At 60.3% G+C, this 113,472-nt stretch carries 104 protein-coding genes and 1 pseudogene (1 of these 105 only partly in view); 62 read left to right on the top strand and 43 right to left on the bottom strand.

The window, feature by feature from the left end; genetic code table 11:
• The 11 genes from H8F22_RS06730 to H8F22_RS06680 form a co-directional block, all read left to right on the top strand.
• Positions 1 to 254, top strand: partial view of a response regulator gene (locus H8F22_RS06730; RefSeq protein WP_194939867.1) — the final stretch only. It extends 463 nt beyond the left edge of the window; only the last 254 of its 717 coding nucleotides appear in the window; the start codon falls outside the window, past its left edge; the stop codon is at positions 252 to 254.
• Between the two features lie 5 nt (positions 255 to 259).
• Entirely contained in the window at positions 260 to 1,033 is a 774-nt protein-coding gene (locus H8F22_RS06725; protein ID WP_059181452.1) for a substrate-binding periplasmic protein, read from the top strand.
• Positions 1,030 to 3,291, top strand: a complete 2,262-nt coding sequence (locus H8F22_RS06720; protein WP_194939866.1) for an ATP-binding protein — start codon at positions 1,030 to 1,032, stop codon at positions 3,289 to 3,291. The genes H8F22_RS06725 and H8F22_RS06720 overlap by 4 nt, the downstream gene beginning before the upstream one ends.
• 193 nt (positions 3,292 to 3,484) lie before the next feature.
• Positions 3,485 to 4,897 (top strand): amino acid permease, encoded by a 1,413-nt coding sequence (locus H8F22_RS06715; protein WP_194939865.1) that lies wholly within the window; start codon positions 3,485 to 3,487, stop codon positions 4,895 to 4,897.
• Positions 4,898 to 5,229: 332 nt separating this feature from the next.
• Positions 5,230 to 6,021 (top strand): enoyl-CoA hydratase/isomerase family protein, encoded by a 792-nt coding sequence (locus tag H8F22_RS06710; protein WP_194939864.1) that lies wholly within the window; start codon positions 5,230 to 5,232, stop codon positions 6,019 to 6,021.
• Positions 6,022 to 6,062: 41 nt separating this feature from the next.
• Positions 6,063 to 7,223, top strand: coding sequence for an acyl-CoA dehydrogenase family protein (locus tag H8F22_RS06705; RefSeq protein WP_059181450.1), 1,161 nt, complete (start codon positions 6,063 to 6,065; stop codon positions 7,221 to 7,223).
• An 18-nt stretch (positions 7,224 to 7,241) separates the two neighbouring features.
• Positions 7,242 to 9,341, top strand: coding sequence for an acetate--CoA ligase family protein (locus tag H8F22_RS06700; protein ID WP_194939863.1), 2,100 nt, complete (start codon positions 7,242 to 7,244; stop codon positions 9,339 to 9,341).
• A gap of 10 nt (positions 9,342 to 9,351) precedes the next feature.
• Complete coding sequence (locus H8F22_RS06695; RefSeq protein WP_194939862.1) at positions 9,352 to 10,959, top strand: 5-guanidino-2-oxopentanoate decarboxylase; 1,608 nt, start codon at positions 9,352 to 9,354, stop codon at positions 10,957 to 10,959.
• 27 nt (positions 10,960 to 10,986) lie between these two features.
• Entirely contained in the window at positions 10,987 to 12,177 is a 1,191-nt protein-coding gene (locus tag H8F22_RS06690; RefSeq protein WP_027925890.1) for a pyridoxal phosphate-dependent aminotransferase, read from the top strand.
• Entirely contained in the window at positions 12,170 to 13,585 is a 1,416-nt protein-coding gene (locus tag H8F22_RS06685; protein ID WP_027925889.1) for an aldehyde dehydrogenase family protein, read from the top strand. The genes H8F22_RS06690 and H8F22_RS06685 overlap by 8 nt, the downstream gene beginning before the upstream one ends.
• A gap of 67 nt (positions 13,586 to 13,652) precedes the next feature.
• Positions 13,653 to 14,357, top strand: a complete 705-nt coding sequence (locus H8F22_RS06680) for an NAD(P)H-dependent oxidoreductase (protein WP_027925888.1) — start codon at positions 13,653 to 13,655, stop codon at positions 14,355 to 14,357.
• 194 nt (positions 14,358 to 14,551) lie between these two features.
• Here the strand turns inward: H8F22_RS06680 and H8F22_RS06675 are convergent, their stop codons facing one another.
• The gene (locus H8F22_RS06675) at positions 14,552 to 14,743 is read right to left on the bottom strand and encodes a YegP family protein (RefSeq protein ID WP_010462174.1); all 192 of its coding nucleotides are present in this window, start codon (positions 14,741 to 14,743) and stop codon (positions 14,552 to 14,554) included.
• A 277-nt stretch (positions 14,744 to 15,020) separates the two neighbouring features.
• On the opposite strand from H8F22_RS06675, the gene H8F22_RS06670 reads away from it, so the two are divergent.
• The 6 genes from H8F22_RS06670 (at position 15,021) to H8F22_RS06645 (ending at position 20,616) form a co-directional block, all read left to right on the top strand.
• Entirely contained in the window at positions 15,021 to 15,989 is a 969-nt protein-coding gene (locus H8F22_RS06670; protein WP_027925887.1) for a glycosyltransferase family 2 protein, read from the top strand.
• Between the two features lie 3 nt (positions 15,990 to 15,992).
• Complete coding sequence (locus H8F22_RS06665; RefSeq protein WP_027925886.1) at positions 15,993 to 16,703, top strand: class I SAM-dependent methyltransferase; 711 nt, start codon at positions 15,993 to 15,995, stop codon at positions 16,701 to 16,703.
• On the top strand, positions 16,700 to 17,086 hold the full coding sequence (locus H8F22_RS06660; protein ID WP_027925885.1) for a GtrA family protein: 387 nt from the start codon (positions 16,700 to 16,702) through the stop codon (positions 17,084 to 17,086). The genes H8F22_RS06665 and H8F22_RS06660 overlap by 4 nt, the downstream gene beginning before the upstream one ends.
• On the top strand, positions 17,083 to 19,194 hold the full coding sequence (locus H8F22_RS06655) for a DUF6311 domain-containing protein (protein WP_059181444.1): 2,112 nt from the start codon (positions 17,083 to 17,085) through the stop codon (positions 19,192 to 19,194). The genes H8F22_RS06660 and H8F22_RS06655 overlap by 4 nt, the downstream gene beginning before the upstream one ends.
• Before the next feature lie 72 nt (positions 19,195 to 19,266).
• Complete coding sequence (locus tag H8F22_RS06650) at positions 19,267 to 20,193, top strand: LysR substrate-binding domain-containing protein (RefSeq protein ID WP_059181443.1); 927 nt, start codon at positions 19,267 to 19,269, stop codon at positions 20,191 to 20,193.
• A 57-nt stretch (positions 20,194 to 20,250) separates the two neighbouring features.
• Positions 20,251 to 20,616 carry a 5-carboxymethyl-2-hydroxymuconate Delta-isomerase gene (locus H8F22_RS06645; RefSeq protein WP_059181442.1) on the top strand — a complete coding sequence of 122 codons (366 nt, stop codon included), beginning with the start codon at positions 20,251 to 20,253 and terminating at the stop codon, positions 20,614 to 20,616.
• A 2-nt stretch (positions 20,617 to 20,618) separates the two neighbouring features.
• Here H8F22_RS06645 and H8F22_RS06640 read toward each other — a convergent pair whose 3' ends face one another.
• Positions 20,619 to 21,551 carry a LysR family transcriptional regulator gene (locus H8F22_RS06640; protein ID WP_027925881.1) on the bottom strand — a complete coding sequence of 311 codons (933 nt, stop codon included), beginning with the start codon at positions 21,549 to 21,551 and terminating at the stop codon, positions 20,619 to 20,621.
• A gap of 109 nt (positions 21,552 to 21,660) precedes the next feature.
• Entirely contained in the window at positions 21,661 to 22,845 is a 1,185-nt protein-coding gene (locus tag H8F22_RS06635; protein ID WP_194939861.1) for a cyanate transporter, read from the bottom strand.
• Between the two features lie 402 nt (positions 22,846 to 23,247).
• Between H8F22_RS06635 and H8F22_RS06630 the strand changes: the two genes are divergently transcribed.
• From H8F22_RS06630 to H8F22_RS06605, 6 genes are all read left to right on the top strand, one after another.
• Positions 23,248 to 24,630, top strand: coding sequence for a glutamine synthetase family protein (locus H8F22_RS06630; protein ID WP_027925879.1), 1,383 nt, complete (start codon positions 23,248 to 23,250; stop codon positions 24,628 to 24,630).
• A 168-nt stretch (positions 24,631 to 24,798) separates the two neighbouring features.
• Positions 24,799 to 26,448 (top strand): phosphoethanolamine transferase, encoded by a 1,650-nt coding sequence (locus tag H8F22_RS06625; protein ID WP_194939860.1) that lies wholly within the window; start codon positions 24,799 to 24,801, stop codon positions 26,446 to 26,448.
• 71 nt (positions 26,449 to 26,519) lie between these two features.
• Entirely contained in the window at positions 26,520 to 27,182 is a 663-nt protein-coding gene (locus H8F22_RS06620; RefSeq protein ID WP_194939859.1) for a class I SAM-dependent methyltransferase, read from the top strand.
• A 122-nt stretch (positions 27,183 to 27,304) separates the two neighbouring features.
• Positions 27,305 to 28,438: a ribonuclease D gene (rnd, locus tag H8F22_RS06615; RefSeq protein ID WP_027925876.1), complete on the top strand. Its 1,134-nt coding sequence runs from the start codon at positions 27,305 to 27,307 to the stop codon at positions 28,436 to 28,438.
• Positions 28,435 to 28,728 carry a YcgL domain-containing protein gene (locus H8F22_RS06610; RefSeq protein ID WP_007898694.1) on the top strand — a complete coding sequence of 98 codons (294 nt, stop codon included), beginning with the start codon at positions 28,435 to 28,437 and terminating at the stop codon, positions 28,726 to 28,728. Before rnd ends, H8F22_RS06610 begins: the two co-directional genes overlap by 4 nt.
• A 121-nt stretch (positions 28,729 to 28,849) precedes the next feature.
• Positions 28,850 to 29,782 carry a D-2-hydroxyacid dehydrogenase gene (locus tag H8F22_RS06605; protein ID WP_027925875.1) on the top strand — a complete coding sequence of 311 codons (933 nt, stop codon included), beginning with the start codon at positions 28,850 to 28,852 and terminating at the stop codon, positions 29,780 to 29,782.
• Positions 29,783 to 29,844: 62 nt separating this feature from the next.
• Here H8F22_RS06605 and H8F22_RS06600 read toward each other — a convergent pair whose 3' ends face one another.
• Positions 29,845 to 30,438, bottom strand: coding sequence for a nitroreductase family protein (locus tag H8F22_RS06600; protein ID WP_027925874.1), 594 nt, complete (start codon positions 30,436 to 30,438; stop codon positions 29,845 to 29,847).
• A 165-nt stretch (positions 30,439 to 30,603) separates the two neighbouring features.
• On the opposite strand from H8F22_RS06600, the gene H8F22_RS06595 reads away from it, so the two are divergent.
• On the top strand, positions 30,604 to 31,053 hold the full coding sequence (locus tag H8F22_RS06595) for a YcgN family cysteine cluster protein (protein ID WP_027925873.1): 450 nt from the start codon (positions 30,604 to 30,606) through the stop codon (positions 31,051 to 31,053).
• A 34-nt stretch (positions 31,054 to 31,087) separates the two neighbouring features.
• Entirely contained in the window at positions 31,088 to 32,317 is a 1,230-nt protein-coding gene (locus tag H8F22_RS06590) for a hypothetical protein (RefSeq protein WP_027925872.1), read from the top strand.
• A 111-nt stretch (positions 32,318 to 32,428) separates the two neighbouring features.
• Here H8F22_RS06590 and H8F22_RS06585 read toward each other — a convergent pair whose 3' ends face one another.
• From H8F22_RS06585 to H8F22_RS06570, 4 genes are all read right to left on the bottom strand, one after another.
• Positions 32,429 to 32,806, bottom strand: coding sequence for a YgaP family membrane protein (locus tag H8F22_RS06585; RefSeq protein ID WP_194939858.1), 378 nt, complete (start codon positions 32,804 to 32,806; stop codon positions 32,429 to 32,431).
• 91 nt (positions 32,807 to 32,897) lie between these two features.
• Complete coding sequence (locus H8F22_RS06580; RefSeq protein ID WP_008153126.1) at positions 32,898 to 33,368, bottom strand: RNA methyltransferase; 471 nt, start codon at positions 33,366 to 33,368, stop codon at positions 32,898 to 32,900.
• A gap of 193 nt (positions 33,369 to 33,561) precedes the next feature.
• Positions 33,562 to 33,933, bottom strand: coding sequence for a YajD family HNH nuclease (locus tag H8F22_RS06575; protein WP_007944009.1), 372 nt, complete (start codon positions 33,931 to 33,933; stop codon positions 33,562 to 33,564).
• Positions 33,934 to 33,983: 50 nt separating this feature from the next.
• The gene (locus H8F22_RS06570) at positions 33,984 to 34,670 is read right to left on the bottom strand and encodes a spermidine synthase (RefSeq protein WP_027925870.1); all 687 of its coding nucleotides are present in this window, start codon (positions 34,668 to 34,670) and stop codon (positions 33,984 to 33,986) included.
• A gap of 95 nt (positions 34,671 to 34,765) precedes the next feature.
• Between H8F22_RS06570 and H8F22_RS06565 the strand changes: the two genes are divergently transcribed.
• Entirely contained in the window at positions 34,766 to 35,056 is a 291-nt protein-coding gene (locus tag H8F22_RS06565; RefSeq protein WP_027925869.1) for a hypothetical protein, read from the top strand.
• Here the strand turns inward: H8F22_RS06565 and H8F22_RS06560 are convergent.
• Together H8F22_RS06560 and H8F22_RS06555 are read right to left on the bottom strand one after the other, a co-directional pair.
• Complete coding sequence (locus H8F22_RS06560; protein ID WP_027925868.1) at positions 35,053 to 35,526, bottom strand: cyclic nucleotide-binding domain-containing protein; 474 nt, start codon at positions 35,524 to 35,526, stop codon at positions 35,053 to 35,055. The genes H8F22_RS06565 and H8F22_RS06560 overlap by 4 nt on opposite strands.
• A gap of 232 nt (positions 35,527 to 35,758) precedes the next feature.
• Positions 35,759 to 37,813 (bottom strand): S9 family peptidase, encoded by a 2,055-nt coding sequence (locus H8F22_RS06555; protein WP_194939857.1) that lies wholly within the window; start codon positions 37,811 to 37,813, stop codon positions 35,759 to 35,761.
• 247 nt (positions 37,814 to 38,060) lie between these two features.
• On the opposite strand from H8F22_RS06555, the gene H8F22_RS06550 reads away from it, so the two are divergent.
• The 3 genes from H8F22_RS06550 to H8F22_RS06540 are packed head-to-tail and all read left to right on the top strand — an operon-like array spanning position 38,061 to position 39,923.
• The gene (locus H8F22_RS06550; RefSeq protein ID WP_027925866.1) at positions 38,061 to 38,558 is read left to right on the top strand and encodes a hypothetical protein; all 498 of its coding nucleotides are present in this window, start codon (positions 38,061 to 38,063) and stop codon (positions 38,556 to 38,558) included.
• A gap of 33 nt (positions 38,559 to 38,591) precedes the next feature.
• Positions 38,592 to 39,368: a class II glutamine amidotransferase gene (locus H8F22_RS06545; RefSeq protein WP_027925865.1), complete on the top strand. Its 777-nt coding sequence runs from the start codon at positions 38,592 to 38,594 to the stop codon at positions 39,366 to 39,368.
• A 12-nt stretch (positions 39,369 to 39,380) separates the two neighbouring features.
• On the top strand, positions 39,381 to 39,923 hold the full coding sequence (locus H8F22_RS06540; protein ID WP_027925864.1) for a DUF2937 family protein: 543 nt from the start codon (positions 39,381 to 39,383) through the stop codon (positions 39,921 to 39,923).
• Between the two features lie 59 nt (positions 39,924 to 39,982).
• Here H8F22_RS06540 and H8F22_RS06535 read toward each other — a convergent pair whose 3' ends face one another.
• Complete coding sequence (locus tag H8F22_RS06535; RefSeq protein WP_059181435.1) at positions 39,983 to 40,897, bottom strand: LysR family transcriptional regulator; 915 nt, start codon at positions 40,895 to 40,897, stop codon at positions 39,983 to 39,985.
• Positions 40,898 to 41,045: 148 nt separating this feature from the next.
• On the opposite strand from H8F22_RS06535, the gene H8F22_RS06530 reads away from it, so the two are divergent.
• Genes H8F22_RS06530 through H8F22_RS06515 form a run of 4 tightly spaced genes read left to right on the top strand, consistent with a single transcriptional unit; the run spans position 41,046 to position 44,753 of the window.
• Positions 41,046 to 42,332, top strand: coding sequence for an MFS transporter (locus H8F22_RS06530; RefSeq protein ID WP_027925862.1), 1,287 nt, complete (start codon positions 41,046 to 41,048; stop codon positions 42,330 to 42,332).
• Positions 42,333 to 42,376: 44 nt separating this feature from the next.
• Positions 42,377 to 43,129, top strand: a complete 753-nt coding sequence (locus H8F22_RS06525; RefSeq protein WP_027925861.1) for a 5-oxoprolinase subunit PxpA — start codon at positions 42,377 to 42,379, stop codon at positions 43,127 to 43,129.
• Positions 43,126 to 43,830 carry a 5-oxoprolinase subunit B family protein gene (locus H8F22_RS06520; RefSeq protein ID WP_027925860.1) on the top strand — a complete coding sequence of 235 codons (705 nt, stop codon included), beginning with the start codon at positions 43,126 to 43,128 and terminating at the stop codon, positions 43,828 to 43,830. Before H8F22_RS06525 ends, H8F22_RS06520 begins: the two co-directional genes overlap by 4 nt.
• Complete coding sequence (locus H8F22_RS06515) at positions 43,827 to 44,753, top strand: 5-oxoprolinase subunit C family protein (RefSeq protein WP_027925859.1); 927 nt, start codon at positions 43,827 to 43,829, stop codon at positions 44,751 to 44,753. The genes H8F22_RS06520 and H8F22_RS06515 overlap by 4 nt, the downstream gene beginning before the upstream one ends.
• 119 nt (positions 44,754 to 44,872) lie before the next feature.
• Here H8F22_RS06515 and H8F22_RS06510 read toward each other — a convergent pair whose 3' ends face one another.
• From H8F22_RS06510 to H8F22_RS06500, 3 genes are all read right to left on the bottom strand, one after another.
• Complete coding sequence (locus tag H8F22_RS06510; RefSeq protein WP_027925858.1) at positions 44,873 to 46,051, bottom strand: vWA domain-containing protein; 1,179 nt, start codon at positions 46,049 to 46,051, stop codon at positions 44,873 to 44,875.
• A gap of 12 nt (positions 46,052 to 46,063) precedes the next feature.
• Positions 46,064 to 46,909, bottom strand: a complete 846-nt coding sequence (locus tag H8F22_RS06505; RefSeq protein ID WP_008035065.1) for an AAA family ATPase — start codon at positions 46,907 to 46,909, stop codon at positions 46,064 to 46,066.
• 165 nt (positions 46,910 to 47,074) lie between these two features.
• Positions 47,075 to 48,181 (bottom strand): DUF748 domain-containing protein, encoded by a 1,107-nt coding sequence (locus tag H8F22_RS06500; RefSeq protein ID WP_442966287.1) that lies wholly within the window; start codon positions 48,179 to 48,181, stop codon positions 47,075 to 47,077.
• Positions 48,182 to 48,278: 97 nt separating this feature from the next.
• On the opposite strand from H8F22_RS06500, the gene cysK reads away from it, so the two are divergent.
• The 4 genes from cysK (at position 48,279) to H8F22_RS06480 (ending at position 51,750) form a co-directional block, all read left to right on the top strand.
• The gene (gene cysK, locus H8F22_RS06495; protein ID WP_059181432.1) at positions 48,279 to 49,253 is read left to right on the top strand and encodes a cysteine synthase A; all 975 of its coding nucleotides are present in this window, start codon (positions 48,279 to 48,281) and stop codon (positions 49,251 to 49,253) included.
• A 220-nt stretch (positions 49,254 to 49,473) separates the two neighbouring features.
• Positions 49,474 to 50,412, top strand: a complete 939-nt coding sequence (locus H8F22_RS06490) for an aspartyl/asparaginyl beta-hydroxylase domain-containing protein (RefSeq protein WP_027925855.1) — start codon at positions 49,474 to 49,476, stop codon at positions 50,410 to 50,412.
• A gap of 213 nt (positions 50,413 to 50,625) precedes the next feature.
• The gene (locus H8F22_RS06485; protein WP_194939856.1) at positions 50,626 to 50,790 is read left to right on the top strand and encodes a hypothetical protein; all 165 of its coding nucleotides are present in this window, start codon (positions 50,626 to 50,628) and stop codon (positions 50,788 to 50,790) included.
• A gap of 96 nt (positions 50,791 to 50,886) precedes the next feature.
• Positions 50,887 to 51,750: a DMT family transporter gene (locus H8F22_RS06480; protein ID WP_027925854.1), complete on the top strand. Its 864-nt coding sequence runs from the start codon at positions 50,887 to 50,889 to the stop codon at positions 51,748 to 51,750.
• Positions 51,751 to 51,789: 39 nt separating this feature from the next.
• Here H8F22_RS06480 and H8F22_RS06475 read toward each other — a convergent pair whose 3' ends face one another.
• The 4 genes from H8F22_RS06475 to H8F22_RS06460 all read right to left on the bottom strand — a co-directional run bounded on the left by H8F22_RS06475 (position 51,790) and on the right by H8F22_RS06460 (position 55,930).
• Positions 51,790 to 52,731: a LysR family transcriptional regulator gene (locus H8F22_RS06475; RefSeq protein WP_027925853.1), complete on the bottom strand. Its 942-nt coding sequence runs from the start codon at positions 52,729 to 52,731 to the stop codon at positions 51,790 to 51,792.
• Positions 52,732 to 52,801: 70 nt separating this feature from the next.
• On the bottom strand, positions 52,802 to 54,331 hold the full coding sequence (locus tag H8F22_RS06470) for a tripartite tricarboxylate transporter permease (protein WP_027925852.1): 1,530 nt from the start codon (positions 54,329 to 54,331) through the stop codon (positions 52,802 to 52,804).
• Entirely contained in the window at positions 54,328 to 54,861 is a 534-nt protein-coding gene (locus tag H8F22_RS06465) for a tripartite tricarboxylate transporter TctB family protein (protein WP_027925851.1), read from the bottom strand. Before H8F22_RS06465 ends, H8F22_RS06470 begins: the two co-directional genes overlap by 4 nt.
• Before the next feature lie 52 nt (positions 54,862 to 54,913).
• Positions 54,914 to 55,930 carry a Bug family tripartite tricarboxylate transporter substrate binding protein gene (locus tag H8F22_RS06460; RefSeq protein ID WP_027925850.1) on the bottom strand — a complete coding sequence of 339 codons (1,017 nt, stop codon included), beginning with the start codon at positions 55,928 to 55,930 and terminating at the stop codon, positions 54,914 to 54,916.
• Between the two features lie 389 nt (positions 55,931 to 56,319).
• Between H8F22_RS06460 and H8F22_RS06455 the strand changes: the two genes are divergently transcribed.
• The 6 genes from H8F22_RS06455 to H8F22_RS06430 all read left to right on the top strand — a co-directional run bounded on the left by H8F22_RS06455 (position 56,320) and on the right by H8F22_RS06430 (position 63,779).
• Positions 56,320 to 57,675, top strand: coding sequence for an MFS transporter (locus tag H8F22_RS06455; RefSeq protein ID WP_194939855.1), 1,356 nt, complete (start codon positions 56,320 to 56,322; stop codon positions 57,673 to 57,675).
• Positions 57,668 to 58,624 carry an amidohydrolase family protein gene (locus tag H8F22_RS06450; protein ID WP_194939854.1) on the top strand — a complete coding sequence of 319 codons (957 nt, stop codon included), beginning with the start codon at positions 57,668 to 57,670 and terminating at the stop codon, positions 58,622 to 58,624. Before H8F22_RS06455 ends, H8F22_RS06450 begins: the two co-directional genes overlap by 8 nt.
• Entirely contained in the window at positions 58,621 to 59,625 is a 1,005-nt protein-coding gene (locus tag H8F22_RS06445) for a 4-hydroxythreonine-4-phosphate dehydrogenase PdxA (RefSeq protein WP_027925847.1), read from the top strand. Before H8F22_RS06450 ends, H8F22_RS06445 begins: the two co-directional genes overlap by 4 nt.
• Positions 59,626 to 59,954: 329 nt before the next feature.
• Positions 59,955 to 61,130, top strand: a complete 1,176-nt coding sequence (locus H8F22_RS06440) for an L-rhamnonate dehydratase (protein WP_027925846.1) — start codon at positions 59,955 to 59,957, stop codon at positions 61,128 to 61,130.
• Positions 61,131 to 61,182: 52 nt separating this feature from the next.
• The gene (araD1, locus tag H8F22_RS06435; protein WP_194939853.1) at positions 61,183 to 62,178 is read left to right on the top strand and encodes an AraD1 family protein; all 996 of its coding nucleotides are present in this window, start codon (positions 61,183 to 61,185) and stop codon (positions 62,176 to 62,178) included.
• Positions 62,179 to 62,198: 20 nt separating this feature from the next.
• Positions 62,199 to 63,779, top strand: coding sequence for an aldehyde dehydrogenase (NADP(+)) (locus H8F22_RS06430; protein ID WP_194939852.1), 1,581 nt, complete (start codon positions 62,199 to 62,201; stop codon positions 63,777 to 63,779).
• A gap of 114 nt (positions 63,780 to 63,893) precedes the next feature.
• Here the strand turns inward: H8F22_RS06430 and H8F22_RS06425 are convergent, their stop codons facing one another.
• A complete protein-coding gene (locus H8F22_RS06425) occupies positions 63,894 to 64,802 on the bottom strand; it encodes a DMT family transporter (RefSeq protein WP_027925843.1) in 909 nt (302 codons plus the stop codon).
• Between the two features lie 239 nt (positions 64,803 to 65,041).
• On the opposite strand from H8F22_RS06425, the gene aceK reads away from it, so the two are divergent.
• The 5 genes from aceK to H8F22_RS06400 all read left to right on the top strand — a co-directional run bounded on the left by aceK (position 65,042) and on the right by H8F22_RS06400 (position 73,345).
• A complete protein-coding gene (gene aceK / locus H8F22_RS06420) occupies positions 65,042 to 66,760 on the top strand; it encodes a bifunctional isocitrate dehydrogenase kinase/phosphatase (RefSeq protein WP_027925842.1) in 1,719 nt (572 codons plus the stop codon).
• 233 nt (positions 66,761 to 66,993) lie between these two features.
• Positions 66,994 to 70,905, top strand: coding sequence for an ATP-dependent RNA helicase HrpA (gene hrpA, locus H8F22_RS06415; protein WP_194939851.1), 3,912 nt, complete (start codon positions 66,994 to 66,996; stop codon positions 70,903 to 70,905).
• A 331-nt stretch (positions 70,906 to 71,236) separates the two neighbouring features.
• Positions 71,237 to 72,358 (top strand): beta-ketoacyl-ACP synthase III, encoded by a 1,122-nt coding sequence (locus tag H8F22_RS06410; RefSeq protein WP_027925840.1) that lies wholly within the window; start codon positions 71,237 to 71,239, stop codon positions 72,356 to 72,358.
• A gap of 142 nt (positions 72,359 to 72,500) precedes the next feature.
• Positions 72,501 to 73,115: an RNA polymerase sigma factor gene (locus H8F22_RS06405; RefSeq protein ID WP_194939850.1), complete on the top strand. Its 615-nt coding sequence runs from the start codon at positions 72,501 to 72,503 to the stop codon at positions 73,113 to 73,115.
• The gene (locus H8F22_RS06400; RefSeq protein WP_027925838.1) at positions 73,109 to 73,345 is read left to right on the top strand and encodes an anti-sigma factor family protein; all 237 of its coding nucleotides are present in this window, start codon (positions 73,109 to 73,111) and stop codon (positions 73,343 to 73,345) included. The genes H8F22_RS06405 and H8F22_RS06400 overlap by 7 nt, the downstream gene beginning before the upstream one ends.
• Positions 73,346 to 73,479: 134 nt before the next feature.
• On the opposite strand, the gene H8F22_RS06395 is transcribed toward H8F22_RS06400, so the two are convergent.
• Positions 73,480 to 74,811 (bottom strand): putative porin, encoded by a 1,332-nt coding sequence (locus tag H8F22_RS06395; protein ID WP_027925837.1) that lies wholly within the window; start codon positions 74,809 to 74,811, stop codon positions 73,480 to 73,482.
• Between the two features lie 282 nt (positions 74,812 to 75,093).
• Here H8F22_RS06395 and H8F22_RS06390 point away from each other — a divergent pair, with 282 nt between their 5' ends.
• Positions 75,094 to 76,218: a GNAT family N-acetyltransferase gene (locus H8F22_RS06390; protein WP_059181417.1), complete on the top strand. Its 1,125-nt coding sequence runs from the start codon at positions 75,094 to 75,096 to the stop codon at positions 76,216 to 76,218.
• 15 nt (positions 76,219 to 76,233) lie between these two features.
• Here H8F22_RS06390 and aqpZ read toward each other — a convergent pair whose 3' ends face one another.
• The 5 genes and pseudogenes from aqpZ to H8F22_RS06365 form a co-directional block, all read right to left on the bottom strand.
• Positions 76,234 to 76,932: an aquaporin Z gene (gene aqpZ, locus H8F22_RS06385; protein WP_027925835.1), complete on the bottom strand. Its 699-nt coding sequence runs from the start codon at positions 76,930 to 76,932 to the stop codon at positions 76,234 to 76,236.
• Positions 76,933 to 77,220: 288 nt separating this feature from the next.
• Positions 77,221 to 79,053 carry an ABC transporter ATP-binding protein gene (locus tag H8F22_RS06380; RefSeq protein WP_027925834.1) on the bottom strand — a complete coding sequence of 611 codons (1,833 nt, stop codon included), beginning with the start codon at positions 79,051 to 79,053 and terminating at the stop codon, positions 77,221 to 77,223.
• Between the two features lie 85 nt (positions 79,054 to 79,138).
• The gene (locus H8F22_RS06375) at positions 79,139 to 79,696 is read right to left on the bottom strand and encodes a peptidylprolyl isomerase (RefSeq protein WP_059181415.1); all 558 of its coding nucleotides are present in this window, start codon (positions 79,694 to 79,696) and stop codon (positions 79,139 to 79,141) included.
• Between the two features lie 3 nt (positions 79,697 to 79,699).
• Positions 79,700 to 80,505 (bottom strand): annotated as a pseudogene (locus tag H8F22_RS06370) (alpha/beta fold hydrolase).
• Positions 80,506 to 80,519: 14 nt separating this feature from the next.
• Complete coding sequence (locus H8F22_RS06365; RefSeq protein ID WP_027925831.1) at positions 80,520 to 81,443, bottom strand: LysR family transcriptional regulator; 924 nt, start codon at positions 81,441 to 81,443, stop codon at positions 80,520 to 80,522.
• 49 nt (positions 81,444 to 81,492) lie between these two features.
• Between H8F22_RS06365 and H8F22_RS06360 the strand changes: the two genes are divergently transcribed.
• The 3 genes from H8F22_RS06360 (at position 81,493) to H8F22_RS06350 (ending at position 83,689) form a co-directional block, all read left to right on the top strand.
• Complete coding sequence (locus H8F22_RS06360) at positions 81,493 to 81,807, top strand: hypothetical protein (protein WP_027925830.1); 315 nt, start codon at positions 81,493 to 81,495, stop codon at positions 81,805 to 81,807.
• Positions 81,808 to 81,974: 167 nt separating this feature from the next.
• The gene (locus tag H8F22_RS06355) at positions 81,975 to 82,574 is read left to right on the top strand and encodes an FMN-dependent NADH-azoreductase (protein ID WP_027925829.1); all 600 of its coding nucleotides are present in this window, start codon (positions 81,975 to 81,977) and stop codon (positions 82,572 to 82,574) included.
• A 248-nt stretch (positions 82,575 to 82,822) separates the two neighbouring features.
• Entirely contained in the window at positions 82,823 to 83,689 is an 867-nt protein-coding gene (locus tag H8F22_RS06350) for a carboxylate/amino acid/amine transporter (protein WP_059181414.1), read from the top strand.
• A gap of 21 nt (positions 83,690 to 83,710) precedes the next feature.
• On the opposite strand, the gene H8F22_RS06345 is transcribed toward H8F22_RS06350, so the two are convergent.
• On the bottom strand, positions 83,711 to 84,598 hold the full coding sequence (locus tag H8F22_RS06345; RefSeq protein ID WP_059181413.1) for a LysR family transcriptional regulator: 888 nt from the start codon (positions 84,596 to 84,598) through the stop codon (positions 83,711 to 83,713).
• Positions 84,599 to 84,756: 158 nt separating this feature from the next.
• Between H8F22_RS06345 and H8F22_RS06340 the strand changes: the two genes are divergently transcribed.
• The gene (locus H8F22_RS06340) at positions 84,757 to 85,401 is read left to right on the top strand and encodes a hydrolase (protein ID WP_027925826.1); all 645 of its coding nucleotides are present in this window, start codon (positions 84,757 to 84,759) and stop codon (positions 85,399 to 85,401) included.
• Positions 85,402 to 85,536: 135 nt separating this feature from the next.
• On the opposite strand, the gene H8F22_RS06335 is transcribed toward H8F22_RS06340, so the two are convergent.
• Complete coding sequence (locus tag H8F22_RS06335) at positions 85,537 to 86,835, bottom strand: mechanosensitive ion channel family protein (protein WP_027925825.1); 1,299 nt, start codon at positions 86,833 to 86,835, stop codon at positions 85,537 to 85,539.
• A gap of 192 nt (positions 86,836 to 87,027) precedes the next feature.
• Between H8F22_RS06335 and H8F22_RS06330 the strand changes: the two genes are divergently transcribed.
• Positions 87,028 to 88,374: a DEAD/DEAH box helicase gene (locus H8F22_RS06330; protein WP_027925824.1), complete on the top strand. Its 1,347-nt coding sequence runs from the start codon at positions 87,028 to 87,030 to the stop codon at positions 88,372 to 88,374.
• 68 nt (positions 88,375 to 88,442) lie between these two features.
• Here H8F22_RS06330 and H8F22_RS06325 read toward each other — a convergent pair whose 3' ends face one another.
• The 3 genes from H8F22_RS06325 to H8F22_RS06315 all read right to left on the bottom strand — a co-directional run bounded on the left by H8F22_RS06325 (position 88,443) and on the right by H8F22_RS06315 (position 90,200).
• On the bottom strand, positions 88,443 to 88,718 hold the full coding sequence (locus tag H8F22_RS06325) for a hypothetical protein (RefSeq protein WP_027925823.1): 276 nt from the start codon (positions 88,716 to 88,718) through the stop codon (positions 88,443 to 88,445).
• A 91-nt stretch (positions 88,719 to 88,809) separates the two neighbouring features.
• Positions 88,810 to 89,280: an AraC family transcriptional regulator gene (locus H8F22_RS06320; RefSeq protein ID WP_194939849.1), complete on the bottom strand. Its 471-nt coding sequence runs from the start codon at positions 89,278 to 89,280 to the stop codon at positions 88,810 to 88,812.
• 185 nt (positions 89,281 to 89,465) lie between these two features.
• A complete protein-coding gene (locus H8F22_RS06315; protein WP_194939848.1) occupies positions 89,466 to 90,200 on the bottom strand; it encodes a DUF899 domain-containing protein in 735 nt (244 codons plus the stop codon).
• Between the two features lie 178 nt (positions 90,201 to 90,378).
• Here H8F22_RS06315 and H8F22_RS06310 point away from each other — a divergent pair, with 178 nt between their 5' ends.
• Entirely contained in the window at positions 90,379 to 90,768 is a 390-nt protein-coding gene (locus H8F22_RS06310; protein ID WP_027925820.1) for a hypothetical protein, read from the top strand.
• Between the two features lie 121 nt (positions 90,769 to 90,889).
• Here the strand turns inward: H8F22_RS06310 and H8F22_RS06305 are convergent, their stop codons facing one another.
• From H8F22_RS06305 to H8F22_RS06295, 3 genes are all read right to left on the bottom strand, one after another.
• Positions 90,890 to 91,759, bottom strand: coding sequence for a DUF6279 family lipoprotein (locus H8F22_RS06305; RefSeq protein ID WP_194939847.1), 870 nt, complete (start codon positions 91,757 to 91,759; stop codon positions 90,890 to 90,892).
• 65 nt (positions 91,760 to 91,824) lie between these two features.
• Positions 91,825 to 92,541, bottom strand: coding sequence for a TorF family putative porin (locus tag H8F22_RS06300; protein WP_027925818.1), 717 nt, complete (start codon positions 92,539 to 92,541; stop codon positions 91,825 to 91,827).
• 208 nt (positions 92,542 to 92,749) lie between these two features.
• Positions 92,750 to 92,938 (bottom strand): hypothetical protein, encoded by a 189-nt coding sequence (locus H8F22_RS06295; RefSeq protein WP_017337097.1) that lies wholly within the window; start codon positions 92,936 to 92,938, stop codon positions 92,750 to 92,752.
• A 353-nt stretch (positions 92,939 to 93,291) separates the two neighbouring features.
• Here H8F22_RS06295 and H8F22_RS06290 point away from each other — a divergent pair, with 353 nt between their 5' ends.
• Together H8F22_RS06290 and H8F22_RS06285 are read left to right on the top strand one after the other, a co-directional pair.
• A complete protein-coding gene (locus tag H8F22_RS06290) occupies positions 93,292 to 94,128 on the top strand; it encodes a CvfB family protein (protein ID WP_027925817.1) in 837 nt (278 codons plus the stop codon).
• A gap of 97 nt (positions 94,129 to 94,225) precedes the next feature.
• On the top strand, positions 94,226 to 95,158 hold the full coding sequence (locus H8F22_RS06285) for a DMT family transporter (RefSeq protein WP_059181411.1): 933 nt from the start codon (positions 94,226 to 94,228) through the stop codon (positions 95,156 to 95,158).
• Here the strand turns inward: H8F22_RS06285 and H8F22_RS06280 are convergent.
• Positions 95,103 to 96,284, bottom strand: a complete 1,182-nt coding sequence (locus tag H8F22_RS06280) for an MFS transporter (protein ID WP_059181410.1) — start codon at positions 96,282 to 96,284, stop codon at positions 95,103 to 95,105. The two genes, H8F22_RS06285 and H8F22_RS06280, sit on opposite strands and share 56 nt — an antisense overlap.
• A gap of 103 nt (positions 96,285 to 96,387) precedes the next feature.
• Between H8F22_RS06280 and ptrR the strand changes: the two genes are divergently transcribed.
• Both ptrR and H8F22_RS32870 read left to right on the top strand, forming a co-directional pair.
• The gene (gene ptrR, locus H8F22_RS06275) at positions 96,388 to 97,281 is read left to right on the top strand and encodes a putrescine utilization regulator PtrR (protein ID WP_027925814.1); all 894 of its coding nucleotides are present in this window, start codon (positions 96,388 to 96,390) and stop codon (positions 97,279 to 97,281) included.
• 139 nt (positions 97,282 to 97,420) lie between these two features.
• Positions 97,421 to 97,549, top strand: a complete 129-nt coding sequence (locus tag H8F22_RS32870) for a PA1414 family protein (RefSeq protein WP_003184145.1) — start codon at positions 97,421 to 97,423, stop codon at positions 97,547 to 97,549.
• 206 nt (positions 97,550 to 97,755) lie between these two features.
• Here H8F22_RS32870 and H8F22_RS06270 read toward each other — a convergent pair whose 3' ends face one another.
• From H8F22_RS06270 to speB, 6 genes are all read right to left on the bottom strand, one after another.
• A complete protein-coding gene (locus H8F22_RS06270; RefSeq protein WP_027925813.1) occupies positions 97,756 to 98,007 on the bottom strand; it encodes a phosphopantetheine-containing protein in 252 nt (83 codons plus the stop codon).
• Between the two features lie 55 nt (positions 98,008 to 98,062).
• Positions 98,063 to 98,788 carry an MBL fold metallo-hydrolase gene (locus tag H8F22_RS06265; RefSeq protein ID WP_059181409.1) on the bottom strand — a complete coding sequence of 242 codons (726 nt, stop codon included), beginning with the start codon at positions 98,786 to 98,788 and terminating at the stop codon, positions 98,063 to 98,065.
• A gap of 85 nt (positions 98,789 to 98,873) precedes the next feature.
• Positions 98,874 to 100,253: a sodium:solute symporter gene (locus H8F22_RS06260; RefSeq protein ID WP_027925811.1), complete on the bottom strand. Its 1,380-nt coding sequence runs from the start codon at positions 100,251 to 100,253 to the stop codon at positions 98,874 to 98,876.
• A 164-nt stretch (positions 100,254 to 100,417) separates the two neighbouring features.
• Positions 100,418 to 101,929 (bottom strand): purine-cytosine permease family protein, encoded by a 1,512-nt coding sequence (locus H8F22_RS06255; protein ID WP_027925810.1) that lies wholly within the window; start codon positions 101,927 to 101,929, stop codon positions 100,418 to 100,420.
• A gap of 54 nt (positions 101,930 to 101,983) precedes the next feature.
• The gene (locus H8F22_RS06250) at positions 101,984 to 102,406 is read right to left on the bottom strand and encodes a YybH family protein (protein WP_194939846.1); all 423 of its coding nucleotides are present in this window, start codon (positions 102,404 to 102,406) and stop codon (positions 101,984 to 101,986) included.
• 9 nt (positions 102,407 to 102,415) lie between these two features.
• Complete coding sequence (gene speB / locus H8F22_RS06245) at positions 102,416 to 103,366, bottom strand: agmatinase (protein ID WP_027925808.1); 951 nt, start codon at positions 103,364 to 103,366, stop codon at positions 102,416 to 102,418.
• 359 nt (positions 103,367 to 103,725) lie between these two features.
• Here speB and H8F22_RS06240 point away from each other — a divergent pair, with 359 nt between their 5' ends.
• Together H8F22_RS06240 and H8F22_RS06235 are read left to right on the top strand one after the other, a co-directional pair.
• The gene (locus H8F22_RS06240) at positions 103,726 to 104,619 is read left to right on the top strand and encodes a LysR family transcriptional regulator (RefSeq protein WP_007945995.1); all 894 of its coding nucleotides are present in this window, start codon (positions 103,726 to 103,728) and stop codon (positions 104,617 to 104,619) included.
• Positions 104,620 to 104,622: 3 nt separating this feature from the next.
• On the top strand, positions 104,623 to 105,219 hold the full coding sequence (locus tag H8F22_RS06235; RefSeq protein ID WP_027925807.1) for a tRNA-uridine aminocarboxypropyltransferase: 597 nt from the start codon (positions 104,623 to 104,625) through the stop codon (positions 105,217 to 105,219).
• A gap of 131 nt (positions 105,220 to 105,350) precedes the next feature.
• Here H8F22_RS06235 and H8F22_RS06230 read toward each other — a convergent pair whose 3' ends face one another.
• From H8F22_RS06230 to H8F22_RS06220, 3 genes are read right to left on the bottom strand one after another with little or no spacing between them, the layout of a single operon-like run.
• The gene (locus tag H8F22_RS06230; protein ID WP_027925806.1) at positions 105,351 to 106,718 is read right to left on the bottom strand and encodes an HlyD family type I secretion periplasmic adaptor subunit; all 1,368 of its coding nucleotides are present in this window, start codon (positions 106,716 to 106,718) and stop codon (positions 105,351 to 105,353) included.
• A 9-nt stretch (positions 106,719 to 106,727) separates the two neighbouring features.
• Positions 106,728 to 108,887 carry a type I secretion system permease/ATPase gene (locus H8F22_RS06225; RefSeq protein WP_027925805.1) on the bottom strand — a complete coding sequence of 720 codons (2,160 nt, stop codon included), beginning with the start codon at positions 108,885 to 108,887 and terminating at the stop codon, positions 106,728 to 106,730.
• Between the two features lie 18 nt (positions 108,888 to 108,905).
• Entirely contained in the window at positions 108,906 to 110,264 is a 1,359-nt protein-coding gene (locus tag H8F22_RS06220) for a TolC family outer membrane protein (RefSeq protein WP_027925804.1), read from the bottom strand.
• A gap of 594 nt (positions 110,265 to 110,858) precedes the next feature.
• Here H8F22_RS06220 and H8F22_RS06215 point away from each other — a divergent pair.
• A partial coding sequence (locus H8F22_RS06215) for a retention module-containing protein (protein ID WP_194939845.1) occupies positions 110,859 to 113,472 on the top strand: 2,614 nt, incomplete at its 3' end.

The raw sequence follows: 113,472 nt of genomic DNA, 5'->3' as shown, positions 1-113,472 counted from the left end.
CAGGCGCCGAAACCCTGCTGACCCACGGCGAGTACCAATTGCTCAGCGTGTTCCTGCGCAACAGCGGCCACACCTTGAGCCGCGATCAATTGATGGACCAGATCCGCAACCGCGAATGGGTACCCAACGATCGCTCCATCGACGTGCTGGTCGGACGCTTGCGCCGCAAGTTGCACGACGACCCGGCCGAGCCGCAATTGATCATTACCATTCACGGCGCCGGTTACCTGTTCACCGCCAGCGTGGCGGCCTGAACCCGATGTGGCGGGTATTTGGCCTGCTGTTGGCGCTGGCCGCGACCCGCGCGATGGCCGCGGAAAAAGTGCGCTACTGCGACTACCCGGTCTACCCGCCAATCTCCTGGAGTGACGGCAAACAAGTACGCGGGCTGGCCCCGAGCGTGGTGAAAAACCTCTTTGGGCGGCTGGGTTATGACGTCGACATCGTCGTGCTGGGCAACTGGAAACGCTGCCTGCTCGACGCCGCTGAAGGCCGGGTCGATGTGGTGCTGGCTTATAGCACCGCGCAACGGGAGCAGAGCATGGTGTTTTCGACGGTGCCGGTGTTGCGCGAGGAGGTAGCGTTGTTCATCAATCGTCAGCACCCGGTGAAATTCGAGCGTCTGGAGGACCTGGCCCATTACCGTGGCGGGTTGCTGTTCGGTGAAAGTTACGGCGTCGATTTCGATCGCTTGGTCGCGCAACACCAGAACATCGAATGGGTCTCTGACAGCGGCCAGAACTTCGGCAAACTGATCCGCGCACGTATCGATTTCATCACCTCGGAACGACGCACCGGTCAGCTGTACGTCGAGAACCTGCCGGGCGCGCAAGACATCGTCGCGCTACCGAATGCCTTGAGCGTCGACTATTTGCGGGTGGCCATATCGCGCAAGTCCCCCTTGGCCAAGCGCATGCCGCAGATCGACGCGCAACTGAAACGCATGGTCGATGCTGGAGAAGTCGAGCAGTGGTTGAATGAAAGCGAAGTCACCTACCGTGACATGGTCAACCTGCCGGCAAACGCCAAATGATCCGCGCGCGTCCGGGTGGATTACTGCGACGTCTGCTGCTGTTTATTCTGTTGTTCAGCCTGTGTTTCACCGTGCTGGCGAGCACCGTGCAGCTGTACTTCGAATACCGCCGTGAGATGCGCGACATTGACTCGCGCATGGAGCTGATTCGGGCCGGTTACCTGGCCAGTCTGGAGCGCAGTCTCTGGGACTTGAACCAGGAACAACTGAACGTGCAGTTGCGGGGCCTGGTGGACTTTTCCGATGTGGCGCGGGTGCACCTGATCAGCCCCGATTTCGATCTGCTGCAAGGCAATGCCGACCCGATCGGGCCGTTGCGCATCGAGCGTTTTGAACTGGATTATCAACCGCCAACCGGGCCTTCACGGCACTTGGGCCAGTTGGAGGTCAGCACCGATCTGGGCGCGGTGCATCAGCGCCTGTTCGCCACCGGTTTGACCAGCCTGCTGTGGATGAGCGTGTTTCTGTGCGGTCTGGCCGTGGCGTTGTCGGGGCTGTTCTACCGCTTGGTCACCCGGCACCTGCAAGTCATGGCCGAGTTTGCCCGACGCATCGCTGCCGGTGACTGGCACGAGCCGTTGCACCTGGACAAACGCCGTCACGCTCACGAAGACGAAATCGACACCGTGGCCCACGCGCTGGACGACATGCGCCGGGCCATTCTCAGCGACATTGACCGCCGCGAAACCGATCGGCTGGCCCTGCAAGACAACCGCGATGAATTGCTCAGGCTGGTCGAGCGTCGCACCGCCAGCCTGATGCGCGCCAAGGACGAAGCCGAGGCCGCCAACCTCGCCAAGTCGCGTTTTCTGGCGACCATGAGCCACGAGTTGCGCACCCCGCTCAACGGCATTCTCGGCATGGCCGAATTGCTGCGCGGCGCACGTCTGGATGAGCGTGACGGCAAACGTCTGGATGCGCTGTACAAGGCGGGCGAAGGGCTGCTGTCGATTCTCAACGAAGTGCTGTATTTCGCGCGATTGGAGGAGGGCGTCAGTCACCCGGAACCGGTCGACTTTTCGGTCCGGCAATTGCTCGATGAGGTGCTGACGCTGCTGGAACCACGCGCGCTGAGCAGCGACACGACGCTGCACTGTCGAATCGATCCACAGGTCGCCGAGCGCCATCACGGAGCCGAGCAATTCTTGCGTCAGGTGCTGAGTAATTTGCTGGCCAACGCGATCAAGTTCACCGAGGGCGGCAAGGTTGAGGTCGACGTCGCGCTGCTGGCTCAAGGTCCGGAACAGACCGGGCAACGGCTGCGCGTGAGCGTGACAGACAACGGCATTGGCATCGCCCCGGCCATGCAGGAGAAGATCTTCGAACGTTTCACCCAGGCCAGCGAAGAGGTGGCGCAACGCTTTGGCGGAACCGGGCTCGGGCTGGCGATCAGCAAGCATCTGGTCGAGCAGTTGGGCGGGCGGATTGGCGTCGAAAGCGAAGTCGGGCGGGGCAGTTGTTTCTGGTTCGAACTGACGTTGCAGGCGTCTACCGGCCTCACCACGGTGGCGCACAGCAGCGAGTCGGTGCAGGCGCTGAAGGTGCTGGTGGTCGAGGATGTGGCGCTGAACCGCGAAGTGGTCAGCGGCTTGTTGCAGCGTGACGGGCATCAGGTCTGGCTTGCCGAAGAAGGCGAGCAGGCGCTGGCGCAGTGTGCCGGGCAAGCCTTCGATTTGATCCTGCTCGATGTGCACCTGCCGGGCATCAGCGGCGTCGAGCTGTGCAAGCTGATCCGCCACACCCAAGGCCCGAACCGTCAGGCGCGGATCTTCGCCCTGACCGCCAGCGTGCAGCCGGCCTTGATGCGCGGTTATCTGGAGGCCGGCATGGACGGCATTCTCGCCAAGCCGCTGAAGCTCGAAAACCTGCGACAAGTGCTGGCCGGGCAACTGCCGGTGTCCACATCGCAACCAGATGACGAGGCGATGGACTGGCCGCTGCTGTACACCCATCGGACCTTGCTCGGGGAGCAGAAACTGCAGGGCTTGCTGGCGGTGTTGCGTGACTCGATCCATCAGCATCGTGACGCACTCACCGAAGCCATCGAGGCTGACGATTGCACTGAAGTCGCCCACCTGGCCCATCGACTGGCCGGCAGCTGCGACTCATTGGGCTTTCGTGCGTTGGCCAATGTGCTGCGCGCTTTGGAAGAGGCCGCGATGGTCAATGATGAGCAGACGATGCGGACCTTGGCTTCTCAACTTCATGCGCAATTGCGGCGTTCGCAACAGACGCTGGCTGAGTTGTTGTCCCGCTGACGTACAAGTTCGTTACGACTTTTTACAACTTTGATCTTTACGGTCAATCGGACCTTACATGCGCTTCCAATAATCGAGGCAACCGCCACAGCGCGGTCTTCGAAGCTTATTGGAGATAATAATAATGAACTGCCGTAAAGCTGATCCTTCCCCGCGCCATGCCGCACACCTTGCTGACTATTGAGGTGCGAACATGAGCGAATCTACCGAAACCAAAGGCATCCAACTCACCCGCGCCCTGAAAAGCCGGCACATTTTCATGTTGTCGCTGGGCGGCGTGATCGGCACCGGGCTGTTCATGGGCTCCGGCGTGACCATCAACCAGGGCGGGCCGGTGGGCGCGATTCTGGCGTATCTGGTCGCCGGTTTCCTGATGTACCTGGTGATGGTCTGCCTGGGCGAACTGTCCGTACAAATGCCGGTGTCCGGCTCGTTTCAAACCCACGCCACCAAATTCATCGGGCCGGCCACCGGCTTCATGATCGGCTGGGTGTACTGGATGAGCTGGGCGACCACTGTGGGCCTGGAATTTACGGCGGCGGGCATGTTGATGACGCGCTGGTTTCCGGCGGTGCCGATCTGGTATTGGTCGGCGCTGTTCGTGGTGGTGCTGTTCGGTTTGAAGGCGCTGGCGACCCGCGCCTTCGGTGAAGCGGAATACTGGTTCTCCGGGATCAAGGTCGCGGCGATTCTGGGCTTTATCGTCGTCGGCGTGCTGGTGATCTTCGGCGCCATCCCGCTGACCAGTGGTGCTCCGGCGCCGATGATGAACAACCTGATCGGCGACTCACTGTTCCCCAACGGCCTGTCGGCGGTGTTCGCGGTGATGATGACCGTGGTCTATGCCTTCCAGGGCTGCGAGATCATGGGCGTGGCCGCCGGCGAAACCGATCAGCCGGAAAAAAGCATCCCGCGCGCGGTGCGCAACGTGGTGTTTCGCGTATTGATTTTCTACGTGCTGGCGATTGTGGTGCTCTCGGCGATTGTGCCGTGGCAGCAGGCTGGGTTGATGGAAAGTCCGTTCGTGCAGGTGTTCGACATGGTCGGCATTCCTTATGCCGCTGACCTGATGAACTTCGTGATCCTCACGGCGATTCTGTCGGTGGGCAACTCCGGCCTGTATGCCTCGACGCGCATTCTGTGGGCGATGTCCAAGACCGGCATGGCGCCGAAAAGCCTGTCGCCTTTGAGCAAACGCGGCGTACCACTGCGGGCGCTGAGCATCACCTTGTGCTTTGCACTGGTGTCGCTGATGACCAGTTTTGTCGCGGCAGACACGCTGTTCATGGTGCTGATGGCAGTGAGTGGCATGTCCGGCACCGTGACCTGGATTGTGATCGCGTTGGCGCAGTACAAATTCCGTCGGGCGTATCTGCGTGATGGCGGCAAGCTCAGTGATCTGAAGTACCGGGCGCCGTGGTTCCCGCTGCTGCCGCTGACGTGCATTGCGTTGTGCTGCTCATTGTTTGTGTTTCTCGCGCTGGATGAAACGCAACGGCCTTCGCTGTACTGGGGCTTTGGGTTTATTGCGTTGTGCTACGGCGCGTACTTCCTGATTCATCGCAAGCGCGAAGCGGTGTTGGCACCGAGTTTGCCGACCGTTTAATTTCCTGATTCCAAACGATTCCCTGTGGGAGCGAGCTTGCTCGCGATAGCGGTCGATCAGTCAGCAGAGATGTTGAATGTGATACCGCAATCGCGAGCAAACTCGCTCCCACAGTTGTTTTGCGGTGGGCTGTAGGCAGTTGTTCGAAGTTGTAACAGCGCTATCTTCATGGCGCTGGATAAATAAAATAAATCCTTTAAATACAATTAGATAGACAGCTTTTTAAGCTGTTACAGCGCATTTTCCTGCCGATTGCCGCCTTACTGAACACTCGTTTAGTATGGCCTCAAGTCGCATCACCTCAGACCAATCACAATAATTCGAGGATTCGCATGACTACTCAATCTTCTCTGCTCAGTCAGGTTGAAGCCGGCGTTGCCTGGATCACCCTCAATCGCACGGCCCAGCGCAATGCGCTGGACATCCCGACCCTGAAAAACCTCCACGCCTTGCTGGACCAATTCAACGCCGACCCCGCCGTGCGAGTCGTTGTGCTGACCGGCAGCGGTCGCAGTTTCTGCGCCGGTGCCGACCTGGCCGAATGGGCCGAAGCCGAAGCCCGTGGCGCCCTTGAAACCTACGGCTGGACCGAAACCGCTCACGCCTTGATGAGTCGTCTGTACAGCCTGGAAAAACCGACCATCGCCGCCATCAACGGCACTGCCGTCGGCGCCGGCATGGACCTGACGCTGTGCTGCGATTTACGCATCGCTGCGCAATCGGCGCGCTTCAAGGCCGGCTATACCAGCATGGCTTACTCGCCGGACGCTGGCGCCAGTTGGCATCTGCCTCGGCTGATCGGTACTGAACAAGCCAAACGCCTGTTGTTCCTCGACGAATTGTGGGGCGCCGATCGCGCGTTGGCCGCCGGCCTGGTTGGCGAAGTCTGCGCCGATGAGCAACTGCTCGACGTCACCACTGAACTTGCTTCGCGCCTGGCCAACGGCCCGACATTCGCCTTCGCCCAGACCAAAAAACTCATGCGTGAAAGCGCTCAGCGCAGCCTGCCCGAGCAGCTGCAAGCCGAACTCGCCGCCGGCCTGTTGTGCGGCCGCAGCGAAGACGGCAACGAAGCCTTGCGCGCCTCGATCGAAAAACGCCCGGCCAATTTCATCGGTCGCTAAGTCCCGACACCACCTTCAGCACACGAACAACAGGTAGCCCCATGAATTTCCAACTGACCCAAGAACAAGAAATGTTGGTGGACGCGGTACGCAGTTTTGTCGCCAAGGAACTGCTGCCCCATGAGGAAGCGGTCGACCGTGCCGACGAAGTTTCCCCGGAGCTGGCGGCACAGATTCGCGGCAAGGCCATTGCCGCCGGTTTCTATGCCTTCAACATGCCGGAAGAAGTCGGCGGCGGCGGTCTGGACTACCTGTCTCAGGCGCTGATCGAACGTGAGCTGTCGAAGGTCTCCTGGGCGTTGCATGTGTTCGTTGCCCGGCCGTCGAAAATCCTCATGGCCTGCACCGGTGATCAGATCAACGACTACCTGTTGCCGTGCATCCAGGGCGAGAAAATCGACTGCTTCGCGCTGACCGAACCGGGTGCCGGTTCCGACGCCAACGCGATCAAGACCCGCGCCGTCCGCGACGGTGATGACTTCATTCTGAATGGCAGCAAACACTTCATCAGCCACGCCGGCCACGCCGACTTCGCCATCGTCTTCGCGGTGACCGACACCTACGAGCACAACGGCCGCCAGCGCAATGCCGTGACCTCGTTCCTGGTCGACCGCAACACGCCGGGCATGACCATCCGCCGCGGTCCGAAGTGCGTGAGCAACCGCGGTTACCACACCTACGAAATGTTCTTCGACGATTGCCGTGTCCCCGCGTCCAAAGTGCTGGGCGAAGTCGGCAAGGGCTGGGACGTGGCCAACGCCTGGCTGACTGCCGGGCGCGTCATGGTTGCCGCCAACTGCGTCGGTCAGGCGCAACGGGCGCTGGATGTGTCGCTGCAATGGGCGGCGGATCGCAAGCAGTTCGGCCAGCCAATCGGCACCTATCAAGGTGTCTCGTTCAAGCTCGCGGACATGGTCACGCAGATCCGCGCGGCCGAACTGCTGACCCTGCACACCGCGTGGAAAATGGACCAGGGCACCATGACCGATGGCGAAGCCGGCATGGCCAAACTGTTCGCCAGTGAAGTGCTCGGCAAGGTCGCTGATGAGGCGGTGCAGATTTTCGGTGGCATGGGCCTGATGGATGAATGCCCGGTGGAGCGCATCTGGCGTAACGCGCGGATCGAGCGTGTCTGGGAAGGCACTTCGGAGATCCAGCGCCACATCATTTCCCGCGAATTGCTGCGGCCGCTGTTGCGCTGATCGGCCCGGAGAATGTTTATGTCGCAGACGATTCGTGACAACCTCAAACGCCTGCTCGCACCGCGCCATCTGGCGTTTGTCGGTGGCCGCAGCATGGCCCGCGCGCTCAAGCGCTGCGCCGAAGGTGGCTACCTGGGCGAGATGTGGCTGGTCAATCCGCAGCACGACACACTTGAAGGCGTGCCGTGTGTGCGCAACATCGCCGAACTGCCGTGCGGCCCGGACGCGGTGTTCATCGCGACCAACCGCGAACTGACCCTGACCTGCGTCGCCGAACTGGCGGCCAAGGGCGCGGGCGGCGCGATCTGCTACGCCTCCGGGTTTGCCGAAACCGGCGCTGAAGGCCAGGCCTTGCAACAACAGTTACTCAAAGCGGCTGGCAACATGGCGTTGCTCGGCCCCAACTGCTACGGCTTGCTCGACTACCTGCACAGCTCCGCGCTGTGGCCGGTGGCCCATGGCGGCAAACCGGTGGAGAAGGGTGTTGCCGTGCTGACCCAGAGCGGCAACTTCGCCTATAACCTGTCGATGAGCGACCGCTCGCTGCCGGTGGCCTACATGGCGTCGGTCGGCAATCAGGCGCAACTGGGCATTGCCGAATTGATGGACGTGTTGCTCGATGAGCCGCGCGTCACGGCCATCGGCCTGCACCTCGAAGGCCTGAAAAACGTGCCGGGTTTCGCCCGTGCCGCACACAAGGCGCTGGAGAAGGGCATCCCGATCATCGCCCTGAAAACCGGCGTGTCGCAGATCGGTGCCGAACTGGCGCTCAGTCACACCAGTTCGCTGTCGGGCTCCGACGCGCTCTACGACAGCCTGTTTGCGCGCCTCGGCGTGATCCGAGTCAGTGGCCCGGTGAGTTTTGTCGAAACCCTGAAAGCCGCGGCCTGCGGCCAGTTGCCGGCGGGTAACAGCCTGATTGCTTTGGCCTGTTCGGGTGGCGATGCCGGGCTGATTGCCGACTACGCCGAACGCAATGACTTGAGCCTGCCCAAGCTCGATGAAGGCCAGGTCGGGGAACTGGCACAGGTCCTTCCAACCTACGCCAACCTGGTCAATCCGCTGGATTTCACCACGGCGATCTGGGGTGACGGCGAAGCGTTGAACCGCATGCTCGACAGTGCCCTGCGCACCGAAGCCGACGCCGCGATGCTGGTGCTTGATTACCCGGCTGAGTTCACCGGGGAGCGCAAGGAATGCGACCTGCTGCTGGAGCTGTTTTGCGCCGCGCTGGTGCGCCACGGCAAGACCGGTTTCGTCACCTCGGCGTTTCCCGAATTGCTTCCGGCTCACGCTCGTGAACGTCTGCATGCGCAAGGCGTCGCTGCGTTGCAAGGCGTGGAAGACGGCTTGGCGGCGTGGGGACGAATCGCCGGTTATCAACGCAATCGTCAGGCGCTGCTGGCGCTCGGTGAGTCGGCGCTGGTGCCGCACTGTCCGCACGCCTTGGTTGGCGAAGGACGATTGCTCAACGAGTGGGATTCGAAAAAAGCATTGCATGCCTTCGGCCTGCCGACGCCCAACGGCGTAATGAGCACGCCGGACAACGCGCTGAGTGACGCCGACGCACTGGGTTATCCGTTGGTGCTCAAAGCGGTCAGCGCGCAACTGCCACACAAAACCGAAGCCGGTGCCGTAGCGCTGAACCTCAAGGACGCCACGGCCCTGAGCGCCGCCCTGGAAAAAATGCGCGCAAGCATTGCCGAGTACGCACCGCAGGTGCCGTTCGATCACGTGCTGCTGGAGCCGATGGCTAAACCGCCGCTGGCTGAATTGATCGTCGGTATCAAACGCGAAAACGACTTCGGCCTCGCCTTGGTTATCGGTGCTGGCGGGATTCTGGTGGAGTTGCTCAAAGACAGCCGCAGCCTGCTGCTGCCGACCACCGACGGCGCCATTCGCAAGGCCGTTTTAAGCCTGCGCAGTGCGGCGTTGCTGCAAGGGTTTCGCGGACGCGAAGCGGCGGATCTGGATTCGCTGGTGACAGCGATCCGTGCGGTGGCCGATTACGCCTGCGAAAACGCCGGGCAGTTGCTGGAACTCGATGTGAACCCATTGTTGGTCGGTGCCGCTGGCACGACTGCGGTCGATGCGTTGATTCGCCTTGGCCACGAGTGAGGATGTGAACATGCAAACCACAACATTGACCGGTGGCCAGGCCCTGGTGCGTCTGCTGGCCAACTACGGCGTCGACACCGTGTTCGGCATTCCCGGCGTGCACACGCTGGAGTTGTATCGCGGCTTGCCCGGCAGCGGCATACGCCACGTCTTGACCCGCCACGAGCAGGGCGCCAGTTTCATGGCTGACGGCTATGCACGCGTCAGCGGCAAACCGGGCGTGTGCTTCATCATCACCGGACCGGGCGTGACCAATGCTGCCACCGGTATCGGCCAGGCGTATGCCGACTCGATTCCGATGCTGGTGATTTCCAGCGTCAACCACACCGCCAGCCTCGGCAAGGGTTGGGGTTGTCTGCACGAGACCCAGGACCAACGCGCGATCACCGCACCGATCACCGCGTTCTCGGCGGTCGCATTGAGCGCCGAGGACCTGCCCGAACTGATCGCCCGGGCCTACGCGGTGTTCGACAGCGAGCGTCCACGCCCGGTGCACATCTCGGTGCCGCTGGACGTGTTGTCGGCAAAAATCAGCCGCGACTGGAGCAACGACGTGGTCCGTCGTCCAGGTCGTGGCGCCGCCTCAACCACCGCGCTGGACGAGGCTGTGGCCAAGCTGCAAAACGCCAAGCGGCCGATGATCATTGCCGGTGGCGGCGCGTTGAATGCGCAACAAGCGCTGCAAGAGATCAGCACCCGACTCGCTGCGCCGCTGTTCACCAGCGTCGCCGGCAAAGGTTTGTTGCCGCCGGATGCGCCGCTGAGCGCGGGCTCGACCCTGTGCGTTGAACCCGGCTGGAACCTGATCGCCGAGGCCGATGTTGTGCTGGCGGTCGGCACTGAAATGGCCGACACCGATTTCTGGCGCGAGCGCTTGCCGCTGAATGCCGAACTGCTGCGCGTGGACATCGACCCGCGCAAGTTCAACGATTTCTACCCGTGTGCGGTGGCATTGCACGGTGATGCCCAACAAACCCTCGTCGCGCTGCTGGAACGTCTGCCGTCCACCGCGCGTGATGCCAGCGCAGCGATTTCTGCCGTCGGGGCCTTGCGCGAAGCTGTGAAGGCAAGCCATGGCCCGTTGCAGTCGATCCACCAGGCGATCCTTGACCGTATCGCCGCCGAGTTGCCGGCCGACGCGTTCATCAGCACCGACATGACCCAACTGGCCTACACCGGCAACTACGCCTTCAACAGCCTGGCACCGCGCAGCTGGTTGCACCCGACCGGTTACGGCACCTTGGGCTATGGCTTGCCAGCCGGCATCGGCGCCAAGTTCGGCGCGCCGCAGCGGCCAGGGCTGGTGTTGGTCGGCGACGGTGGTTTCCTCTACACCGCGCAAGAGCTGGCGACCGCCGTCGAAGAGCTCGACAGCCCGCTGGTGGTGCTGCTGTGGAACAACGACGCGCTGGGGCAGATTCGCGATGACATGCTCGGGCTCGACATCGAACCGATTGGCGTACTGCCGCGCAACCCGGATTTCGCCGCCCTCGGTCGCGCCTTCGGTTGCACCGTGAGCCAGCCGCAAAGCCTCGCCGAGTTGCAAACCGATCTGCGCCACGGCTTCAAGCGCAACGGCGTGACCCTGATCGAACTCAAGCACGCGTGCGCGCACTGATTTTCATTTTCTGGCAGAGGTATCGCCATGCGCTTTTCCGATCTGACTCAACGTATCGCCGGTGACGGCGCTGCCGCGTGGGACATCCATTACCGCGCACTCGCGCTGCAGGAGCAGGGTGAAGACATTCTGCTGCTGTCGGTTGGCGACCCGGATTTCGACACCCCGGCGCCAATCGTGCAGGCCGCCATCGACAGCCTGTTGTCCGGCAACACCCACTACGCCGACGTGCGTGGCAAGCGCGCCTTGCGTGAAAGCATCGCCAGGCACTACGGCCGCCGCAGTGGTCAACAGGTCTCGGCCGATCAGGTTATTGTCCTGGCCGGCGCGCAATGCGCGTTGTTCAGCGTCGCCCAGTGCGTGCTCAACCCTGGCGATGAAGTGATTGTCGCCGAGCCGATGTACGTGACCTATGAAGCGGTATTCGGAGCCTGTGGCGCTGTGGTGATTCCGGTGCCGGTGCGCTCCGAAAACGGTTTCCGTGTGCTGCCAGAAGACGTCGCGGCCCGCATCACCCCGCGCACTCGGGCATTGGCGCTGAACAGTCCGCACAACCCGTCGGGCGCCAGTTTGTCCCGCGCCACCTGGCAGGCGTTGGCCGACCTGTGCATCGCCCACGACCTGTGGCTGATTTCCGATGAGGTTTACAGCGAGTTGTTGTTCGACGGCGAGCACGTCAGCCCGGCCAGTTTGCCGGGCATGGCCGAGCGCACCGCGACGCTCAACAGCCTGTCGAAATCCCACGCCATGACCGGCTGGCGAATCGGCTGGGCGGTGGCACCACCGGCGCTCGCGGCGCACCTGGAAAACCTCGCGCTGTGCATGCTCTATGGCTTGCCGGACTTCGTGCAGGACGCCGCCGTCGTTGCACTGGAAAGCAACTTGCCCGAGCTGGAGGCCATGCGCGAAGCCTATCGCCAACGCCGTGATCTGGTTTGCGAATGCCTGGCTGATTGCCCCGGCGTGAAGGCCTTGAAACCCGATGGCGGGATGTTCGTGATGGTCGATATCCGCGACACCGGGCTCAGCGCCCAGGCGTTTGCCGACCGCTTGCTCGACCGCCATGGCGTGTCGGTGCTGGCCGGTGAAGCCTTCGGTCCGAGCGCTGCCGGGCACATTCGCCTGGGGCTGGTGTTGGGCGCGGAGCCGTTGCGTGACGCCTGCCAGCGCATCACCCGTTGCGCCACTGAATTGCTGGAGTCTCAGGTTTATGCATAACCATAAAGCGCTGTTTATCGATGGCCGCTGGCAAACCCCGTCGGGGCAGGGCATCGCCGAGGTGATCAACCCGGCCACGGAAGAAGTCGCAGGTTCAGTGCCGCTGGGCGATGAGCGCGATGTCGACAACGCGGTGGCCGCCGCACGCAAAGCGTTCAGCTCATGGTCGCGCACGCCATCGAGTGTGCGGGCCGGTTACATCCGCGCCCTCGCCGAGCAGTTGCGCGCGCGGGCTGATGAGATGGCTTCGGTTATCACCACTGAACTGGGCATGCCGGTGCAGTGGTGCCGCTCGGTGCAGGTCGACGGCCCGATCACTGGGCTGGAGCAGTACGTCGAACTCGCAGGCCTGATGGACGAAGTGCGTGAGGTCGGCAACTCGCTGGTGATTCGCGAAGCGGTGGGCGTGTGCGCCTTCATCAATCCGTGGAACTACCCGCTGCATCAATTGATCGGCAAGCTCGCCCCGGCGCTCGCTGCCGGTTGCACGGTGGTGGTCAAGCCGAGCCAGGAAACCCCGCTGCACGCCTTTTTGCTGGCGCAGATGATTGAAGCCATCGGCTTGCCGGCCGGCGTGTTCAACCTGGTCAGCGGGCCGGGCTCGAAGGTCGGTGAAGCGCTGGCCAAACACCCGGATGTCGACATGGTGTCGTTCACCGGTTCCACCGGCGCCGGGGTTCGCGTGGCACAAGCCGCCGCGCCGTCGGTGAAGCGCGTGTGCCTGGAACTGGGCGGCAAGTCGCCGCTGCTGATTGCCGAAGACGCCGACCTCGCCGCTGCTGTGCGCTACGGCGTGCAAGACGTGATGATCAACTCCGGGCAGACCTGCACCGCGCTGACTCGCATGTTGCTGCCGGCCAGTCGTTACGCCGAAGCGGTGGAACTGGCCATCGCCGAAACCCAAAGCCTGCGCATGGGCGATCCGCTCGACCCGCAGAGTTTCCTTGGGCCGATGTGTTCGGCGGCGCAACGGCGCACCGTGCGTGACTACATTCAGGTCGGCCAGCAGGAAGGCGCGCGGCGGGTGTGCGGCGGCGATACGGCCGACGCCTTCGAGCGTGGTTTCTACGTCAGCCCGACGCTGTTCGCCGATGTTGATAACCGGATGCGCATCGCCCAGGAAGAAATCTTCGGCCCGGTGCTGTGCCTGATTCCCTACACCGATGAAGCGCAGGCGATTCAGCTCGCCAACGATTCGCCGTTCGGCCTGTCCAGCGGTGTCTGGGCCGGCAGTGCCGAACGCGCCTTGCACCTGGGGCGGCAGTTGCGTGCCGGGCAGTGCTTCCTCAACGGCGCAGCGTTCAATTATCAGGCGCCCTTCGGTGGCTACAAACAATCGGGCAATGGCCGGGAGTGGGGCGAGGAAGGGCTTAACGAATTCGTTGAAGTGAAGGCGATTCAGGTGTGACCGCTCGATGGACGGGCTTGCATTTGCGACTTCAAACTCAACGTTGGTCAATGTTTAAGGAATTGTCATGAAAGTACTGATCGTCCACGCTCACCCGGAACCGCAATCTTTCACCGCCGCCCTGCGTGACCAGGCCGTCGCCACCCTTGAAGCTCAAGGGCATGAGGTGCAGGTCAGCGACTTGTACGCGATGAACTGGAACCCGGTGGCGAGTGCCGATGACTTTTCTTCGCGGGAGAACCCGGAGTACCTGGTGTATGCGCTGGAGCAACGGCTGGGTGTGAAAAGCCAGTCGCTGGCGCCGGACATCCAGCAAGAGCTCGACAAGTTGTTGTGGGCTGACCTGCTGATCCTCAATTTCCCGATTTTCTGGTTCTCGGCGCCTGCCATGCTCAAAGGCTGGATCGACCGGGTGCTGGTGTCGGGGATCTGCTACGGCGGCAAGCGCTTTTACGATCAGGGCGGCTTGAGCGGCAAGAAGGCGCTGGTGACCGTGACCCTGGGCGGGCGCGAACACATGTTCGGTGACGGCGCGATTCATGGTCCTCTGGAAGACATGCTGCGGCCGATTCTGCGCGGCACGCTGGCGTATGTCGGCTTCGACGTGCTGGAACCGTTTGTGGCGTGGCATGTGCCGTACATCAGCGACGAGGCGCGCAAGGAGTTCCTGGTGAGCTATCAGCAGCGACTGGAGCACTTGAGCGATGACCAGCCGATGCAGTTTCCGCGGTTGGCGCAGTTTGATGAGGCGTTGTATCCGTTGCCGGTTTGAGGCGGGTTTTTACCTGGCGTTTGATGGTGTTCTTTGCGGCCCCATCGCGAGCAAGCTCGCTCCCACAGGTTTTGCAAACGACGCAAATCCACTGTGGGAGCGAGCTTGCTCGCGATGAGGACAGTGAATCCAGCCCAAAAACCAATGGCTCGCCACCTGCCCAAGCCGGGCAGCCTGGGCAATGCCTATCAGGCTTAAATCTCCTTCACCGGCGTCTCACCCTCAACCCCTTTGATCAACCCGATGGCATGCAGGCAATCGGCCTTGTTCACATACGACTCGCCACTGGCGATGGTCTCGTGATTCCCCGCCCTCAACCGCCAGCGCCATTGTCCTTTGCCGGTGCTCGGGGTGCCCTTGGATTGCCTGTAAATCTCGAAATACATACTGCTCGCTCCATGCGATGGGTTATTGCGACAACCTGTGTGACGCGTCGTGGGCAAGCCTAGCGGAGCTGGCTTTTTTGGCCACCGGGCATTTGTTTCCAGGCATTTGAAAATATTTCTGCCAGCGCCGGCAGGCCGGTGGGAATGGCCAAAACCCCCTCTGATTCGCCCTTGCATCACCTCCCATGGTCCTGCTTAATACGACTCGACTCATGGCGTCGAGAAACTGTCGACGACCCCGGATTGTAGAAAAACCACTATAAAAAAGAGCAATCAATTGACTCATCAGCACGGAACGCAACTGGCCGGGCATTTGGCGTTATCGCTCGTCATCCCGGTGTTCAATGAAGCCGCCACCGTCGACTTGTTCCTCGCGCGGATCAATGACGTCTTCAAGGACGAGGCGCTGATCGGTCTGGAACTGGTGTTCGTCAATGACGGCAGCACCGACACCACACTGGATCTTTTGCTGGAACGCCAGTTGACGGACCCGCGCCTGCGCATCGTTGACCTGAGCCGCAATTTCGGCAAAGAAGCCGCATTGACCGCAGGTTTGCAGACCGCCACCGGCCAGGTCGTGGTGCCGATCGACGTTGATTTGCAGGACCCGCCCGAGGTTATTCTCGAGATGATTGCCCGCTGGCGTGAAGGTTATGAAGTGGTGCTGGGTCATCGTGTGAGTCGCAACACCGACTCCTGGGCCAAACAGACCTCGGCCAACTGGTTCTACCGCCTGCACAACAAAATCGCCGAGCAACACCTGCCGGAAAACGTCGGCGATTTCCGCCTCATGGACCGCTGCGTGATCGATGCCTTGCAGTCCTTGCCCGAGTCCCGGCGCTTCATGAAAGGTTTGTTCGCCTGGGTCGGTTTTCGCACCACCCAGGTCAACTACGAGCGCCCGGAGCGGGCGGCCGGAGCGACCAAGTTCAATGGCTGGCGGTTGTGGAACTTCGCATTGGAGGGCATCACCAGTTTCAGCACTGAACCGCTGCGGATCTGGACCTACCTCGGGCTGCTCGTTTCACTGATTTCCTTCTCGTTCGCCATCTTCATCATCGTGCGCACCCTGATTTCCGGTATCGACCTTCCGGGTTATGCCTCGTTGATGGTGGCGGTCACCTTTCTGGGCGGCCTGCAATTGATCGGCATCGGGGTGCTGGGTGAGTACCTGGGCCGAACCTACATCGAATCGAAACGCCGGCCGGTGTATCTGGTGCGGCGTGTCTATGACCCCAAGGACTGAACCGTGGATCTCAAGGAAACCGACATTCTCGGTTCAAGCATCAATCAGCATTGGTATTACGCCTCCAAAGCGGCGGCGACCACACGGTTGCTCGGCAGCACTCCGATCAGGAAAATTCTCGATGTGGGCGCAGGCTCCGGGTTCTTTTCTCACCATCTGCTGAGTCATTCATCGGCCAGCGAAGCGTGGTGTGTGGACATCAGTTACGACGCCGACTCGGACGCCAGCACCGCCGGCAAACCGGTGCATTACCGGCGCGAAATCGATGCGGTGGACGCCGACCTGGTGTTGCTGATGGACGTGCTGGAGCATGTCGACGACGACGTCGGGTTGCTCAAGGCCTATGTCGACAAAGTCCCCTCTGGCAGCCGATTCCTGATGACGGTGCCGGCGTTCCGTTTTCTCTGGAGCGGGCATGATGAGTTTCTCGAGCACAAACGCCGCTACACCCTGGCGCAACTGGAAACCGTGGCCCGAGCGGCCGGCTTGACGGTGCAGCAGGGCACTTACTATTTCGGCCTGGTGTTCCCGATTGCCGCCACGTTGCGATTGCTGCCCAAAGGCGCGCAACCGTCGCCGCCACGTTCGCAACTCAAGCAGCATCACCCGCTGGTGAACACGCTGTTGAAGACCTTGTGCAACATCGAGTTGCCGTTCATGAAGGCCAATCGTCTGGCCGGGTTGACGGTGTTTGTGCTGGCGCAGAAACCGTGACGTCAACCGAAAAATCCGCCCTGATCAAGCGTGGCCTGCGCTTTGCCGTCACCGGGTTGTTCGTCACCGCCCTGCATGCATTGGTGGCCGTGCTGTTCATCAATTACGTGTCGCCGTTGCCACCATTGGCCAACGGCGTGGCGTTTGCCGTGGCGACCGTGGTGTCCTACGTGATCAATACCACCTGGAGTTTTTCCGCACGATTGCACGGCCGGACGCTGCTGCGTTTCATGATGGTGTCCGGCGCCGGTTTTCTGTTGGCGATGCTGGTGGCCTGGGCCGCGCAGATGGCCGGGCTGCATTACTTGCTGGGGATTGGCGCCGTGGCGCTGACGATTCCGGCCTTCACCTTTGTACTGCATAACTTCTGGACGTACCGATGAAGGATCTTGTTAAACGCCTACCGCTCAATCTGCTGCCCGTATTGATCGGTGTTGTGGCTTTTTTCATCGTGGTTGGGCCGAGGGCGCTGAACCCGCAAAACATTGCATGGCTGGGGAACGGTGATCCGGCGACGCATTATCTGGGCTGGGTGTTTTTCCGTCAGTCGCCGTGGTCCTTTCCTGTCGGGCTCAATCCTTCCTACGGGCTGGAGTTGGGTAACGGCATCATTTTCTCTGATTCCAACCCGCTGCTGGCCCTCTTGTTCAAACCGTTTGCCTCGCTATTGCCGATGCCTTTCCAGTATTTCGGGCTGTGGTTCCTCGCCTGCTTCGTCTTGCAGGCCTGGTTCGCGTGGAAACTGCTGGGGCTGGTTTCTTCCCATGTGGGCGTACGTGCCGTGGGAACGGCGCTGTTTGTCTTCGCGCCACCGATGATCATGCGCATGCCGTTCCATTTGTCACTCGGTGGGCATTTTCTGGTGCTGGCTTCGTTGTATCTGGGGCTGCACCCGAATTTGCGCCGTCGACGTCTGGCCTGGGGCGCCTTGCTGGCGGCGGCCGCGTTGATCCATGCGTACTTTCTGGCGATGGTTGCCGTGATCTGGATCGCCGATCTCACGGCTGGTTATTTCAGGAAAAAAATGACGCTGCAGTCGGCTGCCATCGAACTGATCGGGCTGTTTTCGCTGGTCAGTTTTTGTTGCTGGCAGGCGGGCTATTTTTCGGTGGGCAGTGGCGCGATTTCCGATGGTTTTGGCATGTACGCCATGAACCTGCTGTCACTGATCGATCCGGGGCAGTGGTCCTATGTATTGAAGGATTTACCCGGTGTTCAAGGGTTCGGTGACGGCGAAGGATTTCTGTTTCTCGGTCTTGGGGTGATCACGCTGGGCATTTGTGCCGTGGTGGGCTTGCTGCAGGGTAAAACCGGTTTTCGCCAGCGACTGGGGCGGCAACCGCTGCTGTTTCTGGCACTGGCAGGGCTTACCCTGTTTTCGCTGTCAAACCATGTGGCGATGGGCTCGCTCGAGCTCACCTATCCGTTGCCCCCGGTAGTGATCTCTATCGCCAATGTCTTCCGTGCATCTGGACGGATGTTCTGGCCGGTCTACTACGCGATTATCTTCACCATCCTTTTCCTGGTGATCCGGGCCAACACACCTCGAACCGCCGTGAGTCTGATGTCGCTGGCGTTGCTGATTCAGGTGCTGGACACCCATGCGGGCTGGGAGGGGGTACGCAAGCAGTTGATGGTCGCGCCGGCCGCGAAGTGGACCTCGCCCATGATTGATCCGTTCTGGGAAAGCGCCGCAGCTCATTACAAGAATGTCCGCTGGATTGTTCCGCAGAACCTCTCCCCGCACTGGATGGCGGTGGCTGATTTTGCCGGTGCCCATGGCCTGGCGACGAATGCCGTTTACCTTGGGCGGATGGACACGGTCAACTGGATCAAATCCGAGCAGGAGACGGCTCGTGAAATGGAGTCGGGAAATTATGATGCCGATTCGTTGTACCTGCTCGATGAGCGTGCGCTGCTCCAGTCTGTGATGAATATTGATGCCCAATCGGACCTGTTTACCCGGATTGATGGCTTTACGGTGCTGGCGCCGGGCTGGAAACGCTGCAGCACTTGCTTGCAGGCCACACCGCAGGTCAACCCGCTGGAGCTGATTCCATCCCTCGATTCCGGACAAAAAACCGTATTTGCCTATGGCAGCCAGGGGCGGGCGATGTTGGCCAGGGGCTGGTCCGATTCGGAGCTCTGGGGCACCTGGTCCGAAGGTCCCGAAGCTGAAGTCATGTTCCGGGTTCCGGCGCCGGTGCATTCCTTGCGTCTGGAGGCCACGGCGTTTCTACCACCAGGGCATGCAGGGCAAAGTGTCGTCATCAGCATCAATGGCATGCCGGCGCTGAATACCCGGCTTGAGCAAGCCGATGGCAACTTTATCGACGTGCCCATCACGCACGAGATGCAGCAACGGGTATCGAGTCAGGGGGTGCTGAGGCTGCAATTTCAATTTGCCGATGCGGTCACCCCCAAACAGTTCGGGATAGGGCAGGACGCACGAATACTCGCACTCGGTTTGAAGTCCTTGACCGTCAATTGATGTCCGCTGGACATAGACGCCTCCCTCGGGCCTTTCTACACTGCCTCATGTGTTGGGGACCGGGGGCAAGGAATGAATCGTAATGAGCTGCGCAAGGCGGACATCAACCTGATGGTGGTGTTCGAAACGTTGATGCTCGAGCGCAACGTGACGCGGGTGGCGGAGAAGCTGTTTCTCGGTCAGCCGACCATCAGCTCGGCGCTCAACCGCTTGCGGGCGATGTTCAACGATCCGCTGTTCATCCGTGTCGGCCACCGCATGGAACCGACGGCCCGCGCCGAGGAGTTGATTCAGTACCTGTCACCGGCGCTGGATTCGTTGTCGGTGGCGTTGAGCCTGACCCACAGTTTCGACCCGGTCAGCAGCACCATGACGTTTCGCATCGGGCTGTCAGATGACGTCGAGTTCGGCCTGCTGCCTCCGTTGCTGCGCGCCTTGCGCCGGGAAGCGCCGAAGGTGGTGTTTGTGGTTCAGCACGTCGATTACTGGCGCATACCGGACTTGCTCGCGTCCGGCGACATCACGGTCGGCATCAGCCAGACCCGCGGCCTGCCGGCCAACGCCAAGCGCAAATTGTTGCGCCACATTCAGCCAAGCATCCTGCGCGCCGATGCGTCCGACACACCGCTGACGCTTGATGAATATTGCGCACGCCCTCATGTGCTGGTTTCCCACACGGCGAACGTCAGTGGTTACGCCGATGAGTGGCTGGCCGAGATTGGCCGGACGCGTCAGGTGGTGCTGTCCGTGCCGCAATACAGCTCGTTGCCGGCCTTGCTCGCGGGCACCGATCTGATTGCCAGCCTGCCGGATTACACGGCCGACGCCATGGCGGCTACCGGTTTGCTGTTCAAGGAACCGTTCCCGTTCAAGACCCCGACCCTGGACCTGTCGATGGTCTGGCTCAGCCATGTCGATACCGACCCCGCCGAACGCTGGTTGCGTTCGCGCCTGGAGGTGTTCATGAGTGAACGTCCACCCTTGCCGCTGCCCGAGTGAGTCAGACAGCGCTGTGTTATACGTAGGATCTTTCTGCCCACTATCTGGAGCTGCGTCATGCCACACGTGCACATGGAATACACCGCCAACCTGCCTGGGCTGAACGCCGACGTGGCGTTGATCCGGCTCAATAATGCCTTGGTGGCTTCCGGTCAGTTTGCGGCAGAGTTCGACATCAAGAGTCGGGCACTGAAGGTGGAGAACTTCAAGGTCGGCACTGCGTTGAATGAACGGGCGTTTGTGCATGTGAAACTGGCGCTGTTGAGCGGTCGCTCACCGCAGATCAAACAGCAGCTGTCGGAAAGCCTGCTGGCGGTGGTCCAGGACCTGTGCGAATGGCCAACCGGTGTCGAAGTGCAGTTGTGCGTGGAAATCCTCGATATCGATCGCGAGTCCTACACCAAGACCGCCATCACCCCCTGAATTCAGGCCACCTGCTCGGCACAGACGTCAATCACCTGCTCGCGCAGCCAGGTGTTGGCACTGTCCTGATCGGCACTTTGACTCCACTGCATGTCCAGGGTGAAACCCGGCAGGCCATTGGGCGCTTCGCAATGATTGAAGATCGCCTCGTTGGCGAGCAATTGCTGGATACGGCGGGGCAGGGTCAGGATGTAGTCGGTGCCAGTGATCATCTTCAGTGCCGCGCTGTAGCTGTTGGCTCGCGCGACAATCTGCCGCTTGTGCGCCTGTTGTGCCAGCCAGCCGTCGACCATGTTGGTGCTGGACGTCCATGGGGTTGGAAACACATGCCGGCGTTGCACAAAGGCTTGCAGGCTCAGCCGTGACTCCAGTGGCGTGGCGCGTTTGTCGAACACACAGACCAGATCATCTTCCAGTAACAGCCGGGATTTGAAGTCGGTGTGGCTGCGATGGAAATTCGGGCCGAAACAGATCACCAGGTCGAGGCGGCCATCGCGCAACTCGTCGACCGGGATGTCGGTTTCGAATTTGTGCATGTTGACCATCACCGGCAGGTCGGCGAAATCGAAGCGCTTGAGCAGACGCGGCAGAATCAACTGCTCGAAGTACTCCGGCGCGCAGATGTTGAACGTCACCGCTTGCAAGGTCGGGTCGAACGCTTGGGTGCTGGCGTGGCACAGGTTGATACTTTCGAGAATTTTCAGCACATGCGCGTACATGGTGCTGGCTTTGTAGGTGGGGCGCATGCCGGTGCGGGAGTTGATAAACAACTCGTCTTCAAAACTGGTCCGCAGCTTTTTCAGGCAGTAACTCACCGTGGACTGGCTGACACAAAGCGCCTCCGACACACCGGTGACGCTGCTTTGCTCGTACACGGCGACAAACACCATGAGGTCCTGCATGTCGAGCTTTCGAAGCAAGTTACTGTTCAGCATCCGTTCTGTCTCGCTGTGTTCCGTGCGCGATCAATGCGCAAACGTGTGCGAAAGATCCTAACGGAACGATGGTGCCAGGAGAATGCCTTGTAGGAAGTTTCTGCGCCGATCAGTCGATGTGTTGGTGGTAATGCCGCGGGTCGAAGCGCAGGACCATCAGGATCATCAACCCAACGACCCCTGTCAGCGCCCACCAGGCCCATTCGAAACTGCCCAGTTGGTCACGAATCATTCCGGCCATCAGCGGTGAAAGGCCGGCGATCAAGTACCCGATGCCTTGCACGAATGCCGTCAGGGCGCCGGCGCGTTGCGGGTCATCGAGGTGATCCAGCGATACAATCAGGCTCATCGGGAACAGCCCGCCGATGCCCAGCCCCAGCAGGCACGGCCAGAGCAGGCTCAGCTGTTGCGGGCAGAGAATCAGCCCGCAGAAGCCGGCCATGATCAGCGCCAGCAACACCACCAGCACCAGTCGCCGGTCACGACTGCGATTGGCAATGGCAGGCGTCACCAGCCCGGACAACACTTCCATGGCCGTCAAAAAGCCCAGCAGCAACCCGGCGTGTTGCTCGCTCCAGCCTTGTTCCACGTAGTAAGGCGCGAGCCAGGCCAGCACACAGGTGTAGGACGCGGTGCCCAGACCGAAGAAGATGGCGAGTAACCAGGCGCGGGAATTGGCGAAAAAACTCGGCCGGCGGGTTGATTGCGTCGAGCGTGCCGTAGATTCGCCACGCAGGCCAGACCATAGCAGCAGGGCCATCACGGCCAGCGCCGCCCAGATCGCCAGGCCGAGGCGCCAGCTACCACTTTGGTTCATGACCAGCGGCGCAAACGAGGCTGCAATCGCCGCGCCGCCCATGATCGACGTGACATAAAGCCCCATGCACAGGGCGACGTTGTCACTGAACCGGGCCTTGATCAGCGCCGGCATCAGGGCCTGGATCAGCGCAATACCGACACCGGCCAGCACCGCACTGAGGATCAGTTCGACGGCCGAATCGAGAAACAGTCGCGACGCCGTGGCCACGCCAATGATCAACAGCGACAGCACCACCGTGCGCTGTTCGCCGAAGCGTTGGCTGACCCGCAAGCCAAAAAACATCGCCAGGCCCATGGCCATGACCGGCAGCATCGTCAGCAGCGAGGCCATGCTGAAACTCAGCGCAATGTCCGGGCGAATCGACGACAGCAAGGGCCCGACCGCCGCCATCGACGGACGCAGGTTAAGAGCGACGAGCATGATGCTGAACATCAGCCAAAGGGCAGGGCGGGTCGTCGCGCGAACGTTTTCCATCAAACGGGCCTTCAAAAACAAGGCCCCGATTAGGCACGCCAGGGCTGGCGGCCGCAAATCAGATAATCCGCAGCACTATTTAAAAATTAAATACCTCAGCCATCAGGGTGTTTGGAGATGATTGTTTAGTCCATCTGCAACCAAGGTTCTTCAAATCCCGATTTAAAGACCTGACCGCCCGTGTGACGCTGCCGCTCATCTGTCCTCTACGGTTTTACCTATGGGCGATTGTCCCGTCGCACTTCCCTCCGAGCTGGCCTTCTGGGCGCTGTGGCATTGCCGTCACGCACGCCCCCCGGATTCCTGTATTTCCCGTTGATTGTTCTGACAGGTCCCGCGCCATGCGCTGGATCACTTCGGCGACGCCTGCGCGTTTGCCTGACGCGGAAAAAGAGAATACCCATGAGTTGTGCCACGACCTCGTTCGCCTCCCCGCAAGAAGCCCTGACCTTTCTCGAACAGAACCCGGACATTGAAATGTTCGAGCTGTTCATCCTCGACAACAACGGTGTGCCACGGGGCAAGCTGCTGCATCGCGATGAACTGCTGGCGGTGTACGAGAGCGGTCGGCCGCTGCCGAGCACCATTCTGGGCCTGACCATCAATGGCGACGACGTGGAAAACTCCGGACTGGTCTGGGACGTCGGCGACATTGACTGCCGTGCCTACCCGATCAGCGGCAGCCTGACGCGCATGCCGTGGCGGTTGATTCCGACAGCGGCGGTGCAAGTCAGCATGCACCCCAAAGAAGGCATGCCGGCGACGATCGCCGATCCCCGGCACTTGTTGGCGAAAGTGATCGAAGGCCTGCAAGCCGACGGTTACTACCCGGTGATGGCGGCGGAGCTGGAGTTTTATCTGCTGGATCAGCAGCGCGACAGCAACGGGCGGCCGCAACCGGCGCGGGATGTCGATGGCGGGCGGCCGCGCACGACGCAAGTCTATGGCTTGCGTGAACTGGAGCAGATCGAACCGTTTCTGGCCGATCTCTACAGCGCCTGCAAGCTGCAAGGCATTCCGGCGCGCACGGCGATTTCCGAATACGCGCCGGGGCAGGTGGAAATTACCCTCGAACATCGCACCGATGCCCTACAGGCAATGGACGAAGCCGTGCGTTACAAACGATTGGTCAAGGGCGTGGCCCACAAGCACGGGATGACGGCCTGCTTCATGGCCAAACCCTTCGACGATCTGGCGGGCACGGGGATGCACATGCATGTCAGCCTCGCGGACAGAGAGGGCAACAACCTGTTCGCCAGCGAAGCCCCGGACGGCACGCCGTTGCTCAGGCAGGCGGTCGGCGGCATGCTCAGTACCTTGCTCGATTCTTTGCTGTTGTTCTGCCCGAATGCCAACTCCTACCGGCGATTCCAGACCAACAGCTATGCGCCCCTGGCGGCGACCTGGGGCGTGGATAACCGCACGGTGAGTCTGCGCGTGCCGGGTGGGCCGGCGTTTTCCCGGCACATCGAACACCGTATTTGCGGCGCTGATGCCAACCCGTACCTGGCCGCCGCGGCGATACTGGCTGGTATCCATCGCGGTATTCGCGAACAACTCGACCCGGGTGCGCCGGTGGAAGGCAACGGGTACGCCCAGGCCACGGAGCTGTTACCGACCGATTGGCTGACCACGTTGCGCGCGCTGGAAGGCTCGACCTGGGCGCGTGAAGCGTTCGGACAACCTTTTCTGGGCGTCTACCTGGCCGTTAAGCGCGCCGAGTATCGACAGTTCATGGGCGAGGTCGGCGAGCAGGACTGGCGCTGGTACCTGAACCAGGCCTGAACCATTCTCAATTATTCATAACGTTGGTCGCAGGTTTAATAAGCCAACTATTCGTTGGCTTCTTTTTCACAAAAAATTGATGGTTGGCTGCTTAACATTAGTGTTGTCACGGTCAATGAAATTTTCACATTTGCCGTAGGCACTTCTTTTCAGGAACAGCCGATCACCATGTTGAAGATTAAAGCCGTGCGCCCGGAATGGGTGACACTGATTGCCAGCGCCTTTTTGTTAACTGCCTTCAATTTTGTGTTGTGGCAGCACCTGTTTGAAATCACCGCAGCCGACGGTAAAGGCATCGTCATGCGCGTGGCATTCGGGGCGATGATTCTGGCGGCTTTCAACATTGTACTGACCTTTCTGGCGTTCAAGCGTGTGCTCAAGCCGGTCCTGACGCTGATCTTCATGATCAGCGCCGGGGTGGCCTACTTCATGAGCCAATACGGTGTACTGATTGACACCGGCATGTTGCGTAACTTTGCACAAACCAATGCGACGGAAGTAAGAGACTTGCTCTCGTTGAAGTTGTTGGCGTATATCCTGTTCCTGGGTGTTTTGCCGTCGTTGTTATTGTGGAAAACACCGATCAGTTATCGTCGCTGGCACCACGAGTTATTAAGCAAGGTGTTGGTAAGTGTTGTGTCCGCTGTCGTTATAGGCGGCGTGGCCCTGATTAACTATCAGGGCTTGTCTTCTTTGTTCCGTAATCACCATGAGTTGCGCCTGATGGTTGTGCCGAGCAACTACATTGGTGCCTCCGCTGGTTACTTGCGTGAACAGGTTGCGTCTGCCCATCAACCCTTTGTCAAAATCGGCGAAGACGCGCAGAAGAACCCGGTCTGGCAATCCCATGGCCGCAAATCCCTGACCGTACTGGTGGTGGGCGAAAGCGCCCGGGCCGAGAACTTCGGCATCCTGGGCTATGGCCGCGACACCACCCCGAAGCTGAGTAAAGAAGCCGGCCTGATTTCGTTTACCGATGTGCATTCCTGCGGCACCGAAACCGCCGTGTCCGTGCCGTGCATGTTCTCCAACATGGGCCGCAAGGACTACAACGCCAGCAAGGCGAAGAATGAAGAGGGCCTGCTCGATGTGCTTAAACGGGCCGGCCTGGACGTGATCTGGCGTGACAACCAGTCGGGCTGCAAAGGCACGTGCGACCGGGTCACCATCGACGACGTAAGCAACCTGAAAGACCCGGTGCTGTGCGCCAACAGCGAATGCCGCGACGAAATCCTGCTGCAAGGTTTGCAACATTTCATCGACACACTCGATAAAGACACCGTGTTGGTCTTGCATCAAATGGGCAGCCATGGCCCTGAATACTTCAAGCGTTACCCGAAAGAGTTCGAGCATTTCACGCCGGTTTGTGAAAGTAACGCGCTGAACAATTGCAGTCGCGAAAGTATCGTTAATGGTTACGACAACACGTTGGTGTACACCGACCACGTGCTGTCGACCCTGATCGATCTGTTGCGCAAGAACCAGGAGAAAGTGGATACCGCGATGCTGTACCTGTCCGACCACGGCGAATCTTTGGGTGAATACAATCTGTTCCTGCACGGCACGCCTTACATGCTGGCGCCGGAGCAACAGAAACACGTGGCCATGCTGGCGTGGTTCTCCGACAGTTATCAGAAGTCGTTCTCGGTAAACACACATTGCCTGCAACTGAGTCGCGACAAGCCATTGAGCCAGGACAACCTGTTTCATTCGATGCTGGGGCTGCTGGAAGTCAACAGCAAGGTCTACAACCAGGATCTGGATATGTTTGCCGGCTGTCGCGGTGCGGTGGTCGACGGCGTGTTGGCCAAGGATTGAACGCTTCAACTTTTTCAGACACTGGCCGCTAACTTGCGGTCGCAAGAGTCATCATCAAGGGTCAATTGCACATGTCTGCGCAACCCACATCCGCCATCGAGCTTGAGTTCGCCCGGCGCTACGATCAGGAACACGCCCGCGTCTGCCGTCAGCCGCAACCGCGTAGCCTGATGGGGCGCCTGGCGTTCTGGCGCGAGGAAAACCTGGTGCGCAATGCGCTCAAGGTGGCGGGCGAGCCGGGGTTGATCCTTGACGTGGCCTGCGGTGCCGGGCGCTTCTGGCCGGTGCTGGCCGAGCACGCAAACCGCGTGATCCTCGCGTCGGACCCGTCCCAGGACATGCTTAACCATGCGCAGACTCACCATCCGCAAAGCCTGCTCAAGCGGATCAAGACCTTTCAGAGCTCAGCGTTCAGCCTGGGCTTGTCCGTCAATGCGGTGGACTGCATTTTTTGCATGCAACTGTTTCAGCACATCACCTGCGCCGAACATCGGATGGTCATGCTCCAGGAATTCCACCGGGTCAGTCGCGATACGGTAATTGTGGCGGCTCGGATCGACGGCTATTTTAATCTGCGCCGACCAGAGACGGAGGCCGTTCACGCCCCGCAGCCGGTCAGCAAGGCCGAGATTGAAGCGGACTTCAAGCAAGCCGGTTTCCGGGTGCTGAGCCATCAGGACGTCCTGCCGGGTTGCAGGTGGATGCGGGTCTACGTACTCAGTAAGACCAGTTAGTCTCCGCTTGTCAGACATTTATTGCTGTCGGGCAGGTCTTTTCGCTAAAGCTCTTGTTCAGTGATGCGCGGAAATCGCCGGGGGCGATATATACTGCGCGCCATTCTTCAAGGGAGAGCCGTGTGGCCATCGATATTCACTGGATTCGCGACAACGATAGCCTCGGTCAGTTTTGCGCCGAGTGGCAGCAACTGCCATTCGTTGCCCTCGACACCGAATTCATGCGGGTCGACACCTTTTACCCGATTGCAGGCCTGCTGCAGATCGGCGATGGCGTACGCGCTTACCTGATAGACCCACTGACCATCGACAACTGGAAGCCCTTGGCCGCGTTGCTGGAAAACCCGGCGGTGGTCAAAGTCGTGCATGCGTGCAGTGAAGACCTCGAGGTCTTGCTGCGCCTGACCGGCAGCCTGCCGGCGCCGCTGTTCGATACGCAACTGGCGGCCGCCTACCTGAACCTGGGTTTCTCCATGGGTTACTCGCGATTGGTGCAAGAGGTGCTCGGCATCGACCTGCCCAAGGGCGAAACCCGCTCCGACTGGTTGCAACGTCCGCTGTCCGACACCCAGATCAGCTACGCCGCCGAAGATGCTCTGCACTTGGCGGAGGTTTTCGTACAGCTTCGTCCGAAGCTGTCTGAGGACAAATACAACTGGGTCCTGGACGACGGCGCTGAGCTGGTGGCCAACCTGCGCCGCGAGGTCGACCCGTACGAGGTTTATCGCGATGCCAAGCTGGCCTGGAAACTGTCCCGCGCCCAACTCGCCGTGTTGCGTGAACTGTGCGCCTGGCGTGAGCGCGAGGCCCGTGCCCGTGACTTGCCGCGCAACCGCATTGTCCGTGAGCACTCCCTGTGGCCGCTGGCGCGGACTCAGCCGGACAACCTCGGCGCGCTGGCGAAAATCGAAGACATGCACCCGCGCACCGTGCGTCAGGATGGCGAGTTTCTGCTGGATCTGATCAAGCGCGCCGGCAGTGTGTCGCCCGATCAATGGCCGCCTGCTGTGCCGGAGCCGCTGCCGGTGGATGCCGCCGTGCTGGTCAAACAGCTGCGCGCCATTGGTCAGGCCGAAGCCGAACGCTTGAACATCGCGCCGGAACTGATGCTGCGCAAGAAAACCCTGGAAGCGCTGCTCAAGAGCGGCTTCCCCAATGGTCCATACCAATTGCCTGATTCGCTGCGTGGCTGGCGCCGCGAATTGATGGGCCAGGCATTGCTCGACAGCCTGGCCACCGCCGGAGAACAGCCTTGAAACGTATTTGCTCGATCTACCGAAGCCTGAAAAAAAACGAGATGTACCTCTATGTGCTCAAAAGCGATGCACTGGAGCGCGTCCCGGAATCATTGATGGCCGCCTTCGGCAAACCGCACCACGCGTTCGATCTGGTGCTGACCCCCGAGCGCAAGCTGTCGCGCGAGGACATCACGGTGGTCCTGGAAAACCTCGAAAAGCAGGGCTACCACCTGCAAATGCCACCGGCCGAAGACGAATACATCGAACACTTGCCGGAAGAGTTGCTGCGCCGCAACGACCCGATGTAAGCGGCAGACAGGCTCTGTTCAGCGTCTGTGTGAAACACTGGAATGATTTTTGGCGATGACCGCGACGAGGGAACCATACTCGCTCGGCGGTCGTCTGCACGGCTTTTGAAAGGTTTGAAACATGCGCGTTCTGATTGCTGAACACGACCACCCGGTATATGCACAATTGCTGCGTCAGGCGGCACCTGAGCTGGAAGTGCTCACCAGTGGCGACTCCGCTGAACTGGCCCGTCTGGCGGCTGATTGCCCGGTCTGGCTGGGTCAACCGGATCTGCTGGCCACCCTGTTGCGTCAGGGTCATGAGCCGCAATGGCTGCAATCGACCTGGGCGGGCATCACGCCGCTGCTGGTCGACGGTTTGCCCCGTCACTATCGCCTGACCCGCGCGGTCGGCATTTTTGGCCAGGTCATGGCCGAATACGTGCTGACCTACATGCTCGGCCACGAACGCGAAGTGCTGGCGCGGCTGGTCAGTCAGGTCGAGCGCAAATGGGATAGCCGCCAGGGCCAAAGCCTGGCGGGGCGCAAAGTGTTGATCGTCGGCACCGGCGACATCGGCCAGACCGTGGCGAAGTTTCTGCTGCCGTTTGGCGTCGAGTTGTACGGCATTGCCAGCGAAGCTCGCGAGCAGGCACCGTTTATCGAAGTCGGCGCGCTGGCGGATTTGCCGCGTCTGGTCGGCGAAGTGGATTACGTGATCAATCTGCTGCCCAATACCCCGAACACCCACGACCTGTACGACGCGACACTGTTCAAGCAATTCAAGCCGACCGGGTTGTTCATCAACGTCGGTCGCGGTGTGGCGGTGGTCGATGCCGATCTGGTCGAAGCCTTGAAAGAAGGGCATCTGGCGGGCGCGGTAATTGATGTCTGCCGTCAGGAGCCGCTGCCGCAACGTCATCCGTTCTGGACGGCCTGGGGCTTGCTGCTGACCGGTCACAGCTCGGCACCGACCTCGCCATCGATGATGGTGAATTTGTTTGTCGAGAACCTGCGGGCTTACGAGGCGGGTGAAGCGCTGCGCGGAGAAGTGGATTTCGAGCGCGGCTACTGAGTTCACCCTCAATCAAATGTGGGAGCGAGCAAGCTCGCTCCCACATTGGTTTTGCGGTGTTGTTAGAGGGTGAAGTCGCCTTCAGCGGCCAGTTCGCTCAACGGGCGACGCGGGCTCGGCTCTTCGCGCGCTTGCAGGTAATCCGCCAGCGTCGCCTTATCCCCCAGTTTGCCCACCGCCACGGCGGCGTGCAGTGCATAACCTTGCGGAATGTTCAGCTCCTTGCGGGTCAGCTCCTGATCAAAACCGGCCATGCCGTGGGTGTGCCAGCCGCTGAGGCTCGCTTGCAACGCCAGGTGCCCCCACGCCGAACCCGTGTCGAAGGTGTGCCACAGCGCCGGGGTTTCTTCAGTCGCGCCCGGTGCGATGAAGGTGGTTTTCGAAATCACGATCACCAGCGCCGAGGCGTGTTGTGCCCAGCTGCGGTTGAATTCGTTCAGCAGTCCCAGGTAACGCTCCCAGTTTGCCGTGTCGCGACGCGCGTAGAGAAACCGCCAAGGCTGCGAGTTGTAGGCCGACGGTGCCCAGCGCGCAGCTTCGAAGAAACTCAGCAGGGTCTCTTCAGGAATCGCTTCGCCGGTGAACGCGCGGGGCGACCAGCGATCGGTGAATTGCGGGTGAATGGCATAGTCGGCAACGCGTGGATTGGCACTCATCAAGAGATTCCTTGCTACGTTTGAAGTGAGGGAGCGACGCAAAACCCTACTGGGCGGCGCAAAAACTGACAAGTCCGTTCTACCGGCAGTCGCCAATGCTTGGCCCGCAAGGGCCTTGGCACTAGACTGGCGGCCTTTTCACCACCTGATGTTGATGCTTGAGCCATGGCCGCCAAAGTCGAACCGTTCTGGATACGCAAAACCCTCGATCAACTCGATCAAGAGGAATGGGAGTCGCTGTGCGACGGCTGCGGCCTGTGCTGCCTGCAAAAACTCGAAGATGAAGACGACAACAGCGTCTATTACACGCGCATCGCCTGCAAACTTCTGGACCTGAAAACCTGCCAGTGCACCGATTACCCCAACCGGCGTGATTTCGTCCCGGACTGCATCCAGCTCACGCCGGGCAAGGCCGACGAGTTCAAATGGCTGCCACCGACCTGCGGCTATCGCCTGGTCAGTGAAGGCAAGGACTTGCCGCTCTGGCACCATCTGGTGTGCGGCGACCGCGATGCGGTGCACCACCAACGAATTTCACAATCCGGGCGCATGCTCGCCGAAGGCAGCGTGCCTGAAGATGACTGGGAAGATCACCTGATATTCCGCGCGGGTTAATGGCTGACAGATTCAGCTTCACTAAGGAGTGTGTATGGCTGTGGGATGGCGGCTGGCGTTGGCAGTCGGGCTAGTGGCCCTGAGTTCGCCCGTGTGGGCGGCGAAGAAAGTCGATCTGGATTACCACGTGCGCCTGTTGCCGCAAAGCGATCAGGCGGAAGTACGCCTGACACTGGCGCAGGGTTCGGCGGTGCGCAGCCTGGATTTTGACCTGGGCGACGGCAGCCACTACAGCGACTTCAAGGCCGACGGCCAATGGCAACTCACGCCGGGCAAAGCCGCACGGGGTGTTTGGCATCCTGCCGCCGACAAGGCCAGCCTGACCTACCGCGTGCGTATCAGCCACGGGCGCAAAAACGGCAGTTTCGATACGCGCATGACACCGACCTGGGCGTTGATGCGTGGTGATGACCTGGTGCCCGCCGCCAGACTCGATCAACAGGACGGCATCGAGTTGGTTTCGCGCCTTGAGTTCGAGTTGCCGACCGGCTGGAAAAGCGTCGAAACCGCCTGGCCGCGAATCGGCAAGAATAAATTTCGCATCGACAACGTGTCCCGATTGTTCGACCGGCCCACCGGCTGGATGCTCGCCGGTCATCTCGGCAGCCGTCGCACCCGATTGGGCGAAACCGAAGTCACCGTCACTTCGCCTCAGGGCCAGGGCATGCGCCGCATGGACGTGCTGACGCTTTTGACCTTCGTCTGGCCGCAAGTGCAAGCTGTGTTTCCGCGTCATCCAGGCAAACTGCTGATTGTCGGCGCCAACGACCCGATGTGGCGCGGTAGCCAGGCCGCGCACGAGTCGATCTACTTGAATACACGTCTTGCGCTGGTCAGCGAAAACGGCAGCAGCGCGCTGGTGCGTGAACTGGCGCAGGTGTTCGCACGGATCAACGACAAACAGCGCAGCGAATGGATCAGCGAAGGGTTTGCCGAGTACTACTCCATCGAACTGGTGCGCCGCGCCGGCGGCATGAGCGATGAACGGTATGAAAGCCTGCATGGCAAATTGGTCAAGGACAGCCAGAAGGTCACGACCGTGCGTGGCGACCAGATCAGTCCGGCGCAAGTGTCGAAAGCGGTGGTGATGCTACAGGAACTGGATCGCGAAATTCGCTTGAAGACGCGTAACAAGCGATCGCTGGATGATGTGTTACGCGGGGCGATGCATCTGGAGAGTGTCGATACCAAGGAGTTTGTTCAGCTCGCCGAGAGCGTCATTGGCGAGCCTTCCAAAGTTCTCGATACCGAGTTGCTCCAATGATACCGCCATCGCGAGCAGGCTCACTCCTACAGGATTTTGTGTACACCACAAATCAACTGTAGGCGTGAGCCTGCTCGCGATGAGGCCCTAAGCCTCAATACTTTTTCTGGATCAAACCCCTGTCTTCGGCGACTTCAACGAATCATTCCCCGTCACCGTAGCCGTCTTGGTCGCCGCCTCGGCATTTGCCTTCAACGTGCGCAATTCTTCCCCGGCCCGCTCAATTTTCGCCCGCACGTTGTCCATGTCCTGGCGGCTCTTCTCGATCATGCTTTTGACCGAACTGTGCCCGGTGATCCCGCGGGCCAGTACCACACCGCCGATCGCCACTTGAATCAAGCCGAAAATCCCGCCGCGACGCAGGCCCTTGCCCATCATCACTACGCCACCGGCCACGGAGCCTGCGCGCTCCCAACCGTAAACGTTGTGCTCGGAATGGCTCTGGAACGGGGTGGATTCAATGCGTTCTACGCGTTTGAGTTCGCTCATGATCTTTCTCCTGGCAGGAAGGGCTGCGTCGTCGTGGATAGTTAAGCTGACTGCCGAGGCGGGCGGCTTGTTCCATCGGATGTGCGTCGAATCAGCGAAATTTCGCCCCGGAACGGGTGTTGAGCCCTTTGGACATGCGGTCGTAAAGCACGACGTTGACGGTGGCCGCCAGGTTCATGCAACCGGTGGTCGGGATGTAGACCACGTCTTCGCACCAGTCGCGAATCTCTTTATCCAGCGAGCCGTCTTCCGGGCCGAAGATGTAGAGGGCGCGATCGGGGTGGGTGTATTCCGGCAGGGAGCGCGCACCTTCGACCAGTTCCACGGCCACCGGCACGCAGCCCAGCGGCAGGATTTTTTTCAGGTCGTCGATGCCGATCAGCGGGATGTCGTAGTGGACGCGCTTGGTGTCGGTCACGAAGTCGGCGGCGCGTTCATAACGTTTGCCGGTGTAGAACACGGACGCCACGCCATAGCAGCCGGCGGCACGCATGACCGAACCGACGTTTTCCGGTGATTTGGGGTTATACAAACCAATGCAGCTGTACCGTTTATCTGCCACGAGCGGGGTGCCTTCGGGGAAAAAACGGCGATTATACGGGGATTGGGGAAGGGGTGTTCAGTGATCATTCCCACGCTCCGCGTGGCAATGCCTCAACGGACGCTCTGCGTTCGGCTCTAGATGGGACGCAGAGCGTCCCGGGCTGCATTCCCACGCAGTGCGTGGGAATGATCAGGCATGGGGTCAGTCGACTTCAGTCTTCTTTTTTCATCAACCCAGCCAACGCCGCAAACGGGTTATGCGTTGCCTTGGCGATTTTCGGCGTGCTCAGCGAGCCTTCGCCGAAATACTGCTGGTCGGTATATCGCGAGTGTTCATTGTCGTGGCAGTACAGGCACAACAGTTCCCAGTTCGAGCCGTCTTGCGGGTTGTTGTCGTGGTTGTGGTCGCGGTGGTGCACGGTCAGTTCGCTCAGGCGCTTGCCGGAAAACTCACGGGCGCAGCGGCCGCACACATGCGGGTACATCTTCAGGGCCTTGTCGCGGTAGCCCATTTCCTTGTCGCGCTGGTTGTCGGCGAGGATGCGGTCCAGCTTCGAAGTATTGGTCGGGGTGGACGAACTCATGGGTTCACCTTTGTAAAAAAGACTAATGACGGTTATGACGTGAGTTTAGCTCAGCCCTTGAGCTTCTCGGCAATCCAGATGGTGTGACGCGTGCCCTTGTTGCCATGGGCAAAGACCTGGACTTCCTCGGCCTTGAAACCGGCCTTCTTCAATTTGTCGGAAAACTGCTTGTCGGCGCTGGCCGACCACACCGCCAGAACGCCTTTGGGCCGCAGGGCCTTGGCGCAGGCACTCAGGCCACCGGCGGAATAGAGCCAGCTATTGGCTCGTTGGGTCAGGCCTTCGGGGCCGTTGTCGACGTCGAGCATGATCGCGTCGAAGCCTTGCGGCTCGGCTTGCAATACCTTGGCCACGTCTTCCATGCGGATCACGGTGCGCGGGTCGAGCAACGGGTTGCCGGCCTTCTCGCCCAGTGGACCTCGGTTCCACTCCACCACACCCGGCACCAGCTCGGCGACCACCACTTCGGCCGTCTTGCCCAAATGCTTGAGCGCCGAGGCGAGGGTAAAGCCCATGCCCAGACCGCCGATCAGCACGCGAGAATTTGGCCGGCCGGCGACTTTGCGACACGGAATCTCGGCCAACGCATCTTCGGAGCCGTGCATGCGGGTGTTCATCAGTTGCCCGCCGTCGCCACCCTGGATCTTGATGACGAAATCCTCACCGTATTCGAACAGGCACAGGGCACCGCCGTTTTCAGGGATAGGGGCAGTGTCGAGCAGAACGAAACGTTTCATGGGGCTCTCTTGAGAAGGATTGGCATAAACGGTGAGGGCAAACGGACGCCGTTGGGAGTAGCCTGAAAGTGACCACAAGGCCAACGGAGCCATTGATGAAGCGCACTATTCTAACGGCCATTGCTCTGGCCGCGCTCTCGATTACTGCTGTGCAGGCGCAAACGCTGCAATCCATCCCTGTCAGCCCCGCGCCCATGCCCGGTTCGCCCGGCACCGCGACACCGACCCCGTACCCGCAAATCACTGCGCCGTCCTTGCCAAAAGCCGGGCCGGGCAGTGGTGGTCCGCCGTTGGTGCCGATTGAAATGCCCAGCCCGCCGACTAAAGACCAGCCCGTGCCGAGGATCGAGCAAAACCCGTCGAAAGCCAAATCGCCGGGCGGTTAAACCTGCTGCTCAAGCAGTTGCCCGTCGGCCATGCGCAAGCGTTTGGAAAGGGAGACGGCGAGGGCGCGAATGATCTTGGCGGCGATTTTCGGCGCGTCGTTGATCATCTTTTCCAGCGAGTCCTTGCCCAGGTTCAGCAACTGACAGTTGCTGGCGGCCACGCAGCTGGCTGAGCGTCGTTCGCCATCCAGCACGGCCATCTCGCCGAACGAGCGGCCGCTGCGCAATGTGGCCATGGTTACCAGCTGCCCGTCACCGTTGGTTTTTTGCACCGCCACCTGGCCGGTGTGAATGATGCACATGAAACTGCCGGCATCGCCCTCGTGGAAAATCTCCTCGCCCTGCGCCACGGTGCTGATGCTGAAGTAACCCGAGGCCGCCGCGAAGTCGGCGGGCAGCAATTGGTCGAACAGGCCGCAGTCCATCAGCCAATCGCGAATTTCGTTGTTCAGTAAGGTCGGTTCTGACATGTCGTCACGGTCTTTTTCTTGTGTCTGTTGCTGGTCAAGGTCCTGAGCTCTCCACTAATCCCTGTAGGAGCCGAGCTTGCTCGCGATGAGGCCATCAAATTCAACATCAATATTGAATGTGATGCCCCAATCGCGGGCAGGTCGAATCGTCGCACCGCCGGCTCCTACAGGAGATAGGTGTTGTACCGGGCCCGGGGGCTGGTCTTAAGACCGGCACACCGGGCCAAGTTCCTCAGGCCATGCCCAAAACCTTGAACAAAAATGCGTATTCGAGCGCTACGTCACGCAATCCCTGATATCGACCGCTCATCCCGCCATGCCCGGCACCCAGTTCGGTCTTGAGCAGAAGGGTATTGCTGTCGGTTTTGGTCGCGCGCAATTTCGCTACCCACTTGGCCGCTTCCCAGTACTGCACACGGCTGTCGTTGTAGCCGGCGATCACCAGGGTCGCCGGATAGGCTTGCGCGGTGACGTTTTCGTAGGGGGCGTAGGTCTTGATCCGATCATAAACGTCCGGCTCTTGCGGATTGCCCCATTCGTCGTATTCCGTGACGGTCAGCGGCAGGTCTGGGTCGAGCATGGTGTTGAGCACGTCGACGAACGGCACTTCGGCAATCGCCGCGCCGAACAATTCCGGGCGCTGATTGAGCACAGCGCCAATCAGCAAGCCACCGGCACTGCCGCCGCTGATCGCCAGTTGCGGCGCGGTGGTGAAGCCGTTGGCGATCAAATGCTCAGCACAGGCAATGAAGTCGCTGAAGGTGTTGTGCTTGTGCTCCTGCTTGCCGGCGCGATACCACGCCTCGCCCAATTCACCACCGCCGCGCACATGCGCGATGGCGAAGGCCATGCCGCGATCCAGCAGGCTCAGGCGGGCGTGGGAGAACCACGGGTCGAGGCTTTCGCCGTAGGCGCCGTAGCCGTAGAGATACAGCGGCACGGGTTGGCCCTGGTGCTCGCGTTTGACCACCAGGCTGATCGGCACTTGTGTCCCGTCCGGCGCGGTGGCCCACAGGCGCTGGCTGACGTAGGCATCGGCGTCGAACGGGCCGAGCACCGGGGTTTCCTTGAGCACTTTCTGCTCACCGTTGTTCAGTTCCAGCTGACGGATTTGCGCCGGACGGTTCAGGGCTTCGTAGCGCAGACGGATCCTGTCGCTGACGAACTCCAGACTGTTCTGGACATGCAGGCTGTAGGCCGCGTCCGGCAATTGCACGCGATAAGGCGTCAGGCCTTGTGGGTGGACTTCAATGATCGGCAAGCCACCTTCACGCAGGCTCAGGGTCATGGCGCCGGTGTTCAGGCTCATGCCTTCGATCATCACGCTGTCGCTGTGGGGGATCAGGTTCTGCCAGTCGGCTTCGGTCGGCGCCACGCCGGTATCGACCGCGCTGTACAGGGCAAAGTTGATGCCGTCGCGGTTGGTGCGAATGAACCAGGCCCATTGGCCGTCGAGGGCGCCGTGGTCGACGTCGTATTCATGGTCCTCGACCCGTGGCGCCAGGCAGGTGAAGGCCTGATGCGGCAGGGCGGCGTCTAGCGCCCAGACCTCACTGGTGGTCTTGCTGCCCAGGGACAGCAGCAGTTGCAGTTCGGAGCTGGAGCGGTAGCAATGCAGGAAGAAGCGTCCGTCCGTTTCATGGAACACTTCTTCGGCGGCTGTACCGTCCAGTCGATAGCGGAACAGTTTGTGCGGGCGATGGGTGTCGTCCAGTTCGCCGAAAAACAGGGTCAGGCTGTCATTGGCCCAGGTCATGCTGCCGTCACAATCCTGGAACTCCAGCTCGCTGACTCGACCGTCGGACAGTTCCTTCACGAACAGCGTGTAAATCTCATCGCCCGTGGAGTCGATGCTGTAGGCCAGGCGTTGGTGGTCCGGGCTGATGCTGAACGCGCCCAGGGAAAAGAAGCCGCCGTTGGCCAGTTCGTTCGGGTCCAGCAGCAACTGTTCCTGGCTTTCGTCGAGTTGCAGGCTGTCATCAGCCGGGCGTGGACAGCGGTAGTGCCGGGCATATTCGTCACCGGCGGTGGTCCGCGTGTAATACAGGTACGGGCCCCAAGGGGAGGGCAGCGACAGGTCGGTTTCGAGAATCCGGCCCTTGATCTCTTCGAACAGGGTTTCGCGCAGGCCGGCCTGATCGGCGGTCAACGCCTCTTGATAGCTGTTTTCAGCCTTGAGGTAGTCGAGCACCGCATCGGTGTCGCGCTCCTGCAGCCAGGCATACGGGTCATCGCCCTCGGCCTTGCGGGCAATCGGAGCAGCGGAAACGTTGGCGGATAAGGGCATGGATGGCTCTCGTGCAATGTAAGAAATAGGGGCGTTGCAGACCACAGTCAGCTCTGGACTCAGTGCAAAACCTGTGGAAGCGAGCTTGCTCGCGATGAGGCCATTACATTCAACATCAGTGTTGAACGACACACCGCTATCGCGAGCAAGCTCGCTCCCACAGGTTGGGTGTCTTGACCGGCTGGTATTGGGGCAAGCCTGATCTGCGAAAAGTCGTTACTATAAGCGCCTCTTTGCCTGCCTTGCCATGGACACCATGACCGAGAACGACTATCTGATCGCTTGGGGCTGCTACGCCTTTGCCGCTTTTGGCTGCCTGTTGGTGTGGATGCGCTTGACCCGCTGGATGTGGCGCTGGCTGCGCGAGCCGCTGCGGCTGCTGGTGGCTGTCTTGCTATTCAGCCCGACCATCATCGATCCAGTGAAAGATAAAGTCGCGCCGGCTATCGCCATCACGGCGCTCGACCTGTTGTTCAAGGTTGGCAACAACGCCTGGCGAGCGATTTCCGATCTGTTGATGTACGGCATGATCGCCTTCGGCCTTTACCTGGTCATGGTGGCGATCCGCTTCCCCATCGAGCGCGCTTCCAACGCTCGCAAGGAACAGGCCGCCGCCGCCAAGGCCGCGGCCAAAGCCGAAGACCCGGACGATGATCATCCCTTCGGCGGTGCCGGCGATGATCGTTATGGTCGCCCACCGGTGCCGAGCAATCCGCAGCGATTGCGCGTCGAGCCGCGTTTATAACCTTGCCCCTGCCTTTTCATCGAGAATCCGAGCATGTGTGAGTTATTGGGCATGAGCGCCAATGTGCCGACCGATATCGTGTTCAGTTTCACCGGGCTGATGCAGCGCGGCGGCCGTACCGGTCCGCACCGTGATGGCTGGGGGATCGCTTTCTACGAGGGCCGTGGCCTGCGTCTGTTTCAGGACCCGGCCGCCAGTTGCGAGTCGGAAGTCGCGAACCTGGTGCAGCGCTATCCGATCAAAAGTGAAGTGGTGATCGGGCACATCCGCCAGGCCAATGTCGGCAAGGTCTGCCTGTCCAATACCCACCCGTTCGTGCGCGAGCTGTGGGGGCGCAACTGGTGTTTCGCCCACAATGGCCAGCTCGCGGACTTTCAACCGACCGCCAGTTTCTACCGTCCCGTCGGCGACACCGACAGCGAGGCGGCGTTCTGCGATCTGCTCAACCGCGTGCGCGCCGCGTTCCCGGAGCCGGTCGAGATTGAACGGCTGCTGCCAGACCTGGTGGCGGCCTGCGCCGAATACCGTAGCAAAGGCGTGTTCAACTGCCTGCTCAGCGACGGTGACTGGCTGTTCTGTTATTGCTCGACCAAATTGGCCCAAATCACCCGTCGGGCGCCATTCGGCCCGGCACGATTGAAGGATGTCGATGTGATCGTCGACTTCCAGGCCGAAACCACGCCCAACGACGTGGTGACGGTGATCGCGACTGAACCCCTGACCGAAAACGAAACCTGGACCCGTTACGAACCGGGCCAATGGAGCCTCTGGCGACGCGGCGAATGCGTCAGCCAGGGCAAGACCGAATAAGGATCTCCCCCGATGTTGCTCAGTTACCTACGGCTGGTGTTGTTTGCGGCGGGCCTGTTGATTGGTGTCCAGGTGCCGGGTTTTATCAATGATTACGCCAAGCGGGTCGAGGCGCACCTGATTGAGGCGCAGACCGGTTTGAGCGGTTTCCAGGGCACGGCCAACGAGTTCTTCAAGGGCGACATGCAGGCGCTGGTCGCCCATTACCGCGCCAGCGAAGACCCGATCTTTCGCAGCGATGCCGACAGTCTGAGCAACTTGCTGACCCGCCAACTGGCGTTGGACAAGCAATTCCAGGCGATGCAAGGCCCGTGGTACATCCGCTTCCTGCAAGTGGTACTGGCTGCTGACCCGGATATCCGCAAGGAAACCTGGAATGGTTACAGCTACCAGATCCTGCTGACCCCGGAAGCGATGATCTGGGGCATGAGCGGCGCATTGCTGCTGTCGTTCGGGATCGAATGCCTGTTCCGCTTGATCGACTGGGTGGTGCTGGGCGGCAAACGCCTGCGCCAGAGCCGGCCGATCGAAGACCGGGATGTGCGCGGCCTCTAATAACCAAAGCGCAGATCTGTGTAACAGCTGCCTCGTGCCTCGGCAGCTGCTACAAGGGTTCAGTCAGCAAGAACGATGTAATCCTCACCCATCTCCTGCGCATACCGTTCCAGCACCTGCTGACACAACGCCACAATCTCCTCGACCCATTCAACACCCGTGCGCCACGACACCACCACCTGCAAATCCGGTGGTCGTTGACCGATGGGCAGCAGGGTCAGTTCCCCGCGCGCCAGCTCCTCGGCCACCAACACCGGCGGTAGCGCGCCAATGCCGAAACCATCGCGCAACAACCGGGTGATCGCCGACACCGAGTTCACGCAGTTCAGGCGTGGCGTCATCACGCCATTGGCCTGCATCAGGGCGAGCACCTCTTGATGCGGATGGGAGTTTTTCGAGTAGGTAATGATCCGCTCGCGCGCCAGATCGGCAATGCCGGAGTACTCGCGGTTGTAGAGAGAATTGCTCGCCGCAATCCAGCCCATGGGATGGCTGGCCAGCTCCAGGCTGCGCACGCTTTCCTGGCGCATCAGGTCGGTTTGCAGGATCAGGTCGAGAAACCCTTTTTGCAGCTGATCGCAGAGGTTGAGCGACGTATCGGCCACCAGTTCGATTTCCACCAACGGATAGAGGTCCGTCATCTGCGCCACCAGCGGGCTCAGCCAGGTGTGGATCACCGTGTCCATGACGCCGATCCGCACCCTTCCAACCTTGCTCGAACGGGTCTCGATCGACTGTTTGAGTGCCTGCATGGTGTCCATCATCTGCTCGGCATAGTCGAGCACTTTCAGGCCTTCGGGCGTCAGGCTGACGCCGCGTGAATCGCGCAAAAACAGTTTCACCCCCAGCTCGCTTTCGAGCACGGCGATGCGGCTGGATATCGAGGCCTGGGTGGTGAAGAGCTTGTCGGCGGTCAGGCGAAAACTCTTGAGTCGAGCGACCCAGACAAAGGTCTCGAGAAACTTCAGATTCATGGGATCAACTTTTTCTTATGCCTAAGCCCGGTTTTTATTAGTTGGACGCAGCAGGGCCACGGACCCAAAAATCGGCGCATCCGGTTCCCACGATAGGCGTCGTCGGGGCTCAGAACAATACCAATAAAAACTAGCGCGGAGATTTGCCATGAGTGCGCCCGACACGCTCGACATCCCCAAAACAACGGCCCGCCCGGGACCTTTCGACTGGTACCGCAACATCAATCAGCAGGAACGCCGCACCTTCTGGAGCTGCAAGATCGGCTATGGCCTGGACGGCATGGACACCCAGATGCTCAGTTTCGTGGTGCCGACCCTGATTGCCATGTGGGGCATCACCACCGGCGAAGCCGGGCTGATTCACACCAGCACCCTGATCGCCTCGGCCATTGGTGGCTGGGTAGCGGGGATACTTTCGGACCGCATCGGTCGCGTGCGCACCTTGCAACTGACGGTGCTGTGGTTCGCCTTCTTCACCTTCCTCTGCGGCTTCGCGCAAAACTACGAACAACTGCTGATCAGCCGCACCCTGATGGGCTTCGGTTTCGGCGGCGAATGGACCGCCGGAGCGGTGCTGATGGGTGAAGTGATTCGCGCCAAGGACCGTGGCAAAGCGGTGGGCATGGTGCAATCGGGCTGGGCGCTGGGGTGGGGGCTGACGGCGATTCTGTATGCGCTGCTGTTCTCGGTGTTGCCACCGGAAGACGCCTGGCGTGCGCTGTTCATTCTCGGCATCGTGCCGGCGATTTTTGTGATCTTCGTTCGTCGCCTGGTCAAGGACCCGGAAATCTACCGCGAGGCCAAGGCCAGACAGGAACCGAGCAACCCGGCGAAGTTCTACGAGATTTTTGCTCCTGGCATCCTCTTCACCACGATTCGCGCGTCGGTGCTGACCACCGGTGCATTGGGCGGTTACTACGCGATCACGTCATGGTTGCCGACGTTTTTGAAGAACGAACGGGGCTTGAGCGTACTCGGTACGGGCGGTTATCTGGCGATGGTGATCGTCGGTTCCTACGTCGGTTACGTCATCAGCGCGTATTTGACTGACATCCTCGGCCGCAAAAAGAACTTCATCCTGTTCGCTGTTGGCTCGTTCACCATCGTGCTGCTTTACACCCAACTGCCGGTCAGTAACGGCGTGATGCTCTGGCTGGGTTTCCCGCTGGGCTTCTTCGCTTCGGGGATCTTCAGTGGCATGGGCGCGTTTTTGACTGAGCTGTTTCCGACGCGGATTCGCGGCTCGGGCCAGGGGTTTTGCTACAACATTGGTCGGGCGCTGGCGGCACTGTTTCCGCTGCTGATCGGCTTGCTCAGCCAGAAGGTGCCATTGAGCGTCGGTATCGGGGCGTTTGCGGCGGTGTCTTACGGCGTAGTGATCCTCGCCGCGCTGAGTCTGCCGGAAACCCGTGGCAAACAACTGGATGCGCAGTAATCTGCCTACATCTGACAAGAATAATGCCTACAGGAGTGTTCACCGTGAACCGCCTGCTATTGAACTGCGACATCGGCGAGAGTTTCGGCAACTGGACCATGGGTCTGGACGCCGAGGTCATGCCCTTCATTGATTGCGCCAACATCGCCTGCGGTTTTCACGCGGGCGATCCAAGCATCATGCGCAAGACCGTCAGCCTCGCGCTGAGCAACGGCGTGCAGATCGGCGCGCACCCGGCCTATCAGGATCTGGTCGGTTTCGGCCGGCGCTCCATGGCATACACCGCCCAGGAACTCCAGGACATCCTGCACTACCAGATTGGCGCTCTCGACGGCATTTGTCGGGCCCAGGGCGGGCGTGTCAGCTACGTCAAACCCCACGGTGCGATGTACAACGACATGATGGCCAATCCGGCGCAATTGCGTGCGGTGCTGCAGGCCGTGGCGACGTACGACCGCAGCCTGCCACTGATGTTGATGGCCACCCGTGACAACAGCGCCGCGCAGCAACTGGGCGATGAATATGGCGTGACCTTGTGGTTCGAAGCCTTCGCCGACCGCGCCTACGACAGTGCGGGCATGCTGGTTTCGCGACAACTGCCGGGCGCAGTGCATCATGATCCCGAAAAAATCATCGGGCAGGCACTGACCATCGCCCGTGGCGACCACCTCACTGCCAGCGACGGCAGCGCATTGCATTTGCAGGCCAACACCCTGTGCGTGCACGGCGACAACGCCAGTTCGGTCGCCGCCGTGCGACGGATTCGCGAAGCCCTTGATCAGCAGAGCGCGCCATGAAACTGCGGGTAGAGGTGGTGGCGCTGGATTGCCTCATGGTGCGTCTGTTCGATGAGATCAGCGAGGCCAACATGCCGTGGATGCTGGCCGCCAGCGAAAATCTGCGGGCCGCGTTCGGCGAACATCTCATCGATCTGGTGCCGTCCTATACGACGTTGATGGTGCATTACGATTTGATCGCGCTGAACCCGGCTCAGGCTCGGGAATTGATCGCTCAAGCGTTGATTGATCTGTCGCCCAATACCCGCACTGGCGGTCAATGCCACGTGCTGCCGGTCTGGTATGACCTGAGTGTCGGCCCGGAGCTGAGCCTGTTGTCGCAGCGTAGCGGGTTGGCGGTGGAGGAGGTGATCCGTCGTCACAGCGGTCGCGAGTATCAGGTGTTTGCCTTGGGTTTTGCACCGGGTTTCGCGTTCATGGGACTGGTCGAGGAAGTGCTCGCCGCGCCACGCTTGAATACCCCACGCAAAAAAGTCGCGGCCGGCAGCGTCGGCATTGCGGAGCGCCAGACCGCGGCCTATCCGGTGGTATCCCCTGGCGGCTGGAACCTGATCGGTCGCACCCCGAGCAAACTGTTCGACCGTGAACGCGACGGTTACAGCCTGATGCAACCCGGCGACACGGTGCGCTTTGAAGCCGTCAGCCATGCTGAATTCATCCGTCTGGGCGGTGACGACACGCCATTGGAGGCGCAGGCATGAGCCGCTTATCAATAGAGGCAAGTACACCGCTGTGCCTGTTGCAGGATGCCGGTCGTTTTGGCGTGCGGCATCTGGGCGTGACCCAGGGGGGCGGGCTGGATTGGCGTTCAATGTCCTGGGCCAACTGGCTGTTGGGCAATGACCTGAAGGCGCCGGTGATCGAAATTACCCTCGGCGGGTTCACCGCGGTGGCTGAAGAAGATTGCGTGCTGGCGCTTGCTGGGGCGGATCTGGGAGCTCAAATCGAGGGCCAGGCGCTGGCGCCATGGCGTAGTTTCCGGCTGCATAAAGGTCAGCGATTGCAATTCACTCAGCCGCTGCTCGGGGCTCGGGCTTATCTCGCGGCACCGGGCGGATTTGAGGCGCCAAGTGTCCTGGGCAGCCGTTCGACCGTGGTCCGTGAGGAACTGGGCGGTCTGGATGGGCGGGGCCGGGCGTTGGCCAAAGGTGCGCAATTGAGCTATGCCGGGAGTGCGTTGCTCCTGTTGCGGGCGTTACCGGCGGAACACCGACCGGACTTCTCCGATGATTCGCCGCTGGATCTGGTGCTGGGCGCACAGATCGGCGAATTCAGTGGGCAGAGTGCGTTCGACGCGTTCAACAGTGTGTGGACCCTCGACAGTCGCGCCGACCGGATGGGTATTCGCCTGCTGGGCACGGCGTTGCAATACCAGGGAAAACCGATGATTTCCGAAGGCATCCCGCTCGGCGCAGTGCAGGTGCCACCGGACGGGCAGCCGATTGTGTTGCTCAATGATCGGCAGACCATTGGCGGCTATCCGCGACTGGGGGCGTTGACGCCGCTGGCGTTGGCGCGGCTGGCGCAGTGCTTGCCGGGGGCGAAGGTGCGGTTGCGGCCGGTGATGCAGGAGGTGGCGCATCGGGAGCAGATCCAATACCTGCATCGTTTCCTGAATAGCTAAAAGCATCGCGGGCAAGCCCGGCTCCCACAGGATTTTGGGGGTTCACATACTGTGTGAACGACCTCAGTCTTTGTGGGCGTCGGGCTTGCCCGCGATGGCGGCCTGAAGGGCAGCGAAGATTACTTGGAAAGAAACCGCATCCCTTCCTCCAACCCCCGAAGGGTCAGCGGATACATCTGGTCATCGATCAAGTCCCGCACAATATTGGTCGACGAGGTATAGCCCCACGTATCTTTCGGATACGGGTTAATCCAGATGAGTTTTTTGTACTTCTCCTTGAACCGCTGCATCCACACATAACCGGCTTCTTCGTTCCAGTGCTCGACGCTGCCGCCGGCCTGAGTGATCTCATACGGGGCCATGGCGGCGTCACCGATGAAGATCACTTTGTAGTCGGCGCCGTACTTGTGCAGCAAGTCCTGGGTCGAAGTGCGTTCGGAGGTGCGACGCATGTTGTTCTTCCACACCGATTCATAAATGAAGTTGTGGAAGTAGAAGTACTCCAGGTGCTTGAACTCGGTCTTGCAGGCCGAGAACAACTCCTCGCAAATCTTCACATGCGCGTCCATCGAACCGCCGATGTCGAACAGCAGCAACAACTTCACGGTATTGCGCCGCTCCGGCCGCATTTGAATATTCAGCAGCCCGGCATCTTTGGCGGTGTGGTCGATGGTGCCGTCGATGTCCAGCTCTTCCGCGGCACCCTGGCGGGCAAACTTGCGCAAGCGGCGCAGGGCCACTTTGATGTTGCGCGTGCCCAGTTCCACCGAGTCGTCGAGGTTCTTGTACTCGCGCTGATCCCAGACCTTGACCGCCTTGCCCTGACGCTTGCCGGCATCGCCGACCCGAATGCCTTCCGGGTTGAAGCCGCCAGAGCCAAACGGACTGGTGCCACCGGTGCCGATCCACTTGTTGCCACCGGCATGGCGTTCTTTCTGTTCTTCGAGGCGTTTCTTGAACTCTTCGATCAGTTTGTCCAGGCCGCCGAGCGACTGGATCGCCGCGCGTTCTTCGTCGGTCAGGGACCGTTCGAATTCCTTGCGCAACCAGTCTTCGGGAATCAGTGCCTGAAGGTGATCGTCGAGTTTTTCCAGGCCATTGAAGTAAGCCCCGAACGCTCGGTCGAACTTGTCGAAATGCTTTTCGTCCTTCACCAGAATCGCCCGGGACAAGTAATAGAACTCGTCCATGTCGGCGAAGGTCACGCGTTGTTTCAGCGCATTGATCAGGTCCAGCAGCTCACGCACCGAGACCGGCACCTTGGCGGCGCGCATTTCATTGAACAGGTTGAGCAGCATGGCATCAGCCTCTTAGCGGGTGCCGCGACGGCTCATGAACGCCAGGCGCTCAAGCAATTGCACGTCCTGTTCGTTCTTCACCAGCGCACCGGCCAGCGGCGGGATGGCCTTGGTCGGATCGCGCTCGCGCAGTACCGCTTCGCCGATGTTGTCGGCCATCAGCAGCTTGAGCCAGTCCACCAGTTCGGAGGTCGATGGCTTTTTCTTCAGGCCTGGTACTTTGCGCACGTCAAAGAACACGTCCAGCGCTTCGCTGACCAGGTCTTTCTTGATGTCCGGGTAGTGCACGTCGACGATCTTTTGCAGCGTGACGCGGTCCGGGAAGGCGATGTAGTGGAAGAAGCAGCGACGCAGGAACGCGTCCGGCAGCTCTTTCTCGTTGTTGGAGGTAATGATGATGATCGGGCGCTTCTTGGCCTTGATGGTCTCGTCGATCTCGTAAACGTAGAACTCCATCTTGTCGAGTTCTTGCAGCAAGTCGTTCGGGAACTCGATGTCGGCCTTGTCGATTTCGTCGATCAGCAGAATCACCCGTTCTTCGGATTCGAACGCTTCCCAGAGCTTGCCCTTTTTCAGGTAGTTGCGAACGTCGTGGACCTTTTCCGTGCCCAGTTGCGAGTCACGCAGGCGGCTGACCGCGTCGTACTCGTACAGGCCCTGATGCGCCTTGGTGGTGGACTTGATGTGCCAGGTGATCAGCTTGGCGCCGAAGGACTCTGCCAGTTGCTCGGCCAGCATGGTTTTACCCGTGCCCGGCTCGCCCTTGACCAGCAGCGGACGCTCCAGGGTAATGGCGGCGTTGACCGCCAGCTTCAGGTCATCGGTGGCGACGTAGGCCTGGGTGCCTTCGAACTTCATCTGCTAATCCTCGAACGGTGACGCCGACCTGAACGGGGCAGGGCGGGACGCAATAATGGTGATGCCCGACTATACCGCGCTGCCCGGTCGACTGTGAACGCAGACGACTTATTCAGTCTCTGAATGGGGCGTCACATCTTGACTCAGTCTTGGCGGCTTGCAGACTTAACCCGCCTCAGGCTTGGGCCGTTCATACCGGGCGTTGAACGCCTGGATGAAACCATTGCGCAAAATCTGCAAAAACGCCTGAAACGCGCTGATGTCCTGGCGATGCACGTTGCCGCTCAGTTCCACGCGGGTTGCGAACTGGTTTTTACCCTGGTTTTTCAGCACGGTTTCAGAGCCGCCGACGATGGCTTCCCAGATGGAGCGGAAAATCCCCTTGTCCTTGTTTTCCACGTCTTGCTGCCAATTGAACACGTCGACGTCCTTCAGCAACGGTTTGATGTAGCCCGTCAATTGGGCTTTTTTCGCTTGTGCTTCGATGACCACATCGCCATGACCGGCATTGAAGTCGAATTTGCCGTAGGCCGAGGCGAAGTCGTTCATGCGTTTGAGTTCGATGTCCTTGGCACGCAGGCGGAATTCAAAGTCTTCAAAGTTGCTTAAAGGGTCGAAGGTTGCAGTGGTTTCCAGTGGCGCATGCCCAAGCAGCAGGGCCTTGCCTTCGAAGCGAGCGTCACGCTTGCCTTGTTTGTCGACCACATTGGTCAGGTTATAAATGCTGGCATTGACCTGCGTGGCGTTCATGTTCACCGGAGGTTTGGAATTGAAGTTGCGAAAACTGAGTTTGCCGTCATAGATCCGCACTTCGTCCAGGGTAAACGGGGCCAACTTACTCAGTTGCGAACGCCAGTCAGTGCCCTGACCGGTTTGCGAGTTTTGCTTATTGGCGCCGCCGTCGACGAAGTTCACCTCGGGATTGAAGAATTGCACCCGGGCCACCACCGCATGGTCGTACCACAGCGAATGCCAGCTGACGGAAAGGTCGATCAGCGGCGCATTGACGAACGGCACCGGCACCTTGCCGTCGACCTTGACGATTTTCAGCCCGTTGATTTTATAGGCGCCGCGCCACAGGGCCAGGTCCACATCGGTGACCTGGCCCCGGTAATCACCCATATTCGCCAGTTTGTCGTTCAGGTAATCGCGCACCATGTAGGGCAGGGCGATGTGCAGGGCTATCAGCAGCACAACGAGGCCGGCGAGGGTCCACAGGGGCCAGCTGTATCGACGCTTCATGATGGCAATTCTCTGGCGATGTAAAGCCATTGACTGCGCCTGCTTCAGGACGTTCGGTCGAACTGGACGACCACCGGCAACAGGCATACCTTTGTGGGCTTATTCAATGCTGTACAAGGACCCAGCCATGAGCCGTATTTTCGCTGACAACGCCCACTCCATCGGTAATACACCACTGGTGCAGATCAACCGCATCGCCCCGCGCGGCGTGACCATCCTGGCCAAGATCGAAGGGCGTAACCCCGGTTATTCGGTCAAGTGCCGGATCGGCGCGAACATGATCTGGGACGCCGAAAGCACCGGCAAACTCAAGCCTGGCATGACCATTGTCGAACCGACCTCGGGCAATACCGGGATCGGCCTGGCGTTTGTCGCCGCTGCCCGTGGTTACAAGCTGATGCTGACCATGCCGGCGTCCATGAGTATCGAACGCCGCAAAGTGCTCAAGGCGCTGGGCGCCGAACTGGTGTTGACCGAGCCGGCCAAGGGCATGAAAGGCGCAATTGAAAAAGCCGGTGAAATTGTTGCCAGCGACCCGGCCAAGTACTTCATGCCGGCGCAGTTCGATAATCCGGCCAACCCGGCCATCCACGAAAAAACCACGGGTCCGGAAATTTGGAACGATACCGATGGCGCCGTCGATGTGTTGGTGGCGGGTGTCGGAACAGGTGGAACCATTACTGGTGTTTCGCGGTATATCAAGAATACACAGGGCAAACCGATTATCTCGGTGGCCGTTGAGCCTGCGGGTTCTCCGGTGATCACCCAGGCCCTCGCCGGTGAAGAAATCAAGCCGAGCCCGCACAAGATCCAGGGCATCGGCGCCGGTTTTGTACCGAAGAACCTGGATTTGGCGATGGTTGATCGGGTCGAGTTGGTCACAGACGACGAGTCCAAGGCCATGGCCCTGCGCTTGATGCAGGAAGAAGGGATTTTGTGCGGTATTTCGTGTGGTGCAGCCATGGCCGTCGCGGTACGCCTGGCGGAAACCCCGGAAATGCAGGGCAAGACCATCGTGGTGATTCTGCCGGACTCCGGCGAGCGCTACCTGTCGAGCATGCTGTTCAGCGATCTGTTTACCGAACAGGAGAATCAGCAATAAGCGCGTCAGTGGACTGAGTGTTCGTTGATGAGGCGACGGGGCTGAATTCAGGTCAGCCCCCGTTCAGGAACCCTATGTTAAGAAGTGCTTTGTTGCGCATTCCTTAATACTGAATGTTGTATCAGGCGGGTTTTTCCCGAGGTCGGTAATGTTTATCATGGCCGACTGCCACGTCGGGTGAATGGCGTTGTGCGTGAGCCTAAATCTCAAGGAGTCGTTGATGAGTTTTTCCTTTGCCGCGAAAGCGTCGGTGTTGTTGCTGTTTCTGGGCAGCACCCTCTATGTCCATTTGCGCGGCAAGGCGCGATTGCCGGTGTTACGGCAATTCGTCAATCACTCGGCACTGTTTGCGCCCTACAACGCCTTGATGTACCTGTTCTCTGGTGTGCCGTCCAAACCGTATCTGGATCGCAGCAAGTTTCCGGAACTGGACGTGCTCAAGGACAACTGGGAAGTTATCCGCGACGAAGCCATGCACCTGTTCGATGAGGGTTATATTCGTGCGGCTGAAAAGAACAACGACGCCGGTTTCGGTTCGTTCTTCAAGAAAGGCTGGAAGCGTTTTTACCTCAAGTGGTACGACAAGGCTCTGCCCTCGGCAGAAGCCCTGTGCCCAAAGACCGTGGAACTGGTCAACAGCATTCCCAACGTAAAGGGTGCCATGTTTGCGTTACTGCCAGGTGACAGCCACCTCAATCCGCACCGTGATCCGTTTGCCGGTTCCTTGCGCTATCACCTGGGGCTGTCGACCCCCAACTCCGATGATTGCCGCATCTTCGTTGACGGCCAGGTCTACGCCTGGCGCGATGGCGAAGACGTGATGTTCGATGAGACCTATGTGCACTGGGTCAAGAACGAAACCGGGACAACCCGGGTGATTCTGTTCTGCGACATTGAGCGTCCGCTGAGTAATCGCCTCATGACTGGCATCAATCGCTGGGTCAGCGGTTGGCTCGGCCGCGCCACAGCCCCTCAAAACCTTGATGATGAACGCGTGGGCGGGATCAACCGGGCGTATGCCTGGAGCAAGAACTCCAGCGATAAGGTCAGTGGAGTGGTTAAACAGTGGAAACGTCGTCATCCCAAGGCCTACCGCGTACTGCGGCCGGTGTTGGCGGTGCTGGTGCTGACGTTATTGGGGTATTGGCTGTTTGGCTGAGGCCTGACAAGAACTGAAAAGCCGCTCCTTGGAGCGGTTTTTTTCGCCGTTTTCAAGGGCGCCCGGCGAGCAGGCTCTCAGAGTAGGCCTCCTTTCTTTGGCTGTCGTTACCGGCCCTTTTTCCAAGTGATTGCAATCGATGTCTATCGCTGGTTATAGTCGGCGCACGGTGATTTCAACCCACCGTCCACTTCATCAAAAAAGATCAGCCCAATGCCTGCATTCCACATCAACGCGGTAGTCGATTCAGCGGTCAACGCTGGCGTCTTGCCGTGCGGGAATCAGCAGCCTGCGCAGATCAGTCATTACCCCCCACCTGTCCGTAGCACGCCGGTGTACGCCGTCGTATCACCGCCGGGCGTTGGCATTTCGGGCTGATCAGCTTCTCTTTGCTGCTGCCCTTTGCCCGCCAGAAAAAACTACTGAATTTCAGCTTCGGCTGAGTTGGCTTTTGCCTGACTACAGGTGGTCTTCATGTTTGTCCTTTCGAAACAATCCGCGCTCGCGGCGGCGTCCACGAGCCTGTTCGTCCTGCTGTGGAGCAGCGGGGCGATCTTCTCCAAATGGGGCCTGGCGCATGCGTCACCCTTTGCTTTTCTGCTGGTGCGCTTCGCCATCGCCTTGTGCGGTCTGGTGCTGCTGGTGCCTTTGCTCAAGCTGAAGTTGCCCAAGGGCGGCAAGCCGATGTTGTATGCGATGGCCACGGGCGTGGTGTTGCTGGGGGCTTATCAGATTTTCTATCTGCTGGCCCTGGACCTGAAAGTCACCCCGGGCGTGATGGCGACGATCATGGGCGTGCAACCGATTCTGACCGTGGTGCTGATGGAACGTCAGCGCTCCCTCAGCCGGATGTTCGGTCTGGGGCTGGGTCTGGCGGGATTGATCATGGTGGTGTATCAGGGCATCGGCCTGGCCGGCATGTCGATGGCCGGGATGCTCTTCGGATTGCTGGCGCTGGCGAGCATGACGTTCGGCTCGATCATGCAGAAACGCATCACCGACAATCCCCTCGGCACACTGCCGGTGCAATACCTCGCCGGGCTGTTGCTGTGCGGGATCTTCGTGCCGTTCCAGCCGTTTCATTTTGAACACAGCACGGGCTTTATCGTGCCGGTGTTGTGGATGGGACTGGTGGTGTCGGTGCTGGCGACGTTGCTGCTGTACCGCTTGATCGCCCGGGGCAATCTGGTGAATGTCACCAGTCTGTTTTACCTGGTGCCGGCGGTGACGGCAGTGATGGACTACCTGATTTTCGGCAACAGGCTGGCGGCGCTGAGTCTGCTGGGCATGCTGCTGATCATCGTCGGTCTGGTCTTCGTGTTCCGTAAAAACGCGTAAACCGAAAAAGGCCCGGAGCATTTAATGCTCCGGGCCTTTTTATTTGGCCAACGCGTGCTCGGCCCGCACCGAATTCATGAACGCCTGCATCGCCGACGATTGAATGCGATGACGCCGGGTGATCAGCCCATAGGGCGGCAGCCGTGCTTCGAACTTGATCGGCAAAATGGCCAGCAAATCCCGACCGGGATAGTCTTCTACCACCGACACCGGCGTGACGCCGAGCATGTCGGTCTGCTGCACCAGCGAAAGCAAAGTCATGATCGAGGTGGTTTCGACAATGCTGCTGGGGATGTCGACCCGTGCGTTGTGGAACACCTGATTGATGATGGCGCGCATCGGGCTCGGATGCTGTTGCAGCACCCAGGTCATGTGCTGCAGTTCCGCCCAGCTCAGCTGTTTCTCCTGCGCCAGCGGGTTTTTCGCCCCGGCGATCACGCACAAGGCTTCTTCACCGAGGCTGTCAAACAGCAACTCCTCGGCCCGCGCACCGGCCGGAATCCGCCCCAATACAATATCCAGTTGATCCTGCAATAGCGCTTGCACCAGCACGTCGCTGGTGTCGACCTGGATGCTCATGGACAACCGCGGATGGCTCTGTTTCAAGGTCGCGATGGTGCGGGTCAACAGTCCCGAGGCCAGTGCCGGAATCGCACCGACCGCGACACGGCCAAGGTTGCCGGACTCCAGCGCCACCAATTCTTCACGCATGCCGCTGAGTTCGGCGAACACCATGCGCGCATAGTAAATGACGGTTTCGCCGAACGGGGTAGCGCGCATGCCCCGGGGCAGGCGTTCGAAGAGTTCGACGCCGAGCAAGTCCTCGGCTTCGTGGAGCATTTTGGTCGCGGCCGGTTGGGTCATGCCGATGTGGTCGGCGGCGCGGCGCAGCGAGCCGAATTCCTGCAACGCCAGCATCAACCGCAGTTGGCGCAGACGCAGTCGACTGTGGATCACATTGGCAGGAGGAATTCGGGTCATGGGCCGTGGCTCGCAAGGAAGTCTGCGGCAAGCCTGACAACAAATGTCAGGCGTTGCCAGCATTGCTGTGTCACAGCACCGATTTGGGTTTGGCGACGTGGGGTTTGCGCAGGCCCATCAGGCCGCCCAGCGCCTTGGAAATCAGCGGCCAGAACAGCATCAGCAGCGCCGCCGTGGTCAGGCTGCCCACCAATGGGTTGGACCAGAAGATGCCCAAATGACCGTCAGAAAACAGCATCGACTGACGGAACGCATCTTCCGCCTTGTCGCCCAGCACCGCCGCCAACACCAGTGGCGCAATCGGATAACCGAGTTTCTTGAACAGATACCCCAGCGCGCCGAAGCCCAGCATCAGCACCACGTCGAAGAACGAGTTGTGCACCGAATAGGCACCGATGGCGCAGACCATGATGATGATCGGCGCAATGATCGAAAACGGAATCCGCAGGATCGAGGCAAACAGCGGCACGGTGGCCAACACCACGATCAGGCTGACCACGTTGCCCAGGTACATGCTGGCGATCAGGCCCCAGACAAAATCATGCTGCTCGACGAACAGCGTCGGGCCAGGGTGCAGGCCCCAGATCATCAAGCCACCGAGCATCACCGCCGCCGTGGCCGAGCCGGGAATGCCCAGGGTCAGCATTGGCAGCAGGGCACTCGTGCCGGCGGCGTGGTCGGCGGTTTCCGGGGCGATCACGCCTTCGAGTTCACCTTTGCCGAAGTTCTCTCGGTTCTTGGAGAATCGCCTCGCCAGGCTGTAGCTCATGAACGACGCGGCCGTCGGGCCGCCAGGGGTGATGCCCATCCAGCAGCCGACCAGCGTGCTGCGCACAATCGTCCACCAGTAGCGTGGCAACTTGGCCCAAGTGCGCAGGATCACCATCGGTGTGATGCGCGCATGCTCGCCGCGAAACACCAGGCCTTCCTCGACGGTGCAGAGGATTTCACCGATGCCGAACAGGCCGATTACCGCCACTTCGAAACTGATGCCCGTCATCAAGATTGGCTGGTCGAAGGTCAGGCGCAGGTTGCCGGACACCGTGTCCATGCCGACCGCCGCCATGGCAAACCCGATCATCATCGCCACCACGGTTTTCAGCGGCGGGTTCTTGCTCATGCCGATGAAGGTGCAGAACGCCAACAGGTACACCGCGAAGAACTCCGGCGAGCTGAACGACATGGCAAACGCGGCAATTTTTGTCGACAGAAACGTCAGCAACAACACCCCGGCCAATGCGCCGATCAGCGCCGAACTGAACGCCGCAGTCAGTGCCTCGGCGGCACGACCTTCACGGGCCATCGGGTAACCGTCGAACGTCGTCGCCACCGATGAGGGCTCACCGGGAATGTTGAACAGAATCGAGGTGATCGAGCCGCCGAACAGCGCGCCCCAATACATGCACGACAGCAGAATGATCGCCGACACCGGCGACATGGTGAACGTCAGCGGCAGCAGCAACGCCACGCCATTGGGGGCGCCGAGGCCGGGCAACACGCCGACCAGAATGCCCAGCAGCACGCCGATCACCATCAGGCCGATATGCCCCGGGGTCAGGATCAGGTTCATGCCTTGCAGCAGGGAATCGAACTCGCTCATTTGAAATTTCTCCCGGCCAGGGCAATCCAGTCGCCCATCGGGCCGGCATCCAGCGGGACCTTGAACCACAGCGCGAAAATCAGGTAGCTGGCGAGCACCGCACCCAGCGACACCGTGCCGATCATCAGCTTGCCGTAGGGTTTGACGCGGACGTTGTCACGCCACATGAACCAGGCAATGAAACAGGCTGAGGCCACGTAAATACCGGTGAACGGCATGGCGCCGACAAACAGCGCAATCGGGATGAACACCGACAACACTTGCTTGAATGCGCTGCGGCTGACGAATGAAATGCTCAGGGCTTGCCAGCGCACCACGGTCAACACGCCATTGCCGACACTGGCGGCACTCAACAGCAGGCCGATGTAGAAGGGAAAGTAACCCGGCTCGGGGCCGGAATCGCCCCAGCCGATACCTTGTTCGACGCTGCCGAACATCACCACCGCGCCGATCAGCGTGGTGAAGAGTGTCAGGCCGAGTTCGACCCAGCGGGTGCCGACCAGCGCCGGTGAATCCGAAGATTGGGACATCAAACACCTCCAGCAGGTGACGGCCGCGCGCATGCGGACGGCCGTTGGCGACTCAGTTTTTCAGCCAGCCGGCTTCTTTGAACACCGGGGTCACGCGGGCGGTGTCTTTCTCAATGTAGGCGGTCAGCGGCTCGCCTTCGAGGAAGGTCGGCACCAGTGCGTTCTGTTTCACGTACGCCTTGAACTCCGGCGTCTCGGTGACTTTGCGCATCAGCTCGACATAGAACGCGCGCTGTTCGGCCGTGACGTCGCCAGGCATGAACACGGTGCGCGGAAAGCGGTACTGGTCGATGCCCAAGCCTTCTTCATGGCAGGTCGGCACGTCGGCCCAGGATTTATTCCCGGCGACTTTCTCGGTGTAGCCCATGCGCTCTTTACTGAACACGCACAGTGGCTCGACCTGGTCGCCGCGCCATTGGCTGATGCTTTCGCTGGGGTTGTTGACGTTGGCGGCGATGTGTTTGCCGGCCAGTTGGGTCGCGGCTTCACTGCCGCTCTTGAACGGGATGTAGACGAGTTTGGCGTCGTTGGTCTGGTTCAGCAGCAGGGTCAGGGTCTGGTCGACATCCTTGGACTGGCTGCCGCCCATGCGCAGGTTCGACGGGTCCGCCTTGACCGCGGCGTAGAAGCCCTTGGCGTCTTTCCATGGCGCGTCTTTGTAGCTCCAGAGAATGAAGTCATCCTCGGCCACGGCGGCGACGGGCGTCAGTTCCTGCCATTGGTAACCGAGCTTGGACACCAGCGGCAACAGGTAGATGTTGTTGGTGCCGATCACCAGTTTTTCCGCGTCGCCCTTGTTCATCTTCAGGTCGAGAAAGGCTTCGGCACCATTGCCACCGCCCTTGTTGAGGACGATGGTATTCACATCGAGAAACTTGTGGGTGGTGATGATCGACTGGATCAGGCGACCGAGTTGGTCAGTGCCGCCACCGGGACCACCGGCGACGACGATTTCGACGTTCTTGTCCGGCTGCCAGGCAGCGCTGGCGAGAGCGGGAAGGGCGCCAGCGGCGATCAGTGTGCAGCCGAGAAACAAACGGGAGGTGCGACGGACGAATGCATTTCGCATGATGGAATGGCCTCGTTTTTGTGTTTCTTGTAATTGTTATGAGCGGCTTGTCGATGCGGTAAAGCTGCAAGCCTGGCCTGAGTGTGTGAAGCCGCCGGCTCCGCGTCTAGTCAAAACAATACATACACCGATAGCCTGGGGTTATAGGTCTGGGCAGTGAAAGTGGCCGTTAACGCGCCAGGCTTTGCGCCAGAGCCGTTTTCGAGGAAAACCGAAAGGCGGCTATCCGTTGAAAGCTGCCTGAAAGCAGGGCATGCCATAACTCGAGGCTATCGCCTGATTTCAAGTTTTGATTAGACGGTTATCACTGAGCCTTCGATAGTGCTCACCAACGCCGCCACGCCGCGGCAATGTCGTCACCACAAAAATAATAAATCGAGGTACGCACCATGGCTCGTCCCAGTGCTTCCCTGCATCTGCACAATGCTGGTGTTCAATCGGCAGGTGTTCAATCAACCGTAGCGGCCGTCCCGCTCTCCGGGGCGAGCAACGCCAGCAGCGTACGCTGGCGGATTTTCGCGATCATCTTTGCGTTGACCATGGTCAACCTGATCGATCGAGTGTCGCTGTCGATTGCGATGCCGACCATCGCCCATGAATTCTCCCTGTCGCCGAGCCTGCAAGGGCTGATCCTCAGCAGCTTCTTCTGGGCGTATGCGCTGTTGCAGATTCCTGGCGGCTGGCTGATTGACCGTTTCGGCCCGCACCGGGTGATCAGTTGGTCCACGGGGTTGTGGGGGACTTTTCAGGTCATCGCTGCCTTTGCCACGGGCGGTGTGTCACTGCTGTTCGCCCGCGTCGCACTGGGGGCCGCCGAGGCGCCCTTGTTTCCGTCCGGCGGCAAACTGATTTCCCTGTGGCTGGCGCCGAGCGAGCGCAGTCGCGGCGCGGTGCTGATGGACAGTGGCAGCCCGTTGGGCGTGGCAGTGGGCGGGTTGATCATTGCGTACCTGATTGCTTCGCTGGATTCGTGGCGTCTGGCGTTCGTGATCGCCGGCCTCGCAACGCTTGTTCTGGCGTGGCTGGCGCGGCGTTACCTGCGCGATGACCCGGCCACGCATCCACAAGTGAATGCCCAGGAGCTGGAGAAGATCAACGCCGGACGCGCCACGCCGGCTGCCGAAGCCGCCCGTGCGCCGGTCAAGGGGCTGGGCATTGCGGCCCGTTCATTGACGGGTTTGCTGATCGGCCGTGCGAGTTGGGCGATGGTGTATTTCGGTTTGCTGACCTGGGGCCCCAGTTACCTGGCGCAGGCTCGCGGCTTTGATATCAAGGGCATTGGCGCGGCGACCTTCGTGATTTTCATCTGCGGCGCGCTGGGTTCATTGACCGGTGGTTTCCTCTGCGACGGCTTGATTCGCAAAGGTGTGAGCCGCGGTGTGGCAGTCAAGAGTCTGCTGGCGTTTTCCGGTGTCGTGGCGTTGGGCGCGTTCCTGTTGCTGCCGACCCTGAGTGATCCTTTTGCGGCGGTGGCGCTGTTGGCCATGACTGCGTTTTTCCTGATGTGGGGCAGCCTCTACTGGAGCTTCCCGGCGCTGCTGGCGGCGCCGGCCCGGGTCGGTTTGATCGGCGGTGTGATGAACATGGCCGGCAGCACGGGCGGTATCGCGGTGCCGATTCTGGTGGGCGTCATTGTGCAAATGGCCGGTGGTTTCGCGCCGGTGCTGGGGTTCTTTGCGGCGTGCTCGGCGGTCTTTGTATTGGCCACATTGTTTATCAGCCTGGATGAGGTGCGTCATGACTAAGTTGTGGGACGGCCCGATCGTAGACGCCCATCACCATTTCTGGGACCCGGCGATCAATAACCATCCGTGGCTCGCGCCCGAGGCCAACATTGCGTTTCGCTACGGTGATTACAGCGCGATCAAGCGTCGCTATTTTCCCGATGACTACTTCGTCGATGCCGGTGCCCATAACGTCGTGCAAACGGTGTACGTCGAGACTGAATGGAACCCGCAAGACCCGATTGGCGAAACCCGTTTCATCGAGGGGCTGGTCGCGCGCTACGGCGTGCCGAACGCCATCGTCGCGCAAGCCTGGCTCGACCATCCGGACGCCATCGCGGTGCTGACTGAGCAAGCGGGTTTCAAGTGCGTGCGCAGTGTGCGCCACAAGCCTGGCGGTCCTGTCGCACCGGAGCAGGTAGGGCACGTGCGCAGCCTGATGAGCGATGAACACTGGCGCCGCAGTTACGCCGCGCTCGAAGGCCTGGGCCTGCATTTCGACCTGCAGACGCCTTGGTGGAACCTGCACGAAGCCGAACGCCTGGCCCGGGACTTTCCCGGCGTCACGCTGATTCTCAACCATGCCGGATTGCCCAATGACCGCAGTGCCGAAGGCCTGGCCGGTTGGCGCCTGGCGATGGCGCGGCTGGCGCAGTGGCCGAACGTGCGGGTGAAGATTTCCGGCCTGGGCCAGGGCGGCCAGCGTTGGCGCGCCAAGGACAACGCCTGGATCGTGCGCGAAGTCATTGCCATGTTCGGCAGCGACCGGGCGATGTTCGCCAGCAACTTCCCCGTGGACAGCCTGTGCGGCTCGTTCGACGACATTTACAGCGGTTTCAAATCCATCGTTGCCGATTTTCCGAGCGCCGATCAGCAACGGCTTTTCTACAGCAACGCGCAGCAAGTCTATCGCTGCGAGCCTTGCGCCATTGACCGGGCGCGGCCTGAATCCTTGAGGAGTGAAGCATGAACAAAACCACCATCGCGATGGTCCTGGGCGACCCGGCCGGCATCGGCCCGGAACTGATCGCACGCCTGCTCGCCGAGCCCGAGGTGCGCCGTCAGGCCCAGGTGATTTTGATCGCCGACGAGGCAGAAATGCGTCGCGGCATGCGCATTGCCGGGACGGAGTTTCCGTACCGTCGCGTCGAGTCGCTGGAGCAACTGTCATTCGTTGATGACACGCCGCTGTTCTATGACTTTCGCGGCGACACCATTGGCGAATTTGCGCGCAATGAAGCCAGCATCATCGGCGGTCGCTATAGCCTCGATACCCTGGAAAAAGCCTTGCGCCTGACCGAGGCCGGCATCACCGACTCCGTGCTGTTCGGACCGCTGAACAAGACCTCGCTGCACATGGCTGGCATGGCACATAACGATGAGCTGCACTGGTTCGCCGAGTTGCTGGATTTCCACGGGCCGTTCTGTGAGTTCAACGTGCTCGATAACTTGTGGACGTCGCGGGTGACCTCCCACGTGGCGCTGGCTGAAGTGCCGGGCATGCTCACGCAGGCGCGGGTGGTGGAAGCCATTCAGTTGATCGACACCGCGCTCAAGCGCAACGGCCTGGCCAAACCGCGTATCGGTGTGTGTGGGCTGAACCCGCACAACGGCGACAACGGCTCGTTCGGTCGCGAAGAACTGGACATCATCGGCCCCGCCGTGCGCTCCGCCCAGGCGTTGGGGATTGCGGCGGAAGGGCCGTACCCGGGGGACACGATTTTCCTCAAGGTGCAGGGCGATGCCAGTGCCTTTGACGCGGTGGTGACGATGTATCACGACCAGGGACAGATCGCGATCAAGTTGATGGGCTTCTCCCGCGGCGTGACGGTGCAGGGCGGCTTGCCGATACCGATTGCCACCCCGGCCCATGGCACAGCATTCGACATTGCAGGGCAGGGCAAAGCGAATGTCGGGGCGACCCGCCAGGCGTTCGAAATCGCGTGCCGGATGGGCACCAACACCTACTGATCCCCGGTTTTCAACACAACGAAAATCTCCTGTGGGAGCGAGCTTGCTCGCGATAGCGGTCTGATAGTCACAGCAGCAGTGACTGACATACCGCTATCGCGAGCAAGCTCGCTCCCACCTTTGTTTTGTGTTGGGGCTGATAACCCCATCTAGGCAAAAATACAAAAATGCGATCACCCCAGGTTATCGCCGGATACGCATAAGTGATTATCCGCACCCCCGAGCGCTGGCTAAAGTCGCTCCATCGAACGCCTGGAACCTGCCCCCCATGCGGTTCTGAGCAGCGACCCAACAACGACAAGAAGCCGGCAGCGCAAGGAATTGTATTCATGAAAATCAAAGCCATCCGTACCCGCGTTTTTGAGTGGAAAGGCAAAGTCGTTCCCCCTCAAGCGCACTTCTGCACCAATGCCAGCGACATCCTGTTCGAGCGTGGCGACGCCATGGGCTCGTTCCGTTTTCACGGCTGGCTGGTGGTGGAAGTCGAGACCGATACCGGCCTCGTCGGCATCGGTAACTGCGCCCTGGCGCCTCGCGTGGCCAAGGAAATCATCGACACTTACCTGGCACCGATTGCGATGGGTGAAGACCCGTTCGACAACGAATACATCTGGCAGAAAATGTACCGCCAGAGCCACGCCTGGGGCCGCAAAGGCATCGGCATGGCGGCGATCTCGGCCATCGACATCGCCATCTGGGACATCATGGGCAAAGCCGTGAACAAGCCAGTGTTCAAACTGCTCGGCGGGCGGACCAAGGAAAAGATCTGGACCTACGCCTCAAAACTCTACGCCAACGACAACCTCGACCTGTTCCTCGAAGAGGCCCAGGGTTATCTGAACCAGGGTTTCACCGCGCTGAAAATGCGCTTCGGCTACGGCCCGAAAGACGGCCCGGCGGGCATGCGCAAGAACATCGAACAAGTGCGCGCGCTGCGTAACCTGGCCGGTCCAGACATCGACATCATGCTCGAATGCTACATGGGCTGGACCCTGGAATACGCGCGGCGCATGTTACCAAAACTCGCCGAGTTCGAGCCGCGCTGGCTCGAAGAACCGGTGATCGCCGATGACATCGAAGGCTACATCGAGCTGAAAAAAATGGGGATCATGCCGATCTCCGGTGGTGAGCATGAGTTCACTTCCTACGGCTTCAAGGACTTGCTGGAACGCCGCGCCGTCGACGTGATCCAGTACGACACCAACCGCGTCGGCGGTATCACCGCCGCGCGCAAGATCAACGCCATGGCCGAAGCCTGGTCGGTGCCGGTGATCCCTCACGCCGGTCAGATGCACAACTACCACCTGACCATGTCCACCACCGCCTCGCCAATGGCCGAGTTCTTCCCGGTGTTCGACGTCGAGGTTGGCAATGAACTGTTCTACTACGTGTTCAAGGGCGAGCCGCAACCGGTCAACGGCTACATCCAGCTCGACGACCACACACCGGGCCTGGGCCTGGAAATCTCCGATGAGTACCTGAGCGACTTCAACATCATCGAGTGACCTTGAGGCGCCGTTAACGTACGGCGCCATCCCCGACTTTCTGGAGGCCGTCATGCGCCTGATTCAATTTGAAAACACTGCCGGCGAGCGCCAGGTCGGCCTCGTCGAGGGTTCACAGGTCCAGGTGCTCAAAGGCACCGGCAGCACCCGTGAACTGGCCCTCGCGGCCATCCGCGCCCAGCGTAGCTTGCAAGAAGAGGTCGCCCGGCGCGGCACCGAACCGGGGCCCGATTACGCGCAACTGTTACAGCAAGGCAAAGTCCTGCCGCCGCTGGATCACGAAGACCCGGCCCATTGCCTGATCAGCGGTACCGGCCTGACGCACTTGGGCAGCGCCTCGGCGCGGGACAAAATGCACCAGCAGGACGGCGCCGTCGAAGCCGACATGACCGACACCATGCGCATCTTCAAGTGGGGCCTGGAAGGCGGCAAGCCCGCCGCCGGGCAGATTGGCGCGCAGCCGGAATGGTTTTACAAGGGCGACGGCAGCATCGTCGTGCGCCCCGGTGCGGATTTTCCAGTGCCACCGTTTGCCGAGGACGCTGGCGAAGAACCGGAGCTGACGGGCCTGTATGTGATCGGCGACGACGGCCTGCCGTATCGCCTCGGTTATGCCTTGGGCAACGAGTTCTCCGACCATGTGATGGAGCGGCGCAATTACTTGTACCTGGCCCATTCGAAACTGCGTTTTTGCTCCTACGGCCCCGAACTGCGTGTCGGTGAGTTGCCCAGGCATCTGGCCGGCACCAGCCGCATCAAGCGCAACGGCGAAACGATCTGGGAAAAGGAATTTCTCAGCGGCGAAGACAACATGTGCCACAGCCTCGCCAACCTCGAATTCCATCACTTCAAGTACGCGCAGTTCTTGCGCCCCGGCGATGTCCATGTGCACTACTTCGGCACTGCCACGCTGTCGTTTGCCGACGGGGTGAAAACCCAGCCGGGCGATCGCTTCCAGATCAGCCTCGATGAGTTTGGTGCGCCACTGGTGAACGGCATCGGCGAAAGCGCCCAGCCGTTAGCCATCGGCCAAGTGCGTGCGCTTTAAGCCTTTAAAGGAACCCCCTCATGACATTGCCACTGGGACACAACTACATCGGCGGTCGCCGCAGCGCCAACGGCACGCTGCAATTGCAAAGCCTCGACGCGACGACTGGCGAACCGCTGCCGGGCATGTTTTTTCAGGCCAGCGAAGCCGAAGTGGATGCCGCCGCCAACGCTGCGGCCGCCGCTTACCCGGTCTTCCGCAACCTGAGCGCGGAAAAGCGCGCCCGCTTCCTCGACGCCATCGCCGATGAAATCGATGCACTCGGCGATGATTTTGTCGCCACCGTGTGCCGCGAAACCGCGCTACCGGCCGGGCGTATTCAGGGGGAGCGGGGGCGCACCAGCGGGCAGATGCGTTTGTTTGCCAAGGTCCTGCGTCGCGGGGATTTTTATGGTGCGCGGATTGATCGGGCACTGCCGGATCGCCAGCCATTGCCGCGTCCGGACCTGCGTCAGTACCGCATCGGTTTAGGGCCGGTCGCGGTGTTTGGCGCGAGTAACTTTCCGCTGGCGTTCTCCACGGCCGGCGGCGATACCGCGTCGGCCTTGGCCGCCGGTTGCCCGGTGGTGTTCAAGGCGCACAGCGGTCACATGGCGACGGCTGAATGGGTGGCGGACGCGATCATCCGTGCCGCCGAGCGCACCGAAATGCCGGCCGGCGTGTTCAACATGATCTACGGCGGGGGCGTCGGCGAGTGGCTGGTCAAGCATCCGGCGATTCAGGCGGTGGGCTTCACCGGTTCGCTCAAGGGTGGCAATGCCCTGAGCCACATGGCCGCGACCCGCCCGCAACCGATCCCGGTATTTGCCGAGATGTCGAGCATCAACCCGGTGTTCCTGTTGCCCGAAGCACTGGCGGTACGCGGCGAGCAGATCGCTGCGCAACTGGCCGGCTCGGTGACTTTGGGGGGCGGTCAGTTCTGCACCAATCCCGGTCTGGTCATTGGCCTGCGTTCGCCGCAGTTCAGCAGCTTTCTGGAAACCTTTTGCGCCAGCATGAACCAGCAACCGGCGCAAACCATGCTCAACACCGGTGCGCTGGTCAGCTACAGCCGGGGCCTTGGCGAGTTGCACGAACATCCGGGGCTGACGCACCTGGCGGGCCGGCCGCAACAGGGCAATCAGGCGCAACCGCAGGTGTTCAAGGCTGATGTCAGTTTGTTGCTCGAGGGTGATGAGCGGCTTCAGGAAGAAGTGTTCGGGCCGACCACCATCGTCGTCGAAGTCGAGAGCGGTGCGCAGTTGGCAGAAGCGTTGCAGGGGTTGCGCGGGCAATTGACGGCGACGTTGATTGGCGAGACCGAGGAGTTGCTGCAGTACCGCTGGCTGGCGGAAATGCTTCAGGAAAAGGTCGGGCGGATTCTGCTCAACGGCTATCCGACCGGGGTCGAGGTGTGCGAGGCGATGGTGCATGGCGGGCCGTACCCGGCGACGTCCGACTCGCGGGGGACGTCGGTGGGGACGCTGGCGATCGATCGGTTCCTGCGGCCGGTGTGCTTTCAGAATTACCCGGATGCGTTGTTGCCAGAGGCGTTGCAGAACGCTAATCCGCTGGGGATTCGGCGGTTGGTGGATGGGGAGGTGAGTCAGTCGGCTTTGTAGTGCCTGGGCGATCGCCATCGCGAGCAAGCTCGCTCCCACAGGGTTTTGTGAGCACCGCAAATCCATTGTGGGAGTGAGCTTGCTCGCGATGGCTTAATCAGCCGCACCACAGCACTACTTGGCCGTCACCTCAGCCACTTTCACCACCGCCGGCTTCAACACCAGCCACAACGCCGCCGCAATCAACACCCCGCCATAGATATGCGCCATGGACAACGGCTCATCCAGCAACAACGCCCCCCACAACACCCCGAACGGCGGGATCAGGAAGGTCGTGGTCATCGACCGCACCGGCCCGACCGAGCTGAGCAAGCGGAAGTAAATGATGTACGCCAGCGCGGTACACACCAGCCCCAACCCCAACAACGACAGCCAGACATTCCAGCCGCCCCAGCTCGCCGGTGGCTGGGTAATCACGCTGTAACCGAACAGCGGCAGCAAAAATAACGTGGCCCCCATCATGCTGCCCACCGCCGAAAGGCGACTGTCCAGACCGCCCGCGTGATCGAGCCAACGGCGGGCCAGGAAACCGGCGAAGCCATAACACGTCGTGGCCATCAGGCAGGCGAGGGCGCCCATCAGCAATTGCAGGTCGAACGCGACCGGGCCCGCGCGGGTCAGCACGCCCACACCAAACAGTCCGAGGAATACCCCGCCAAGCTTGGCGGCGGTGAGTCGTTCATGGAAAAACAACCCGCCGATCAACACGCCCATCAGCGGCGTGGTGGCGTTGAAAATGGCCGAATACCCGGCCGGCAGCACCTGAGCGGCCACGGAATACAAAGTCGCCGGAATCCCGGAGTTGATCACCCCGAGCAGCATCACGGTCTTGAGTTTGCCTTTGAAATCCCAGCTGATGCGCATCAGCCCGAGAATAATCAGCAGGCCGGTCGCGGCAATCGACACGCGGAAAAACGCCGTGGGGATTGTGCCAATCACGGGGGCGATGATGCGCATGAACAGAAAACTCGCACCCCAAATGGCCGCCAGTGACAGTAAACGGACGATATCGACGGGGTTCACGGTGCTCTCCTTCCTTGCTGGGGACGAGAGTGTTGCCGAGTGCCTGATTGATGGCAACCGAAAAACGGGCAAATAACCTTGATGCCTATAAGTTGAGCCGAACCGCACTTTGTAGCAGCTGGCTTCGCCAGCTGCTACGGTTCTCGTCAAGGCCATAACCCGAGTGGAAAATTACGCTTCTCCTGCACCCGGTTCACTGGCTAAGCTCAGGGCTCACGAATTCCCGCAGAGGTCTCACCATGCCGCAGCAATGGCCAGCCGCCGATATCGCCCGAATGATCCTCGATGGCTTTGACGATTACCGCGAGCATTTCCGCCAGATCACCGACGGCGCGCGAGCCCGTTTCGAACAGGCCCAGTGGCAGGAGACGCAAATCGCGTCGGCCGCGCGGATCAATCTCTATGAAGAAAAAGTCAGTGAAACCGTGGAGCGGCTGCGCGTCGCGTTCGACAGCGACACGCTGGACGTCAGTTGCTGGCCGCTGGTCAAGAGCGCGTACATCACGCTGATCGACCTGCGGTTCGACGATGAATTGTCCGAGACCTGGTACAACTCGATTTTCTGCGGTCTGTTCAGCCATGACCTGATCAGCGACGGCTGCATGTTCATTCACACCACCCGCCCGAGCCTTCGCCGGGCCCGCGCCGCACAAACCCGCACGTACAAACCTCAGGGCCAGTTGTCCGGCATGCTCGCGAGCATTTTTGCCGACTACCGTTTCAGTGAGGATTACGCCGATCTGGCCGGCGACTTGCACCGCCTCGAAGCGCAACTGCGCGAGAACCTGCCGGACTGGGTGTGCAAGGACCCGGAGTTGAGCGTCGAACTGTTTTCCTCGGTGCTCTACCGCAATAAGGGGGCGTACCTGGTCGGGCGTATCTACACCCGGGACGAACAGTGGCCGCTGGTGATTCCGCTGCTGCACCGCGAAGGTCGCGGGATTCAGATCGATGCGCTGATTACCGATGAAGCGGACGTGTCGATCATTTTCTCGTTCACCCGCTCGTATTTCATGGTCGACGTGCCGGTGCCGGCGGAGTTCATCGGTTTCCTCAAGCGCATCCTGCCGGGCAAGCACATCGCCGAGCTGTACACCTCGATCGGTTTCTACAAACACGGCAAATCTGAATTCTATCGGGCGCTGATCAACCATCTGGCCAACACCGACGACCAGTTCATCATGGCCCCCGGCGTGCGCGGCATGGTCATGAGCGTGTTTACCCTGCCGGGTTTCAACACCGTGTTCAAAATCATCAAGGACCGTTTCTCGCCGTCGAAGAACGTTGACCGAGCCACGGTGATCGAGAAATACCGGCTGGTCAAAAGTGTCGACCGCGTCGGACGCATGGCCGATACCCAGGAGTTCGCCGATTTCCGTTTCCCATTGAGCAAATTCGACCCGGCGTGCCTGGAAGAATTACTCGAAGTCGCCGCGTCCACGGTGTCGGTGGAAGGTGACACCGTGCTGATCCGCCACTGCTGGACCGAACGGCGGATGACGCCATTGAACCTGTATCTGGAAAACGCCAACGAGGCGCAGGTGCATGAGGCGCTGGAGGATTACGGCCTGGCGATCAAGCAACTGGCGGCGGCGAATATCTTTCCCGGCGACATGCTGTTGAAAAACTTCGGCGTCACCCGCCACGGTCGCGTGGTGTTTTATGACTACGACGAGATTTGCTTTTTGACCGAAGCCAACTTCCGGCACATCCCGCAGCCGCGTACGCCGGAAGACGAGATGGCGTCGGAGCCTTGGTATTCGATCGGGCCGCTGGATGTGTTTCCCGAGGAGTTTCCGCCGTTTTTGTTTGCTGACTCGGGGCAGCGGCGCTTGTTTGATCAGTTGCATGGCGAGTTGTACAACGCCGATTACTGGAAAAGCCTGCAGGAAGCCATACGTGCCGGCAAAATCATCGACGTATTCCCGTATCGCCGCAAAGGCCTGGATAACGAATAAACCCCTGAGTGAACCCCCTGTGGCGAGGGAGCTTGCTCCCGCTGGGTCGCGAAGCGACCCAAAAACCATCCACCGCGCCGCTTCAGACAAATCTCGATGACCGGATTACGACTGCCGCGCAGCCGAGCGGGAGCAAGCTCCCTCACCACAAAGGCAGGTTGAATTCGTCGCCGAGCCCCCAAATCTGCGACAATCCGGCCCCTGCGCCACTAGACGACTGAATTGCGTACCCGATGACCGACGAATCGCCCTCCATCGACAAACTGCTGAAAAACCTCGATCACGCCATGCTCGCCGACCGCCACCGGCTGCGGCGGCAGTTGCTTGAGCTGCGCAAGAAACCTGATGAGGCCAAGCTGGCCCTGTGGGTGACGCGCATGCAGGCGTCCTGTGATCAGGTGTTGGCGCGGCGCGCCAGCCTGCCGGTGATTCGTTACGACGACAGCCTGCCGATCGCCGCCAAGCGCGACGAAATCAAAGCCGCGCTGCTCAAGCATCAGGTGCTGATCATCGCTGGCGAAACCGGTTCGGGTAAAACCACCCAGTTGCCGAAAATCTGCCTGGAAATCGGGCGCGGCCAGCATGGCCTGATCGGCCACACCCAGCCGCGTCGAATTGCAGCGCGCAGCGTGGCGAGTCGGGTGGCTGAAGAACTGGCGACGCCATTGGGCGCGCTGGTCGGCTATCAGGTGCGGTTCGAGGACCAGAGCGATTCCAACACCCTGATCAAACTGATGACCGACGGCATCCTGCTCGCGGAAACCCAGAACGACCGCTACCTCGAACGCTACGACACGATCATCGTCGACGAAGCCCACGAACGTAGCCTCAACATCGACTTCCTGCTCGGTTACCTGAAAACCCTGCTGCCGCGTCGTCCGGACCTGAAAGTCATCATCACCTCGGCCACCATCGACCTGGAGCGCTTCTCCAAGCATTTCGACGATGCGCCGATTGTCGAAGTCTCCGGCCGCACCTTCCCGGTGGACACCTGGTATCGCCCGCTGACCCTGGAGCAAGACGAAGAGGGCAACCGCGTCGAGGATGACTTGACCGTCGATCAGGCGATCCTCGCCACCCTCGATGAAATCGCCGCGTTCGAACGCAGCGAGCGCAAGAGCCCCGGCGATGTGCTGGTGTTCCTGCCCGGCGAGCGCGAGATTCGTGACGCGGCCGACATGCTGCGCAAGGCCCAGCTCAAACACACCGAAATCCTGCCGTTGTATGCGCGTCTGTCGCCAGCCGAGCAGCAGCGGATTTTCCAGTCGCACCCAGGCCGTCGCGTGGTACTGGCAACCAACGTCGCGGAAACCTCGCTGACCGTGCCGGGCATTCGTTACGTGATCGACAGCGGCACTGCGCGCATCAGCCGTTACAGCTACCGCGCCAAGGTCCAGCGCCTGCCCATCGAGGCGATTTCCCAGGCCAGCGCCAACCAGCGTAAAGGTCGCTGTGGTCGGGTCGAGCCCGGCATCTGCATCCGCCTCTACGGCGAAGACGATTTCATGGGCCGCCCGGAATTTACCGACCCGGAGATCCTGCGCACCAACCTCGCCGCCGTGATCCTGCAGATGTTGCACCTGCGCCTTGGCGAGATCACCGACTTCCCGTTTATCGAACCGCCGGACGGCAAGGCGATCAGCGACGGTTTCAACCTGCTGCAAGAACTCTCGGCGGTGGACCGCAACAGCCAACTGACCCCGCTGGGGCGCAATCTGGCGCGTTTGCCGGTGGACCCGCGCATGGGCCGCATGCTGCTGGAAGCGGCGAAACTCGGCAGCTTGCAGGAAGTGCTGATCGTCGCCAGCGCCATGTCGATTCAAGACCCGCGCGAGCGACCGCCGGAGCGTCAGCAAGCGGCGGATCAGGCCCACGCACAATGGAAAGACGTGGACTCGGACTTCGCCGGGCTGGTCAATCTGTGGCGCGGCTTTGAAGAGCAGCGTCAGGCGCTGACGGCCAGTCCGTTGCGCAATTGGTGCCGCAAGAATTTCCTCAATTACCTGCGTCTGCGCGAATGGCGCGACTCGCACCGCCAGTTGAGCCTGATCTGCCGCGACATGCAGTTGAGCCTCAACAAAGAACCGGCGGATTACCCGAAACTGCACAAAGCCGTGCTCTCGGGCCTGCTCAGTCAGATCGGCCAGAAAACCGATGAAGGCGATTACCTCGGGGCCCGTCAGCGACGTTTCTGGATTCACCCGTCATCCGGTTTGGGTAAAAAGCGTCCGCAATGGCTGATGACTGCCGAGCTGGTGGAAACCACCAAGCTCTATGCGCGCATGGTCGCCAAGATCGACGCCGACTGGATCGAGCCACTGGCCGGGCACCTGATCAAGAAAAACCACTTCGAACCGCATTGGGAGAAGAAGCGCGGTCAGGTCGTGGCCTTCGAGCAGATCACGTTGTTCGGGTTGATCGTGGTCGGCCGGCGGCCGGTGCATTACGGGCCGATTGATCCGGTGGTGTCCCGTGAGTTTTTCATTCGCGAAGGCCTGGTGCGCGGCGAAATTCAGTCCAAGGCCAAGTGCCTGACAGCCAATGCGCAACTGCTGGAACAACTCGACGAACTGGAAGCCAAGGCCCGTCGCCGCGACATTCTCGCGGACGAGGAAACCCTGTTCGCCTTTTACGATGCGCGATTGCCCGCGGAGATTCACCAGACTGCGACGTTCGACAGCTGGTATCGGGTCAACAGTCAGAAAGACCCACAGCTGTTGATCATGCGCGAAGAAGACGTGCTGGCCCGCGAGGCCAGCGAAGTCACCGCCCTGCATTACCCGGACACCTTGCACATCGGCGATCTGGAACTGGCGCTGAGTTACCACTTCGAGCCTAACCATCCCCGTGATGGCGTGACCCTGCGCGTACCGGCGCCATTGCTGCCGATGCTGCCACCGGAGCGCCTGGAGTGGCTGGTGCCGGGTGTGATCGAAGCCAAATGCATCGCGCTCGTGCGCAACCTGCCCAAGGCCTTGCGCAAGAATTTCGTGCCGGTGCCGGACTTTGTCAAAGCCGCGTTGCAGCGCATGACCTTCGCCGAGGGTTCATTGCCGCTGGCGCTGGGCCGCGAATTGCTGCGCATGACCGGTGCGCGGGTCAGCGATGAGGCGTGGGCCGAAGCGTCGCAGCAGGTCGACAGCCATTTGCGGATGAACCTGGAAATCGTCGACGGCCAGGGCAAGTTCCTGGGCGAAGGGCGTGATCTGGCGGAACTGACCGCGCGTTTTGCCGAAGCCAGTCAGGCCGCCTTGGCGGTACCGCAAACCGCGAAAAGCCAGCAGCCGGTAGAAGCCAAGGTCTTTGCCGCGGTTGCCGAGAAAACCCAGCAGAAGATCGCCGGGCTGTCGATGACGGTCTATCCGGCGCTGGTGGAAGAGGGCGGTACGGTCAAGGAAGGGCGTTTCTCGACACCGGCCGAAGCCGAGTTCCAGCATCGCCGAGCATTGCAGCGTTTGCTGATGCAGCAACTGGCGGAGCCGGCGAAATTCCTGCGCGGCAAACTGCCGGGGCTGACCGAGCTGGGCCTGATGTACCGCGACATGGGGCGTGTCGACAGTCTGGTGGAAGACATTCTGCTGGCCAGTCTCGACAGCTGCATTCTCGACGGTGAAGACCCGTTGCCGCGCGATGGTGCCGGGCTGGCGGCGTTGGCCGAGCGCAAACGTGGCGGCTGGACCGAACACGCCGAGCGTCTGGCGAAGCTGACCCTGGACATCCTCAAGCTGTGGCATGGCCTGCAAAAACGCTTCAAGGGCAAGATCGACCTGGCGCAAGCCGTGGCCCTGAACGACATCAAGCAGCAGCTCAGTCATCTGGTGTATCCCGGTTTCGTGCGTGAAACACCGATGGTGTGGCTCAAGGAACTGCCGCGTTACCTGAAAGCGGTCGAGCAGCGTTTCGAGAAAATCGGCGCTCAGGTGCAACGGGATCGGGTGTGGAGCGGCGAATTGTCCGGCCTCTGGACCCAATACCAGACCCGCGCCGGCAAACATGCCCAGGAAGGCAAGCGCGATCCGCAGCTGGAGCTGTACCGCTGGTGGCTGGAGGAATACCGGGTTTCGCTGTTCGCCCAACAATTGGGGACCAAGGTGCCGATCTCCGATAAACGCCTGAATAAACAGTGGACTCAGGTCGAACCCTGAAACCGGGGCTCGCCACAAAACCTGTGGGAGCGAGCTTGCTCGCGATGACGGACTGTCAGACAACATTGATATTGAATGTACTGGCCTCATCGCGAGCAAGCTCGCTCCCACATTTTAGGTACGCCGTTACTCGCGCAAAAGGCGCCAAAATCTAACGTTTATGGCAAACTTCGCGCCTATAAACGCCGGCCCCGCGGTTTTGAGCCCTTCAAGGTTCGGGCGGAACGGAATAAAGCGATGCCTGGTTGGCTTCCCGTGACGGGAACAGACCCTTTGTGTGTTGGTACGTCGGTGCCAATGCTTTCTGCCTGAACAGATTAGAGAAACGACCATGCATAACGTCGTCATCAGCGGCACCGGCCTGTACACCCCGGCCAACAGCATCTCCAACGAAGAGCTGGTGCAGTCTTTCAACGCCTACGTGGCGCAATTCAATGCCGACAACGCCGAGGCCATTGCCCGTGGCGAGGTCGAAGCGTTGACCGAGTCCAGCGCTGCGTTTATCGAAAAAGCCTCCGGCATCAAAAGCCGCTTTGTCATGGACAAGGACGGTATTCTCGACCCGCAACGCATGGCACCACGCCTGCCGGAGCGTTCGAACGACGAATGGTCGGTGCTCTGCCAAATGGCCATCGGCGCGGCCGAACAAGCCTTGCAGCGCGCCGGCAAGACCGCCGCTGACATCGACGGCGTGATCGTCGCCTGCTCCAACCTGCAACGCGCCTACCCGGCCATCGCCATCGAAGTCCAGGAAGCGCTGGGCATCCAGGGCTTCGGTTTCGACATGAACGTTGCCTGCTCTTCGGCAACTTTCGGTATTCAGGCCGCCACTAACAGCGTGCAACTGGGCCAGGCCCGGGCCATCCTGATGGTCAACCCGGAAGTCTGCACCGGTCACCTGAACTTCCGCGACCGCGACAGCCACTTCATCTTCGGTGACGCGGCCACGGCCGTGATCATCGAACGTGCGGACCTGGCGACGTCCCAGTACCAGTTCGACATCGTCAGCACCAAGCTGCTGACCAAGTTCTCCAACAACATCCGCAACAACTTCGGCTTCCTCAACCGCGCCGCGGAAGAGGGCATCGGTGCCAAGGACAAACTGTTCGTGCAGGAAGGCCGCAAGGTGTTCCGCGATGTCTGCCCGATGGTCGCCGAGCTGATCGCCACGCACCTGGATGAGAACAAGCTCAACATCGGTGACGTGAAGCGCTTCTGGCTGCACCAGGCCAACCTCAGCATGAACCACTTGATCGTCAAGAAACTGCTGGGTCGCGAGGCCACCGAAGAAGAAGCCCCGGTGATTCTCGACACCTACGCCAACACCAGCTCTGCCGGTTCGGTGATTGCGTTTCACAAGAACCAGGATGATCTGGCTGCCGGTTCGCTGGCCGTGCTCAGTTCATTTGGCGCCGGTTATTCGATTGGCAGCGTGATTCTGCGCAAGCGTTGATCCGAACTTTTTCCGTTGGATAGTAGGAAGTTTCCTACAGTCGAAATAGTCAGGACACTGTAGTTTTCGGAAATGACGGCAGGACTGCGCAACGGGCGAAGTCTTGCCGTCGTCATTTTCGACGTCAGAACAAGGGGATTGATTGATGGCGGCTGACGATTCGCAACTGCTTGCGCGATTACTGGCCGGCGAGCAAAAGGCTTTCAAGGAATTAGTCAGCACTTACCAGAGCGCCATGCGCGCGGTGGCCTATGCGATTGTGGGCAGCCGGCATGCCGACGAAATCGTCCAGGATGCGTGGCTGTCGGTGGTGCGTAACCTGAGCAAGTTCGAGGCGCGTTCGAGCCTCAAGACCTGGTTGCTGACCATTACCGCGAATGCGGCAAAGGGTCGATACAAACAAAACCGTCGTGAAGTGCTCCTCGATGACCTGCCGTCACCCCATGGCACCATCGATGATGATCGTTTCTCGTCCGGTGATGGTCATTGGCTGGTGGCGCCGTTTGCCTGGCACCAGGACACCCCGGAAGCGCTGCTGACCGAAAACGAGCTGCGCGAATGCCTGGAACACACGCTGCTCAGCCTGTCGGAACTGCAAAGCAGTGTGTTATTACTTCGCGAGCGTCAGGGGCTGGAGCTGGAAGAAATCTGTAATCTTCTGGAAATCTCGCTCTCCAATGTTCGTGTGCTGCTGCATCGGGCACGGTTGAAGGTCTTTGCGACCGTAGAACATTTTGAGGAAACCGGCGAATGCTGACCTGTAAGGAACAAGTGGCACGTTCCAGCGACTATCTTGACGGGCAGTTGAGTTTTCGTGAGCGGCTGATGGTGCGTCATCACCTGATGTTCTGCCCTAATTGCCGGCGGTTCATTCGTCAGATGCGGGTGATGCAGGCGACATTGCGCGCCATGCCGGAAGAGGTCGTGCCGGACGCCGATACGTTGGCCGAACGTCTGGCTGCCGAACGTCGCAAGGACATTCCGTAGCCGAGGGGATTGTTGGCGGGGGGCAAGAAACAGGCTCGCGTGGATGAATCGAACGGATGATGGGGATCAACCCATCCACGCCAGACTGTAAAAGCAACCCGGGCTTCCTTGCCCGAGTCGTGTAACGGGGTAAATCAGAACTTTGCTTCGGCATCCAGTTGCAGGGTGTTGATGTCGGAGTCGGTCTTCTTGATGCTGGCGTTGGTGTAGTCGGAGTTAGCCATGAAGTACGTGGCGCCGAGGTTGAAGTTCTTGTCCAGTTCGTAGCTCACTTTCAACTTGCTGCCGCGCGAACCGGTGTAGCCGTTGGCGAAGTCGGAGTCGGTGAACGCGCCAACCACAGAGTTCTGTTGCACGTCGCGGTAGTTGTAGTCCACTGCGAAACCGTAGAGCTTGGTCTTGACGCCGGCCAACCAGCCAGTGTCCTGGTCGTTGCTCGCGTCTTTGTTGTTGACGTACTGGCCGTACAGCGAGAGCGGTACTGGCAGGTTGGTGAAGTCGAGCTGACCAAAACCTTCATACAGCTTGAACGTTTCGCCCGGGCTGTTGCCGTTGACGGCCAAGGCGCATGGCGCGGTGGCGGTGCCAGTGGTCGGGCAGGCGCTGTTGGAGTCGTTGTCGTACGAGTAGATGCTGCCGCCCAACGTCATTTTCATGCTGTCGGTGATGGCAAAGCGCGCACCCAACTGGCCAGCGTACAGGCGCAGGTCATGCTTGAACTGCACGCCTTCGCCGTCGACGTTGTCCTTGAGGGTGTAGTGACCGGCGCTGCCGAACAGTTCGGTGCTGCCGCTCAGCGGGTACTTGTAGGACGCCGACAGGCCTTCCGGGCTGATGTCGCTATCCCAGATGATGTCGCCCATGCTCACCCATTGTTGCGGCATCTTACCGCCAACGAGGTGCAGGTTCTTGATCGCGTCCGGGTGGTAGTCGACGTAACCCTGGTCCAGCCAGATCTGCTTCTTGTCGAAGTAGTTGTTCAAGTCCTGGTTGGTGGAGCGCGCGTCGTCGTTGCTGCCGGTGGCAATGCGGATACCGGTGTCGACTTGCGGGTTGATTTCGCTGTAGGCACCCAGGCGGGCACGAATGCGCTGGCGATCCTGGTCTTTGTTGTTTGGAACGCCATCGTTGTGGACGGTTTCTTCACGGAAACGAACGTCACCCTTGAATTGGGTCTTGGCGGCCCAGGCCAGTTTCTGGTCGAAGGCGCTCAGTGTGTCGGTTTTCTTCGCAGTTGCTGCGATCTGCTCGTTGGTCTCTTGCTGAGCCTGACGGGCGATTTGCTGATCTTTCTGATCCCGGGCCAGTTCGGCTTGCAGTTCGCTGTACTGGGCGTTGGTAATCGAGCCGTTAGCCTTGAGCATGTCGAGCAGTTTGGCGTCGACTGCGGCGCTGGCCGGAATGCTCATGGCCAGCAGCAGCCCGCCACACAGGACCGCCGCAGTTTTCGTGGAAGCAAGACGCATATCAATCTCCGAAGATGAGAGTGGATGGCTGAGCCATCCAGGGCACAACCGACCATTGATGGACGGAAAACAGTGGCCAGGTAATAACCAGGCGCTCTAAAAACAGGCGCCAGTATCGCGATGGTTTATGACAAAGCAGTGGCAAAGTAATGGCGTCTTGATGACGATCCAAAGGCTGTTTGAACTTTTTCATCCCAGGTCTGTCGGCGAAACGCGGGTGTGGAATGGACGGCGATAGGCGATACTCGCGAAGCTTTCACGCAAGAAGTGGAGAGGAAGTTGATGCCGCTGCAACGTTTGAAAAATCTGTCCGAAATCGCACCGCACACTTGGGATGCGCTCGTTCCCGAGCGTCAGCCTTTTCTGCGCCATGCTTTCCTCAGTGCCCTGGAGGACAGCGGCAGTGTCGGTCCGCATTCCGGCTGGCAGCCCGAGCATTTACTGCACATCGAGGGTGATCGACTGATCGCCGCGCTGCCCAGTTACCGCAAATGGCACTCCTATGGCGAGTACGTGTTCGATCACGCCTGGGCCGATGCCTGCGAGCGGGCCGGCATCGACTATTACCCCAAATTATTGACCGCCGTGCCCTTCAGTCCGGTCAGCGGCCCACGCTTGCTGGCGGCCAGTGTCGAGGACGGTTTCGAGCTACTCAACAGCCTGCCGGGCTACCTTGAGATCGAAGGACTGTCCAGCGCGCACATCAACTTCACCGACCCGTTTACCGACGCTGCGTTGAGCGAACAGCCAGGCTGGCTGCAGCGAATTGGCTGTCAGTATCACTGGCAGAATCGCGGCTATCGGGATTTCCAGGATTTCCTCGACGCCCTCAGTTCACGCAAGCGCAAGCAGATGCGCAAAGAGCGTGAGCAAGTGGCGGGGCAGGGTATTGATTTCGAATGGCTTGAAGGTCGGCAACTGGATCAGGCGCAGTGGGATTTCGTCTATGCCTGCTACGCCAACACCTACGCGGTGCGTCGGCAAAGGCCTTATTTGACGCGCGAATTTTTCAGCCTGTTGGCCGAACGAATGCCGGAATCAATTCGCGTGGTGCTGGCCAAACAGGGCTCACGGCCGGTGGCCATGGCCTTCAGCCTGGTGGGCGGCGACAGTTTTTATGGTCGTTACTGGGGCTGCCTGGCGGAGTTTGATCGCCTGCACTTCGAGACCTGTTTCTATCAGGGCATGGACTATGCGATTGCCAACGGCTTCCAGCGTTTCGACGCCGGTGCCCAGGGCGAGCACAAGTTGATTCGCGGCTTTGAACCGGTGATCACGCATTCCTGGCATTACCTGCGTCACCCGGGGCTGAAGGCGGCGGTCAAAGACTTTCTGCAGCAAGAGCGTGTCGGGGTGCTGGCCTATGCCGAAGAGGCGAGGACCGCCTTGCCTTATCGGCAAGACTGATCCTCGTCCGGGGCCTTAAGTGTCTTCTTTACCCAGCCAGCGATAGGTTACACCGCCAATCACCGCACCCAGCAGCGGTGCGACCCAGAACATCCACAGTTGTTGAATCGCCCAGCCGCCGACAATCAGGGCCGGGCCGGTGCTGCGCGCCGGGTTGACCGAGGTGTTGGTGACCGGGATCGAGATCAGGTGGATCAGGGTCAGTCCCAGACCGATGGCGATGGGCGCAAGCCCGGCCGGGGCGCGCTTGTCGGTGGCCCCGAGGATGATCAGGATGAACATCGCCGTCATCACCAGTTCACAGACAAACCCCGCCGCCATGGAATAGCCGCCCGGAGAGTGTTCGCCATAACCATTGGACGCCAGGCCCCCGGCCAGGTCGAAACCGGGTTTGCCGCTGGCAATGAAGTACAGCAATGCGGCGGCAATCACCCCGCCGATTACTTGCGCAATGATGTAGGCCGGCAGTTCCTTGGCCGGGAACCGTCCGCCGACCACCAGTCCCAGCGACACTGCCGGGTTGAGATGACAACCGGAGATATGGCCAATGGCGAACGCCATGGTCAGCACCGTCAAACCAAACGCCAGGGACACCCCCAGCAATCCGATTCCCACATTCGGGAAGGCAGCGGCCAGCACCGCACTTCCACAACCCCCCAACACCAGCCAGAACGTGCCTACTAACTCTGTCGCAGAACGTTTGAATAGAGACATGAGAGCGTGCCCTTTCGAGGTTTTACTGCCTATCGCATCCAGTAGATGGACTGCAGAACCATCTCCAGAACCTTGGCTGAGTACAGCAGGGTTTTTTGAGAATTCCAGTGCCTGTAAAAAACCGCCAGAGCCCGTGGTTGAGAGGCTGTGGCGGTTTTTGGAGTGTAAAAGGTCCCTGTAGGAGTGAACCTGCTCGCGATAGCGGTAGATCAGTCAACAAAGATGTTGAATGTGAAGCCCTCATCGCGAGCAGGCTCACTCCTGCAAAGGAATAGGGGTGGTTTTGGGTTAATCGATTCCTACGAAACCGCCGGTCTGGTGCTGCCACAGCCGTGCATACAACCCGCCATGGGCCAGCAGTTCGGCGTGGGTGCCGGTTTCGGCGATCCTGCCGTTTTCCAGCACCACCAACCGGTCCATCCGGGCGATGGTTGAAAGCCGGTGGGCAATGGCAATCACGGTTTTGCCCTGCATCAGGGTTTCCAGGCTCTCCTGGATCGCCGCTTCCACTTCCGAATCGAGGGCCGATGTGGCCTCGTCCATGATCAGGATCGGCGCGTCCTTGAGCAGCACCCGCGCAATCGCGATCCGCTGACGCTGGCCACCCGAGAGCTTCACCCCGCGCTCACCGACATGCGCATCAAAACCGGTGCGGCCTTCGGCGTCGGACAGTAACGGAATGAACTCGTCGGCACGGGCCTTGTGCACCGCTTCCCAGAGTTCGGCGTCGGTGGCGTCGGGTTTGCCGTACAGCAAATTGTCGCGAATCGAGCGGTGCAGCAGCGACGTGTCCTGGGTGATCATGCCGATGCGCTCGCGCAGGCTTTCCTGGCCAACGTCGGCAATGTTCTGGCCGTCGATGAGGATTCGCCCGCCCTCCACGTCATACAGGCGCAGCAGCAAGTTGACCAAGGTTGATTTGCCGGCGCCGGACGGGCCGATCAGACCGATCTTTTCACCGGCCTTGATGTTCAGGTTGAGGTCGCCAATGATCCCGCTCTTCTTGCCGTAGTGGAAATCCACGTGCTCGAATCGCACTTCGCCGCGAGCGACAGCCAGCGGTTTGGCTTCATCGCGATCGGTCACGCTGACCGGTTGCGAGATGGTCTGCAAACCGTCCTGGACCATGCCGATGTTCTCGAAGATGCCGGTGACCACCCACATGATCCAGCCGGACATGTTGACGATGCGGATCACCAGGCCCGTGGCCAAGGCAATTGCCCCCACCGTGATCAGCGACTGCGTCCACAACCACAGCGCCAGGCCTGTGGTGGTGACGATCAGCAGGCCGTTCATGCTGGTGATCACCACATCCATGCTGGTGACCACGCGGCCGGCCAGTTGCGCCTTCACGGTCTGTTCTTCGATGGCTTCCTTGGCGTACTGCTGTTCGAAATTGGTGTGGGCGAACAGCTTCAGCGTGGTGATGTTGGTGTAGCCGTCGACGATCCGCCCCATGAGTTTGGAGCGCGCATCGGATGACACCACCGAACGCTCTTTAACCCGTGGCACGAAGTAATAGAGCGCACCCATGTACGCGGCGATCCAGCTCAGCAACGGGATCATCAGGCGCCAGTCGGCCTCGGCAAACAGCACCAGCGAACTGATCGCGTAGATCAGCACGTGCCAGAGCGCGTCCACCGCCTGCACCGCCGAATCGCGCAACGAGTTGCCGGTCTGCATGATGCGCTGGGCGATGCGCCCGGCGAAGTCGTTCTGGAAAAAATTGAGGCTCTGTTTGAGCACGTAACTGTGGTTCTGCCAGCGGATCATGCTGGTCATGCTGGGGCTCAGGGTCTGGTGCACCAGCAAGTCGTGCAGGCCCACGAACACCGGGCGCAGGATTAGCGCCACCACCGCCATCCAGGCCAGTTCGATGCCGTGTTCCTTGAAGAAATCGACGTTGGGCGTGCCTTGGGCGAGGTCGATGATGCGGCTCAGGTAGCTGAACAGCGCCACTTCGATCAGCGCACCAAACAGGCCGACGATCAGCAGGGCGGCGAAACTCGGCCAGACCTGCTTCAGGTAATAGGTATAGAAAGGTAGAACCCGATCCGGCGGAGCCGCCGTCGGTGCATCACGAAAGACGTCGATCAATTTTTCAAAACGGCGATAAAGCATCAGTTCTCCGCCCGCGCACGGGCTCTCCTTTGAACAGTGTGAGCGGTGCCGGAGGCCGGCAACCGCTCAAGACTTCCTGTGAAGCTTAGTCGATGACCTTGGCCGACTTGATGAATACAGGATCGGCGGGCACGTCTTTCATGCCGCTTTTGGTGGTGGTCTGGGAATTGACGATGACGTCTACCACGTCCATGCCTTTCACGACTTTACCGAACACGGCATAACCATCACCGCTGTCGAGGAAATCGTTGTCCTTGACGTTGACGAAGAACTGGCTGGTGGCCGATTCCGGGTCAGAGGTACGCGCCATGGACAGGGTGCCACGGACGTTATGCAGGCCGTTTTTCGATTCGTTCTTGATCGGTGCCTTGGTTTCTTTCTGCTGCATTTGTTGAGTGAAACCGCCGCCCTGGATCATGAAGCCCGGAATCACGCGGTGGAAAATCGTGTTGTTGTAAAAGCCGCTGTTCACGTAATCGAGGAAGTTCTTGGTACTGATGGGCGCCTTGACCGGGTCCAGTTCGATTTCGATCTGGCCGTTGGTGGTGTCCAGCAAGACGTGCGGTGCCTTGGCTGGCGTGGCAGCCATCAGGTTGGCGGCAAACAGAACGGAACCGGCGACGAGGGCGATTTTTTTCAGCATGGGTCAGTGATCCTGATTGGGGTGGTATCGACTGCGGTGAGAAACTCGAGCAGTGTTTGGTTGAAGCGTTCGGGTTGGTCCAGCGGGGTGGCGTGGCGCGAATCGGCGATCACCACCAGCCGCGCATCGGGCAGCAGTTTTACATAGGTTTCCTTCAGCGCTACCGGCGTGTAATCACGGTCGGCGCTGACGATCAGGGTTGGACAGGCAACCTTCGAAAGTCGTTCCTGAACCCCCCAGCCAACGATGGCATCGAAGCTGGCGAGATAAGCATGTTTGTCGTTTTTTGCCCAGCGCTCGGCCATCTTTTGACGCAAATCAGCTTGGTCCGGATTCGGGAACAATTTGCCGCCGAGGGCCTTGCCGATGGTGCCCAGGCTGAGGACGCGCATCAGGCTCCAGCGTTTGAACCACTGCCAGTAATCGTCGCGACTGCGCAACTTGACCTCTGGCGCGCTGTTGACGATGGTCAGGCTTTTGAGCAGATGCGACTGGTCCACCGCCAGTTGAAAGCCGATCATGCCGCCCATCGACAGCCCCACGTAATGCACCGGGCCGAGGTTCAGATGTTCGATCAGCGCGACCAGGTCGGCGCTGAAACCGGCAATGCTGTAACGCTCGCGGGGTTTGTCGGAGCGACCATGGCCGCGCACATCCGGGACGATCACCCGGTAGCGTGTGGACAGCGCCGGGATCTGCATTTCCCAGTCCAGCGTGCTGGACCCCAGTCCATGGACCAGGAGCAATGGCGTGCCATGGCCATATTCCTCATAGTGCAGGTTGCAACCTTCATGTTCGAAATAGGCCATGCATTCACTCCTTGTCAGGCTTGTTCAGGGGCGGCGAAAGGCGCGTCCAGCGGTGCGGTGTCGAAGGTGCGTAGCAGTTCGATGAGAATCTGCGTCGCCGGTCCCAAGGGTTTGTCCTTGTTCGAATACAGGTAAAAGCTCGGGTTGCGACTGCCGCCCTGATCCAACGGTAGCAGCTTGAGCGTGCCTTCCTTGAGTTCCCGTTCAATCATGTGCCGTGGCAGCCAGGCGAACCCCAGGCCGCTGCTGACAAACGTCGCGGCGGTGGCCAGGCTGCCGACGGTCCAGCGCTGTTCGGCGCCGAGCCAGCCGACGTCGCGCGGCTGCTGCCGACCGGAGTCACGGATCACCACTTGCATCTGGCTTTCCAGGTCCTGGAAGTTCAGCTCGCGGTTGAGGCGGTGCAGCGCATGGTCGGGATGGGCGACCGCGACGAATTCGACATCGCTCAATTCCGCGCCCAAATAGCCTGGAATGCTAAAACCGGTAATCGCCAGGTCGGCCACGCCTTCGAGCAGGACTTCCTCAACCCCCGACAGTACCTCTTCACGCAGGCGGACCCGGCAGCCGCGGCTCTGCGGCATGAACGCGGTCAGGGCGCGCACGAGGCGGGCGCTCGGGTACGCCGCGTCGACCACCAGCCGCACTTCGGCTTCCCAGCCTTGTTCCATGTGATGAGCCAGGTCTTCCAGTTGGCTGGCCTGCTTCACCAGTTGCCGTGAGCGGCGCAGCAATACGCCACCGGCTTCGGTGAGCACGGCTTTGCGACCGTCGATGCGCAACAGCGGCACGCCTAGCTGGTCCTGCATGCGCGCCACGGTGTAGCTCACCGACGATTGCGAACGGTGCAGCGCTTCGGCGGCCTGGGCGAAACCACCGTGGTCGACCACGGCCTGCAATGTTCGCCATTGATCAAGGGTCACGCGGGGCGCTTTCATGAATAGCTCCTCTTGTCCTAAGCTGGCAGCCCTTTATGGAGACTGCTGAATGAATAAATTCTGTTGTGTGCTGCTGGCGATGCTGCCGCTGACGGCGTTTGCTTATCCGATTGATGTGCAGAAAGACCTCAACGGCTTGAAAGTCGACTACGAGACCTTCGACACGGATAACGACATCGGCTCTATCCGGGTGGCTAACTACGGCGACGTCGATGTCAGCTGCAAAGCGGTGTTCATTAATGGCCCGGAAGCGCCACGCACCCGCAAGATCGATGTACCGGCGGGCAAGCATAAAAATGCCACCGCGAAGTTCACCCGCAGCATTATCAAGCTGCGTATCGAGCTGACCTGCACCCCGAAATGAATTCAATTCCTTGTAGGTGTGAGCCTGCTCGCTTCTACAAGGTATGCTCAGCTTATAAACGAATTTATTGATGGGTTATAGCGGTTATTTGCGCTTTTTCATCGATATGACTCTGTTTAACCTTCACTCCATCGCCTTACAGCATTCTCAGATGGAGCCTACATCCCATGTCACGCGTTCTGATCATCGAAAGCAGCGCCCGTCAGCAAGACTCGGTTTCCCGTCAACTGACCCAGACCTTCATCAGCCAATGGAAAGCCGCGCATCCGGCCGATCAGATCACCGTACGTGACCTGGCCGTCAATCCGGTGCCGCACCTGGACATCAACCTGCTGGGCGGATGGATGAAACCGGCCGAGCAACGCAGCGACATCGAACAGGCTTCGCTGGAACGCTCCAACCAGTTGACCGATGAGCTGCTGGCCGCCGACGTGCTGGTCATGGCCGCACCGATGTACAACTTTGCCATCCCCAGCACGCTCAAAGCCTGGCTTGACCATGTGCTGCGTGCCGGCGTGACCTTCAAGTACACCGACACCGGCCCGCAAGGCCTGCTCAGCGGCAAGCGTGCCTACGTGCTGACCGCTCGCGGCGGGATCTACGCCGGTAGCACGGCGGATCACCAGGAACCGTACCTGCGTCAGGTCATGGCGTTCATCGGCATCCACGATGTGACCTTTATTCACGCCGAAGGCATGAACCTGGGCGGCGACTTCCAGGAGAAGGGCCTGAACCAGGCGAACGCCAAGCTTGCCCAGGTCGCCTGATCTTTTAATCGCCAGATAATCACCGGATGGTCTAGTGACCTGGCGCAACCCCTTCAAGGCTTTACGCGCAACGAACCTCCCTTTGCACTTGTTGCTCCTGAGTGCTGTCGCCCGATTGAACGCTTTAGCGAGATCGGGCTTTTTTTTGCCCGCGATTTAATAAACATCCAAATCCCCTGTGGGAGCGAGCCTGTTCGCGATACCAGGCAAAACCCGTTATCGTCGCCGCCATTCAAAACGAGGCGAGCATGGGCTATCTACTTTTTGTCACGCTGATCCAGGCGTTTTCCTTCAGTTTGATCGGCGAATACCTGGCCGGTCACGTCGACAGCTATTTCGCAGTGCTGGTACGGGTCGTGCTGGCGGGGCTGGTGTTCATCCCGCTGACGCGCTGGCGTTCGGTGGAACCGGCGTTCATGCGCGGGATGCTGTTGATCGGTGCGTTACAGTTCGGCGTGACGTACGTGTGCCTGTACCTGAGCTTCCGCGTGCTGACGGTGCCGGAAGTGTTGCTGTTCACCATCCTCACGCCATTGCACGTGACCTTGATCGAAGACGCGCTGAACCGGCGTTTCAATCCGTGGGCATTGATCGCCGCGTTGGTGGCGGTGATGGGCGCGGCGGTGATTCGCTACGACCGGATCAACCCGGATTTCTTCATGGGGTTCCTGCTGCTGCAACTGGCCAACTTCACCTACGCTGCCGGGCAAGTACTTTATAAACACCTGGTGGCGCGCTATCCGAGTGATCTGCCGCATTACCGGCGTTTCGGCTACTTCTACCTTGGCGCATTGGCCGTGGCGTTGCCGGCATTCCTGCTGTTCGGCAAACAGAACTTCCTGCCCGAAGCGCCGCTGCAATGGGGCGTGCTGGTGTTCCTCGGCCTGGTCTCGACCGCGCTGGGATTGTATTGGTGGAACAAGGGCGCATGCATGGTGAACGGCGGAACGCTGGCGGTGATGAACAACCTGCATGTGCCTATGGGGTTGCTGATCAATCTGCTGATCTGGAATCAGCATGAGGCGTTGGGACGGTTGTTTCTCGGCGGGTCGGTGATTCTGATGGCGGTGTGGATCAGTCGGTTGGGTGTCCGCAAACCACTGACCACCACATAACCCCTGTAGGAATGATGCGCATTACTTCTCGGCCAACTGCTCCACCAAAAACTCAATAAACGTCCGGGTCTTTTGCGGGACCCGACGTGCCGAAGGGTACACCGCGTTAATCGTGATCGCGGGTGCCTGCCATTCGCACATCACCGGCACCAGGCGGCCGGCCGCCAACGCATCCTCGACAATGAAATTGGGCAACAGGGCGATACCCATTCCGGCTTCGGCGGCCTGAGCGAGCAAGTCGCCATTGTTGGCATGCAAGGGCCCGGTTACGTTGACCCGTTGAGTTTCCTTGCCATTGCACAGCTGCAGGCTGACGCCACTTTGCAGATACCCGTAGTTGAGGCACTGGTGGGCGCGCAAGTCTTGCGGGGTCTGCGGTGTGCCAGCGCGCGCCAGATACGCCGGGGACGCCACCATGATGCGCGGGGCCGGCGCGAGTTGCCGGGCGATCATCGTCGAGTCGGGCATGCTTGCAATGCGGATGGTCACGTCGAAACCACCGCGCACGGGGTCCACCTGCTGATCGCTGAGCACCAGTTGCAACTCGATGTTCGGGTGCTGCTCATGAAACAGGGGTATCAGTGGCCCCAGTCGGCGCAAGCCAAAGGACATCGGCGCGTTGACCCGCAACACCCCACGCAACTCGCCAATGCCGTTACGCGCACGCTGTTCGGCCTCATCCAGCGAGGCCAGCACTTCGCGTGCTGCATCGAAGTATTCGGCGCCAGCCTCGGTCAAGTGCAGGCTGCGGGTGGTGCGCTGCAGCAGTTGCACGCCGATGGCTTCCTCCAGCGCCTGAATCTGTTTACTGACTTTTGATCGCGGCACATCCATTGCCCGTGCAGCCGCGGCGAAACCGTTCTCGCCGACCGTGACGACAAAGGCGCGCATACATTCGATGCGATCCATGATTGTCCCTATTTTAGAATCAATGATTCTCGATTTTAGGGAATTGTCCCCTTCTTTGCTAGCCCTTAAAGTGACATCCAAGCCGACGACAACGCCGCAGACGGCAACGTCGACTCACCCATTACTCACTTTGAAATCGACATCAAAAGGAACGCGTCATGTCTATTCGTGAACTGCTCAACCCAACCAACTCCGCCCTGATCCTGATCGACCATCAGCCACAAATGGCGTTTGGCGTGCAGTCGATCGACCGTCAAACGCTGAAGAACAACACGGTAGGCCTGGCCAAGGCTGCCAAGATCTTCAACGTGCCGACTATCTACACTTCGGTGGAAACCGAAAGCTTCAGCGGTTACATCTGGCCTGAATTGCTGGCGGTTCACCCGGAGCAAAAGCCGATCGAGCGCACCTCGATGAACTCCTGGGAAGACAAGGCGCTGGTTGACGCGGTGAAAGCCACCGGCCGCAAAAAACTGATCATTGCCGCGCTGTGGACCGAGGTCTGCCTGACCTTCCCGGCACTGGAAGCGTTGGCTGAAGGTTACGAGGTGTACATCGTGACGGACGCTTCCGGCGGCACCACCAAAGAGGCGCACGACATGTCGGTGCAGCGGATGATTCAGGCGGGTGCGGTGCCGGTGACCTGGCAACAAGTGTTGCTTGAGTACCAACGTGACTGGGCACACAAAGACACTTACGAAGCGGTGATGGAGTTGGTGCTGGAACACAGCGGCGCCTATGGCATGGGCGTGGATTACGCTTACACCATGGTGCACAAGGCACCGCAGCGGCAGGTCAAGTAACCCGCCAATCTCAAAAACGATGCAAACCCCTGTGGGAGCGAGCTTGCTCGCGATGACGGAGTGTCAGTCGAAATGAATATTGACTGTCACACCGCTATTGCGAGCAAGCTCGCTCCCACATTGGTTCAGTGGTGTTTACATGATGTGTTTATCGGCGTCGGGAATGTGGCTTGCACCCAGCATCGCCGGCAGCAACCCCGCACGCATATCCCCACCGCTCGGCTGCTGATAAAGGCTCAACCCGAACTCCGGCAGCACCGCCAGCAGATAGTCGAAAATGTCCCCCTGAATCCGCTCGTAATCCGCCCACGCCGTGGTGCTGGTGAAGCAGTAGATTTCCAGCGGAATACCCTGCGCGGTGGTCTGCATCTGCCGCACCATGCAAGTCATGCCGGGCTGAATCTCGGGGTGACTCTTCAGGTACGCCAACGCATACGCGCGGAAGGTCCCGATGTTGGTCATCCGCCGACGGTTGGCGGACATGGCCGCCACATTGCCTTGTGCTGCGTTCCAGGCCTTGAGTTCGGCCTGCTTGCGACCGATGTAATCGGTCAGCAAATGCACTTGCGACAACTTCTCTTCTTCGTCATCGCGGATGAATCGCACGCCGCTGGCATCGATGAACAGGCTGCGCTTGATCCGTCGACCGCCGGATTGCTGCATGCCGCGCCAGTTCTTGAACGACTCGGACATCAGGCGCCAGGTCGGGATCGAAACAATCGTCTTGTCGAAGTTCTGCACCTTCACCGTGTGCAACGTGATGTCGACCACGTCACCGTCGGCGCCGACCTGCGGCATCTCGATCCAGTCGCCTACCCGCAGCATGTCGTTGCTGGTCAGTTGCACGCTGGCCACGAACGACAGCAGCGTGTCTTTGTAGACCAGAATAATCACCGCCGACATGGCACCCAGACCCGACAGCAGCAACAGCGGCGAACGGTCGATCAGGGTGGAGACGATGACGATCGCACCCAGCACGTACAAGACCATTTTTGTCAGTTGCACGTAGCCCTTGATCGAGCGCGTGCGGGCGTGTTCGGTGCGCGCGTAGATGTCCAGCAAGGCGCTGAGCAGGGCGCTGATCGCCAGCAACAGGAACAGAGTGGTGAACGCCAACGCCACATTGCCGAGGAAATTCAGGCTGGTCTTGCTCAGCTCCGGCACCAGGTGCAAGCCAAATTGAATCACCAGTGACGGCGTCATCTGCGCGAGGCGATGAAAGACCTTGTTGTGCCGGAAGTCGTTGATCCAGTGGAGCGCCGGTTGGCGGCCGAGTATTTTGGTCGCGTGAAGAATGAGGAAACGCGCCACTCGTCCGAGGACCAGTGCAATGACCAGCAACAACATCAGCGCCAGGCTTGAATGCAGGAGCGGGTGCTGATCGAGGGCACCCCAGAGGTCTTGGGCGTTGAGCCAGAGCTGTTTGATATCCATGGGCTAAAACGATTCTCCGGAAGGACACGATCGGGCGATTAGAGCATTTAAGAGGGTTTGGATGACGTTTGAAGACAAATCAGGCAACAAAAAGCCACTGTTTATCGTCGTTTTCGTAAAGAAACTCGGCCTGAGCGCTCGAAACCGTTACCCTATGCAGCTGTTTTTTTGTATTTCTTCGAGGTAGCACCCGTGTTTTCCCAATTCGCCCTGCACGAACGCCTGCTCAAAGCCGTGGCCGAGCTTAAATTTGTCGAGCCAACGCCAGTGCAAGCAGCGGCTATTCCGCTGGCGCTCCAAGGGCGTGACCTGCGGGTGACTGCGCAAACCGGTAGCGGCAAAACCGCTGCCTTCGTCTTGCCGATCCTCAACCGTCTGATCGGCCCGGCGAAAGTCCGCGTCAGCATCAAGACCCTGATCCTGCTGCCGACCCGCGAGCTGGCTCAGCAGACCATCAAGGAAGTGGAGCGCTTTGCGCAGTTCACGTTCATCAAGTCCGGCCTGATCACCGGCGGTGAAGACTTCAAGGTCCAGGCCGCCATGCTGCGCAAGGTGCCGGACATCCTGATCGGTACGCCGGGCCGGATGATCGAGCAACTGAACGCCGGCAACCTTGACTTGAAAGAAGTTGAAGTGCTGGTCCTCGACGAAGCCGACCGCATGCTCGACATGGGCTTTGCCGACGACGTACAGCGTCTGGTAGCTGAATGCACCAACCGCCAGCAGACCATGCTGTTCTCCGCCACCACCGGCGGTTCGGGCCTGCGCGACATGGTGGCCAAGGTGTTGAACAACCCTGAGCACCTGCAGGTCAACAACGTCAGCGACCTGAACGCGACCACCCGTCAGCAGATCATCACCGCTGACCACAACGTGCATAAAGAGCAGATCCTCAACTGGCTGTTGGCCAACGAGACCTATCAGAAGGCCATCGTGTTCACCAACACCCGGGCCATGGCCGACCGCATCTACGGTCGTCTGGTGGCGCAGGAATACAAAGCGTTCGTGCTGCATGGCGACAAAGACCAGAAAGACCGCAAGCTGGCCATCGACCGCCTGAAGCAGGGCGGCGTGAAGATCCTCGTTGCCACCGACGTCGCCGCCCGCGGCCTGGACGTGGATGGCCTGGACCTGGTGATCAACTTCGACATGCCGCGCAGCGGCGACGAATACGTTCACCGTATCGGTCGTACCGGCCGTGCCGGCAATGAAGGCCTGGCGATCTCGCTGATCTGCCACGGCGACTGGAACCTGATGTCGAGCATCGAGCGCTACCTCAAGCAGAGCTTCGAGCGCCGCACCATCAAGGAAGTCAAAGGCACCTACGGCGGACCGAAAAAGGTCAAGGCTTCGGGCAAAGCCGTTGGCGTGAAGAAGAAAAAAGTCGACGCCAAAGGCGACAAGAAGAAAACCGGCGCCAAGGCACCGACCAAGCGCAAAATCGCCAACCGCCCGAAGACCGACGCTCTGTCGCTGGTCAGCAAGGACGGCATGGCGCCGCTCAAGCGCCGCAAGCCGGAAGCGCCAGCTGCTGAATAAGCCGTTGTCGTGACCCAAAAAAACCGGACGGATGTCCGGTTTTTTTATGCGCGGGATTTGTCGGTTGATCAGCTCTCGGCCTTCTTGTCCGCCGTCTTCAGTTCCTTCAAGCGCTGATCAATCAGCTGGCACTTGTCCGGCAAATCCTTGCTCGCTGTGCCCAGGTCCATCTTCTGCAGCTCGGCATTGATCTCTTTGGCTTTGGCCGGATTCTGCTCGGTGAGCTTGGCCACTTCCTGGGCCAGTTGCTCGCGCTTGGCGGTGGCTTCCTCTGGGGTGCAGGCCCAAACGGGGAGGGCGCAGGCGAAGGTGGTGACGAGGGTGATGTTCAGCAGGGTTTTCATAAGTGAGCCTCAGTTCCGGTTAAGGCGGGTTAACCGGTTGAGGGTTGATGGCCTGGAAAAGTTCAGCTAATTGACCACCGCGTCTTGGGTGCTACTGGTCCTTTATGGCGATGCACATGTCCATTTCCAGTACACCGCTGTTCTCATCATAAGAAATCTCCACCGGGTAGCGTTCAAACCCAGGACGCTGGTCGTAGGCCAATCCGCTTTGCGGCATCCACTGCCCACAGAGTTCACCCCAAGCCGCCGGGATTTCACTGGCCGGGCCTTTGAAGTGGGCGACAGCGTAGCGGCCGCCGGGCAGATTAGTGACGGCAAACGGGTATTTCGGTTGGAAGTCGGCGGGCACTTCGACGCAGGCGTCGTAGCGGCAGTATTGCGCGGGTGTGGTGCTTGGGTCGTCGTGGCCGATGCCGTAGCGCACGCGGTTGAGCAGGTTGTTTTCGATCATCCACGGGGCGACGGTTTCGCGCCAGAAGGTGCCGATTTCCGGGCCGTAGGGGCCGGTGTAGCGCAGGTAGGCGACTCGGGCTGGGGGGAGGGTTTTCAGGGTGACGTTCATTGTCTGGGGCCTTGGAGTCTGGTTCGTTTGAAGGAGCGGTGGCTGGGCGGGGCTCATCGTCGGAACGCCGCCCGGAGCAAGCTCGCTCCCACTGGGGATTTTTGGTGTTTTGAGATTGTGTGTTTGGCACCCATCCACTGTGGGAGCTGGCTTGCCAGCGATGGCCGCGCCTCGGTCTCTGAAGGCTAGCCCCCATGGCAGCAGCTGGCTGCGGCCTTTTCTTCATAGCGGTCGTGATGCCGCACCCATTCCATGATCTCTTCTTCGTTGCGGCCCTTGGGCGTGAGGTCGAGGTAATTGTAGGCGCCGACCAGCATGTCGAGACCCCGCGCATAGGTGGAATAGGTATGGAAAATGTCGCCGGCTTCATTGCGATAAAACACGCTCAAGCCTGGGAGTTCTTCTTCGGCCCCATCAGTTTTTTCGTAGTTGTAGGTGGCTTTACCGGCGGCGACCTCTTCGGCCCGCGCAGAGACGCCGAAGTCGTAGTTGAAATCGCAACCCTCTGACGACACCCAATCGAATTTCCATCCCATGCGCCGCTTGAAAGGCTGGAATTCGGCGAACGGTGCGTGGGAAACCGCCACGACGGCGATGTCATGGTGCGCCAGGTGTTGGTTGGCGCCGTCGATGTGGTCGGAGAGGAACGAGCAGCCTGGGCAGCCTTCGTCCCATCCGGCGGCGAACATGAAGTGGTAGATCACCAATTGGCTACGACCGCCAAACAGGTCGGCCAGTTTCAGTTCGCCGTGGGGGCCTTGGAAGTGGTAGTCCTTGTCGATTTTCACCCAGGGCAGGGCGCGACGTTCTGCGCTGAGTTTGTCGCGCTCCTTGGTGAAGGCTTTTTCGTGGGCCAGGTGTTGTTTGCGCGCGGCGAGCCATTCTTCGCGGGACACGACGGGATGATGCTGAATGTTCATTGGCTTTTCTCCTGCGGGGGGCGGGGAGGTGACTTACACAGCCTAGTCGTTTGACCTGTGCCGGATTCGACATACCGCCGGTCGGTGCTGTTCAGCGCTCCGGCTGAACGGCTGCGAGCGGTACCGGTCACAACTTAAGAAGGCCATCACAATCACGCGGTCTGGAGGTTGAATCAGGATGACGACTTATAACTGGGATTTGATTGAACGCTTGCTGCACGAAGTGCAAAACGGTGCCAGCAGCTTCACGCCACGGCCCTATGCCGAGCAGTACGTGGCGGAGAAAACGGCGGAAGGCGAGCAGACGGAAAACCTCGATCACCTGAAAGCGGTGGCGGGTGAGTACGAAAAGCTGCTGCTGGCGCGTGGATACATCGAACCGCGGCCTGAGGATCAGGGCGGTTCCGGCTCGAATTACATTCTGACGCCGCGCGGCTCCAGTTTGTTGAGCCTGATCGACAGCAGCATTCCTGGGAATGACCATCCGCGTCAGGTGCTTGATGAGCAGGAAGATGCGCTGGATGCAGTGACGTTTGATGAAGTGGCGTCTAAAGCGCAGATTGCCTGAAGCCCACCACAAACTAATGTAGGAGTGAGCCTGCTCGCGATTGCGGTGTATCAGTTAACAGTAATTGACTGGTGTACCGCAATCGCGAGCAGGCTCACTCCTACGGGGGACCTGTGCCGGATTAGGATTGTTTGGCGGCTTTCAGGCACTTGAGGTCGTTGAAGTCTTTTCTCACGACTCCGATTTTCTTCAACAACCGCTGACGCTGGGCCGGTGTGCTCTCGGCCATCAAATCCACGATCAACCCTCGCGCCTGAGCCTCGGTATTGGCGTAGGCCTGACGATAGGCTGGCGTCCACAAGCTCTCGCGATTGACCAGAAGTGTCTCGATTCTCTGTGGGAATTCGGGACTTTGGCGCTGGGCAACCGCCGCGCTGAACTGCGTCTGCCAATGCGCGCGGTTGGCGATCCATTGAGTGTTCTGATCACCCAAGGCCTTTGACCAAGTGACCACCCGTTGCTGCTGGGTAGGGCTTAGTGGGCCGAGCCAGTCATCCAGACGTTTTTCCATGCGATCGGCTCGTTGCTTGATCTGCTGATCGAGAGGGGGCTTGAGGTATTCGACCTGCCGTTTGCGCTGGTCTTTGGCGAAAGCGTCGTTCATTTCCGCGACTTGTTTGTCGTCCAGCCCCTGCAGCAACTCGATGGCCGACGGAGTAATTTCCCGCGCGGTCTGGGCAATCGCGGCTTTGGCTTCCTCGGTGCGGATTTGCAGGGCGTCGTCGGTGACCTGGTTGGTTTCGACCATGGTTTGCAGGCGATCCAGCCAATCCAGATACCCCGGCAGTTGTGTGCTGCAGTGCCAGCTCAGGTGCTCTTTGAGGCGCTCGTTGAACCAGCCTTTTTGCTCGCCGTTCATGTCCAGATAGTCGCTGAGTGTCCATGGAATGATCACGTCGAGGTTGCGGTAGGCCAGGCCCACCCGGCTGCATGCGCCAAGGACGAGGCTCAAAATGATCAAAGCGGCGAAGCGAATTAGCCAGCGCGACATGGGCGGATCCTTGCGAAAGCCTGGGTATTCATGTGAACGCAAGATGAGCCCGGCAGTTCAGCCGTTCAATAAAACGCGTGTTCAGCCTTGAGAGTTACCAACCCGTCGCATTGGCCGTTGTGCCCGGAATAGGCTGAACAGTTGCTGCCGCTGAGGTTGGAGTCACTGTAGATGAGGTCCAGATCGATGCCCATGAATGGCCGGGAAAGTTGCACCGACCAGTCGGTAAAACTGTCGACGTACCCACCGTCGACCGACACCGGGGTGTAGAGCTGGTGGGTGGTGTATTTCATGCTGATCCCGATGCCGAACGGCTGGTTGCCTCCGAGGTCGGCGAACAGCGTTCTGTTCAGCTTGTCCGGGTCGTTGCTGAAGGCCGCGCCAAATCGGCTGCCGAGCAGGGTCAGGCCGCCGAAGAGCTCCTGGCTGTCGAGGGTGTCCACTTTCGGATAGCTGTAGTGGATCATGCCGACTTCGTAGCCGAGGGTTTGATCGAAGGGCTGTTTAAATCCCGCGTAGGAATCGACTTCGAGGTTTTTGCCCGGACTCAACCCCATGCTCGGTGCCCATTGGCCGACGTAGAAGCCACTGTCGTGGGTCAGGTCTAGGCCGCCATGGAATGAGCCGGTGCTGGAGGGTTTGACCAGCCCCTGGGCCATGCTGCGGCTGGGCGTGGTGCCGAGCTTGAGGTCGAAGTCGCCCAGTTCACGCTGGAAGATTTGCGCATTGGCGAGCGGACAGGCGAGCACTGTACAGAGCAGCAGGAGAAAGGGTTTGAGCATGCGTCACTCCATTGACAGCGAGGAGCAGGGATCGGGAACCTACTGGAACGCTTGTTCTAGACGTGTGCAAGGATACCGGCGAATGCTCGGCATTGAGGGCCGTTCGTCGTTTTCTGAAATTTAGAGGGGGTTGGCGGGGTGTTGCGAGAGGGTTCCAGTCCAAGCGCTTCGAAGCTCAAAGCGCTTTGGGACCAGTTAAAGCAGGGTGTTACTTCTTGCCGAGCGTGATCTGCTTGGACGGGCCGAACGTCTGGCCGCTGACGCCTTTGGCAATTTGCTGGATTTCACCACCGGACTTGAGGAACGCAGCAATCTGGTTGTTGATCGATTCGCTGGTTTCAACGGCTGGAGCTGGCTTTGCTTTGCTGTTGGATGCTTTTACACGCATGGCGGCCATTAACCTGTAGAAAATTAACTTGGCCAGGCATCGTACAGGAAATACTTGACAATTGCTTGGCTAATATCCCCTCAAAATACACAGCACAGGGCTGGAATTTATCTCAGGGTATTATCTGAAATAGGTCTCTAACACACTGTTTTAACTAACAACGTTGATGAAAATGGCCCGTGTTCGGGTGGGTTGGCAGGGGACAAAATCGCCTCGTCGGGCTGACGAGTGGCGAAGCCGTACAGGTCAACCCCTCAGGAAAATCAGGGATTGCGCAGTATTTTCGCCCGCCACCCGGCCGGCCGCCGAACGTCGCCCGCAAAACCGGGTAGAATGCCGCCCACGTAATGAGGGTATTTGAAATGGCTTTAGTCGGGCGTTACAACAGTTTGCAAGTGGTTAAACACACTAACTTCGGTTTATATCTGGACGGTGGGGCAGAGGGTGAAATCCTCTTGCCTAATCGTTATATCCCCAAAGATATTCCCAGCGAAGATGAAGACTGGCTCAACGTTTTTGTTTATCTGGACAGCGATGACAAACTCATCGCAACTACCGAAAAGCCGAAAGTTCAGGTCGGTGAATTCGCCAGTTTGAAAGTCGTTGAAGTCAACAGCATCGGCGTGTTCCTGGATTGGGGTCTGCCGAAGGACCTGCTGCTGCCGTACTCCGAAGAAAAACGCCAGATGACCGCCGGTGAGTATGTGGTAGTGCATGTCTACCTCGACAAGCACACCCGTCGCATCACCGCGACCGCGCGTCTGGACCGCTATCTGGACAAGACGCCGGCCAGCTACACCCCGGGCCAGGAAGTTGATTTGCTGGTGGCCGAAGCGACCGACATGGGCTTCAAGGCAATCATCAACAACAAGCACTGGGGCCTGATCCACAAGAACGAAATCTTCAAGTTCATGCGCGCCGGCAAAGAAGAGAAGGGCTTTATCAAAGAAGTCCGTGCCGACGGCAAGATCAGCCTGAGCCTGCAACCGGTGGGCGAAGAAGCGGCCACCAGCCTCAACTCGAAGATCCTCGCCAAGTTGCGTGAAAACAACGGCTCCCTGCCGGTCAGCGACAAGAGCGACCCGACGGTGATCACCAGTATGTTTGGCGTCAGCAAGGGCAACTTCAAGAAGGCCATTGGTGCGCTGTACAAGAATGGCCAGATCGTCATTCATGCGGATCGCATTGAACTAAGCTGACCCTGCACCAACAGTAATGAAAAGCCCCGGCCCCGTGCCGGGCTTTGCTTTTTGACTACCGGGTTTCTGCCATGGATTGTGTTGTCGAGGTGTCACAGTGAGCGCCAGCCGGCGTAGCGCCGACGGGTTTGCCCTGCAGGTGATGATCGGGTTGTGCCTGATCTGGGGCGTGCAGCAGGTAATGATCAAGTGGGCGGCACCGGACATCGCGCCGGTCATGCAGGCGGCGGGGCGGTCTGGCATGTCCGCAGTGCTCGTCGGCTTGCTGATCTGCTGGAAAGGCGGCTGGGATCAGGTCGGCGCAACCTGGCGCGGCGGTTTGCTGGCCGGCGCGCTGTTTGGCCTGGAATTCTTTTTCATTTCTGAAGGCCTGCAACTGACGACGGCCGCGCACATGTCGGTTTTCCTCTACACCGCGCCGATTTTCACCGCGCTGGGCGTGCATTGGTTGCTGCCGAGTGAGCGTTTGAGGCCGGTGCAGTGGCTGGGGATTTTCCTCGCCTTTGTCGGGATCGCCATCGCGTTTGCCGGTGGCGTGTCCTGGGATAACCTCGATCACCGCATGTTGCTGGGCGATGCGCTGGGCGTACTGGCCGGCGCCGCGTGGGGGGCAACCACGGTGGTGGTGCGCGCTTCACGGCTGTCGGAAGCGCCGGTGACGCTGACCTTGTTCTATCAACTGATCGTCGGTTTCTTCGGCCTGATGCTGATCGCGATTCTCAGCGGCCAGGTCACTCACGTCAGCCTGACCACCGTGGCGGTGGCCAGCGTGCTGTTTCAGGGGTTGGTGGTGTCGTTCTTCAGTTACCTGACCTGGTTCTGGCTGTTGCGGCGTTATCTGGCGGCGAACCTGGCGGTGTTTTCGTTCATGACGCCACTGTTCGGCGTCACGTTCGGCGTGGTGTTATTGGGCGAGGCGTTAAGCCTCAACTTCGTCATCGGTGCTGTGCTGGTCTTGCTCGGGATCACTTTTGTCAGCGCTGAGCAGTGGGTGCGCCGTCGTTTGCGCAAAGCCCTCGGGCAGTACTGAGCGGGCGCAGCAACAGGCCGCCGGCGATCAGTAATCCGCCGCCGGCAACCACCAGCGCGGGCTGCAAACCGCCACTGAAATGGCTGCTCAGGGCGGCCAGCAACGGCCCACTGAGCTGTCCCACGGCGAAGCATGCGGTCAGCAGCCCGGCGTTGCGCTGGGTGGCGTGGGGCGCCAGTTCGCGGGAGCGTTGCATCACCAGTTGCATGCAGGCCAGGAATGGCGTGCCACACAGCAGCACGCCCAACGCCAGACCCGTTCCGCTGCCCAACAGGCACGCGAAGACCCCGACAGCTTGCAGCCACAACGTGATCATCAGCCAATGGCGTGTGCCATTCGGGGATTGTCGACGCAGGCTCACCAGCAACACTCCGACAGCCGACGCCAGGCCGAAGCACGGCCAGAACAGGTCAGCCTGCCATTGCCCATGAAACTGCGCGTTGGCCATTTGTGAGAGGAATGTGGCGGGGATGATGTAACCCAGACCGTACAAGCCATAGATCACGCCCAATCGAGCGATGCCCTGATTGTTCGATGTGGCGGCGACGGGCGCAGCCGCCACCGTTTCCGCAGGTTGTGGCAGGAACGGCAGAATCCCCAGCAGCATCACCAGCGCTACGCCGGCATACACCAGCCACAGCGTCGCGGAGGTCTGCCCCAGCAAGTTCGACCCTAAAGCCAACAAACCCGTTAGAAAAATCCCCAGGCCCGGTCCGGCAAACACCAATGCGCCCAGCCGTGGACGACCGGCTGCGGCCGCTAATGGCTGGCTCAGCGCGGTGATCATCACCAGCACCCAGGCGCTGGCCACGCCGGTGCCGAAACGCAGCAGCAGATGCGACCAGAACCCGTTGGCCCAGAACGACGCCAGGGTCAGGAGCACACACAGCCACAACCCGCCCAGCAAGCGCTGACGGACTTGCGCCGGCTTGCGCGAGAACATCGCATCCAATGCGCCGACGAAGTAGCCCAGGTAATTGGCGGCGGCAATCAGGCCCGCTGCGGTCAGGTCGATCTGACCTTCGCTGAGCAAGTGCGGCATTTGCGGGGTGAGGGCGAAGCGCCCGATGCCCATGGCCATCATCAGGGCGATAAAACTGGCGGTTAAGCGAATCAACGGAGACATGGTCTGAGTTCCGGCAAAGGATCAATGACCGTCAGGCTAGGACTGATTGACTTTCTTTTAAAATGAATAATAGTGAGTAACTTGTTCTGATTTGGAGAAGATCGTGGAGTTCAGCCAATTGCGGATCTTCCAGGCCGTGGCGCAGGAGGGTTCGATCACCCGTGCCGCCGAGCGATTGCATCGAGTGCCGTCCAACCTGTCGACGCGTCTCAAACAACTCGAGGAGCAACTCGGCGTAGAACTGTTCGTCCGCGAGCGTCAGCGTTTGCAGTTGTCGCCTGCAGGAAAAGTCCTGCTGGACTACACCGCCAAGCTGTTCGCCCTGCATGACGAAGCCAGTGCAGCCGTGCAGGGTGGGCAACCGGCCGGGGACTTTGTGCTCGGCACCATGTACAGCACGGCGGCGATTCATCTGCCGCCATTGTTGGCGGGTTATCACCGCACGTACCCGGCGGTAAACCTGCAAGTGCAATCCGGGCCGAGCGGTGAATTGCTTGAAGGCCTGCTCACCGGCCGGCTGGATGCGGCGCTGGTGGACGGCCCACTGGAGCTCGCGGGGCTTGACGGCGTGCCCTTGTGCGACGAACGGCTGGTGCTGATCACGGAGGCCGATCACCCGCCGGTGCGCAGCGCGCTGGATGTGGAAGGGCGCTCGGTGTTCACGTTCCGCCAGGGCTGTTCCTACCGCATGCGCCTGGAGGCCTGGTTCGCCCACGACCATGCAGCGATGGGCCGGGCGATGGAGATCGAATCCTATCCAGGAATGCTTGCATGCGTGATTGCCGGCTCAGGCGTGGCGTTGATGTCGGAGTCGATGCTTGCCAGCCTGCCGGGCCGTGAGAGTGTCGCGGCGCACCCGCTGGCCGAGCCGTTCGCCCGCGCGACGACGTGGCTGATGTGGCGCAAGGGCATGGTCGGGGCCAATTTGAATGCGTGGATCGAGCAGCAGCGAACGGTCTATCCGTGGGCGCCGGTTGAAGCCCAGGCGATTGCCTGAACGAACGGTCAGGTATTTTGTTCAATTCAGTAACAGATCATTGCGACTTTTGATGAGCATTGCGTAGGACTTCGGACTATTATCAGTGCGAAGCGGCCTCAGAATTCCGGTCGCTCGGCACTACCCTGAAGGGGGCACCATGAAAGAGAAAATCCAAAACTGGCTGCACGACTTGGGTGTTGCACTCGGTTTGATCGAACCGCCTCTGCAACCTGTGCCTATTCGGACGGACGACGAACAGCGCCGACGCCAGCCGCGCCGCCGGTAATCGCGACGCATGTAGCAGCTGTCGAGCACCGCGAGGCAGCGTTCGGCTGCGCAGCAGCCGTAAATCCTGCATGCACGATCTACCTGACTCACGTCGAAACCTGACTCCACCGACGGCTCCGTCCGAACGCGACTCGCGCCGAACGCAGCCTCGCGGTGCTCGGTAGTTGCTACAGGGGTCAGCTGAATTTCAGAGACCGGGCACACTCAATGCCGCCCGATCTCCAGCAAAAACCGACTCAAATCATTCGCCGTCCTGGCGGTCTTGAGCATCCGGTCTTCTTCCGCCGTAAACGCCGTCAACCCCAGTTCATCTTCCAGATGGAAGATCAGGTCTTCAATGTCCGCTTTATCCAATCCCAACTCCACCAGACTGGCGTCGTCGCTGAAGTCATCGCGGCCCTCCAGCAAGCGGCTGATGAACTGATGGACGGCGAGGCGAACGGCAGCTCTTTTCATGGTTGCTCTTGGAGGGCGTTATTGTTGTTGTCCCTGCGCTTGAGTACAGCAGGCTTCAGCCGTGTGAGCGCTGCCACTCGTCAATCATCGTGCGCAAATGCTCACCGGAAAAACTGCCGAAATGCCCGCCATGCACTGTGCGGATCGGCAAGGCACGCAAGCGTTGCAAGCTGCGGGCGTAGGCATCGAGGTTGGAGTGGTAAGCGTCTTCGATCAGCGGTCCGTCATAGATGATGTCGCCGCTGAACAGCGTCTCCGTCGCCGCTTCATACAGGCTGATGCCGCCCGGTGAATGCCCCGGTGTGTGCAGTACCTGCAGCACGCGGTCACCCAAATCCAGCACATCACCTTCTTCAATCAGACCCGTGGCCGGCGCAGCCTTGACCCGGTATTCGGCGTAGCACAGCGGGCAATCGGGGTGAGCCTCGAACATGTCGTCGCCGACAAAGGCCTTGCTCAAATCGTTGTCGCCGTCCGGTGCGGCGAGGATGTCGGCCTCAGCCGGGTGCACCAGCCGTTCAGGAAACTCGTGATGCCCGGCGATGTGGTCGAAATGGCAATGACTCGCCACCGCCACCAGCGGCCGTTCAGTGATCCACGGCAATTGCTCGCGCAGGCTGACCAGTCCCGAGCCGCTGTCCAGCAGCAGGTCCTTGTCGCGGCCCTGAACGTGCCAGAGGTTGCAGCGATAGAAAGGTCGAATGTACGGCTCGTGAATCAGGCGAATGCCGTCGCTGAGCTGTTTGACTTCGAACCACTGATCGCGGCTGACGATCTTCATAAGCAGTTTCCTTCAGACGAAAAAAAACGGGTGTGGCAACCGACGCCACACCCGTCGAAGAAAGCATCAAGTCGTTATGTTCAGCTTAGGCGGCGCTGGCCAGCACTGCCGGGCGGCGGGACATCAAGCTCACCACCACGAACGCCACCAGACCTACGGCGAGGCTGTAGTAGATCGGCGAGTTGGCATCCAGACCGTCCTTGAACATGAACACCAGCGCAGTGGCGAAGCCCATGCCCATGCTGGCGATAGCGCCGGCGGTGGTGGCGCGTTTCCAGAAAATCGCGCCGATCAGCGGGATCAGCATGCCGCCTACCAGCAGGTTGTACGCCAGGGTCAGGGCGCTGATCACGTCGTTCACGACCAGAGCGATGCCGAGTACGACAAGGCCGGTCAACAGGGTGAACAGGCGGTTCATGCCCAGGCTCGAGTGTTTACCGCCGCGCAGTTTCGGCAGCAGGTCTTCGGTCAGGGTGGTGGCAGCGGCGAGCAGGCCGGCGCTGGCGGTGGACATCATGGCCGCCAGGGCAGCAGCAATCACCAGGCCACGGATGCCGTCCGGCAGGGACAGTTTGACGATGGCGGCGAAGGCGTTGTTGACGTTGTCCAGGTCCGGGATCAGTACGTGAGCGGCCATGCCGATCAGGGCGCAGGCCAGGCCGTAAAGGATGCAGTAGACGCCTGCGAACGTACCGGCGACTTGAGCCACCTTGGCGCTCTTGACGGTGAACACCCGCTGCCAGATGTCCTGGCCAATCAGGATCCCGAAGAAGTAGATCATGAAGTAGGTGATGATGGTGTCCCAGCCAATCGTGGTGAAGCTGAAGGCCGTGGCCGGCAGTTTCAACACCAACTCATCCCAGCCGCCAACGCGGTACAGGCAGATTGGCAACAGGATGAACATCAGGCCGACGGTCTTGATCACGAACTGGACGATGTCGGTCAGGGTCAGGGACCACATGCCGCCGATCGCCGAGTAGATCACTACCACGCCACCGCCGACCAGTACCGAGACCCAGAACGGCAGGTCGAACAGCACTTGCAGGACGGTGCCGATGGCGAGGATCGAAACCACGCCGATCATCAGCGCGTACGCCAGCATGATCACCGCGCTCGCGGAGCGGGCCATCGGGTTGTAGCGTTTTTCCAGGACCTGGGTAACGGTGTAGATCTTCAGCTTCAACAGCGGTTTGGCGAGGAACAGGTTCAGCGCCACGATCCCGCAACCGAGGGCCGCGCAGAGCCAGAAACCGGAAATGCCATGGACGTAGCCCAGACGCACGGTGCCGACGGTGGACGCGCCACCCAGAACGGTGGCGGCCATGGTGCCCATGTACAGGCTCGGGCCGAGGTTGCGACCGGCGACCAAAAAGTCTTCGTTGGTCTTGGCCTTGCGCATGCCGTAGTAGCCGAGTATCAGCATCGCGGCGGCGTAGATGAGTACGACGAATAAATCCAAAGCCATTGTGGCGTGTCTCCGATTGTCTTTTTTATGGTGAAGCAAAAGTATTTCTGTAGGGCATCCCTCTGTGGGAGTGAGCCTGCTCGCGATAGCGGTCTTGCAGTCACATCAATGTTGGATGTGCTGCCGTCATCGCGAGCAGGCTCGCTCCCACAGTTGGATCAGTGTCAGGCGGGCTGACGGAGTTCAGGCTTTGCCATGGTGTGGCTGCCCTTGCTGCGTGAATCATTCGGGCCAAACACCGCGGCTGTTTCCGGGAACAGGCTCAGCAGCGCCAGGTACACCAGCGAGGCCAGGCCCAGGGTGACCGGCAGGCTGATGTCGATACCGCCGGCCATTTCGCCCAATGGTCCGACAAACTGCCCCGGCAGGTTCACGAAGCACAGGCCGATGGCCGCGCTCGGGATCCAGGCACCCAGGCCACGCCAGTTCCAGCCGTGGGTGAACCAGTAGCGGCCACCTTTCTCGCCGCGGGTGAACACTTGCAGGTCATCCGGGCAATAGAAGCCGCGACGCACCACCAGGCCGATGATCATGATCACCATCCATGGAGTGGTGCAGGTGATGATCAGCACGGCGAAGGTCGACACGCTCTGCACCAGGTTCGCCGCAAAGCGCCCGATGAAGATGAAGGCAATCGACATCACACCGATCAGCAGCGTGGCCTTGACCCGCGACAGCACGCGAGGGAACACGCTGGACATATCCAGCCCGGTGCCGTACAGCGACGTGGTGCCGGTGGACATGCCGCCGATCACTGCGATCAGGCACACCGGCAGGAAGAACCAGCTCGGCGAGACAGCCAGCAAGCCGCCGACATAGTTGTTGGCGGCGATGTAGTCCGGTGCCTTGATCGCCACGATGGTCGCGGTGGCCAGGCCAAACAGGAACGGGATGAAGGTGGCGATCTGCGAGATCACCACTGCCGCCATGATCCGGCCTTTTGGTGTGTCACGCGGGATGTAGCGCGACCAGTCACCGAGAAACGCACCGAAGGAAATCGGGTTGCTCATCGCTACCAGTGCAGCACCAATAAACGCGGCCCAGAAACCTGGCTGACCCATGCTGACGGTGCCGGCGTAGTTCACATCGAAAGGACCGGCGAAGGCGAAGACACCCAGCAGGAACAGCAGGCTGGCGCTCCACACCGCGATCTTGTTGACCCACAGCAGGAAACGGAAGCCATAGATGCAAACGGTCAGCACCAGAATCGCGAACAGGCCGTAGGCCAGGCCCAGGGTCAGGTCGGTTTCCGGCAGGCCGATCAGGCGCTTGGCGCCACCGATCAGCGCATCACCCGAACTCCATACCGAGAGCGAGAAGAACGCGATGGCGGTCAACAGCGAGAGGAACGAACCGACGATCCGCCCGTGCACGCCGAAGTGCGCACCCGACGACACGGCGTTGTTGGTGCCGTTGATCGGACCGAACAGGCCCATGGGTGCAAGGATCAGCGAGCCCAGCAGCACGCCCAGCACAATCGCCAGCACACCGGCCTGAAACGACAGGCCGAACAGCACCGGGAAACTGCCGAGCACGGCGGTGGCAAAGGTGTTGGAACCACCGAAGATCATCCGGAACAAATCCGTCGGGCCTGCGGTGCGTTCGCTGTCGGGGATCTGTTCGACCCCGTAGGTTTCAATGTGCGTAAGGCTTTGGTCGTTGTTGTTTTTATTCATGATCAGCTCCGATCATAAAGGCGCGCTCATCGTGCGTGAGCGTCACCTGTTTGGCTAAGGGGTTGGCAGCCCTTCCGGCATCGCGGACAAATGTTCGTGGCAGGCCAGCCATAGGCCTTGTTGTTCTTGGCCAGACGCTTGTTTTTTGAAAACAATCGTCTCGCGCTCCTGGCTGAAGTGTTGCTCCCCTTGCATGCGCAGCTCGGTGGCCACGTCATGGATGAAAATCGCCACGTCACCCTGCAGGCTGACGAAGGCGTTGCTCGAGGTGCACGAAAGCACCTCGAAGCCATCCTCCGAGCGCCAGGTGTCCCACAACGCCTGATAGGCATCGCGCGACAGCAAAGGCTGCTCGAGGGTGTAGAAGACGAAGCTGGCATCAGTGCTGAACGCACCGAAGTAGGCTTCGCGATCGTTACGGGCGAAAGCGGACACCAGATCGGTGGCGGCTTTCAGCACCTGATCACGTTCGTTCATGACCAATCCTCAGCGGTGGACCACGCCAGGCAGTACGCAGAGCATTTCGTACAGCAGGTTGGCGGCCAGCAGTGAGGTGTTGCCGGTGGTGTCATAAGCGGGCGAGACTTCTACCAGATCGCACCCGACCAGGTCGAGGCCTTGGCAGCCGCGAACGATTTCAATTGCCTGAATGGTCGTCAGACCACCGATTTCCGGGGTGCCGGTGCCAGGTGCCCAGGCCGGGTCGATGCCGTCGATGTCGAAACTCAGGTACACCGGACCGCCGCCGACTTTCTCGCGAACTTCGGCCATCAATGGGGCCAGGGATTTGTGCCAGCACTCTTCGGCCTGAACCACACGGAAGCCCTGGTTACGGCTCCAGTTGAAGTCGTCAGCGGTGTAGCCCTGAGCGCGCAGGCCAATTTGCACCACGCGGTCGCAATCCAGAAGGCCTTCTTCGACGGCGCGACGGAAGGTGGTGCCGTGGGCGATTTTCTCGCCGAACATGTGATCGTTCACGTCAGCGTGAGCGTCGATGTGCACCAGGCCGATCTTGCCGTGCTTTTTATGGATGGCACGCAGGATAGGCAGGGTGATGGTGTGGTCGCCGCCCAGGGTCAGGGGGATCACATCGTGTTCGAGGATCTTGTGGTAGGACTCTTCGATGATCCGTACCGCGTCCAGCAGGTTGAACGTGTTGATCGCGATGTCGCCGATGTCAGCCACCGACAGCGAATCGAACGGCGCCGCGCCGGTCGCCATGTTGTATGGGCGGATCATGACCGATTCAGCGCGGATTTCGCGAGGCCCGAAGCGGGTGCCGGGGCGCAGTGAGGTACCGATGTCCAGTGGCACGCCAACGAAGGCAGCGTCCAGGCCGGCAGCGGTATCCAGGTGGGGGAGTCGCATCATGGTGGCGATGCCGCCGAAGCGCGGCATTTCATTACCGCCCAGTGGTTGGTGAAGAATCTTGTCCACGGGTAGGGCCTCATCGTCGTTGTTTTATTTATGTCGGTTGCACAGGTCAGGACAGACACAGGCACCGTTGGAGGCCGATTCTGCGAAATGTAGTGGCCGGGAAGAATCGCTACGGGCAAATACTTAGTTCAGATTTTTCTAAACTAATGGTTGGCACGACGATAGACTTGCGGCCATGTGCCGCACTCCTGTGGCGAGGGAGCTTGCTCCCGCTCGGCTGCGCAGCAGTCGTAAAATCGGCTGATGCGGTCCGTCTGACACTACGAGGTGAATGGTTGTAGGGCCGCTTCGCAACCCAGCGGGAGCAAGCTCCCTCGCCACAAAAGCGCAACACGCATGACCTTGCAAACGGAGCCCCCATGGCCAACGCTTTACCCGACCTGAAACTATTGCGCATCTTCGTCAGCGTGGTCCGCCATCAGGGCTTCGCCAACGCCCAGCAAGAGCTCAACCTCTCGACGTCGGCCATCAGCACCTACATGAGCCAGCTCGAAGCGGCCCTGGGCCTGGTGCTGTGCCATCGCGGTCGCGGTGGGTTCAGCCTGACCAGCAAAGGCGAACTGTTCCATCAGGAAACCCTGCGTCTGTTGGGCGAGCTCGAAGGCTTCGAGCAATACGCCGCCGCCCTCAAGGGCGAGTTGCGCGGCACCCTGAACCTCGGCGTGATCGACTCCACCGTCAGTGACAAAGCGTTGCCCTTCGCCGAAGCCATCGGCGCCTACAGCCAGGAACACCCGGCCGTGCATTTGCATTTGTCGGTGATGAGCCCTTACGAATTGCAACTCGGCGTGCAGGACAATCGCCTCGACCTCGCCATCGGCGCGTTCTCCACGCGCATGAGCGGCCTGGTCTACATGCCGCTCTACCGCGAACAGCACTGGCTGTATTGCAGCAGCCGTCATCCGCTGTTCACCGAGCGGCGTATCCCCGAGCAAGTCATCACCCAGCAACGCATGGTCGGCCGGGGTTACTGGAGCCAGGCGGAACTGGCGCGACACGGTTTCAAACACAGCGCGGCCACGGTGGAGAGTATGGAAGCGCAGCTGATCCTGGTGCTGTCCGGTGCCTACATCGGCTACCTGCCGGAACACTACGCCCAGGCCTGGGCGGACAAGGGCGATTTGCGTGTGTTGCTGCCGGCGACCTTTGGTTATCAGGCGCCGTTCTCGATGATCGTGCGCCGTGGCCGCAGCCGCGAACCGCTGATCCAGACCTTCCGCGATTTGCTCAAAGCACAACTGAATCAGGCTTGATCGATGTCCAGAATCCAGTGTCCCCGTTGCCTGCGTCCGCAAACTCATTGTTTGTGCGCGCTGATCCCGAGCCTCGACAGCCGCACCCGGGTGCTGCTGTTACAGCATCCGAGCGAAGTGAATCACGCGCTCAACACGGCCCGGTTGGCAGCGTTGGGCTTGAACAATGCCGAGCTGATTGTCGGCGAGGTGTTCGAAGATTTGCCGGCGTTGTTGAATCAACCGGGTTATCAGGCACGGTTGTTGTTTCCGGGTGAGCACGCGCAGCCGATGCAAACGTATACGGCGACTGACGAGCCGCTATTGCTGGTGGTTCCGGACGGCACCTGGCGCAAGGCGCGCAAGATGCTGCACCTCAATCCGCTGTTGGCGGCGTTGCCGAGGGTGACGTTGGCGGAGGGTGGAGTGTCACGATACCGACTGCGCAAGGCACCGGGGCCGGGGGCATTGTCGACGGTGGAGGCAATTGTTCAGGCGCTGCAAACGCTGGAAGCGCCGGGCTCGTTTGAGCCGTTGTTGAAACCGTTCGAGGCGTTGATCGAGGGGCAGATTGCGGCGATGGGGGAGGAGACGTTCCAGCGTAATCATGGGCCGAAATGATCGCTGAATTTAAGGGCCTCATCGCGAGCAAGCTCGCTCCCACAGGGGATTTGTGAACGACACAGATCCAGTGTGGGAGCGAGCTTGCTCGCGCTGGCGGTGAAACAGTCACCGCAAACCCAAGCCAGAGACTACCGCTCGCGCATCGCCTCAGTCCGGGCCTTCAACACCGGTTTGAGCAGGTAATCCAGCACGCTCTTCTCACCCGTAATAATGTCCACTGTCGCCACCATCCCCGGAATGATCAGCAGCGGTTTCACATCCCCGCCCAAGTGGTTTTTATCCGTGCGCACCTGAATCAGATAAAAGCTGTTGCCCTTGTCATCGGTGATGGTGTCGGCGCCGATCAGTTCGAGCTTGGCGCTCAATCCGCCATAAATCGTGTAGTCATACGCACTGAACTTCACCATCGCTTTCTGCCCCGGATGCAGGAACGCCACGTCCTGCGGCCGCACCTTGGCCTCGATCAACAGGTTGTCTTCCAGCGGCACGATTTCCACCATGTCACTGCCGGGCTGGACCACGCCGCCGATGGTGTTGACCTTCAGCACTTTGATAATCCCGTGCACCGGCGACACCACCGTCGTGCGCGTCACGCGGTCATCGATGGCGATGCTCGACGCCGTGATTTTCGACAGGTCAGTGCGTTTCTCATTCAGTTCTTTCGCTGCGTCGGAACGGAAGGATTGTTCCGACTCGTCAATCTTGCTCTTGATCTCGTTGATCGCCGATTCCGCCCGGGGAATCGCCAGTGTCGTTGCGTTCAATGAACCGCGAATCTCCACCGCACTGCGTTTGAGGCGCAGGATTTCCACCGGTGATACCGCGCCGGTGCCCACCAGCGGCGTGGACATGTTCATCTCTTGTTGCAGCAACGCCAGGCTGGAGCTGAATTGCCCCTGTTTTGAGCGGAACTCTGCCAGTTCCTGGGTTTTTTGCCGAAGTTGTTCGCTCAGCGTGCGCTGCTCACTGGCGAGTCGACGCTGGCGCTGTTCGTACAGCGAGCGCTCGTCTTCCGCCACTTGCGGGGCCTTGGCGATCACTTCTTCTGACAGTTTGAAGGGGCGTCCTTCCGCTTCCGCCGACAGGCGTTCAACCTGCGCGGTCAGTGCATAACGATCCGCTTCGCTTTCGCCTTTGTTCGACAGAAATCGCGTGTCATCCAGGCGCAACAAGGTATCGCCCTTGTTCACCATTTGCCCTTCGCGCACGAAGATCTCGGTGACGATGCCGCCCTCCAGGTTCTGGATCACCTGGACCTTGCTCGACGGAATCGCCTTGCCTTCGCCCATGGTGACTTCCTGAAGCACCGCGAACTTGGCCCACACCACCGCGCTGATAATCAGCCCGGCAGCCAGCCACACGGTAATGCGCGACCAGCGCGGGGAATCCTGCAACGAGGCACCGGCCGTTTCCGGCATGAACTCGCTCTCGGCGGTTTTGCCGAAGCTGCCGAAGTAGCCGCGGTCCTTGGAGGTGTCGGACGATGAACGGGCCATGGGTAGCTCCTAGACAGCCGCAGAGCCGACGCGGCCCTTGCGCAGTGCATCGATGACCGCTTCTTTGGGACCGTCAGCGACGATCCGTCCGTTATCCAGCACCACCAGTCGATCCACCAGGCTGAGCATCGAGGTGCGGTGCGTCACCAGCAACAAGGTCTTGCCCTCGACCCAGGTGTGGAGCTTCTGCCGCAGAACATCTTCACTGCTGTTGTCCATGGCGCTGGTCGGTTCGTCGAGCAGCATGATCGGCGGGTCGAGCAACAGGGCCCGTGCCAGCAACACCGCCTGACGCTGTCCTCCGGACAGCAATTGCCCGCGTTCGCCGACCGGGCGATCAAACCCTTGCGGATGCTGGCGGGCGAGTTCGGTGACGCCGGTCAACTCGGCCACTTCGAGCATCCGTGAATCGCTGATGTAGCGGGCGCCGAGCGTCAGGTTGTCGCGCAGGCTGCCGGCCAGCAAGGGCAGGTCATGGGCGACGTAACCGATCTGTTGGCGCAGGTCGGCGACGTCCAGTTGCCGCAGGTCCAGGCCGTCAAGCAGCAACTGGCCCTCTTCCGGTGCGTAGAACCCCATGACCAGACGCGCCAGGGTGCTTTTGCCCGAACCGCTGCGTCCGATGATGCCGATGCGTTCGCCCGGCTTCATGCTGAAACTGACGTTGGACAGCGCTGGCGCGTTCTGGCCGTTGTAGTGGAAGGTCACGCCGCTGACTTCGATCGCGCCTTGCAGTTGTGTGCGTTCCAGCGGCCGCTGTTTGGCGTCGCGCTCCTGCGGCAGGCCCATCAGCGCATCGGTGCTTTTCATGGTCAGCTGCGCTTGCTGGTAGCGGGTGATCAGCCCGGCAATCTGCCCCAGCGGCGCGAGTACGCGGCTGCCGAGCATGTAGGTCGCCACCAGCGCCCCGACGCTGAGGTTGCCGGCGATGATGCTGTAGACCCCGGCGACAATCGTTGCCATGCCGGAGAACTGCTGGATGAACAAGGTGCCGTTGGTGGCCAGCGCCGAGAGGTTGCGCGCATGGCTGTCGAGGCGGGTGAGGGCGCCGTGGGTGCTTTCCCATTTGTGCTGGCGCTCGCTTTCGGCGCTACAGGCCTTGAGGGTTTCCAGGCCGCCGAGGGTTTCGATCAGCAAGGCCTGGCGTTCGGCGCCCAGGCTCAGGCTTTTTTGCACGGTGTCGCGCAGGCGCACCTGGATCATCATCGCGAAAATGATTGTGATGGGGAACGCCAGCAGCGGAATCACCACCAGCCAGCCGCCGAGCAAACCGATCACCACCAGCATCAACACGGCGAAGGGCAGGTCGATCAGGCTGGTCAGGGTGACCGCGGTAAGAAACTCGCGCAGGCCCTGGAAGTCATGAATGCTTTGGGCAAAGCCGCCGATGGTCGCCGGGCGGGCTTTCATCGACATGCCAGTGATGCGCTCGAACAAGGTCGCTGACAGGATCACGTCGGTTTTCTTGCCGGCGGTGTCCAGCAAATGGGCGCGCACAACGCGCAACACCAGTTCGAAGCCGGTGCCGATCAGCAGGCCGATCGACAGCACCCACAAGGTCGAGGTGGCCTGGTTTGGCACCACCCGGTCGTAGGTCTGCATGACGAACAGAGGGACCATTAACCCGAGCAGGTTGATCAGGAAACTCGCCAGGATCGCATCGCTGTACAGCCACTTCGACAGTTTCAGCGTGTCGCGAAACCACGCTTCGACGCGCGGCACCAGGGGCGAGCGCAAGTCTTCGAGTTCATGGCGTGGCCGGGCAAACAAGGCCTGGCCACTGTAATTTTCGGCCAGCTCTTCACGGCTGACCCATTGTTCGCCACCGTCGGCTTCGCTGGGCAGGATCAGCACCTGACCGTTGTCACCAAAGCGTCGCAGGATGGCCGTTCGGCCGTTGTTGAGGATCAGCATCACCGGCAGGTTGAGGGCGGAAATATCCCCCAGTTCCCGGCGCAGCAGTCGCGCCTGCAAACTGGCCCGGGCCGCTGCGCGGGGCAGCAGGTCCAGGCTCAGGCGCTGTTTGTGCAGCGGTAGCCCCGCACTCAGGCTGGCGCGACTGACCGTCGCGCCGTGGAGTTTGCAGAGGATCAACAGACCGTCCAGAAGCGGGTCATCGAAGCTCAGCCGCGGATCGACACCGGTGTTGCCGGATTCCATGCTGGTCACATTGATCGCTCCAGTGAGCTACTTCAGTTCAGGCAAACGGGCTTCGTTCTTCACTTCGGTAGCGGCGATCGCATCGGCGGGCAACACCACCCGTTGCTTGCTCAGCAATTCACCCATACTGGCCAGCACGCGGTACATCGAGTATTCCTCGGTGTAGCGCACTTCGGTGTAGCGACGGTTGGCGTTGTAGAGCTCGTTTTCACTGTCGAGCAAGTCGAGCAACGTGCGTTGACCGAGACCGAACTGGTCCTGATACGCCACGCGCACTCGCTTACTGGTCTCAGCGTATTCGCGTGCGGTCGGGGTTTGTTTCTTCGCATTGACCATGGCGTTCCAGGCCAGGTGAATGTTCTCGTTGAGTTGGCGCAGGGCGTTGTTGCGGATGTCCATGGCCTGGTTGATCTGGTGCGCATCGGACGCCAGGCGTGCCTTGTCGCTGCCACCGCGGAACAGGTTGTAGTTCATCACCACACCCACGCGCCACTCGTTGTCGTGGCCTTCATCGCCTTGCACGTTGTTGTTCGCGCCCACGGCGGCTTCGGCGTCGAAGCGTGGGTAGAACGGCGACTTGGCAACTTCGTACTGGCTCTCAGCCGATTGCACGTCAGCCTGGGCGGATTTCAGATATGGGTTGTTTTCCACCATGCTCTGCTGGGCTTCTTGCAGGGAGGTGGGCAGTTCACCGCGGGTCGACGGCGGTGTTTCGAGCTCATCGGGCAGGCGCCCGACAACGGCGGCGAAGTTCGACTCGGCGTCCGCCAGATCGACTTCGGCGGTGTCGAGGTTGTTTTGCGCCAGTGCACGGCGAGCGCCGGATTGATCGGAGTCGGCGTTGCTGCCGACGCCACGCTGGGTGCGCAGGCCGATCTGGTCGTTGACGCGCAAGTGCGCTTGCAGGTTGTTGGTAGCCAGGGTCACCAGTTCGCGGCGCTTGAGCACTTCGAGGTAGACCTCGATGGTGCGCAGCGCCAGGTCCTGAGCGGTGCCTTGAGCGTAATAGGCCCGGGAGTTGACCACGCCTTTGGTGCGTTCGACTTCGTTCGCGGTGTTGAAACCGTCGAACAGCATCTGCCGCAGGCGCAGTTCCGACTGGGTGTAGTTGAGGATTTCGGTGTGGTGATTGCCGAATGCCCGGGTGTTGGTGTTATCGCTGTACCCGCGCCCGTAGGCGGCGTTCAGATCAACAGATGGATAAAAGCCCCCCTTGGCCACTTTCACCTGTTCATCCGCGGACAGGCGCGAATCCACGCGCGAGGCCAGTTCCGGATGGGTTGCGATAGTGCTCTGGATTGCCTCGGTCAACGACATGGCTTGAGCGCCGGAAGTGCAGGCCATGGCCAGCAGAACCGCGCTGCAGAGGGGGGTTAAAACGCGCATGGGTGCATCTCCCTGAATTCCTGATGGTGCTTATCAGTCGCCAATTATTTGACGGCATTTATAGGTAAAACCGTTTCACCCTTGTAACAACAGAGCTAAGAACATTCTAGAGAATAGCTAAGAAATTTTTCTCATAACCCTTATGCCAAAAAAAACTTATGCCGTCAGCAAAATCCAGCACATTGTTCAATACGAAAGCCTTTGAATTACGAGCTTTAGGGAGCTTTCAAAGGTTTCAGGAAAAGTTCCATCCACTTATCGACATAGGGCGGAGAAGTGCTGGAGGGGAGGGACGCGTAACGAGTTGTGGTGACGGTTTTTTGTCACTTTGATGAGTCAGGATCGTTACGCATCGCTCACCGGGCAAGTGCGACGCAATTGGGCCTTCGAAGCCATTGATTGCAGAGGGGTTTATCCCGCAGTCGCCGATGTTGCCGGTGAGCGACACGCTGGGCGAGGACATCGCCAGGGCAGCGGCTTACTCAGGTAAACGCGTCCTGCAGGCGATCCGCGCAGCCACCTGCTTTCAAACCATGAGCACATTCTTCGCTAAAAACAGGATGCCGACAGCGGTTGGCAGCGGAGGAAATGCACATGGCTACGCTCATCGGTATCGTCAGTAAAGTCATTGGTCAGGTGTTCGTGGTCGCGAGCGACGGTACCCGGCGCGCGGTGATCGAGGGCGATCATTTGTTCGCTGGCGATCAACTGGTCACGGGGGCCGAAGGCGCGGTGGCGGTCCATCTGCAAAATGGCAAGGAACTGACCCTCGGGCGTGGCAGCAGCATGCAGATGGACCCGCATCTCCTCGCCAACGAGTCGCCGCACCTCGGCACTTCAGAAGCGGTCACACCGAGCGAAGCGCAACTGACCGATGTCGAGCAACTGCAAAAAGCCATCGCGGCGGGCGCTGACCCGACGCAAACCGGTGAAGCCACTGCGGCCGGGCCGAGCTTCACAGGGGCGCCCAGTGGTGCGCAGGGCGGTGGTCACAGTTTTGTCATGCTTGAAGAAGTGGGCGGGAAGGTCGATCCGACGATTGGCTTCCCGACCGCTGGATTTGGCGGTATTCCTGAATTCCCTGAAGAACGCCATAACGCCGATGTCCAGCAGAACGCCGACGGCACCCCGGCCGTCATCGCTCCGCCACCAACGCCGGTCAATAACCCGGTCACGCTCGATGGCTTGTCGGTGGCGGGTGGCGAACTGACCGTCAACGAAGCCAACCTGGCCGACGGCTCAGCGAGCAATCCGGGCGCATTGACCCAGAACGGCACGTTCAGCATTTCGGCGCCGGACGGGCTGAGCAGCTTGAGCATCGGCGGTATTAACGTGATCACCGGTGGCGTGGCGATTGGCTTTCCGCAGTCGATCACCACGCAACTGGGTAACACCCTGACCATCACCGGTTACAACCCGGCCACAGGCGTGGTGAGTTACAGCTACACCCTCAACGGCAACGAAACCCATTCGGCCGGCGACGGCGCCAACGCTCTCAGCGAACAGTTCACCGTGGTGGCCGGCGACAGCAACGGCGACACCGCCACCGGCACGCTCGACGTCAACATCACTGACGACGTGCCCAAGGCTGTCGATGACAGCAACGCCAACACCGCGTCGGAAACCCTGCTGACCCTGACCGGCAGCGTGCTGCCAAACGACACCCAGGGTGCCGACCGCATTCCCACGGGCCCCAATAGCGGCCCGGTGATTGGCGGCACCTTCACCGGCACCTACGGCACCCTGGTGCTCAATCCCAACGGCACCTACACCTACACGCTGAACACCAGCGATGCCGATTTCAAAGCGCTGCACGGCGGCGGTAGCGGCACGGAAACCTTCACCTACACGCTGACGGATGCTGATGGCGACACCAGCACCGCCAACCTGGTGCTGCAGATCCACAACAACGACGATCCGGTGACGATTGGTGGCCTCAATATCGAGGGCGGCGAACTGACCGTCTTCGAGAAAAACCTGAGCCTTGGTAGCTCACCGGATTCCACCGCGCTGACCCAAAGCGGCACCTTCACCATCACCGCCCTCGACGGCGTGCAAACCCTGAGCGTTGGCGGCATCAACGTGGTGGTCGGCGGTGTGTCGTCAGGCTTCCCGCAATCCATCACTACCCCGTTGGGCAGCACGCTGACCATCACCGGGTTCGACGCCACCACCGGCGTGGTCAGTTACAGCTACACCCTGGCCGACAACGAAGCCCACCCAACCGGCAATGGCGCGAACACCCTGCCTGAGCAATTCGCCGTCACCGTGGTCGACGACAACGGCACCACCGCCAATGGCACGCTCGATGTGAACATCGTCGACGACCTGCCCAAAGGCGTGGACGACAGCAACGCCGGCACCGCGTCGGAAACCCTGCTGACGCTGAACGGCAACGTGCTGACCAACGACGTGCAAGGCGCTGACCGTGTGACCGTCGGCGAAAATGCCGGCCCGATCACCCCGGGCACATTCGCCGGGACTTACGGCACTTTGGTGCTGAACGCCAACGGCACCTACACCTACACCCTGAACACCAGCGATGCCGATTTCAAAGCGCTGCACGGCGGCGGCAACGGCACCGAGAATTTCACTTACACCCTCACCGATTCGGACGGCGACACCAGCACCGCCACGCTGGTGCTGCAGATCCACAACAACGACGATCCGGTGACCATCGATGGCCTCACCGTCAACGGCGGCGAACTCACCGTCTATGAGAAAAACCTCGGCGACGGCAGCAGCCCCGATGCTCCGGCGCTGACCCAAAGCGGCACCTTCACCATCACCGCCCTCGACGGTGTGCAAACCCTGAGCGTTGGCGGCATCAACGTGGTGGTCGGCGGTGTGTCGTCAGGCTTCCCGCAATCCATCACCACCCCGCTGGGCAGCACGCTGACCATCACCGGGTTCGACGCCACCACCGGCGTGGTCAGTTACAGCTACACACTGGCCGACAACGAAGCCCACCCAACCGGCAATGGCGCGAACACCCTGCCTGAGCAATTCGCCGTCACCGTGGTCGACGACAACGGCACCACCGCCAATGGCACGCTCGATGTGAACATCGTCGACGACCTGCCCAAAGGCGTGGACGACAGCAACGCCGGCACCGCGTCGGAAACCCTGCTGACGCTGAACGGCAACGTGCTGACCAACGACGTGCAAGGCGCTGACCGTGTGACCGTCGGCGAAAATGCCGGCCCGA

The sequence above is a fragment of the Pseudomonas mucoides genome (genome assembly GCF_015461845.1).
GTDB lineage: Bacteria > Pseudomonadota > Gammaproteobacteria > Pseudomonadales > Pseudomonadaceae > Aquipseudomonas > Aquipseudomonas mucoides.
This window is presented reverse-complemented; position numbering and strand designations above follow the sequence as displayed.

What these genes read in the sequence shown, in the direction of transcription:
- H8F22_RS06725 (WP_059181452.1), top strand. Translation starts at nt 260, where the DNA reads ATGTGGCGGGTATTTGGCCTGCTGTTGGCGCTGGCCGCGACCCGCGCG.
- H8F22_RS06720 (WP_194939866.1), top strand. Translation starts at nt 1,030, where the DNA reads ATGATCCGCGCGCGTCCGGGTGGATTACTGCGACGTCTGCTGCTGTTT.
- H8F22_RS06715 (WP_194939865.1), top strand. Translation starts at nt 3,485, where the DNA reads ATGAGCGAATCTACCGAAACCAAAGGCATCCAACTCACCCGCGCCCTG.
- H8F22_RS06710 (WP_194939864.1), top strand. Translation starts at nt 5,230, where the DNA reads ATGACTACTCAATCTTCTCTGCTCAGTCAGGTTGAAGCCGGCGTTGCC.
- H8F22_RS06705 (WP_059181450.1), top strand. Translation starts at nt 6,063, where the DNA reads ATGAATTTCCAACTGACCCAAGAACAAGAAATGTTGGTGGACGCGGTA.
- H8F22_RS06700 (WP_194939863.1), top strand. Translation starts at nt 7,242, where the DNA reads ATGTCGCAGACGATTCGTGACAACCTCAAACGCCTGCTCGCACCGCGC.
- H8F22_RS06695 (WP_194939862.1), top strand. Translation starts at nt 9,352, where the DNA reads ATGCAAACCACAACATTGACCGGTGGCCAGGCCCTGGTGCGTCTGCTG.
- H8F22_RS06690 (WP_027925890.1), top strand. Translation starts at nt 10,987, where the DNA reads ATGCGCTTTTCCGATCTGACTCAACGTATCGCCGGTGACGGCGCTGCC.
- H8F22_RS06685 (WP_027925889.1), top strand. Translation starts at nt 12,170, where the DNA reads ATGCATAACCATAAAGCGCTGTTTATCGATGGCCGCTGGCAAACCCCG.
- H8F22_RS06680 (WP_027925888.1), top strand. Translation starts at nt 13,653, where the DNA reads ATGAAAGTACTGATCGTCCACGCTCACCCGGAACCGCAATCTTTCACC.
- H8F22_RS06675 (WP_010462174.1), bottom strand. Translation starts at nt 14,743, where the DNA reads ATGTATTTCGAGATTTACAGGCAATCCAAGGGCACCCCGAGCACCGGC.
- H8F22_RS06655 (WP_059181444.1), top strand. Translation starts at nt 17,083, where the DNA reads ATGAAGGATCTTGTTAAACGCCTACCGCTCAATCTGCTGCCCGTATTG.
- H8F22_RS06650 (WP_059181443.1), top strand. Translation starts at nt 19,267, where the DNA reads ATGAATCGTAATGAGCTGCGCAAGGCGGACATCAACCTGATGGTGGTG.
- H8F22_RS06645 (WP_059181442.1), top strand. Translation starts at nt 20,251, where the DNA reads ATGCCACACGTGCACATGGAATACACCGCCAACCTGCCTGGGCTGAAC.
- H8F22_RS06640 (WP_027925881.1), bottom strand. Translation starts at nt 21,551, where the DNA reads ATGCTGAACAGTAACTTGCTTCGAAAGCTCGACATGCAGGACCTCATG.
- H8F22_RS06635 (WP_194939861.1), bottom strand. Translation starts at nt 22,845, where the DNA reads ATGGAAAACGTTCGCGCGACGACCCGCCCTGCCCTTTGGCTGATGTTC.
- H8F22_RS06630 (WP_027925879.1), top strand. Translation starts at nt 23,248, where the DNA reads ATGAGTTGTGCCACGACCTCGTTCGCCTCCCCGCAAGAAGCCCTGACC.
- H8F22_RS06625 (WP_194939860.1), top strand. Translation starts at nt 24,799, where the DNA reads ATGTTGAAGATTAAAGCCGTGCGCCCGGAATGGGTGACACTGATTGCC.
- H8F22_RS06620 (WP_194939859.1), top strand. Translation starts at nt 26,520, where the DNA reads ATGTCTGCGCAACCCACATCCGCCATCGAGCTTGAGTTCGCCCGGCGC.
- H8F22_RS06605 (WP_027925875.1), top strand. Translation starts at nt 28,850, where the DNA reads ATGCGCGTTCTGATTGCTGAACACGACCACCCGGTATATGCACAATTG.
- H8F22_RS06600 (WP_027925874.1), bottom strand. Translation starts at nt 30,438, where the DNA reads ATGAGTGCCAATCCACGCGTTGCCGACTATGCCATTCACCCGCAATTC.
- H8F22_RS06595 (WP_027925873.1), top strand. Translation starts at nt 30,604, where the DNA reads ATGGCCGCCAAAGTCGAACCGTTCTGGATACGCAAAACCCTCGATCAA.
- H8F22_RS06590 (WP_027925872.1), top strand. Translation starts at nt 31,088, where the DNA reads ATGGCTGTGGGATGGCGGCTGGCGTTGGCAGTCGGGCTAGTGGCCCTG.
- H8F22_RS06585 (WP_194939858.1), bottom strand. Translation starts at nt 32,806, where the DNA reads ATGAGCGAACTCAAACGCGTAGAACGCATTGAATCCACCCCGTTCCAG.
- H8F22_RS06575 (WP_007944009.1), bottom strand. Translation starts at nt 33,933, where the DNA reads ATGAGTTCGTCCACCCCGACCAATACTTCGAAGCTGGACCGCATCCTC.
- H8F22_RS06570 (WP_027925870.1), bottom strand. Translation starts at nt 34,670, where the DNA reads ATGAAACGTTTCGTTCTGCTCGACACTGCCCCTATCCCTGAAAACGGC.
- H8F22_RS06565 (WP_027925869.1), top strand. Translation starts at nt 34,766, where the DNA reads ATGAAGCGCACTATTCTAACGGCCATTGCTCTGGCCGCGCTCTCGATT.
- H8F22_RS06560 (WP_027925868.1), bottom strand. Translation starts at nt 35,526, where the DNA reads ATGTCAGAACCGACCTTACTGAACAACGAAATTCGCGATTGGCTGATG.
- H8F22_RS06555 (WP_194939857.1), bottom strand. Translation starts at nt 37,813, where the DNA reads ATGCCCTTATCCGCCAACGTTTCCGCTGCTCCGATTGCCCGCAAGGCC.
- H8F22_RS06550 (WP_027925866.1), top strand. Translation starts at nt 38,061, where the DNA reads ATGGACACCATGACCGAGAACGACTATCTGATCGCTTGGGGCTGCTAC.
- H8F22_RS06545 (WP_027925865.1), top strand. Translation starts at nt 38,592, where the DNA reads ATGTGTGAGTTATTGGGCATGAGCGCCAATGTGCCGACCGATATCGTG.
- H8F22_RS06540 (WP_027925864.1), top strand. Translation starts at nt 39,381, where the DNA reads ATGTTGCTCAGTTACCTACGGCTGGTGTTGTTTGCGGCGGGCCTGTTG.
- H8F22_RS06535 (WP_059181435.1), bottom strand. Translation starts at nt 40,897, where the DNA reads ATGAATCTGAAGTTTCTCGAGACCTTTGTCTGGGTCGCTCGACTCAAG.
- H8F22_RS06530 (WP_027925862.1), top strand. Translation starts at nt 41,046, where the DNA reads ATGAGTGCGCCCGACACGCTCGACATCCCCAAAACAACGGCCCGCCCG.
- H8F22_RS06520 (WP_027925860.1), top strand. Translation starts at nt 43,126, where the DNA reads ATGAAACTGCGGGTAGAGGTGGTGGCGCTGGATTGCCTCATGGTGCGT.
- H8F22_RS06515 (WP_027925859.1), top strand. Translation starts at nt 43,827, where the DNA reads ATGAGCCGCTTATCAATAGAGGCAAGTACACCGCTGTGCCTGTTGCAG.
- H8F22_RS06510 (WP_027925858.1), bottom strand. Translation starts at nt 46,051, where the DNA reads ATGCTGCTCAACCTGTTCAATGAAATGCGCGCCGCCAAGGTGCCGGTC.
- H8F22_RS06505 (WP_008035065.1), bottom strand. Translation starts at nt 46,909, where the DNA reads ATGAAGTTCGAAGGCACCCAGGCCTACGTCGCCACCGATGACCTGAAG.
- H8F22_RS06500 (WP_442966287.1), bottom strand. Translation starts at nt 48,181, where the DNA reads ATGGCTTTACATCGCCAGAGAATTGCCATCATGAAGCGTCGATACAGC.
- cysK (WP_059181432.1), top strand. Translation starts at nt 48,279, where the DNA reads ATGAGCCGTATTTTCGCTGACAACGCCCACTCCATCGGTAATACACCA.
- H8F22_RS06490 (WP_027925855.1), top strand. Translation starts at nt 49,474, where the DNA reads ATGAGTTTTTCCTTTGCCGCGAAAGCGTCGGTGTTGTTGCTGTTTCTG.
- H8F22_RS06485 (WP_194939856.1), top strand. Translation starts at nt 50,626, where the DNA reads ATGCCTGCATTCCACATCAACGCGGTAGTCGATTCAGCGGTCAACGCT.
- H8F22_RS06480 (WP_027925854.1), top strand. Translation starts at nt 50,887, where the DNA reads ATGTTTGTCCTTTCGAAACAATCCGCGCTCGCGGCGGCGTCCACGAGC.
- H8F22_RS06475 (WP_027925853.1), bottom strand. Translation starts at nt 52,731, where the DNA reads ATGACCCGAATTCCTCCTGCCAATGTGATCCACAGTCGACTGCGTCTG.
- H8F22_RS06470 (WP_027925852.1), bottom strand. Translation starts at nt 54,331, where the DNA reads ATGAGCGAGTTCGATTCCCTGCTGCAAGGCATGAACCTGATCCTGACC.
- H8F22_RS06465 (WP_027925851.1), bottom strand. Translation starts at nt 54,861, where the DNA reads ATGTCCCAATCTTCGGATTCACCGGCGCTGGTCGGCACCCGCTGGGTC.
- H8F22_RS06460 (WP_027925850.1), bottom strand. Translation starts at nt 55,930, where the DNA reads ATGCGAAATGCATTCGTCCGTCGCACCTCCCGTTTGTTTCTCGGCTGC.
- H8F22_RS06455 (WP_194939855.1), top strand. Translation starts at nt 56,320, where the DNA reads ATGGCTCGTCCCAGTGCTTCCCTGCATCTGCACAATGCTGGTGTTCAA.
- H8F22_RS06450 (WP_194939854.1), top strand. Translation starts at nt 57,668, where the DNA reads ATGACTAAGTTGTGGGACGGCCCGATCGTAGACGCCCATCACCATTTC.
- H8F22_RS06445 (WP_027925847.1), top strand. Translation starts at nt 58,621, where the DNA reads ATGAACAAAACCACCATCGCGATGGTCCTGGGCGACCCGGCCGGCATC.
- H8F22_RS06440 (WP_027925846.1), top strand. Translation starts at nt 59,955, where the DNA reads ATGAAAATCAAAGCCATCCGTACCCGCGTTTTTGAGTGGAAAGGCAAA.
- araD1 (WP_194939853.1), top strand. Translation starts at nt 61,183, where the DNA reads ATGCGCCTGATTCAATTTGAAAACACTGCCGGCGAGCGCCAGGTCGGC.
- H8F22_RS06430 (WP_194939852.1), top strand. Translation starts at nt 62,199, where the DNA reads ATGACATTGCCACTGGGACACAACTACATCGGCGGTCGCCGCAGCGCC.
- aceK (WP_027925842.1), top strand. Translation starts at nt 65,042, where the DNA reads ATGCCGCAGCAATGGCCAGCCGCCGATATCGCCCGAATGATCCTCGAT.
- hrpA (WP_194939851.1), top strand. Translation starts at nt 66,994, where the DNA reads ATGACCGACGAATCGCCCTCCATCGACAAACTGCTGAAAAACCTCGAT.
- H8F22_RS06410 (WP_027925840.1), top strand. Translation starts at nt 71,237, where the DNA reads ATGCATAACGTCGTCATCAGCGGCACCGGCCTGTACACCCCGGCCAAC.
- H8F22_RS06400 (WP_027925838.1), top strand. Translation starts at nt 73,109, where the DNA reads ATGCTGACCTGTAAGGAACAAGTGGCACGTTCCAGCGACTATCTTGAC.
- H8F22_RS06395 (WP_027925837.1), bottom strand. Translation starts at nt 74,811, where the DNA reads ATGCGTCTTGCTTCCACGAAAACTGCGGCGGTCCTGTGTGGCGGGCTG.
- H8F22_RS06390 (WP_059181417.1), top strand. Translation starts at nt 75,094, where the DNA reads ATGCCGCTGCAACGTTTGAAAAATCTGTCCGAAATCGCACCGCACACT.
- aqpZ (WP_027925835.1), bottom strand. Translation starts at nt 76,932, where the DNA reads ATGTCTCTATTCAAACGTTCTGCGACAGAGTTAGTAGGCACGTTCTGG.
- H8F22_RS06380 (WP_027925834.1), bottom strand. Translation starts at nt 79,053, where the DNA reads ATGCTTTATCGCCGTTTTGAAAAATTGATCGACGTCTTTCGTGATGCA.
- H8F22_RS06375 (WP_059181415.1), bottom strand. Translation starts at nt 79,696, where the DNA reads ATGCTGAAAAAAATCGCCCTCGTCGCCGGTTCCGTTCTGTTTGCCGCC.
- H8F22_RS06365 (WP_027925831.1), bottom strand. Translation starts at nt 81,443, where the DNA reads ATGAAAGCGCCCCGCGTGACCCTTGATCAATGGCGAACATTGCAGGCC.
- H8F22_RS06360 (WP_027925830.1), top strand. Translation starts at nt 81,493, where the DNA reads ATGAATAAATTCTGTTGTGTGCTGCTGGCGATGCTGCCGCTGACGGCG.
- H8F22_RS06355 (WP_027925829.1), top strand. Translation starts at nt 81,975, where the DNA reads ATGTCACGCGTTCTGATCATCGAAAGCAGCGCCCGTCAGCAAGACTCG.
- H8F22_RS06350 (WP_059181414.1), top strand. Translation starts at nt 82,823, where the DNA reads ATGGGCTATCTACTTTTTGTCACGCTGATCCAGGCGTTTTCCTTCAGT.
- H8F22_RS06345 (WP_059181413.1), bottom strand. Translation starts at nt 84,598, where the DNA reads ATGGATCGCATCGAATGTATGCGCGCCTTTGTCGTCACGGTCGGCGAG.
- H8F22_RS06340 (WP_027925826.1), top strand. Translation starts at nt 84,757, where the DNA reads ATGTCTATTCGTGAACTGCTCAACCCAACCAACTCCGCCCTGATCCTG.
- H8F22_RS06335 (WP_027925825.1), bottom strand. Translation starts at nt 86,835, where the DNA reads ATGGATATCAAACAGCTCTGGCTCAACGCCCAAGACCTCTGGGGTGCC.
- H8F22_RS06325 (WP_027925823.1), bottom strand. Translation starts at nt 88,718, where the DNA reads ATGAAAACCCTGCTGAACATCACCCTCGTCACCACCTTCGCCTGCGCC.
- H8F22_RS06320 (WP_194939849.1), bottom strand. Translation starts at nt 89,280, where the DNA reads ATGAACGTCACCCTGAAAACCCTCCCCCCAGCCCGAGTCGCCTACCTG.
- H8F22_RS06315 (WP_194939848.1), bottom strand. Translation starts at nt 90,200, where the DNA reads ATGAACATTCAGCATCATCCCGTCGTGTCCCGCGAAGAATGGCTCGCC.
- H8F22_RS06310 (WP_027925820.1), top strand. Translation starts at nt 90,379, where the DNA reads ATGACGACTTATAACTGGGATTTGATTGAACGCTTGCTGCACGAAGTG.
- H8F22_RS06305 (WP_194939847.1), bottom strand. Translation starts at nt 91,759, where the DNA reads ATGTCGCGCTGGCTAATTCGCTTCGCCGCTTTGATCATTTTGAGCCTC.
- H8F22_RS06300 (WP_027925818.1), bottom strand. Translation starts at nt 92,541, where the DNA reads ATGCTCAAACCCTTTCTCCTGCTGCTCTGTACAGTGCTCGCCTGTCCG.
- H8F22_RS06295 (WP_017337097.1), bottom strand. Translation starts at nt 92,938, where the DNA reads ATGGCCGCCATGCGTGTAAAAGCATCCAACAGCAAAGCAAAGCCAGCT.
- H8F22_RS06290 (WP_027925817.1), top strand. Translation starts at nt 93,292, where the DNA reads ATGGCTTTAGTCGGGCGTTACAACAGTTTGCAAGTGGTTAAACACACT.
- H8F22_RS06280 (WP_059181410.1), bottom strand. Translation starts at nt 96,284, where the DNA reads ATGTCTCCGTTGATTCGCTTAACCGCCAGTTTTATCGCCCTGATGATG.
- H8F22_RS32870 (WP_003184145.1), top strand. Translation starts at nt 97,421, where the DNA reads ATGAAAGAGAAAATCCAAAACTGGCTGCACGACTTGGGTGTTGCACTC.
- H8F22_RS06270 (WP_027925813.1), bottom strand. Translation starts at nt 98,007, where the DNA reads ATGAAAAGAGCTGCCGTTCGCCTCGCCGTCCATCAGTTCATCAGCCGC.
- H8F22_RS06265 (WP_059181409.1), bottom strand. Translation starts at nt 98,788, where the DNA reads ATGAAGATCGTCAGCCGCGATCAGTGGTTCGAAGTCAAACAGCTCAGC.
- H8F22_RS06260 (WP_027925811.1), bottom strand. Translation starts at nt 100,253, where the DNA reads ATGGCTTTGGATTTATTCGTCGTACTCATCTACGCCGCCGCGATGCTG.
- H8F22_RS06255 (WP_027925810.1), bottom strand. Translation starts at nt 101,929, where the DNA reads ATGAATAAAAACAACAACGACCAAAGCCTTACGCACATTGAAACCTAC.
- H8F22_RS06250 (WP_194939846.1), bottom strand. Translation starts at nt 102,406, where the DNA reads ATGAACGAACGTGATCAGGTGCTGAAAGCCGCCACCGATCTGGTGTCC.
- H8F22_RS06240 (WP_007945995.1), top strand. Translation starts at nt 103,726, where the DNA reads ATGGCCAACGCTTTACCCGACCTGAAACTATTGCGCATCTTCGTCAGC.
- H8F22_RS06235 (WP_027925807.1), top strand. Translation starts at nt 104,623, where the DNA reads ATGTCCAGAATCCAGTGTCCCCGTTGCCTGCGTCCGCAAACTCATTGT.
- H8F22_RS06230 (WP_027925806.1), bottom strand. Translation starts at nt 106,718, where the DNA reads ATGGCCCGTTCATCGTCCGACACCTCCAAGGACCGCGGCTACTTCGGC.
- H8F22_RS06220 (WP_027925804.1), bottom strand. Translation starts at nt 110,264, where the DNA reads ATGCGCGTTTTAACCCCCCTCTGCAGCGCGGTTCTGCTGGCCATGGCC.